Raw genomic sequence first — 115,343 nt, 5'->3', positions numbered from 1 at the left:
AGTAGAAACATACGTATCCTACTAGTCGAGATACTCAGTACTATTCTTTTGCTGCTTCTTCACCTAGCTCACCAGTTTTTTCTCCTGGATTTTCAAAACCATATAAAGCTAGATTAATTAATTCTTCTGGAATATCCGTTAACGTTCCTGGTTGGGTTTTTCCAATTACTGGTAAAGTAACTGTTAACTCTGCAAAACTATCTGCATCTGAAATTGCCACACTTTGAATAATTGAATAACCAAAACGAGCAGGATATGAACCATCAGTATTTTGCTGTAATTCAACGCGCCAAACTTTAACTTGTTCTTCATTGTCATATGCATTGGCAATTGCTTCTTGCCCTGCATCCCCTGGTGCTGAATAAAGAGTTAATTCAAACGTTTCAGTCTTTGCCCCATATCCTAAAATACGTCCTGACTTTGTTTGTTCATCTAAAGCCTCATGTTCACGTGTCCATGTTCCTTCTGTCTGGAAACCAGGAAGTAATGCTTTTGCTCCTTTTGCTGCGTTTGTTGCTTGGACTAAATAAACTACTTTCTTCCCTTCAATTGGTTGTACTGTCATTTTACATTCCTTCTTTCTTTTTTTTAGATTATAAATCTTTGTTGTTAGGAAGTCTTACTTGCCTTTCAACATCCTTAGTATACAACCTAAGCGAACGAACGTTCCCTCTTGTTTCGTCATTTTTCCTTCTTTCAATCTTTATAATCTCTGTCAGTCTTCTTTCGACTTCCTTTTAATACTGTCTAAAAGACTGTTTCAAATAACTTATGATTCCCTATCTAAAATTCTAATTCTATTTATTAAACAGCAAAAAAGAGCTATTCTGAAAGTAAAATCAAAATAACTCTTTTTTATTTAATCAATTTTCCCATTAAACTAAGTAACACTTTTAGGTTTAAAACCCCCATAAAAAACTTAATAATTCAAATGCATCTTTTTTTAAGCGATAGTAATAAGATTCACTCATATTCAACTCCATGTAAACTTGAATGTCTGTTTCATACTTGTTTTGAACAATGTAACGCTTGGTTAAAATATCTTTTTGCAGTTCATCTGGCAACGAAGATATCGTTGCCTTAATTGTCTCTAGCTCAAGCTTAGCTTCTTCCAAACGCTTTTTTAACGCCGGTTCAGCAATTACTCGTTCAGAGAGCTTAACCATTGCCGTTAGTTTGGGGATATTTCTTAAACGCTCATCAACCAATTTTTTACTTTGTTGCTTTACATAAACTTCTCCCATTTTATCACCACTTCATCATATTGAGATTAGAGGTTATCTCTTTATTTCTATTTCCATTGTAACGAACATTTGTTCGATAAGCAACAAAAAAAACTTCAATTACCCAAAATGAGTAATTGAAGTTTTTTTATTTTTTTATTTTAATCAATTGAAAGTCAACAATATAAGGCTTTCTTTGAACTTTATCAACTGATTTTTTTAAGGTATAGGTTACCTTTAACTCTTTTAATTTATACAACTGCTGAACCTTCAGTATCATATAGTTCAGGCTTTCCAGAACCAATAACCGTATCTTCAGTAATCACGCATTTGGTAATTTCAGGACGACTTGGTAAATCGAACATAATTTCTAACATAATACTTTCTATAATCGAACGCAATCCACGAGCACCAGTATTTCGTTCAATCGCTTTTTTAGCAATTTCTCGTAAAGCCTGATCTTCAAAAACCAATTCAACATCATCTAAGTCAAACAATTTTTTATATTGCTTCACTAATGAATTTTTTGGCTCAGTTAAGATATGGACTAAATCCTCTTCTGTTAGCTTTTCTAAAGCTGCCATAACAGGCAAGCGTCCAATAAACTCTGGTATTAAACCAAATTTCAATAAATCTTCAGGAATAATTTGTTGCATTAGACTTTGACTCTCATCAATTTTTTTCGTGTTGGTACCAAAACCAATTACTTTTTCGCCCATTCGATTTTTAACAATCTCTTCAATGCCATCGAAAGCTCCACCGACAATAAATAGAATATTACTTGTATCTAATTGGACAAACTCTTGATGCGGATGCTTACGCCCTCCTTGAGGCGGAACGTTTGCAACTGTACCTTCAAGAATTTTCAATAATGCTTGTTGAACACCTTCACCACTTACATCACGGGTAATTGATACATTTTCACTTTTACGAGCAATTTTATCAATTTCATCAATATAAATAATCCCTTTTTCAGCTTTTTCTACATCATAGTCAGCTGCTTGCATTAATTTTAAAAGAATATTTTCTACATCTTCTCCCACATAGCCTGCTTCTGTTAAACTAGTTGCATCTGCTATTGCAAATGGAACGTTTAAAATTCTAGCTAGACTTTGAGCCAAGAATGTCTTTCCTGAACCAGTAGGTCCGATTAATGAAATATTACTTTTTTGTAATTCAACTTCATCTTCTTGACCATTTAATTGATTCACACGTTTATAATGATTGTATACAGCAACAGATAAAGCTTTCTTCGCTTGATCTTGACCGATAACGTAGTCATTTAATATACTTCTAATTTCTTGCGGTTTAGGCACATCTAAGAACTCACCATAGCCAGCTTCATTGAATTCTTCATCAATAATTTCCTTACATAATTCAATACACTCATTACAAATAAACACGCCAGGTCCAGCAACAATTTTTTTAACTTGATCTTGTGATTTGCCACAAAAAGAACAATTAACCGGGCCCTTTGTTTCTTCATCATTAAACATTGCTTCATCCACCTCTATTCTCATTCATACCACTTTAATAGTATCAGATTTATCCCTCAACATACAAGGGATTCTCTACATCCATACTATCTTAGCATAAAGTTCTCTAAATTTAAAACATTTTTATTTCATTCCTACTAGAATGCATTTTTTATACGTGCAAAAACCCTATTCTTATGCCCTAATGAGCAAAAAATAGAGTTCTCAATCAAAAGCACCAAGGAATCACTTTTTAATTTAATTTACGTTACTTCTTTATAAATAATCTTTTAATTGCTTAGAACGACTTGGATGACGTAATTTACGCAAAGCTTTTGCTTCAATTTGTCGAATTCGTTCTCTCGTTACGCCAAAAACCTTACCCACTTCTTCCAACGTCCGAATACGACCATCGTCTAGTCCAAATCGAAGGCGTAAGACATTTTCTTCCCTATCTGTTAGTGTATCCAATGCATCTTCTATTTGTAGCTTTAAAAGCTCATAAGAAGCTTGTTCTTCTGGATCAGCTGCCCCGTGATCTTCAATAAAATCACCTAGTTGAGAATCATCTTCTTCTCCAATTGGCGTTTCTAACGAAACTGGTTCTTGAGAAATTTTTAATATTTCTCGAATACGTTCCGTTGATAAATCCATTTCAGCACCTAATTCTTCAGGAGTCGCTTCACGACCTAAGTCTTGGATTAATTGTCGTTGAATTCGAACAAGCTTATTGATTGTCTCAATCATATGAACCGGAATACGGATTGTTCTCGCCTGATCCGCAATAGAACGTGTAATAGATTGGCGAATCCACCAAGTCGCATATGTTGAAAATTTAAAGCCTTTAGTATGATCAAATTTTTCAACAGCTTTCATTAGACCTAAGTTTCCCTCTTGAATTAAATCTAAGAATTGCATGCCTCGACCCATATAACGTTTGGCAATACTTACAACTAGTCTTAAATTGGCTTCTGCTAAATGATTTCTAGCATCTTGATTCCCTTCTAAAACTTGCTCTGCCAAAGTCACTTCCTCAGCACCTGTTAATAGATCAACCTGACCAATCTCTTTTAAATACATGCGAACAGGGTCGTCCATGGGTACACCCGCTGGTGGAGCTAAATCAGCTTTTTTTATTTCTATTTTTTCAATTGCTGGAACCAATAATTGACGCTCAGTCGGACCACCATCATCACCAACAACACTTACCCCAGCGTCCTCAATCCGCTGAATCAATGTGTCGATTTCTTCAACAGTTAAATGATTGGGTAAGGCTAACTCTTTTGTTACTTCATCAATATGAACCATTGCTTTTAATTTGTGCTTTAAAATAAATTTATCAGTGGCTTTTTTCATTGTTTTTTTATCTCCCTTAGCTTGTGTACTCAATAAATTGCCTCCTGTTCAAATTTAATTAATGCTTCAATATATAAATTAATCAATCTAAAAAAATAATATTAGTTATCTTTTTTGTTACTAAAATGACTGATGAGACATAAAATTTGATACTCTGTAAAAATAGACCAAATAAAAAAAAGCGCTTAAAAATAGGATACATTGCCTCATTGAACCTACCTTAAGTATACTCTTTTAACTAAACAAAGCAACCTAAGCTATTTGTACAAAGACAAATAGTCCTATGATGCTTAAAAAATATTTTTTTACTAATTAAAAAGTATCCTATCACTTTAAATTTTTAGTGATAGGATACAAAATTTACTTCTTATTTTTCAACTGCTGTTTCAGTAATAGCGTCGATTGCTTTTTTCATTGAAATGTCATGTTTTAACATATCAACACTTAAAGCAGCACGAACAGCTTTTTCTTCCATGTTGTATTGTTCAGCAAGTTCTTTAATTTCTTTTTCAACTTCTTCTTCAGATGGATCAAAGCCTTCAGCAGCAACAATTGCTTCAAGAACTAGATTCGTACGAGTACGGATATCAGCATCTTCTTCCATTTGTTTATGCAAGTCTTCTTCAGTTGTGTTTGTTAATTGATAATACATTTCTGGAGAAACACCTTGACGTTGCATGTCATTTAAGAATTGATCCATTTGACGATGAACTTCATCATGTACCATTACATGTGGCAATTCAACGATTTCAGCATTATCAACAGCTTGACGAATAGCAGCTTCTTGAACAGCTTCCTCAGCTGCTGCTGTTTTAGCTTCAACTAGCTCAGCTTTAATTTTAGCTTCTAATTCTGCCAATGTTTCAACTTCTTCATCAACATCTTTAGCAAATTCATCATCTAATTCTGGTAATTCTTTAGCTTTAACTTCATGGATTGTTACGTTAAAGACAGCATCTGCGCCTTTTAAATCTTCAGAATGATATTCTTCTGGGAAAGTAACTTTCACTTCAACTGTATCGCCAGCCTTAGCTCCAATTAATTGCTCTTCAAATCCTGGAATAAATGAATTAGATCCAATTTCTAAAGAAGTATTTTCGCCTTTACCGCCTTCAAATGCAACACCGTCTTTGAATCCTTCGAAATCAATGACAGCAGTATCGCCATTAACAATTGCATCTTCTTTTAAAACTAATTCAGCTTGTGCTTCTTGTTTTTCTTTAATTTTTGCAGCAACATCTTCATCTGTTACTTCGCGATCTTGTTTTTCAACTGTTAAGTTTTTGTATTCACCTAATTTAACTTCTGGTTTTACAGTTACTTCTGCAGTAATAATCCAAGGTTGGCCTTTTTCCATGCTTTCAACATCAATTTTTGGTTGGTCAACTGGATCAATTCCAGATTCTTCCAAAGCAATTGTATAAGCTTCTGGTAAAAGAATATTTAGTGCATCTTCAAATAAAGATTCTTCACCATACATTTTGTTAAACACTTGACGTGAAACTTTCCCTTTACGGAATCCTGGTACATTAAGGTTTTTTTTCACTTTGTTAAAAGCTTTTTCTAAACCTTCTTTAATTTTTTCTTCTTTAATTTCAAATTTTAAGACACCATCATTAGTGCCTTTCTTTTCCCATTTTGCAGTCATTAATATTCCCTCCGACACACTGATTTTTCGCAATCTTAATTGCAATTGCACACTCACTAATAGTACACTATCGTGAAAACTTTGTAAATACAAAGACAACAATACATTAAAAAAGTTTCAAGTTTTTGTTGTCTTTTCTATATAAAGCACTAATAAAAGCTTTTTATTTTTAAGACTTATTCCTATTATTCGCTTAATTAGCTCATTAATTCTAAAATCAACTCATTTAAACGATTTTGCCAAAGCTTTAAATCATCAAAATGGGGCAATTTTTCTGTTTGCCCAATGTAATCTAATTCATATTGCTGACGATAAAGCTCAACCCAAGTTTCTGGAGAGGTAATTACTTCTTCAATGAAAGGATATAAGAATATAAAATGCAGTTGTGCCTCTTGACTAACGCTAGCAAATAAAGTTGGATCATTTAAGCCAATCTTTTCTTCTAGCAATTGCTGTACCTGTCTAACTGTGGCATTCTCCTCAATTGAGGTCAATTCTTTGGGTCTAATAATGCGCTCTTGGTCGAACCAGGTAATTTCAATCGCTTCATCTAGTTGCTCATTAACAAGCCGTTCAATAATCGTTGCTTTGATTAATCCACTAACGAAAGGATTTTGTAGTAATAGTTTCGCTAATTTCAAGTAAGATTGAAATGGGATTGTGTCCATTTCCTTCATTAAATCTGATTGTTCTTGATAAGACTTATCCATCATTGATAGGACACGTTTTCCTATATCTGCTATCTTTTTTTCTTGACTAACTTGTTTGTTTTTTTGCTCTTCTTTAGAAAAGCCCAATAGACTTTGCCACGTGATTTTTTCAGAATCGTTCCCTTTACGCATCAACTGCTTTTTAATAATCGCCTCAGCCTGTAAAAAATAGTGAGAACGAATTAAAATAGAGACATAAAATGCGTATAATTGATTTTCCTTTTCATAGAAAGCCAATTGATCCTCTACCACTTCTTTAGCTTCTTGATAACGCCCCACTTGGTATAGAGCCGTTGCATAAAAAGTATTTATTTTTTCTTCCTGCTTTAATTGATACGCTTCTTTAAAGTATGGAAGAGACTCCTCCATCCGACCTAACTGGAAAGCGACGACCGCCTTTTTTACATACTGTTCATAATTCTTAGGAAAAATAATTTTTTCTCCCATATTAATGTCACAACCAATCTATAATTTTGATGCTCACTTAATCTACTACTATCATAGCAGATTATCTTCACAAAAATCAGCATTTTTGTTTATTTCTTTTATTTTTAAAAAAATAGTTTAGTTCGACTCTTCTTTGTGATATGATGAACTAAACAAGAATGAGAATCACTATCAATTAGATAAAAAAAAATACATATTAATCAGAGGAGGACTAAAATGACTTCAGTTAGTAAAATTAACTTACATGAATTACTAACCATCAAAGATTTATCACAGCTTGACCAATTAACGAGACGCAGATTAAAAGATGTCGGGATAACTGAAGGATCAATTGTTGAAATTAAGCGTCGCTATCCTTTTGGCGGTCCATGTATGATTGAAAGTGATGGTCAACGCGTAGGAATCCGCAAACACACACTGGACTTCATTTTTGGAGATTTAGTCTTATGAAAATTGCTCTTTTAGGAAATCCAAATACTGGTAAAACAACAGTATTTAACCATTTAACCGATTCTTATGCTTATGTAGGGAACTGGAATGGGGTTACTGTTGAAAAGAAAATCGGAAAAATTCAAAACTCCAAGATAAAAATTGTCGATTTGCCAGGAGTTTATTCATTAAACCCCTTAACTAAAGATGAATCTGTCGCCACTTCTTTTTTACTCAAAGAATCTTTTTCAGAAATACTCAATATTGCTAACGCAGCTCAATTAAAACGAAACCTTTTGCTCACTATCGAACTATTGGAATATGGAAAACCTGTAACCCTTATTCTAAATATGATGGATATTGTCAAAAAGCAAGGGGTAGAGTTAGACCTTAAACTACTCGAACACGCCTTACAAACAAAAGTTTTGGCATCCGATGCGAGAACAAATCAAGGATTACCTGAAGTACGTCAAGAGCTGTTAGAACATGAAAACCAACCATTAAAAAACAACTCTTTTTTTCTTGATTATGGACCAGTTATAGAGGGATTAATCAAAAATGGACAAGATATTTTAAGTCAACACTATCAGTTTAACCCTGAAATTTCTAGGTGGTTTATGATTCAGTTTTTTGCTGGAAATAAAATGATTGACGAATTTATCCACGCAAATAACTTTACTTTGTTAGACAACTTAAAGCAGAAAGCTTCAGAGAAAACAGCATACAAAGATGCTGAGGATGCTATTTATTCTGTCAAACTACTATTTATTGAAGAAACTTTGAATAAAGCAATTACGAAAGAAGCCAATCAAAAAATCACAAAACTAACACAAAGAATTGACAAAATAACAACTCACCCATTTTTAGGGATTCCATTGTTCTTAACTATTTTCTTTTTTATGTTCAAGTTGACCTTTGATTGGGTTGGCGGTCCTCTCTCCGATTTCTTAGATACACTTTTAAGTGGTCCCATTTCAGAAGGGATAGATGGAATCCTAACTTATTTAGGAGTTGCCCCTTTTATTCATTCTTTAATTGTTGATGGATTAATTGCTGGAGTTGGTGGCGTTTTAGTCTTTATTCCACAAATTTTTGTCCTCTTTGCTTGCATTTCGTTTTTAGAAGACTCTGGTTATATGTCACGAGCAGCGCTTGTAATGGATCGTTTAATGGAAAGTGTGGGCTTAAATGGCAAAGCTTTTATTCCTTTATTAATTGGTTTTGGATGTAACGTTCCTGGAATCATGGCTGCTAGGACTATCGAGCAAAATAATGAACGGCTAATCACAACTTTAATTTCACCCTTTATGAGTTGCTCAGCTCGTCTGCCTGTTTACAGTTTGTTTATCGCGGCATTTTTTGATGAACATAGAGCTTTAATTGTCTTATCCTTATACTTACTTGGAATTTTTGTTGCTATTCTTCTTGCGAAAGTTTATTCACTTATTTTTAAAACAAAGGATTCTTCTGTTTTCATTGTTGATTTACCAGAGTATAACCTTCCAAAATTAAATGTCCTATGGCATAGTACTTGGGACAAAGGCAAAGGTTTTGTCAAAAAAGCAGGAACAGTTATTTTTTGTGGGACAGTCATTATTTGGCTGTTAAGTTACACGGGACCTACTGGCATCGCTCCTTCTATTGACACTAGTTTTATGGCTGTCATAGGACATTCATTAGTTCCATTTTTTGCTCCTCTAGGCTTTGCTAGTTGGCAAGCAATTAGTGCTATTATGGCTGGTGTTTTAGCAAAGGAAGTTGTAGGCTCGACAATGATTATTCTTTTTCATGTGAGTGGTGAAACAGCATTAATTAGTGAGTTATCCTCTGTTTTCACTCCACTAGCTGCCTATAGTTTCTTAGTTTTTGTCTTACTTTACATTCCTTGCTTTGCTGTTTTAGGCGCCATAAAAGCAGAAACTGGCTCATATAAATGGGCAGTATATTCTGCTTTTTCAAGTTTAGGGATTGCTTATCTTTTTTCATTTTTAGTCTACCAAATTGGACTTTTATTCAGCTAAATCCTTTGACTAAACTCAGAAAAAATAGAAATTCTCGTCTGAATAAATCAAATAAAATTTTTTATTCGTCTAGCCCTTTTGGACCAACTCTTCGGAAATAGGAGGAATCTATATGTCAATTTTTTCACTATTAGTTACATTTAGCTTAGGAATTTTAATTTTTGGTTGGACATTTTATCAGCTAATCCAACTTTTCAAGAATTCAAAACAGGGTACTTGCAGTGCCTGCAGTAGCGGTTGCGAAGCTAAACAACTTGCCGATGCCGCCAAAAAGAAAAAAGATACTATTAAATTTTGACAAATTTACGAACTTTGTTAACTATTTAACACTTTTTTCTATCGACTTTTCTATTTTTTTTAAATAAATAATGGTACAATTAATAGTGAGTCTAAAACGTTATGACCTATTTCAAGGCTATAACAAGGAGGAAATTGCTGTTGAATCAAGGATATGTAAGAGATCTTTCTAAAGAGGATCAAATAGAGCTACAAACTATTTCAGACTTAATTTTTGTTGAAACAATTGTGAACGGTTTTTATGAATTAAAAACTATTCAAGTCCCTTTACCAGCAGATATTCCATTAGGTCGAATCTACACACGTGAGAAGATTGGGGATTTATTACTTAACGAAAACCACTTTTCAATATTAATAGAAACAAATGATGACAAATATTTATATCAATCCTCAACGGTAAAAATACCATCTTATGTTCTTCGTGATCGTGATTAAAAAACTGGATCATCTCAAATTTAATAGGTTTCTTAAACAAAAAAAGCGAAATCAGAAAGAAAACTCTTTCTGATTTCGCTTTTTGATTATTTCTTTAATATTTTCTAAAACGATTGTAACGATCTTCAATTAACTCTTCTGGAGTAAGTTTATTTAAGGTTTCTAGCGCCTCTATCAGCTGCAACTGCATTTCCTTAGCAATTGTCTCTTGAGCTAACAAAACACCTTCTTTGGTCTCAGGAATCAATAAATCAATAACATCTAACCCTAGTAAGTCACTCGCTGTCAATTTCATAAGTTCTGCTGCTTCTTTAGAGCGTGAAGCATCTTTCCATAAAATTGAAGAGAAACCTTCTGGGGATAAAATGGCATACATCGTATGTTCCATCATCCATACTTGATTTCCTAAAGCCAAAGCCAAAGCTCCCCCACTTCCGCCTTCACCAATAATGATCGAGATAATCGGAACTTTTAATTGACTCATTTCCATCAAGTTACGAGCAATCGCTTCACCCTGTCCTCTTTCTTCTGCCTCAACTCCACAATACGCCCCAGCAGTATTAATAAACGTCACAATAGGACGATTAAATTTTTCAGCTTGCTTCATTAAACGTAATGCTTTACGATAGCCTTCTGGATGAGGGGAACCAAAATTACGCAACATGTTTTCTTCTAAAGTATGGCCTTTTTGAATTCCTATAACCGTTACTGGTTGTGCATTTAAAGTCGCAATACCACCAACAACAGCTTTATCATCACGATAAGAACGATCTCCATGAAACTCAATAAAATCCTTAAAAAGAAAGTTCATATACTCTAATGCCGTTAACCGTGTCGTTTTACGCGACAAGGCGACAATTTCACTCGCATTCTTCAACCTTTTCACCTTCTTTGTTGCAGTCTCTTTAATGTAAACGTAACAATAAGCTTAATGTGTTTCTTAATTCTGGACGAGGAACAATTTTATCAACGAAGCCATGTTCTAGCAATGATTCTGCTTTTTGAAAATCATCTGGCAAAGCTTCATTAATTGTTTGCTCAATAACTCGGCGACCAGCAAAACCAATTAAAGCTTGCGGTTCAGCTAAAATAATATCTCCTTGCATCGCAAAACTAGCCGATACTCCACCAGTTGTTGGATCTGTTAGGACAACAACATACAACAGTCCAGCAGCACTATGTTTAGCAACAGCTCCACTAATTTTGGCCATTTGCATCAAGGATAAGATGCCTTCTTGCATTCGAGCGCCGCCAGATGCTGTAAAAATCAAGACAGGTAATTTTTCTTTTGTTGCTTTTTCAAAAGCTCGAGTGATTTTTTCACCAACAACAGTCCCCATGCTTCCCATAATAAAGCTGGCATCCATTACGCCAATAACTAAAGGTTGTCCATCAATCAATGCCTTACCTGTCACAACAGCTTCATCTAAACCTGTTTTTTGTTGCAAACTAGCTATTTTTTCAGGATATCCAGGAAAATCCATTAAATTTTTATTTTCAATCCCACGATCCCATTCCTCGAAGCTACCTTCATCAACAGTTAATTGAATCCGTTCTAATGCTCCAATTCTGAAACAATAACCACAACTTGGACAAATTCGCTCTTCCCCTAAATCTTTCGTATAGATGGCTTTTTTACAACTAGGACATTTTTCCCACATACCATCTGGAACTTTAGGGTCATTTTTTTCCTCAGCTTGAATTCTTTGTCGATTTGGATCAATCGGAATATATTCCCGCTTTTTAAAAAGTCTCACTTTATCACCTCTTTAACATCTTTTAAACGTGGATTAGCTATTTTTTAATGTCCACTCAGGCAGATAGGTGTCTTGTAAAAAGTTTGTATCGTACTCACCGTTTACAAAACGCTCGTCTTGTAACAAATCTTCTTGGAAAAATTGATTGGTTACAATACCATCAATAACTAATTCACTTAACGCACGCTTCATTTTTGCAATAGCTTCACTACGATTTTCACCTTTAGTGATAATCTTTGCAATCATAGCATCGTAATAAGGCGGAATTTCATAACCTGCAAACATTGCACTGTCCACACGTAAACCTAATCCACCACTTGGTAGTAATAAATAATCAATTCTACCTGGTGACGGAGCAAAATGGAAAGCTGGATTTTCGGCATTAATACGACATTCAATTGTATGGCCAGTTAAATGAATATCAGATTGCTCTAACGTCATTTTTTTCCCACTGGCAATTAACAGTTGCTCTTTGACAATATCAATCCCTGTCGCCATCTCAGTTACAGGATGCTCGACTTGAATACGCGTATTCATCTCCATAAAATAAAAACCGTTTTGATCCACTAAAAATTCAATGGTCCCAGCATTTTTATAGCCCACATGTTTCGCTGCTCGCACAGCTGTTTCTCCAAGAATTTGTCGTTCTTTATCACTTATAGCAACTGAAGGGGATTCTTCAATAATTTTCTGATTATTTCGTTGTAAAGAACAATCACGTTCTCCCAAGTGTATCACATGACCATAGTTATCCGCTAAAATTTGAACTTCAATATGTCTAGCATGTTGGATAATTCGTTCCATATACATGCGGTCATCGCCAAATGCAGCTCCAGCTTCACTACTAGCACTCAAATAGGCGGCTTCTAATTCTTCAGGCTTCATCACTTTACGAATCCCTTTTCCACCACCACCAGCAGCTGCTTTTAACATAACTGGATAACCGAGTTGATCAGCTATTTCAACCGCCATTTCCACACTTGTAACAAACCCATCACTACCAGGAATAACTGGAACATCTGCTTCAATCATTAATGCTCTGGCATTCGCCTTATTCCCCATCATATCAATAGTTTCTGCATCTGGCCCAATAAAGGTAATATTACATTCCCCACACATAGTTGCAAAAACACTGTTCTCAGATAAAAAGCCAAACCCAGGATGAATCGCCTGGGCTTTAGTAACAACAGCAGCACTTAAAATGCTCTGCATATTTAAATAAGAATCAGTAGCTTTAGCTGGTCCAATACAGATGGCTTCATCTGCCAATTGCATATGAAGGGCATCTTTATCTGCTTCTGAGTAAACCGCGACAGTTCGAATTCCAAGTTCTTTACATGCTCGAATAATTCGAACTGCAATCTCACCACGATTTGCTACTAATATTTTTGTAAACATAGGCTTATCTACCAATGATGAAGGTTAATTCAGCTTCACAAACCTTTTTCCCATCAACATAAGCGACAGCTTTACCAATTCCAGCGTAATCTTTTAATTTAATGATGTCTACATGTAATTTCAAAACATCACCAGGAACAACTTTTTTACGGAATTTAACTTTGTTCATTCCACCTAAGTAAGCTGTTTGTCCTTGGAATTTGTCTAATTTTAATAATGGAATAGATCCTGCTTGCGCTAAACTTTCTAAAATTAAAACACCTGGCATTGTTGGGTTCCCAGGAAAATGCCCTTGGAAAAAGTCTTCATTAATTGTTACATTTTTAGTGGCTACAACATGCTCCCCAGGGATTAATTCATCTACATAATCAATAAAAAAGATTGGGTATCTATTTGGGATTAACTCCATTACTTCTTGTGCTGTTAAAACGCTCATTTCATTTCCTCCTAATAATTCACTTTTAGACGATTCTAAATAGTGGTTGGTTATATTCTACAACTTCTTCATTTTCAATTAAAACTTCAGTAACTGTCCCAGCGACATCGCTAGTAATTTCATTCATTAATTTCATTGCCTCAACGATACATAAAGTTTCGCCTACTTCTACTGTATCACCAACTTTTTTAAAGTTAGGCTTATCAGGGGAAGCCGCTAAATAAACGACTCCAACTATCGGAGCTTTAATTAAATTTCCTTCTTCACTTATCGTAGTTTTCACGACTTCTTCAACTTGTACCTCAGTTGCAGTTTGCGGAACTGCTGATACTGCTGTCGCTTGTTGGGTTTGAGCTTGTGGTGCCGCCATTTCTTTAGGTGCTTGATGTGTGTTTTTACTCATATGCAACACAACATTATCCATTTGTAAATCAAACTCTGTCAATTTAGAGTCATTTACGATGGTTAGTAATTCTTTAACTTCAGCAATATTCATTACGCGTCCTCCCATTTTTTAAAGCAGACAACGGCGTTATGTCCGCCAAAACCTAATGAGTTACTTAAAGCATATTTAGCTTCTGTTGCTGCACGACCTACATTTGGAATGTAATCTAAATCACAGGCTTCATCAACTACTTGATAGCCAATAGTTGGTGGTAAAAATCCATCTTGTAAAGCTTTAACACAAGCAATCCCTTCAATAGCACCAGCTGCGCCAAGCAAATGACCAACCATACTCTTCGTACTAGAAATTGGCACTTGTTTAGCAATTTCTTCGCCCATTGCATATTTGATAGCTGTTGTTTCAGCACTATCATTTGCAGGGGTGCTTGTTCCATGAGCATTAATATAATCTACATCACTTGCAGAAATACCCGCTTCTTTCATGGCTTGAATCATCGCTTTTCCTGCTCCACTACCATCAATAGACGGAGCCGTCATATGACCAGCATCACATGTAGAGCCATAGCCAACAACCTCGCCATAAATTTTAGCGCCACGGTCTAAAGCATGTTGCAGTTCTTCTAAAACTAAAACGCCGGCACCTTCACCCATAACAAATCCATTACGTTCTTTATCAAACGGAACTGAACCACGTGCGGGGTCTGTTGATTTGCTTAAGGCAGTCAACGCTCCAAAACCAGCAATGCCGATTTCACAAATAGTTGCTTCTGTTCCACCTGCTAAGATTACATCTGAGTAACCATGTTTAATTGAACGAAAAGCTTCGCCAATAGAGTTTGTTCCAGATGCACATGCTGTTACAATCGAAGTACATAATCCTTTTGCTCCTACTCGAATCGCAATATTTCCTGCTGCCATATTTCCAATAACCATTGGAACAAAGAATGGTGCAACGCGCTTTGGACCTTTTTCATGCATTTTAATGACTTGTTCTTGAATTGTATTCATTCCACCAATTCCAGAACTAACAATCACGCCAAAGCGATCTACATCTATTTTTTCTGTATCTAATTGACTATCATCCATTGCTTGAACAGCTGCTGCAATCCCATATTGAGAAAACAAATCTGTTCTTTTCGTTTCTTTTCTTGGCATATATAAAGTTGCATCAAAATCTTTCAATTCAGCTGCAAGAGTAATTCCTGTTTCTGAAGCATCAAATCGTTTAATTTCTGCGATTCCGCTCTTACCATTTTTTAAGCTATCCCAATAAGTCTCAACTGTATTTCCTACTGGTGTAACAGCACCCATACCTGTAATAACTACTCGATTCATTTTATAAACTCCTCTCATTATCCATTCATTACCATGCCGCCATCAACATTGATAACTTGGCCTGTAATATAGCTATTTTGACTTAAAAAGACCGCTGCTTTTGCAACATCTTCAACTTGACCAAAACGACTTAATGGAATTTGTTGCTTCATTAAATCTTTATTTTTATCACTTAATTCATCTGTCATATCCGTTTCAATAAACCCTGGTGCAATCGCATTTACGGTAATACCACGAGCTGCTAATTCACGAGCTGCCGATTTAGTTAATCCAATTACGCCCGCTTTACTTGCTGCATAATTAGCTTGTCCAACATTTCCAATCTGACCGACAATACTTGATAGATTAATAATCGATCCACTACGCTGTTTTAACATAATTCCTGTTGCATGACGAATCGTATTAAATGTTCCTTTTAAATTTATATTAAGTGTTGCATCAAAGTCTTCTTCTGACATGCGCATGAGTAATTTATCATTGGTAATCCCAGCATTGTTGACCAAGACATCTACACTCCCAAAGACCTCTTTCGTTTCATCTATTAACTGTTTTGCCATATCAAAATTGCTTACATCACCAAGAATTGTATGACATTTCACGTCAAACCCTTCAATTTCAGCAATTAACTCTTCTGAAATCGGCTTGCGACCATTTAAAACAATATTGGCTCCTTCTTTAGCAAATTCGATGGCAATAGCTTTTCCAATCCCCCGCGAACTACCAGTAACAATCACTGTTTTCCCCTTTAAAGTCATTTGCTCATTCCTTTAATTGTATTTTATTCTTGTTTAAATTTACTCAGCTTTTAATTTTTCTAAGGTTTTTTCAAGAGATTTTTGGTTTTCAACATTTAATACGGTCACTGATCGATCAATTTTTTTAATAAAGCTACTTAATGCTTTACCTGGTCCGACCTCTATAAATGTTGTTACCCCAAGATCATCAATCATTGTTCGAACGCTATCCTCCCATAAAACAGGAGACATCACTTGACGTACCAATAACGGTGCTATCTCAGCTTGATTTCCAATCACCTTTGCTTCAGTATTACTTATAATAGGAAGCTTTGGCTCATGAATGGATACGTTCTCAAGAGCTTTTTCTAACTGTTTAGCAGCAGGTTCTAATAATGCTGTATGAAAAGGACCACTTACTTGTAGTGGAATAACACGTTTAGCACCCTTTTCTGTTAGAATCTCACCTGCACGTTCCACTGCTGCTTTCATTCCAGCAATAACAATTTGACCAGGCATATTATAATTAGCTGGTGTCACAACACCTAGTTGACTAGCCTCTAGACAAGCAGCTTTAACCGTTTCACGATCTAATCCCATAATGGCACTCATTGCACCTGCACCAGACGGAACAGCCTCTGTCATAAATTGTCCACGTTTTTTAACTAATAGAAGAGCTTCTTTAAAATCCAAAACTCCTGCTTTTACCAAAGCACTATATTCACCTAAACTTAAACCTGCAACAACTTCTGGCTCAATACCATGCTCTTTTAAGAGGGTATCAATCGCGACACTAACTGTTAATATAGCAGGTTGTGTATAAGTTGTTTCATTTAATTTGTCATTTTCATTAAAGCATAATGCAGCCATATCGAAGCCTAGTACTTCTGTCGCCTCATCAAACAACTCTCGTACCGTTTGATTCGCTTCATAAAATTCTTGACCCATACCTTGATATTGAGCACCTTGCCCACTGTATACAAAAGCAATCTTCATTGGATTAACTCCTTTTTAAAAGTTAAAAGCTCAATAGATTTGACCACAGAATTAAGTTCCTACTCATTCTTTAATGAAACAAACTATTGCCGCCTAAAACTAAATCCTTATAAAAACAAGCCTTAAAAGGCTCGTTTTATTTCTATTCTTTGCCACCCTGAACTACTTACAAAGCCTGAGCTTTTTCTTTAATTACAGTTTGGTATTCCGTCATCAATTCTAAAATAATATCGCTACAACTCTGCTCTCTACTAACTAATCCAGCAATTTGACCTGACATCATTGAACCATTTTTGATATCCCCTTCAACAACGGCCAAACGTAATGTGCCTTTGCCAAGTTCTTCTAAACGCTCAAAATCAGGTTTATCTTTACTAGTCTCTTCCTTTTCGGCTTGATCATAAATTCGTGTTAATTTATTGCGAATAGTGCGAACTGGATGTCCTGTAATTTGACCAGTAACAGTTGTATCAATATCTCTAGCTTTTAAAACGGCATCTTTAAAGTTTTGATGGATGGTACACTCATGAGCGACTAAGAAACGCGTTCCTAGTTGTACAGCTGAAGCTCCTAGCATAAACGCCGCTGCCATACCACGCCCATCTCCTATACCACCTGCAGCAATCACAGGAATCGAAACAGCATCTACAATTTGAGGAACTAATACCATCGTCGTTAACTTGCCAATATGACCTCCGGCTTCCATTCCTTCAATAATAATTGCATCTGCACCATCTTTTTCCATTCGTTTCGCTAAAGCAACAGAAGCGACTACAGGTATAACTGTAATGCCATGTTCTTTAAAAAGCTTCATATACTTCCCAGGGCTTCCTGCTCCAGTTGTAACAACCTTCACACCCTCTTCACAAACAGCTTTTACAACTGCATCTACATGTGGAGATAAAAGCATAATATTCACACCAAATGGACGATTCGTTTTTTCTTTTGCCTGCCTAATTTGATCGCGAACAACTTCTTCTGGAGCATGTCCTGAGGCAATAATACCTAACCCGCCAGCATTTGAAACAGCACTTGCCAATTCAGCATTTGCTACCCATGCCATCGCTCCTTGAATAATGGGATAGTCAATCCCTAGTTTTTCGCATATATTTGATTGCATGCAGGTTCCCTCTTTCTTCTTGATTTATTTATTTTTTAATTCTGCTTCAACAAAGTTAACAATATCTTGAACTGTATTTAAGCCTTCTTCAGTTTCAATTTTAATATCAAATTCATCTTCAATATCGTTAATGATTTGGAATAAATCTAAACTATCTGCTTCTAAATCCTCACGGAAGTTAGTAGTTAATTGTACTTCAGCTTCCTCTTTGTCTAATTGGTCCACGATAATTGCTTGAATTTTTTCGAATGTCATTGTTATTTCCTCCATTATTGGTTTTATTTTTGTTTGATTGCTGCGTTCGAAAACACTGCATTTATTTTATAACTCGATTAAAATGGAACCCCATGTTAGGCCCCCACCAAAACCAGTTAAAATAACTTTTTCATTACTTCCTAAGACTAATTCATTGTTAGAGACTAGTTCGTCTAATAAAATTCCGATACTAGCTCCAGAAGTATTGCCGTATTCAGCCATATTTGTTTTAAACTTAGTCATCGGTAACTTCAACTTTTTAGCAATAGCTTCAACAATCCGATAATTTGCTTGATGCGGAAGAATATAATCAATATCTTCCAACTCTAATCCAGCATTTTCAACAACTTGACGAACACTTTTTGGGACACTACGTATGGCAAAATCAAAAATACCTCGCCCATCCATTTTCAAGTAGTACTCGTTTGTTTCTTCTGTTTTATGGTAAGGATTATTGACAGCCATCGAACCTGCTGTTAAAGATAAAGCACGACCGCCATCTGCATGAAGATCTTCGGCAATAAAAGTATTTTTTTCAGAATTTGCTTCTAATAATACCCCACCTGCTCCATCTCCAAAAAGAACCGCTGTGCTTCGATCTGTCCAATCAATAACTTTTGACATAACTTCACCGCCTATTACTAAAGCATAATGAAATTTGCCACTAGCCATCATTTTTTCAGCCACCGACAGTGCATACACAAAACCTGAACAAGCTGCATTTAAATCAAAAGCCATCGCTTTATTTGCACCGATGTATTCTTGAACTAAACAAGCTGTTGATGGGCTTAAATAATCGGGTGTCATGGTTGCTACAATAATCAAATCAATTTCAGACGCTTCAACATCCGCCTTATCTAACATCGCTTTAGCAGCCTTGCCACATAAAACAGAAGTGTTCTCACCTTCAGCTAAATGCCGATGATGAATCCCAGTTCGTGTCTTAATCCATTCGTCATTTGTTTCCATAAAACTTTCCAACATTTCATTGGAAACTTGTTTTTTTGGAACGTAACTCCCAGTACTAACAATTTTTGTTCCCATAGAGTTCAGCCCTGTTCTTTCAATTTTTTTTGTGTTTTATCTAAGAAACCATGTAAGTTTCGCAAACCTTTAATTAAAATATCAATCTCTTCAGGTTGCATATCCTCAATTGTTTCTTTTACCATTTCCTTATGAAATTTATCGTGTAGTCGAAATAATAAGCGACCACGTTTGGTTAAACCTAATTTCACAACTCGTCGATCATCTTCGCTTCGAATTCTTTCTACATAGCCCTTTCGGACTAAATTATTGACTGCAACAGTTAATGTACCCACAGTAATTTGAAGTTTCTTAGCGACTTCTGAAGTCGTACGTCTCTGATACATGCCGATTGCTTCAACTGTATGCATTTCTTTAATTGAAACATCTTCAAAACTACTATTTTGCAAAGCTGTTTCTTCAATTGTCAGAATTTCATTAAACACATCGACTAAATAATCGTTAATCGTTTCAAATGAGTTTGGCAACACCAACTCCTCCCTTTCGATTCATTTATCAACTCTTTCCAAACTTACTTTGAAGTTCAAATTGTTTGACCATCAAACTATATTATTTTTTTGCTAAACTGTCAAGTAAGTTTTTACAAAATTAGTGAAAAAACTTCTAAAAACCCCATGAAATCTGGATTTATAAAACTTAAAAATATTTTGAACATCAAAGTATTTAATCCGATTAAGATAAAAAAAATCAACTTCAGAAGAAATTTCTGAGTTGATTTTTGAATTATTCTGTATCCATTCAATTAAAAGCATAAAGATAGTAACTTGTTATGATACGACATTTAAATTAGTGACTTCAATGATATCTTTGAAATTGACAATTGTTTTATCTTCACAAACATCTTTCATAATAGATGAAGATTGTTCCCAGAAAATTTCGACTACAGCACTATTTGTTAACAGTTTTTGAATCACTCCAGCCATTTTTTCATCACGAAATGTAAAGCGAATTTCATCCCCTACATCTGGTCTAAATGACTCTTTTACTTCGTCAATAATTACTAAAGCCTCATCGTAATTAACACCTAAAAGCGTTGCAATTCTTGACTTGCTAGCACCTTTTCGAAGCTCAATCTCAACAACTGACTGAATCTCATCGGTTATTTTAAATCCCACACAAATCCCCTCATTTCTTTGGTTCTTAAAAACGTAAAATCAAAATCACCATAACGTTCAATATCCTATTATAACATATTTTCATCCTTAATTGTTACATTTATCTTTTATTTTTTAATTCACTCTTTTTTATTCAATAAAATTATGCTAAAATAATCGATTAAAGATTTTAATTTGCTTATCAGCGAATAACCTTGCTGACTTCAAACAAAAATCTTCTTTTTCTGATAAACTAGTATAAGAAGACATACTTTTAATCGATTTAAACTATAGTTAATCACTTAGAATAAAAATCACTCATTTAAAACGTTACAAGGATCATAGACATTATGATGATTAAATTTAAAAGGATGGAATTTTATGAAGACAATTTTAGTTGCCGATGACGATCAACTTATCAAAAATATGGTTCACTTTTTTTTAACTTCAGAGGGATTTAACGTATTGACGGCTAGTGATGGAGACGAAGCTTTAGAAATAATCACAAAAAATCAGATTGATTTAGCTATCCTTGACGTTATGATGCCAGGGAAAACAGGCTATCAAGTTTGCCAACAGATTCGAGAAAATTCTTCTATTCCAGTTATTTTACTAACTGCTAGAGGTGAAATGGTGGACAAAGAAGTCGGATTCCAAGCGGGAACTGATGACTATATTACGAAACCTTTCGAATTAAAGGAATTGCTTTTCAGAGTTAACGCACTCTTACGACGTTCTCAAACCCCAAATGAAACAGTCATTCAGATTGGGCAATTAAAAATCGATTCACAAAACTACTTGGTTACATTAGGAAAAAAAGAACTTTACTTACCATTAAAAGAATTTGAAGTCCTGCATAAATTAGCTTCTTATCCAAAAAAAACATTTACTCGTGACCAACTAATTGACTCCATTTGGGGATTCGATTATGAAGGTAATGACCGAACTGTTGATGTTCATATTAAGCGTCTAAGAGAACATTTAACACCCGAGTCTGGTGTTAAAATTTCAACAATTAGAGGACTTGGTTATCGACTTGAGGTGCAACTATGAAAACATTATATAAAAAAATTGTGGGTGCAACTTTTTTAGTATTAGTTTGCAGTTTTTTTCTGGCTTTCTTACTTTCAAATCTGTATTATCAAACTCATTTAAAACCCATTAATGACAGCAAAGTCACAAAAATAGCGGAAGAAATGCGGGATTACTTCGCTAAGAATACAGAACTTGATTTAACCTCGTACTTAACTCATATTACTTCATTAGGGTATGAAGTGTATCAAGTTTCAGAAAATGGAGAAGAAACTGCTTATGGAGATTCTTTTAGAAAAACCTCTTTACCCCAAGAATCGATTGATTTAGTTCGTTCTGGAGAAATTTATCATGGAATTGCTAATTTTCCACAAAATATTTTAATCACGGGCTTTTTTGATAACGACTTAAGAAATACAATTGGAGTACCTATCAAAACAGCTAATTCAACAGAAGCTATTTTTATTCGACCTGACCCTACTCAGCAATTTGGTGAGTTACGCATTTACTTTGCACTACTTTTATTGCTAACCGTTTTAATCGGATTTTGTTTTATTTTTTTAAGCAGTTCTTTTATAGTTAAGCCCATCAAAAAATTAACAGAATCAACTAAACAACTAATTAGTGGGCAATTCACTGAAATTAACTCGACTAGTAGGCAAGATGAAATTGGTCAGTTAACAAATTCTTTTGCAACAATGGCCACTGAAATTAATAAATCTGAAAAAGCTCGACAAGAATTTGTCGCAAACGTCTCTCATGAAATTCAATCACCTTTAACGACTATTCAAGGGTATACAAGTATCTTAAAGACCAATCAGCATAGCTTGGAAGAAAATTTTAATTACTTGACAATCATTGAAAGTGAGACTGCGCGCTTGTCTGATCTAACCAAACAATTATTAGCCCTTTCCTATTTAGACAACGAGAATCAATTGGTTCAAAAAAAGTCAGTTGATATTGCTGCTCAAATTCGGCATTATATTCAATTTACTCAATGGAACTGGCAAGAAAAAAACATTTATTTATCGGTCGAATTAATCCCAGCTTTTATTAATGGAAATGAAAATTTTTTATACCAAATTTGGCAAAACCTCATCAACAACGCTTTAAATTATACGCCTGAATACGGAGAAATCCAGATTAAAATCGAAGATACCACTGAAAATTTCATAATAACTATTTTTAATAGCGGTCCTACTATCCCTGACTCTGATATAGACCACTTATTTGAACGATTCTACCAAGTAGATAAAAATCGAACTCGACAGAATGGAACCAGTGGTTTAGGTCTAGCAATTACAGAAAAGATTGTTCACTTACACAATGGAACTATTTCTGTACTCAACAAAACGCATCCTAAAGGTGTTTTATTTAGTGTCCAATTGCCAAAAGCTCATTTGTAAACTTGTGTTCATATTCAGTTCATACTTCCATTATAAGATAGTGCTATCAAAGAAATGGAGTGTGAACACAATGTTTTTAGCTTGGCGAGAAATAAAACACACAAAAGTACGCTATGCCTTAATCGGTTTCATTATGATTCTCATTATTTGGCTTGTACTATTCGTAACAGGTCTGGCAAATGGTTTGGCTAGTGATAATGCTTCGGCAATTAAAGAGAGTCCAGCTTCCTATTATGTTTTGGAAAAAGGTGCTGATAATCGATTTGCTCGTTCGACAGTTACATCTGATGAATGGCAAATGATTCAGCAAAAATTAAAGGCTGATGCAACTCCACTCAGCATCCAAATGAGTACGATTAGTAACTCAAAAGGAGAAGAAAAAACAGATATTTCTTATTTCCTTTTAGAACCAAGTAGTTTCCAAAAACCTCAACTAAGTTCTGGAAAATTTCAAAAAACAGATCCTAAAAAAGTTATTGTTGATGAAAAATTGCAACGAAATGGGTATAAAATCGGTGACTCAATTAAAGATACCGTGAGTGAAACTGTTTTTACTATCAGTGGCTTCACTAAAAATCAAACCTATAGCCATACAGGTGTAGTTTTCTTATCTCCTGAACAATGGAAATCAATTAAACAGCCGCAAAAAACTGATGCGATTACGTATAATGCAATTGCCTTAGATATTTCTAAAAGTAAAGCAGAAACTTTATCCTTTAAAGGTCTAGATGTCGTCCCACAAAATGATATTGTTCAAAATATTCCAGGATATTCGGAAGAACAAGGTTCTTTAACCATGATGATTGCCTTTTTATACATTATTGCAGCCTTTGTTTTAACTGTTTTCTTTTATGTAATTACTCTTCAAAAAATGGACCAATTTGGTATGTTAAAAGCAATTGGAGCAAAAACAAGCTATTTAGGTAGAAGTTTATTTATGCAAATTACCCTGATTTCTATTTTCAGTCTTTTAATTGGGAATGGACTAACTTATGGTACAGCAGCAATCTTACCTGCTAGCATGCCTTTTAAATTAACTGGCACGACTGCCCTTCTTTCTTCGATTCTTTTCCTAGCAGTCGCTTTAATTGGTGCCTTATTATCTCTCTATAAAGTGGCAAAAGTCGATGCTATTGAAGCGATTGGAGGAACAAACTAATGACAGCTAAACTTATTTTAGAAGATGTATCAAAATATTATCAAGACGGCTCTGAACAAATCGAAGTCCTTAAAAATCTTTCCTTAAGCGTGGCAGAAGGAGAATTCGTTGCGATAGTTGGACCAAGTGGTGCTGGTAAAAGTACATTCCTATCAATTGCTGGCGCCTTACTTTCCCCTTCTTCTGGAAATATCCAGATTGGAGGAACGAGCCTAAACTCTTTATCTCAAAAAAAATGGACACAATTGCGCTTAGAAAAAATTGGCTTTATTTTCCAGAGTGGCAATTTAATTCCTTATTTAAATGTCCTAGATCAACTCTTATTGATTCCAGAACTAAATGGTACAAAAAAACAGAATCGCCAAAAAGCATTGGACTTATTGGAAGATTTGGGATTGTCTCATCGCTTAACCCAATATCCTGAAAAATTATCAGGTGGGGAGCGACAACGAGTTGCGATTGCTCGAGCATTAATGAATGAACCTGATATTATTTTAGCAGACGAACCAACAGCGAGCCTTGATTCTGAGCGCGGCTATCAAGTTGTAAAAATGATTGCTGCTGAAGTCCATAAAAAGAATAAAGCTGCTGTCATGGTTACTCATGATGAACGTGTCTTAGATCTAGTTGACCGTGTCTTACGAATTGAAGATGGTCGGTTATATACAGTTTAAAAGTAGCTTATTTTAAGCTTAATAAAAAAAGTGAGACTAAAGAGAAAATTCTTTAGCCTCACTTTTTTCTATTTTTTAGTATAAAATTTACCGAATCTTACCTATCCTGTTGTTTTATCTCACGATGAATTTTTTTCAACGCTTTTTTAGATCCCCTATTGATGTCATGATCTAGCTTACGCTCTGTATAGCTCGTAAATAAGGTAGATAAATCATAATCAGGCGGATACAAATCAGTAGCTAAAACTTCTAATTTCAACCGCTTAGGAACTACTTCATGATAGTCATTTCTATAAAAAACAGTCACCGTTTCCCGCAATGGATTATCTTCAAAAACTAAACCATTCTCATTATAGTCTAAAAGCAAGACACGATCGCCTTTTTTTAATAATGAGACACTTTCTGCTCTCTCTGTTTGACTATCGATCATCGTTTTATTTTTTGGAATTGAAGCTTTTGTTAAAGAGTAATCTTTATCCTCCATATATCGTTGTGCTTGTTGAATGACATGCTCTTTTAAATTCATTTTTTTAGCAATCCACAAGGCATTACTTTCACCTGATTCCCCCATTAATAATTGATACAATGGTGTTAAGGTCGCTTGATCGAATGCCATTGCAGCATTAATAAAATCTGGATGTATTTCTGAGTAACGCTTAATTTCGCCATAATGAGTGGTTGCCACGACGATATTTCCGCGCTGATAAAACTCCTCTAATATAGCTATCGCTAAAGCTGCCCCTTCATTGGGTTCAGTACCACTACCGATTTCATCAAATAGAACTAAACTATTTCGGGGTGCTACTTGCATAATATCGGCTATATTTTGAATATGTGAAGAAAAGGTACTTAAAGCATTTTCTAAACTTTGACTATCTCCAATATCAACAAATATACCTTCAAATAAACCCATCTCTGTTCCTTCATCAGCTGGTAATTGAATACCTAACAAAGTCATTAAAGCTAACAAACCAACGGTCTTTAACACAACCGTTTTACCTCCTGCATTGGGCCCGGTAATAATTAATCCACGATAGTCTTCACCAACTGTAAAATTTAACGGCACAGCGTTTGCTTCTATTAAAGGGTGTACCGCATTCACTAAATGAATGTAACCTCTTTGATTTAATTTAGGTGTCACACCTTGAATTAGCCGACTATATTTCCCACGAGCAAAAATCATATCATATTCTGCGATGGTCTCTAAATTTAATTGAATAGGAACTAAATTTTCCAAAATTAAACCAGATAGTGTTGCAAGTATTTGATAAATTTCCGTACTTTCTTCAACCTTTAGAATTGCCAATTCATCATTTAATTTGGTAACTGCAGTTGGCTCAATAAAGACAGTTGTACCTTTCGAAGAAGTTTCAATAATTGTGCCAGCAACTTGATTTTTATAAGCAGCCTTTATTGGAATTGTAAATCGTTCATTTTTCTTGCTTACAAAAAATTCTTGAATTTGTTTTTGGTTGTCTTTATTTTTAAGAAATTTACTTAAACGCTCCTCTATTTTACTTTCCTTCTCAGCAATTAACCTCCGAATGCGTCTTAACTCTTTACTAGCTTCATCAGCTACTTGCCCATTTTTAATCGAAAAATAGATTTCATCTTCAATTTCAGTGAACTCAGAGATAGATCTTGCGTACATTGTTAATGTCGGGGCTAATGATTCATATTTTTCCATAAAGCGTCGAATCATGCGACCACTGCGTAAGAAATCAGCTACGTCAATTAGACTACTAGCCTCTAAGAGCAAACCCTTTTCTAACTGCTCCATAAAAACATCAATGCTTGATAGTCCCATAAATGGCATCGTCAACTTAGCATCTAATAACGCCCGCGCTTCTTCAGTTTCGTTATATCTAGTTGTAACAACCACTGGTTTAGCATTAAGCTGTAATTTTTTAAAGCGTTTCTTTCCTAATGAACTGACACAATGTCGTTCTATTTGTTCTTTCACTTGGTTAAATTGAATTTTTTCAATTGTTGTTAAATTCATCTTCTCTTCTCCTCGTTTTTAGAAATCACGAAGATACCCATAGTTAGTTAATGGACAATCACTTTATTTTATTGAACGTTTATGCAACAAAAAAAGCCGTGGAAACCCACAGCTTTAGTAATTCACTCTATATTAATCAAACAAATTTGCTGATTAGAAAGTGGCTTTTACATAAAGTAAGACAGGTATCTTCATAGGTAACCTAAATAAACCAATTCTTCCTCAGAATTTTTAGTCTATTTAGCTTATTTAATTCAGCCTATTTAGATACGACTCCACTCACAAAAAGCACCTCAATTTAATATAATCGTCCATTTAACATTACTTCATTTAAATTATACAATTTTTTCCAAACTACGTCAAATCACACTAATTTAGATAACTAAAAAATAAACCTAGAAGAATAGAGGGATAACTTTTAACTCAGGCAAACTAAATTATTAATTTTCAGCAAACCCGCACAATGATCCTTGGTATAATAAAAAAACAAGATAAATTTTATAAGCAAGCTGCTGCACAAGAAGCTTTTTTCTATTCTAATTTGTATCCTTCTTCGCCTAAATAAGAAAATAGGAAAAATATTCGATATGAACTACTGATTGGGCTATCACTTTTGGTGCTTTAACACTTGCTAACGCCTAAGTCTTGCTATTTCTAACAAACCCCGCCTTGAATACTCAGATAGCACTACAATATCCAAGGGAGCTACTCTCAGGCATTGAAAGAACTAGTTCATAATGAAATGGAGCAGATTATGCAAGAGCTGTATAAATAATATTTTTTTATTCAGTCTCATATTTTACTTTTAACTTTTTATGGTCATGTATAGAAAATAGGTACAACTCATAACATTTTGCATTGCACCTGTTTTAATACTAGCTTAAGTACAACAAAAAAACTCCCAACTCCTTGTTATAAAAGGAATTGGAAGCAAATTCGATATTTATGCATTTTTAAGATTACGTCTCAAGAGAGATTCGAACTCCCGACCGTCCGCTTAGAAGGCGGATGCTCTATCCAGCTGAGCTATTGAGACTAGTTATAACGACAAGATTTATTATAGACAAAATTGAATAAAAAGTCAATACTATTTACTAAATTAATCTACTTCTCATAATCATTCACCGAAAACTTCATTTAAACAAATAGCCTAAAAGCTACACAATGCAGAAAAAAACCAGCCAATCCGGTAAATCTATTGAAAATTAGACATACTACCAACTGTTAAAATTCCTTATTTTTTCTCGTTTTGCATAATTATTAGACATAGTCTTTTAAACTATCCTATGGTATTATCTTATTATTAACGAATTTACTTAAAAGAGAGCTGATACTATGTACTACCTTTACGCTAACCTAATTGGCGAATGGACATGCCTTAACTTAGATCCTAATGCACGCATTGATGGAATACATCCAGATTTATGGTTAAAACAACATCCTGATTTTCTTTTTGATACACCATTTGTAGAAATTTTTTACGCCAGTGTCCATTATCAAATTCATCCTTCGCAAATCCAAACCTTTAAAATGTCGACAAACAAATAAAACACGCAGCCCCTATCATTATTAGATAGAGGCTATTTTCAGCATACCACTTTAGCCTTCCTTAATTAGAATCTCTTTTAATTCGTGCTTTATTTCAGCGATAAAGCTCTTCAGATCAGTAACCTCAACTGCAAACCGATATCCTTGATCATATCCTTTAGTCTCTGATTGAGAAAGTACATCCATATTAAACCAAAATTCAACTTCCACTAGATCAGCTTCCAAAGGATCGATAAAAATCATCCCAAAATAAGCTTGAGAAGAATAAAATTCAATTTCTTCAAATGTATTGACAGCTTCTTTAGTACCTAAATTTTTCTCAAGCTCCCAATCAAACGATTAATTTCATATAAAGTAAAGACAGCTCCTCTTTTAGCTTCATACTCATAACAATCTCCGGCTACATCTAACTTTAACGCAAAAGGAATCCACGACTCATGACTACTTTCTTTTATTTCTAAGAATTTATTATTTAGCAACTTCAGCGATAGTTGGATATTTTTGTCGGTATTTTTAATTAGTGCCATAGAATTCCACCTCAAACTTTATTCGTATTTATCTATATATGCTTCTTTAAGATACTCTATTATTCAGTACTTTTCAATTCATTTATAAAAATCATTAGATGGATTCAAATCATTTTCTATGTTAGGCTCTCTCCTTTAACAAATAAAAAAAGGGTTTTAGTCAGCTACAGCCCACTAAAACCCTCTTACTTAACCACCCTAACGCTATCAACTATATAAGTGCATCGAAAACGATTTTGTGCTTTTCCAATTCTTCATCCACTGCATCAAGTACGTGTTGATTATTGTCCACATACGCTAAAGCCTTGGCAATAAAATAATTTTTTGAACTATTTACCCTATCACCAAGCTCAAACAAATTATACCCCAGCAAAAAATACAAGGCACTCAAATGGTAACGCGAGTCTAAATTAATTAAAATCGATAATGCCTCTAAACACAAATCAACAGCTTTTTTATACTCCTTTTTATCTGAGTAATGTTTAGCTGTATTAAAAGCAATTTTCCCCATCTCTTTTTGCTCAGATAAAACCTCTGTCTCAAATTTTTTCATATGCTCCAATGATTTCATAAAGTAAAATTCAGCTTTATCCATTTCCCCTTTAAAAGTATAAGCAATACCCAACCCATTTAATGCTAGTACATCTTCAATTGTTTCCGTTTTAGCTTCATTCTCAGTATTTAATGTACGACTAAAATTAAATATCGCTTCATCAGGTTTCTCCAAATGAATAACTTGAGTTAAACCTAAAAAATAGTAATATTTTTTTTGGAAACAAATAGTAATCAACTGTTCTTCTGCAATCTCCTCCATCAGCAAAATGTATGCCTCCCGATGTCTATGATTGCCACATAGCCATTGCAATTGATCGAAATTAGCCGTTAAATTCTTAACTTCTTCTGTATCAATAGGTTCACCATATAAATCTTGTAAAGCAATTTCTAATTTATCACAAATTTTTATTAGAATTTCCATTGATGGATTTTGTTTATTATTTTCAATATTACTTAATGTTACATTTGAACAAATTCCTTTAGCAAACTCTTTTTGTCGCATTTCTTTTTGAATACGTAACGCTTTGATTTTCCCCCCGATATTTTCCATCAATTCACTCCTTTTCCTTTAAGTCCAACACTAATTACTTCTCACTATTTTTAGCACGAATGGTAATTAAAATTTATTATAGCATTAATTATCTGACAATTACAGCAGTATTTCCTCATCAAATATTAATTTTTCAAAAAAACCGAAAAAACTCCTTCTATAAAAGCGTCATACTATTCAGTTGTACTTAACTATTTTAGTTTTACTATTTATTAAAAAATAATTCATATAATAAAAAAACTCTTTTCAATTTATTAACTGATAGGCAAAAAAAAGAAACCCTAATCAAAGGATTCCTTCTTGTTGTTTTAATAAAGTTCCATGTATTGCTCGCGTTCCCATTCAGAAACTTGTTGACGGAACGCCGCCCACTCAATTCGTTTTGCTTCAACAAAGTTATTGTAAATATGAGAACCCAAAGCTTCTTTTACAACTTCATCCTGACGCAAATACTTAATTGCATTGTGTAATGTTGAAGGTAAATCATTAATACCTCGTTCATGGCGCTCCTCTTCAGTCATCACGTAAATATTACGATCAACTGGATCCGGAACTTTCATTTGATTTTTAATACCATCTAGTCCAGATTTTAAAAGGACTGCCATTGCCAAGTACGGATTAGCTGTTGGATCTACACTTCTAAGTTCGATTCGCGTTGATAATCCACGGGATTCAGGAACACGGACTAATGGAGAACGATTACGTCCACTCCAAGCAACATAAACGGGCGCTTCATAACCAGGAACCAAACGCTTATAAGAATTGACTGTCGGGTTACAAATTGCTGTATAGGCTCTAGCGTGTTTTAAAATTCCAGCCATAAACTGACGAGCAGTTTCACTTAATTGCATTTCTCCTTCTTCATCATAGAAAGCATTGCCATCTTTATTGAATAAAGACATATTAAAATGCATGCCAGATCCATTTACTCCAAATAACGGTTTTGGCATAAACGTAGCATGAAGACCATGCTGACGAGCAACTGTTTTCACAACTAACTTGAAGGTTTGAATATAATCACACGCATCAATCGCATTGGCATATTTCCAATCAATCTCGTGTTGTCCTGGAGCTACTTCATGATGGCTAGCTTCAATTTCAAATCCCATTTCTTCTAATTGCAAAACAATTTCACGACGACAATTTTCACCTAAGTCAGTAGGTGCAAAATCAAAGTAGCCACCTTTATCATTTAACTCAAGAGTAGGTTCCCCATTTTCATCTAGTTTGAATAAGAAAAACTCAGGCTCAGGCCCTAAGTTAAATTCAGTAAAACCAAATTCTTCCATTTCTTTAAGGACACGTTTTAAGTTATTTCGTGGATCACCAGCAAAAGGAGTTCCGCCAGGATTATATATATCACAAATTAAACGAGCAATTTTTCCTTTTCCTGTTCCCCAAGGAAAAATCAACCAAGAATCTAAATCTGGACGTAAATACATATCACTTTCTTCAATCCGAACAAAACCTTCGATCGAAGAACCGTCAAACATCATTTTATTGCTCAATACTTTTTCTAATTGACTAATCGGAACCTCAACATTTTTGATGATTCCCATAATATCAGTAAACATTAATCGTAAAAAACGAACATCTTCTTCTTTAGCAATACGTTTAATTTCTTCTTTTGTAAATTCTGGCATTTCCTTTTCCCCCCGTTATAGGTTAGTAATTTTTTACTTTTTTTAACCATAAAAAGTTAAAATGGCTCTATATAATTAAATCCTAAATCATTCGCTTAGGATCAACAGACTGATGTGGACCATTTGCATTAAGACCACTGACAGATAAAAATTCAGCATGTAAAATTCGACGAACATCGTCATCTGTCATTACTCTTTTTTGCTCAATTCGTTTCTTTTCTTTTTCTTGTTGTTTTAATTCATAAATTCTTTTAATCCCTGCCATATTGATTCCATCAGATAAGTAATCTTTAATCTCTAAGAGAACATCAATGTCATTTAGAGAATACATCCTTCTGTTCCCTTCATTGCGCTCGGGGTGAATTAGATCCTGTTCTTCATAATACCGAATTTGCCTTGCTGTTAAATCTGTTAATTTCATAACTGTACCAATTGGAAAAACCGACATTGATCTACGAAGTTCTTTCTCTTTCATTTTTGCCCTCCTTTCAATTACTTTATTAGAATACCAGTGTTTAATTCACTTGTCAACAAAAAAAAGACCAAATGTCAGATTATCTAACACCGTTTAACGAATGATCCATTATATATACGGATTTTTAGTTTGGATTAAATAAAAAAATTACATATAGACCACTCTGTTTTTTATTGATTACTAATTCCAACTAAATAAAATAGACCTAGAGTGAATTCGCCAAAAACTCTGGCTGAATTCAAACTCTAAGTCTATCATTCCTTTTTATTGCTAAAAAAACAACTCTGAAACAGCTGCCGTAACAGCTAACTTAACATGTTCATAAGTTAAACCACCTTGAACATAGAGTGTATAAGGCGAACGAATAGGGCCATCTGCAGTCAATTCTAAGCTTGCGCCTTGAATAAAAGTTCCAGCAGCCATAATAACATCATCTTCATACCCGGGCATATAAGCCCCAATTGGCATTACATGAGCATTTATAGGTGAATATTTTTGAATTGTTTGTGCAAAACGAACCATTTTCTCAGGATCATTTAATGAAATCATTTGAATGAGATCCGTTCTTGGATCGTCCCATTTAGGGGTACTTTCAATCTGGCATTCAGCTAACAAAGCGGCCGTATAGATAGCTCCCTTAACAGCTTCACCAACTACATGAGGCGCTAAAAAGAATCCTTGGTACATTTCCTGAAGACTATACAGAGAGGCTCCTGCTTCTCGACCAATCCCTGGTGAAGTCAGACGATAGCCACAAGCTTCGATTAAATCTTCACGCCCAACAATATAGCCTCCAATTTTAGCTAAACCGCCACCTGGATTCTTAATTAGAGAACCTGCTATTAGATCAGCCCCAACTTCGATTGGCTCTCTTTCTTCAACAAACTCTCCATAGCAGTTATCGACAAAAATAACAGCTTCTGGAGCCCATTGACGTACAGTCTGAATCATTGCTTCAATTTTTTCAATCGTAAAGGAAGGACGACTTGCATAGCCTCTTGAACGTTGAATCGCAATCATTTTTGTTTTCGGGGTAATACAATTTTTCACAGCATCAAAATCGACTTCACCATCTGCTAATAGATCGACATGTTGGTACCCAATTTGGTACTCTTTTAAAGAACCAATTCCATTTCCCGTTTCCCCAACAATCTCTAAAAGCGTATCATAAGGTGCTCCAGTTATATATAACAAGTCATCTCCTGGACGCAATACACCAAATAATGCTGTAGAAATAGCATGTGTCCCAGAAATGATCTGTGGTCGCACTAATCCCGCTTCCGCTTTAAATACATCCGCATAGACTTTTTCTAATGTATCTCGGCCAAAATCATCATACCCATAACCGGTTGTCGGATTAAAATGTTGATCAGAAACCTGATTTTCTCTAAAACTACTTAAAACCTTATTCTGATTCTCTAAGGCTATTTGATGAACCAAATCATGTAAAGGTTTAATTTTTTCTTCAACCTCTTGAATCTTTTGTTTTAATTCTATTGTGTATGGACTTTTCCAACTCATTCTAATTCTCGCTCTCCAATCCATTTTGATTGCTCTTTTGCATACCCTTTTACAAAATAACTATTTTTCTCTTCGTTATATTCTTCTGAAATAATTAGCGTTTCTTTCTTCAACTTAACTAGCGCCCCACCTTGATCTGCGGCTATTTCAAATTGATAAGGTACTAGCGTCTCTTTCATAATTTCCATAATCTTATGATACAATTCAGCAATATCGTCGTCATTACGGGCAGATATCAGCACACTTGGAAATAAATCAGGTAAAAATGAACCCGTAATCAAATCTCGTTTGTTATAGACCGTCAACATAGGAATTCTATCCATCTTAAGTTCTTTCAATAATTCTAAAACCGTTTTTTCATGCCCGAGCATATCTTCAGCCGCTGCATCTACAACATGGAGTAACAAATCAACATTTTTAGTTTCCTCTAAAGTGGAATGGAAGGCATCGATAAGCTGTGTAGGTAAATCTTGAATAAAACCAACTGTATCCGTTAAAGTCACATTCATTCCTGTCGGTAAAACTAATTTACGAGTCAACGGGTCTAACGTTGCAAATAGTTGATTTTGTTCATACGTTTCTGCATGGGTTAATTGATTTAGTAATGTTGATTTCCCAGCATTTGTATAACCCATTAACCCAATCTGGAAGGTTGTTCCATCATTTCGTCGTTCACGACTTCTTTCACGATGCGCCTCCGTTTCTTTCAAGGTACGTTTAATATCTGTAATTTGGTCCCGAATATGGCGCCGATCTGTTTCCAATTTGGTTTCACCAGGTCCTCTTGTCCCAATTCCGCCCCCCAATTTAGAAAGATTTTTACCTTGCCCAGCTAAACGTGGCAATAAATAGTGCAATTGAGCTAATCCCACTTGCAACTTGCCCTCTTTACTTTGTGCCCGCATTGCAAAAACATCTAAAATCAATTGAACTCTGTCAATCACTTTAAGATCGATTTCTGCTTGAATATTGCGCGTTTGACCAGGAGTTAACCCGTGGTTAAAAATAATCACATCCGCTTCAGTTTCTTCAGCTAACCGAACTAATTCTTGTAACTTCCCTTTACCTAAGTATGTTTTACTATCCATTCTTGGGCGTTTTTGCGTTAATTCAGCAACAACCTCACCTTTTGCAGTTTCTGTTAACTGCGCCAATTCTTTTAACGAATAAACGAAGGCTTGATCTGATTCTGTTGTTTGTACTCCGACTATAATCACACGTTCACGGGCTTCTTTGGTATTCATACAACCACCTACTTTTTTATTTTTGATTACTAAGAAATGTCTTGATTGTTTCAATTAAGGTAGCTTTTTGATTTGGATTTTTAATTAAATCCCACCATTCAACAACTGCCCAACGATTGCGAAACCATGTCAATTGCCGTTTTGCATACCGCCTAGAATTTTGTTGTATTTGTTTTTGAGCTTCTTCCAAATTTATTTTTCCGTTAAAATAAGCCGTTAACTCTTTATAGCCAATCCCTAATGCCGCCTGAGAATTAGGAATATTTTGCTGATAAAGCCAATGCGCTTCTTCCAATAAACCCATTTCGAACATGTTTAGAACACGTTCATTTATTCGCTGATAAAGAACCTCACGATCTGTTGTTAATCCTATAATCTTAGCATCGTAGAAGGGTTCCTTTATTGTATGCTCTTTCTGGAAGCTAGAAAAAGGTTTACCCGTCAAATGATAGACCTCTAAAGCTCGAATCACTCGTTTCACATTATTAGGATGGATATTTTCTGCTGCTTTAGGGTCATTCATTTGTAATTCGGACCATAAAGCGAGATTCCCTTTTTCTCGTGCCTCTGATTCCTTTAAATGGCGATAGGCCAGATCAGCCTCTTCAACTGTTCCTCCAAAAGACAAATCATAAAGCAGTGCTTCAATATACAAGCCTGTTCCACCTACAATAATTGGCACTTTTCCACGAGCTTCGATAGCTGAAATCGCTTTTCGAGCATCTTTTTGAAAATCAGAAACCGAATATCCTTGAGTTACATCTACACAGTCAATTAAATGATGCGGTATGCCTGCCTGTTCGTCTTTCGTCACTTTTGCAGTTCCAATATCCAGTCGGCGATAAATCTGCATAGAGTCCCCACTAATAATCTCACCATCAATTGCCTGTGCCAATGAGATGCTTAAATTCGTTTTTCCAACCGCAGTTGGTCCAACAATAATCACAATTTTTGTTTTATCAGTCATTCTATTCTCCTTTATCCCAGTGATTACGTATCATTAATGCTATCTCTGGATAATCTGTAATAATTGCAGCTACTTTTTTACGAATAAAATACTGTACACTTGATTTTTCATTCACTGTCCAAACTCGAAGTGGCAAGCGCGGTTTACCAAGTATAAGTCTAGCCTTAGCCCAGTCCACCGGCACATGCCAAGCTTCCACAGAGTACTCCCCATTTAAACGCGTCTGGGCACGACCAACTTTTTTAAATAGTAAGGCCACCTGATTCTTATCATTTATTTTTTTCATCTCAATTAATGTATCATAATTAAAACTAGAGTAGACAATATCATAGGCGGGTGCTGTTTCTTGAACTAAGCTATATACTTTTCGACTCATCTCAGGATAAACAATTTTATCTGTCTTTAATTCAATATTCAGAAGCCCACAAAACCCCTCAGTTACTAACATATCCAATACTTCCTTTAAAGTCGGAATAGTCACTTTAGAATATAAAGGATCAAACCAGCTTCCAGCATCTAACGACTTTAACTCTTGCAAGGTCAACTCGCTTACTAAACCAGTGCCATTCGTTGTTCGATCAACTGTCTCATCGTGAATGACTACGACTTCACCATCCGAACTTAAATGAACATCTAATTCAATTCCATCACTTCCAACATGTAATGCTTCGCGAAAGGCAGTTAGTGTATTTTCAGGTCTTGTACTTTTACTTCCTCGATGGGCAATTATTTTTGTTTTCATTTATTTTCTCCACGTAGTAAGTTTAATTTCAATATCCCTATTGTACCATGAAACCATTTATTTTCTGCTAAAAAATAGCTATATTCAAGATTGTTTCAATTATTTTTTTAAAGATTTATTTTTCTAGCTAACATAGCTCGTCTTTTTCTTAAAAATAACGTAAAATAAAACAAAGGAGTGTGCCCATAATGTATTTAACAATTGAAGAAACGGCTGAATATTTAAACTTACCTATCAGTGATATCGAGCGCTTGATTCGAGAAAAACAAATTCGAACCTTATCTGATGGTGAAACACTGTTAATTTATAAAGAACAATTTAACCTCTTTATTAAAGAAATGGAAAAAGCAAAAAAAGAGCTAGAAGATTATTTAGCTGAACCTATCCCAGAAGATATTGATATAAAAGATGAAGACTAATCCATAGTTACACGTTCATTACCCATTAAACATAGAAAAAGCATCTAAAATCGACTAACAATTTTAGATGCTTTTTATTTTTATGATTTCTTTTTAACTTTGCCTGTCCAACCTTGGTAACCATTTTTCAGACGATAAATTTCTGTATAACCCGCTTTTTTCAAACGAACAGCCGCACGGCCACTCATTGCCTTTTTTTGGTCATATAAATAAACTGGAATATCTTTTCTAATTTCGACCATTCGGGTTTTAAATGCTGAATACGGAATGTTACGAGCTCCAAGGATATGTCCAGCATCAAATTCTGCTTTTTCACGAACATCAATCACTTGAACTTTACGCATGTCTTTTTTGAAATCCTCTTCAGATAGTTCAACAGCTGCACGTTTTCTATTAAAATAACCATAGACTTCATACCCGATCATACCTAATAAAACTAGTGCTAATAAAATATTTACAATTAAATTTCCACTCAACTTCATTTGCCCCTTTCATCTATCGCCTACAATGAACAATTGTACACAAGAATGACAAAATTTGCTAGAGTTTTTTAAAAAACAAACAAGCTAATCACGATTTTGGTGTCTTTTCCGGAATATTCAAAAGTGGGTAAATCTTTTTCGTCTTTAAATCAGCTACATTTTCAAACCGCCAACCATATAAAACGCGCTTCCCATTTGGACTTACCTGGATTGGGGCATTATCAGGCAAATCTAATATCGGTATGATTTTACGCTCTTCAAAGTCTAATTCAGCTAATTGATACTCTCCCATCTCTAACTCCAGATGCACCGCTTTTTTTGGCAACACTCCATAAATAGGGGCTTTTCGCTGAGCTTGAGAAAGATAGGGAAACAATAAACGGTCATTCATTGACATTTTAGGGACTTCCAAAAATCCTTTATCTACCATAAAAGGATATTGATAACTTAAAAGCAACTCGTACTCATTGAAGTCTGACGGCGAAAAAGTAATTAATGCATCATTATTTAGATAAAAGCCTGATACTTGATTACGTAAATAAGTTTTTTTACCCGTGCGAACATCTCCCAGATACAACTCACCTTTTGTCAATAAAAACTCACCTAAATTATCCACATACACATACAAGTTATCTGAATACCAAACCGGAGTCAAAGAATCATTAGGCACATCTTTCAATGTATTCTCCGAAACTTTCCAGTCTAAAACTTTCAACACATTTTCGGTTTCATAATAAGCTAAAAACAGTTCCGCATTATTTGAACCATTCCAACTAACATTCAAATACCCTTGTGTATCAACAGTATTTTCTTTTAAAATTTTCCCTTCTAAATCAATTACTTGCAATTTACTTTTTTGTTCTTCAGCTAATTGGATGAAAATTTTCTTGCTATCTGGCGAGATTGCAGAAGTTAAAATAAGTGCATTTGGTTTATATAAAATTTTTAACTCACCAGTAACAACATTAAATTTATATAAAACATCTTTAAAATCATGTCCGCAATGAACTAAAACTTCTTCATTAGATAACCATCCCATCACTTTTTTGATACTATCTAGCTCAATTGGAATCTTTTTATAACTTATTGCGGTCTCTTCTTTTTTTTCTTCATGATTTTCTACCGTTTTCCCACACCCACCTAAACCAATAATTGAGAGGAAAACCAGAATTATAGTTCCATATAGAGCTTGTTTTGTCCATTTCATGCCATCACCCAATTATTCTAAATTTAGTTTTTGTTTATTAATAAAGTATAGCATAGCATGAAATCTTTAGCATCCAAGAGGCATTTAAGTTTTAAAAATTCAAAAAAAAAGCTGCGCAGTTTTGCTCAGCCTTAATTTTTATAGCTATTATTTTTTACTAAACTGACGAGCTAACGAGCTAGCTCCAATGATACCTGCATCATTTCCTAGTTGAGCCAGTTTAATCCGTGTGCTCTGACGAACTTGCGGAAAAGAGAATTGTTCAAAATAATGACGAACTTGGTCCAATAAAAACTCACCAGCCGCTGAAACTCCACCACCAATAACAATATCTGATGGATTTAACATATTCCCAATATTTCCACAAGCTAAACCTAGATAGAAAGAAACTTTATCAATGACTTTAATAGCAAGAACATCCCCATCTTTAGCTAAATCGAAAACCGTTTTAGCCGTTACTTGTTGTCCATCATCAATCATATATTTCAGACGAGAATCACCAGAAAAATTATCTGCATAATCTCTGGCAACACGCACTACTCCAGTGGCACTTGCAACGGTTTCTAAACACCCTTTTTTCCCACAAGTACATTCGTAACCTTCTGGATCAACGGTAATATGCCCAATTTCTCCAGCAGCCCCCACAATACCGTGTAACAAGTGACCTTCAGCAATAATACCTCCACCGACACCTGTACCCAATGTAATAAAGGTTACATCATCCCCGTTTTCTCCAGCACCTTTCCAACGTTCACCTAAAGCGGCAACATTGGCATCATTATCAATAGCAAATGGGATACCCGTTCCTTCTTCGATATCCTTTTTAACAAACTGCAGTGTTTTCCAATTTAAATTGTACGCTCCAATAACAGTTCCTTTTTCACGATCAACCGTTCCTGGTGAACCCATTCCAATTCCAATAAAATCAGCTTTCGTCATATTATAACGTTCCAAGTGTTGATTAATAGATGCAACAATGCTCGGCACAATCTTAGAACCTTCATCATCACTATCTGTTTCAATACTCCATTTTTGTTGAACTTCGCCTGCTTCCGTTAGAATAGCAAATTTAACAGTTGTACCACCTAAGTCAATTCCAATCAGTTTTTTAGACACTGCTATTTCCTCCAAATCACTTATTTTTCTTTTCCTTCTTCAATACGATGCTCCTGTTTTAAAACTAAAACTGCTGCAATGTAGGTTTCATTGGGAATCAATCCTTCATCATTTAAACTTTTTAACTCGATTTGCATTAATTCGATGTCCCACAAACGTTTTCCCACATAAACATAAATACCAAATCTTCTTAATAGTTGTTGAACATCATACAACGTTCTCACATTGCCACATCCTCATAATTATACTCCAATTGTTGTTCTTTTGAAACCGATTGCGATAAAAAATAATAGCGCTATCGTATAAGCAACTCCTGCAATAATCCGTTTCGTTTTTAAATCTACAGGAGCATTAGGAACAGAGATAGCTGTTGCAATTAAAAAGCCACCTACCAAGCCACCAGCATGCCCAGCATTATCTACATTTCCATCTCCTATTGAAAGAAATCCTGTAATAAAGTTAAATACAATTAGAATTCCAAAAGTCTTGGCAATTTCACGATAATAAGCATTTCCTTTAAAGGTTTCTGCCAACATTAAAGTTGTAGCAAATAAGCCAAATATTGATGTACTTGCACCAGCAGATACTGAATCACTAAACGCAAAACTAGCTACATTTCCAGCAACACCACTCAATAAATAAATTAACGCGAAACGCCAATGCCCCATAATTTTCTCTAAATGTGTTCCAATATAATACACACATACCGAGTTAACCGCCAGATGCAACCAACCGATATGCAGAAACATTGGTGTGATCAAACGCCACCAATCACCCATTACAATTAAGGGGTTAAATTTCGCTCCAAAAAGAATCAGTGTATACGTATTTTCACTACCGCCAAAAAAAAGCGTCATTAGTAAAAAAAGTATAATTTGAATCGTTAAGAAAGTATATGTCATAAAAGGTTTATTTGAGAAACGTTTTAATTTCATTTCAGTTTGATAATTCAATACTTCACCTCATTTTCATTTTATCTTTCTTATTATAGCGAACTCCCACATTATTTTCTAGTCTATTTTCAGCAAACTTAAGTCAAAATTAACTGAACAGGAATGTCGTATGAATCTACAGTCCAATCATTTGTTAGTTGTTGAGGAAGCGCTAAAGAAATTGTTTTCCCTTGATAATCTGCCAAATACCGATCATAATAACCAGCTCCAAAACCAATTCGATATCCAGCTGAATTAAAACCTACCCCCGGAACTATCAGTAATTGAATTTGCTCTTTTGGGACAGCTGGTAATGATTTTATCGGCTCTAAAATGCCAAATGAAGACCTTTCCATTTTTGTTTCTGGCGTATAATAGACAAAATCCATTTGTCCCGCTTTTTTAGTTCTAGGAACAACTACCTTTTTATCCGATTGCCAAGCTGCTTTAATCAGAGGCTTTGTGTCAATTTCAAGCGCTTGAGCTAAAGTTAATCCAATTGTGGAGGCATTTTCCCACCAACTATGAGCAAGTAATTTTTCAACAAGTCTTTTTTCAATTTTAGCCTTCTCAACCTCAGAGAGTTTTTCTAATCTTTCAATTAACTCAACTCTTACTATACTTTTATCCATTAGCTCCCCCACCCTCTAACTTTATTTCTAATTATCTACGTTAGCCTATCAATACATGTGAAATTTATTACATTTTGAATACAAAAAAAACAACAGGATTCCTGTTGTTATTTTGTTTCACGATGTAATGTCATACGACGTTCACGCGGACAATATTTTTTAAATTCTACACGATCTGGATTGTTACGTTTGTTTTTCTTTGAGTGGTAATTACGTTCTTTACACTCAGTACATTCCAATGTAATGTTTACACGCATGTTCTTCCCTCCAAGCATTCAACCATATTTGAAGAAACATTTTTGTTATCTTCGGACTTGAATATCATATCATTTTTTTGCAAAAGTTGCTAGCTTTTTTTTATACTTTGTAAAGTTTTTTTACTTTACAAGGAATTTAAACTATTTTCCTACATTTAAAACTCTTAAGTTTTGTTCATTTAAATATTAAATTTATTTTACAAAATACTTTTAGACGGTCAAATATGGTACACTAACTAATGAGATTTAATGAAAGAGGTGATTTAAAAAATGGACATTTGGTGGATCGTTATTATCCTATTGATTATTTCAGTCGCATTGATTGTATGGTCTTTCTACAAAAAGGACAATGGAGAAAAAGTACAAGAAGAATTTGAAGAATTATCTTTGCAATTGATGCAAGATATTTATCATTTAAAAAATCGCGTAGCAGCGCTTGAAAATGAACTGAATATTCAATCAGAAGAAACTTCTTCTTCAATGAAAATTCACGATGTATTGAAAAATCATGTGGTTACCTTATACACACAAGGCGTATCTCTTGAAAATATTGCGTCACAAACACAATTATCACTTGCAACTGTTCAAGTTGTTGTAAATGAGTACGTTGAACAAAATTAAAATTCAAAGGAGAATTATAAATGAATAGACCTGCATTACGCTTTTTAGCAGTCGGCTTTTTAGTTTCTGCCTTGGTTCTTTCAGGTTATCGTCTCTTTCTGTATGAACCTTCAACTTCAACTGCAAAAAGTAGTGAAACAGCTAAGAAAGAAAAAACTTTGTCTGCAGATGAAAAGTCTTATAAAGAAAAGTATGAAGAGCTTCTAACTAAAGTTGAACTTGAAAAAGTAACTGGTGATAGTAGCTCAACTGATAGCTCTAAAACTGATTCTAGTTCTAAAACAGCTGATGATAAGAAAGCAACTGACGCTGCAGCTGCAGCCGCTAAAAAGAAAGCTGATGAAGAAGCAGCGAAGAAAAAGGCTGAAGAAGATAAAGTCAAAAAATATACTTTAGTTATTGGTCAAGGTGATCCAACTAGTGCCGCTGTTGATCAATTAGCTAGCCAAGGAATCATTAAAGACGCAAATGAATTTACTCAATTCTTGTCTGCTAATGATTATGAAATGTATATCCGTGATGGTTCTTATGAAGTGAACAGCTCAATGTCTTACGAACAAATTGCAAAAATCATTACACACCGTTAAATAGAAATTAAACCCAAGAAACTATCTATCTTAGTTTCTTGGGTTTTTATATTTTTGTCTAAATAAAAACGATAGGAAAAACATTACCAGTTAAGGAGGTGTTTTTCTTATCGTTTTTCATTATTTATTTTTTCATATCAAAATAGGCATTAAAAACAGCACTAGCTGTATCTTTATTCACCGTATTATCATCATTCGGCATGAATGGTACAACGACAGTCACCGCAATTTCTGGGTTATCAGCGGGTGCATAACCAACAAATGTTAGATTATATACCGACGTACCATTACTTTGTGTTTGAGGTCCATAATAAAAAGCCTCAGCTGTACCAGTTTTACCTGCAATATTGTTAGGGGACTCTGCTAAACTTCCTCTTCCAGTTTTATTTGGATGGCTACCATGAACCACATTAAACATCCCAGTTTGGACTCTTTTAATTTCTTCATTTCCAACATTAATTCGGTTAAGAATATTTGGTTGAATTTCCGTTTGGATAGCTCCTAGCTTGCCATCCTCATCTGTTTCTCGAATTTCCTTCACAACATGCGGTGCAATTCGGTTTCCACCATTAGCAATTGTCGTAATATACTGATTTAGTTGAAGCGTTGTATAGGTGTCAAATTGACCATAAGCGAAATCGAGAGCTAACCCTGCATTGGATTGTTCGCCTGGCAAACCAGTTGATTCACCTGGCAAGTCAATTCCAGTTGGAACTCCTAATCCAAATTGCGCATAATAAGATCTTAATTTTGAGAAAACTAAGTTCATATCAATATCTAGACTTCCATTAGGGATGTAATTATTTTGACCACCCATTCGCATGGCTACTTGCATCATATACGAGTTAGAAGAAACCTCCAAGGCTGTTTCATCTGACATTAATTCGTTGTTTCCATTTCGGTTAAACCATGAACTTTTTTTCTGTGTTCCTTTAAATTCTAAAGGTTGATCTAGAATCATGTTATTATCTAAGCTAATGACACCATCCATATAGCCAGCCAGGACAGTCGCCCCTTTGACAGAAGATCCCATCGTGTATTGACTATTCATGACACCTAATGCATCATCTTCAATTTGATTGGTTTCGAAATTATATTTTTGACCAGTCATCGCTAATATTTCACCTGTATGAGGATCAGAAGCCATAACATACATACGATCTGTCAAACCACCTAAAATTCCACTTAAAGCATTTTTAGTAATTTCTTCAACCTTCTTTTGAAACTCAATATCAATGGTTAAAACTAAGTTATCGCCTTTAGAACCTTCGTACTTGGCAATCGTATTGATAATATCACCATTTGCATTCGTTTCTGTTTCTGATTTTGATTTTGAACCACTTAACACTGTTTCGTATTGTTTTTCTAAATAACTATTCCCAACACGATCATTTCTAGCATAACCTTTAGCTAACAGCGCACTTGCTTGATCCTCGGGTAAACCAACTTTTTCAGTGGTTACACTCCCTAAAATACTTCGTAACATTTCACCTTCAGGATAAACACGTTGCCAGTCTGTCGACGTATCAACACCTGGTAAATCAACTAAATTCTCACTAATTGCTGCAATTTCCGTATCAGAAACATCTTTACTTTTAATATACGTTGTTGTTAATGCATACGCACCGTTCATTCTTTTAAAAATAGCTGCCACTTGCTTTTCTTGTTCTGTAATCGGTGCAAGATCTTCAGGCGTAATTTTTGATAATTGAACTTGATATAACTCAGATCCTTTTAATTCAAGTTCTTTTTTACTTAAACGTTTATTTAATTCTTTTTCATGGACAATTGCCCAATAGTCTTGTAAATCCCGCTCATTTAAATCCTCTATGCTATCTGGTGTCATCTGAATAAAGGTACCGAGTTTAGTCGCGATTTTCATCATATCTTTCCCACTAACTTGCGCACCTCTAGTATAGGTAATTGCTTGTAGAGCTGTGTTACCAACTAATTGACGTCCTTGACTGTCATAAATCATCCCACGAGGAACCGTTCCGGTTGCCGTTGTCATTTCCGTTCGTTTAACTTCTGCTTCAAATTCTTCTCCCTTAACAATTTGCAAATAACCTAATCGAACAATTAAACTTGCAAATAAAAGAAAGACAATAAAAAATAACAAATTTAAACGAAAAGGAATATGGGATTTTTTCTTTTTCATACTACCATTTGATTCTGCCACTATTCCACCATCCTGTTCATTTCCTGATTCTATTTGATTGTAACAAATTTATTAAAGTTTCACCAATATTAAATCCTGAATAATTCATAGCTTTAATTCTTTGGTACATTTTATTGAAATATGTATCACTAATATCCCTATCAACTGATTTTGACTAAAAAGTTACTTCAAACATTCACTGTTCAAAAATATTGAGGAATAAATTTTGGGTGTAAGGCATTTTGAGCATACTTCTCCCTGGATAACTTCCCAGTAAAAAAATCGTTAGATTGTTGGATTAGATCCATTGACTGGCTCGCCTCAGGCGAGCAAAGACCCTGTAGAATTCATTCTGATACACATGATAACTAGATAATTTGAGATAGACTCGTCTACCCGTTTGGACTAATTTCCCAGCAACTTTCAGAAACTTCAATCGAATAGAATGAATGGTCATTCCCTTTTGGACTTCCTCAAAGCCAATCGTTCTTAAGAAGTTGACTAAGTTGTAAGCTATCAAGCTGAGCATCATTCGGACATGATTCTCCAAAAAGCGAGGACTGTCTGTCTTGTCAAAGTAAAAGCCAGCTTTCGCTTCTTTAATGAAGTTCTCCATTGTGCCACGTTTGGCATAGAGAGAAAAGATGGTATCAGGAGAAACATTTTCTGATAGATTCGTCACGATAAACTCATGTCGAAAGAGTAGTTCGCCCGCTTCACGTGTTGAGCGTATACACACGCGACGACTTTGTGACCAGGATTGTGCTTGATAAGTGGTGGAGAAGTACTGAACTTCTCGTTCTTCCCACTTTTGATTATCGCCATAAAGTACTGATTTCTCAGCTATTTGACCTAGTCTACGATTATTCTTCAGTCGAATAACATAATGACTCTTTTTTGATTCACACGAATCATACACACCAGGTGTAGCGAACCCGCTGTCTCCACGAACCAAGATGTCAGTGTTTGGTAGAGAGTGATTATAGTGCTCTAATAAAGGTGTGAGAAACTCCTTTACGCCTTTTGATGTATATTGATTTCCTGAACGTAGTTCAGCTTTTAAGAAGTCACCAGTCAATCCGTCAAAAGCTACCAATGGATGATAACCATAGGTTTGGTAGTGGGTATTATAATCCGTTTGTTCTTGGTGACCAAATGTATCTGAATGGGTCGAATCTAAATCAATGATTAATTCCGTATCATTACGGATGAGGCGTGCTTTATCAATAAGTTCTTGGTTCAAAGCTTGAAGTTCATGGATATTCTCCTCAGATAGTCGATCTAAAAATCGAGAAAGTGAAGATTGAGAAGCGAGTTCTTTCCTATCTAAAACAGCTTTAAACACAGGATCTTGTCTCAGGAGATTAGCTGCAGAATCAGCTGAGTAACCAGCAATTAATTGCATAATGAACTGCTCAAGTATGGATAAGTTGTCATGAGTAAAATATGCTCGTTCGTCTTCAATGTGAATGTGTTGCTTAGCCAGTTCAGAAAAACCGAAGGTGTTCATCAGCTCTTTCACTAGGACGAGACCCGAATCACTCGATAATTGACCACCTGTATGAGAAATAGTGATATTTGAATTGAATTTTACTTGGTTTTTGTGTAAGCTAGTCATTAGAAGAACTCCTTTCTTTTGGTTGGTTTAGTCACTTTAACCATAGCAGAAAGGGGTTCTTTTTTCATCACTTAACGGGTGAAGATGAAAAAGTAATTGTAAGCTGCCGTGAGGCAGTTTCACATGGTTTTAATTAAAAGTATGAATTATTCAGGTTAAATAATTTTCAGTTAATTTCAACCCGTTCTATGCTATTCTATAACAAGATACTAAATATAGTAACAAAAACTTGAATTCTTAAAAAAAATTTAGAGTTCAAAGTGTTTTTCTAAGGAGTGCATGTGAACTATGTCAAATTTGCTTCAAGCCATTAAAAAATTTTTCCAAAGTCATTGGCCACTTTTACTAGCGTTTTTTGGTCCTTTTATTATTATGGCCACAATTTATGGATTTCAAGGCGTTTATCCCTTTGGAAATAGCACCTTATTAACGGTTGATCTCGGTCAACAATATGTTGATTTTTATGCTTATTATCGTGAAACCTTGCTCCACAATCCTTTAAGCTTTTTTTATTCTTTTTCTAAAGCAATTGGTGGCGATATGATTGGGCTTTGGGCTTATTATTTAACCAGTCCTTTTAATTTAATTTTAATCCTTTTTCCACCCAAATTAATTACTTTATCCGTTACTACTTTAACGTTAATAAAAATTAGTACTGCTGGACTAACTTTTGGTATTCTTCTAAAAAAAGCATTCGATGGCAAAGGATTTATTTTGGCCGCCTTTTCGATTAGCTATGCATTAATGGGCTATACGATTGTCAATCAATTAAATATTATGTGGTTAGATGGACTTGTTTTTCTACCCATGGTTATTTTAGGAATTGAGAAATTACTTATTACAAAAAAAGGTAGTTTTTATACCCTCTTTTTAGCTATTATGCTGGTAGCAAATTACTACATTGCCTATATGATTTGTATTTTCACTGTTGTCTATTTTTTCTTCCGTTTAACAGGTATTCATTTTCCTAACAAAATTGCTTTAAAAAAGAAAATTATTTATTTTTTCACAACTTTTTTACGGTTTGCTTGGTATTCTTTATTAGCTGGTGGACTCTCAGCCTTCTTATTGATCCCAACCTTCAATGCTTTGTTAGCTAGTAAGGCAAGTTACACAAATTTCAAATTAGATTGGAATTTCAATTATCCTATTCAAGAAATTATAGCTAAATTCTATCTAGGCGCCTTTAATTTTGATCAGATGCCTGATGGAACACCCAATGTTTTTATTGGCAGTTTAGCGCTTATTTCATTTGGTTGCTTCTTTTTTAATCGGGCTTTTCCAATTCGTGAACGTTTTGGCGCATTATTAGTCAGTATATTTTTAATTCTATCCATGAATATCAAAGCACTTAATTTAATGTGGCATGGGATGCAATATCCTATTTGGTACCCTTATCGCTTTTCATTTGTTTTCTGCTTTTTTATGATTTTATTAGGTTTTAGAAGTTTTATGCAGTTGAAAAAAATACCTATTTGGGGCATTATCCTAACACTTTCTTTAACTGCACTTGCCTCTGTTTATCTTTTGAAGGCTCAGTTTGATTTCATTTACGAAGCGCAGATTATTTTAACTTCTCTCTTTGTTGTTCTGATTGTCTTGCTTTTAATTCTAAAAGCACAAAATTATTTTTGGTTGCCTTTAGCCTTTTTTCTCGTTAGTGTTGCTGAAATGACCATTAATGCCACTGTTGATCTATCTAGATTAAGTTATGTAACAAATTCCAGTTTCTTAGATTATAAAAAAGAAGTTGGCTCTGCCATCAATCAAATTCAAGAAAATGATTCTGATTTTTATCGAATTGAAAAAACTTTTTTACGTTCAAAAAATGATAGTTTTCAATTTGGTTATCCAAGTGTGACTCATTTCAGTTCGACTTTTGAAAAAGAAATCCCCACACTTTTTGGCAATTTAGGCTTTCCAGTCGGGAATGGTTTTGTCACTTATTCTAACGGAACATTGTTTACAGATGCATTTTTTGGCATTAAATATTTTGCTAGTGAAAATAATACTCTTTATCAACTTCCAGGAAATTATCTAGACTCATCATCGGAATTAGCAACAGATTCTTTACCTGATAATCCTTTAAATGAAAATGTACTAGAGAATTTCACTAAATCGGAAAGCAACCTAACGAAGCAAGACTTAACCTTAAATGTGATGTCTAACAAACCTGATTTACGCTACTATTTAAAACAAAATAGCCATGAATTTATTTCAATTTTTAAAAACCCAAATGCGCTACCAATAGCCTTTGGGGCCGACGAACAGTTGCTCCAAGAAAAGTTATTAATTGGCCAACCGATTCAATTACAAGAAAATTTGCTCCAAAGTATGGACCAAAAAGATGAACGAATTCGTTACTTCACACCTTTAGCTTTCAATAGTACTGTTTTTCAAAATGTGACTTCAAATGGCAATATGCAAAATATTACCTATAAAAAACAAGTTGCAAATAAAAAAGCAACGGTTGATTTTCAATTTACACCTCAAACAGATGATCCGTACTATATTACGCTAGGTCCAAGTATTAAAGAAAAGAATGCCACCATTTATTTAAATGGGAAAGTATTGAATCAGTATAAGACCTACCGTGATTCAATTGTAATCAACGTTGCAAGTCGACAAAAAGGTGAAACTATTACTATTTCCTTCGAACTCTTAGAAGATACATTATGGCTTGATAATTTTCATCTTTATCGTTTTAACGAAGCGGCTTTTCAATCTGTTATAACTAATTTAAAAGCCAATCAATTGACTATAGATAGTTACGGAGATACCTACTTTAAAGGTCATGTAACAATCCAAAACGACAATCAAATTCTAATGACGACGATCCCTGATAGTCCTGGGTGGACCGTTAAAATTGATGGTAAACCTGTGAAATCAAAAAAAGTCTTAGATACATTAATGGCTGTGCCTATTTCTAAAGGCAAACACCAAGTTGAAATGCGTTACCGTACACCGTATTTTAAAGAAGCCGTAATTATTAGTTTGCTTAGTGGCGGGCTTCTGATTGCCTCGCACCTATTTTTTACCAAAGGGAAACATAGTCACAATCAAGTTCAATTAAAGGAGACAAAACCGAAATGAAGCCCATAAAAAAAGAGTTACCTAGAATTCCAAAGCAATTAATTCTAGCTGATTTTGATGAAATTGAAGACGAAGCTTTTTATGAAAACTGTTTATTTGAAAATTGTACTTTATCTAATCGCCAATTAGATAAGGTATGCTTTAAACATAGTCGCTTTATCAACGTGACATTTGAAAATATGACTTTCCATCAATTAGAATTATTGGATGTTGAGTTTCATAAATGCAATATCAGCAATACGGAAATGATTGGCGTTATTCTACATCGAAGCCTTTTAAAAGGCAGTAAATTTGTTGGATGTAACTTCTCAGAAGGGATGGTCCTGGATACTTCTTTTGAGGACTGTTTTGGAAACTATAGCTTTTTTAGTTATACCACATTTAAACGTGTTGTTTTTGAAGCAACTTCGTTAATTGAAAGTGATTTTTTTGAAGTCAAATGGCAAAAATTACAATTTGATCAATGTAATTTAGATGGCGCTAATTTTATGAACACTGATTTACGAGGGTTAGATTTTAGTACCTCAACTTTTGAAAAGATAGCTCTATCCTTTGATTTGCTGAAAGGTTGCACAATTAACCCTCAACAATCATTAGTTCTAGTTGCTGCTTTAGGTGTAAATATCTCCTGAAATTTTATTAAATAATTAAATAAAAATAAGTGTTAATGACTGGAAATCATTAACACTTATTTTTTTAATCATGAAAATTCTAACTTTTTCACAAATCTAACTACACCTTATTTTTATCACTGGCTAGATTACCTCTATACAAAAAAACTTCCTTACCTAAAATAGGTAAGAAAGTTTCATTCAATCTATTTAGCAGCTGCATAGTGTTTAGCAACTTGTTCCCAGTTTACTAGGTTCCAAAATGCTTTAATATAAGCTGGACGTACATTTTTGTAATTTAGGTAATAAGCATGTTCCCATACATCTAAGCCTAAAATAGGTGTTTTACCTTCTGATAATGGTGTATCTTGGTTTGGAGTTGAAGTGATTGCTAATTTGCCACCATCTAAAACTAACCAAGCCCAACCTGAACCAAAACGAGTTGTTGCTGCTGCTGCAAAATCTTCTTGGAATTTTGCAAAGCTACCAAAAGTAGCGTCAATAGCGTCTTTAACCTCACCAGTTGGTTCTCCACCACCTGTTGGTGATAAGATTTCCCAGAAGAATGAATGGTTTGCGTGTCCTCCACCGTTATTACGTACAGCCGTACGAATATCTTCAGGAATTGCATCTAAGTTGCTAACTAAATCTTCAATTGTTTTTTCACCTAATTCAGGGTGTTTTTCAATTGCCGCATTTAAATTGGTTACGTAAGTTACATGATGTTTATCATGATGTAAATGCATAGTTTCTGCATCAATATTTGGTTCTAGTGCATCATAAGCATAAGGTAATTCTGGAACTGTATAAGTCATTTGTATCTTCCTCCAATAAAAGTTTTTTATGTAATCACTTACTTGGCGACTACCCTCTAAATGTATCACGTCTTAAGTTAAATTTCAAAGTTTCTGCTTCATTTCTTTAAAAAAAAATTAACTGCTCTTTAATTAACTGAAACTGTTTGAATTTTAGGTTAACTATTTAATTTCATTCATTACCCACTCAAAACAGAAAAATTAAAGTCCCACTATTTTCCTCTCTTTTTTCGACTATCCAAAATATATAATAAAAATAAAAGTAACTACTTTCTAAAAATTTTATTGCTTAAATAAATTTTCCCAAACACAAATAATCAACAACCTATCTCTAATTTCCATTTGCAAACTCATATCCCTATTTTTATAGACTTTATAATCAATTTAAAGAATTCATTCCCGTTATACTTTTACCATTTTTTAATATAAATGAATATAATTTATGCGAAGAAATCTCCAAATATAGTCTGATAAGAACAAATCTGACACTATATTTGGAGATTTAAATATTTTTTTAAATTACTAATAAGTTAACTTCTGTAAGCCTCTACAAAATTTAATATATTATTGAGTAAATTGAACTGCATCTGCACCAATAGCACCACCACCAGCGTTATTCAGCATTATATGGTAATTGGTTCTAGCAGATACATTGTTAATAGTACCAATATAATTGTACCCACCTGGTGCAGTATTTTGATTTATAATTTTACTAACACCCATTGATGAGCCATTTACTACAAAATAATAGTTACCCATTCCAACAAAATCTCTATTATTAATATAAGCATAAGCATTCATTCTTCCACTATTACCAATTCCATGGGTATTCCAAGCATAAGAACCATTTCCATAGTTTATTCGATGATCATTAAACATCCCTCCACCACGGTAACTCCAACTCCCACCAGTAATTCCTGAACTTCCTGGTTGTCCTGCTGCTGCATCGTTATCTATGACCCATGTAGCAGCATCTGCTTTACTAGGTAAAGTAATTACAATTAGTAAGATAACTAATACAGAAAATAGTCCCACTTTTAATTTATTTTTCATTGGCTACTTCCTCCTTAGTTGTAATAAACATATCCCTGCTTAAAACACTGTTTAGTTCAATATCATTAACAATCATTTGTTCTTTTACCTCTGTTCCTAAATAAGATTCAAAACGTAATAAAATTCCTGCCATAGGGTCTACATTCATAATAAAAGTCTCACTTAGATATCTTTTTCGATACTCCTCATTTAACTGACCTTCAATTCTTTTAGTTTGAATTCCAGCAAATTCCTCATTTGAAACTATTTCCCATTTGTCAAAATCTTTTAAAATCCCTAAAGTTAAATCTTCAGGAAGTAATGATTGTTTAGAATAGGTTAGATAATTAGGTTCATATTTTAATTCATAAATTGGTTCACCAGTTTCAGTAAGTGATATTTTATCCTCTAATCCACCATTTTGATTGGAGTTGCTACTACCCATTTGTTCTGGTGAGACTTCTAAAAATTGATCCACTCTTTCCGAAACTTCATCACCAACGAGATTATATGCAGTAAAATTTTTGCTATCAAAAGTCGTTACATATTTTTCACTAATACCTGTCATTCCTGCTGATCTGAGTTTATCCTCTTTAATATCAAAATTAGTTTCTTCATAAGTTAAGTTCATATTAGATTTATTCATTACAAAATCAGTTGTATAGGATATCCCATTATTATTAAAACTATTATAGGATAGTTGACCTTTTGCATTACTAAAAAAATCAATTGAATTTAACATTCTAGTTGTTAACTCTTCCTTAGTGGCAGCCTCATTAATAGCGCTTCTTGAAGTCACTGGCGTAATAATTTCTGGAATGCTAACTACCTCATTATTCGAATGATTGTAACTTTCAGGTCGATTTAAAGTTGGAAAAATTGGTTCTTTTTTCTCTTTCGATACAAAACTATCTGCAGATACTTGTTCTTTTTTTATTTCTTTTCCATAAGAAACTAACAAAATTCCGCAAAATCCAACAACCAATGTGCCTAATACAATTTTACTCTTCATAAACATCCTCCTTTTTTAAAATAAAAACAAACCATTTATATAGTTTTTTAAATAGTTAACTAGATTAACTTTCATACCAAATACTGTTGAGTTTCCTTCGCCAAAAGTTTACAATAGTAAAGATGACTTCGTTTTTTAAACGCAATAACCAAAGTCAATTCGAAACTATGGGAGTGAGCATTATTCAATTAACTAAATTATTTATCGCTTCATTAAGCAAACCAGAACAGCTGACTGCAGCGGCTACTTTAAAAAAAGGAAAAGTCTTTCTTTACTTCCTTTTCATCGCATTTATTTCAGCGATTCCTGCATTTCTGCAAAGTTATCAACTTTTAACTGATTTTAATCGTGATGGTCAGACAATCATCTCGGAAATGCCTGAGTTTAGTATTAAAAATGGAGAATTTATCACTGACGAACCGATTGATTCTTTTTCAAAAAAAACTCATTCTATTAATTTCGTCTTTGATCCTGAAGGTACAAAGCCAGAATTAGAAGAAGATTTATCTGAAAATCTTGTTGGCATTGGCTTTTTAAAAGATGGACTACATTTTAATAATGCTAGCCAACCGATTAGCTTAACTTATCAGCAAATGGACGGTCTTTCCAAAGAATTTTTTGTTAATATTTTGGCATCTATGCAGCGCATGACCGGCTTTATCTTAGTTATTGCTTTTCTCTTAATGCTCCTACTTTCCTTATTTTTAACCTTATTATTTAATTTCTTATATACCGTTTTTGCAAACTTAGTAACAGCTTTGACAAGACGTCGCTTACCTTTCAGTCATGTATTTAAAATGACACTTTTTGCCTCAACTCTACCAACTATTATTTTTACACTCTTTAATTTATTTGGCCTTAGAATTGCCTACCAAACTGAATTGAGTTTGATTGTAACTGTGTATCTTTATTATTTGGCCTTAAGAACTTTACCAAAACCTGAATAATCTAAAAGCAGTTCCTTTTACTATCTAAAGGGAGCTGTTTTTTTGTTGTCTTACCAAAATGCTAAAAAAAGCTCGTTGAGTCCATTCAGCTCCGATAAGAAAATAGGAAACATTGATGTGGTGCTTTTTACCAACTCAAATTTTTATCTTTTTATCGAGGAATTGGCTCATAAGAGCTCGCCTGCAAAAAAAAAGTAGTACCTAATTCTAGGCACTACTTTCTCAGCTATTTCTTTTTATTGGCTTTTTTAATGGCTCTTGCTTGACTACGACGTTCAACACGACGCTTTTGTTCGTTGTGTTCTTTAATCGTCCGGCTCATTTTCTTTTTGTAAGCTGGCTTAACTTTTTTCTTCGCTTTTTGAACCATTCCACGCATACTTGGATTCAATGTCTCTTTGGTTGTTTTGTCACGATGATTTCGACGATTACGATCAAACGTATCCACGATTTCATCATTTTTAATTGTTTTAGGAACAAATTCAATTCCTAATTTTTCAATATCATTGACCAACCCTTCATCACTCGGTGCATATAACGTGATTGCAGTACCCTTCATTCCATTTCTTCCAGTTCTCCCAACACGATGGATAAAGAAATCTAAATCACGTGGAATCTCTGCATTAATAACATGAGAAACACCTTCAATATCAATACCACGAGCAGCTAAATCAGTTGCTACAACAAATTGGTAATCTAAATTTTGAACTTGCTTCATGACACGTTTACGCTCACGAGGAGGAATATCACCATGGATTTTCGCAACTTTTAGACCGCGCGATTTCAAACCATCTGCTAACTCATCAACTTTTTGCTTTGTATTTGCAAAAACAATGGCTAGATATGGTGTACCTGTTGTTAATAGTTGATAAACAACATCTACTCGATCACGTCCTTTAGTCGAAATCAACCAATTTTCAATAGTTGGTGAAATGACCGATTTAGGTTGGATATGCTCGTAGTGAGGATTTTCCATATATTTTTTTAAAAATGGTTTTAACTTTGTTGGAATTGTTGCTGAAAAAACTAACATTTGCAGATTATTAGGCAAACGGCTAGCAATTTGATCCACTTCAGTTAAAAAGCCCATGTCTAATGTCATATCTGCTTCATCGATAACTAAAACTGGAGAAGTATGAACGCGTAATGCATTCTCATTAATCATATCTAAAATACGACCTGGTGTCCCAATAACTACATGCGGTTGTGTTCCTGCTAATTTTGTTAGCTGACGTTTTTTATCCGTTCCTCCAACAAAACTTTGAACAATAATTTTATTTGGTGCATGTTTGACTAATTGTAACGCAGCTTGATAAATCTGCTCAGCCAATTCACGACTTGGAGTTGTAATCACCACTTGCACTTCTTCTTTTAAAGGATCAATATTATTAAATAACGGTAATAGGAAAGTATGTGTTTTCCCAGTTCCTGTTTGTGAATGGCCAATTACGCTTTCTGATTTCATAATTTCAGGAATAAGTTTTTCCTGAACTTCAGTAGGTTTAGTGAAGCCAATTTCTTGAATTGCGTCTATTAAAAAGGGTTGTAAGCCAAATTTTTCAAATGTATGTTCCATATTTTCGCCTCGTTTCTCTTCTTGCTCATTTCAATCCTTAGTATTATAACATAAAAACGACTACAATAGTGCCTTATCTAGCAATCCTCACTAAATTTTTTTCTAACCTTAAAAATAATGATTCTTCTCAATTTTAAGTGGCGCATATTTATGATTTTATTTTTTAAATTTAAAAAAATTCATTTGCTTACGGCGTAAATTAATGTGTTTTCAATGATAAAATGCATTGTTTTTTCTAATCTAAATTTTATTTATTGCGTCAACGGCAATAAAACAGTACAATATATAAGATAACCCTATTTAATTAGCGGTGAATTTAGATTTTGAAGGTGAGGAAACTTAGATGATTGAAGAAAAAATTGCATTGTTCACCATTTTTGGAGGAACCGGAGACTTAGCTCGTAGAAAACTATATCCGTCCCTTTATCGTTTATATAAAAAAGGCTTTTTAAATAAAAAGTTTGCCGTTATTGGAACAGCTAGAAGAGAATGGTCCGATGAGTATTATCGTGAAATTGTACTGGATACGATAGCAGAAATAACTGAATCAAAAGAGGATGCAATTGAGTTTGCTAGTCATTTTTACTACCAAGCCCATAATGTAACCGACACTGAACACTATGCTTCTTTAAAAACTTTGTCTCAAAAACTAAATGAAAAGTATAAATTAGAAGAGAATCATATTTATTACTTAGCGATGTCTCCCCAATTTTTTGGTACCATCACAGAACATTTAAAAGACCAAGGATTAATTAATGACACAGGCTTCAATCGTTTAATTATTGAAAAACCTTTTGGACATGACTATGAGAGTGCATCTATATTAAATAACCAAATCCGTTCTTCATTCAAAGAAGAACAAATTTACCGTATTGATCACTATCTAGGTAAGGAAATGATTCAAAATATTTCTGCAGTTCGTTTTGCTAATGCTATTTTTGAATCAATGTGGAATAATCGTTACATTGATAACATTCAAATTACATTAAGTGAATCATTGGGCGTTGAAGAACGTGGTGGCTACTATGACACAAGTGGTGCCCTACGTGATATGGTTCAAAATCATATTCTGCAAGTTGTTTCGTTGCTAGCAATGGAGCCACCTACTGAATTAAAAGATGAAGCAATTCGCGATGAAAAAATTAAAGCTCTTCGTTCGCTTCGTATTTTCAGTCCAGAAGAAGTCCGAAATTATTTTGTTCGTGGCCAATACGGACCTAGCACTGTGAACGGAGAAAATTCTTTAGGTTACCGTGAAGAAGAAAATGTTGCGGATGATTCTACAACTGAAACATTTGTGGCTGGAAAAGTCTTAATTGATAATTTCAGATGGGCTGGAGTTCCTTTCTACATTCGTACGGGTAAAAAGTTAAGAGAAAAAGGCACTCAAATAAATATTCAATTCAAAAACATGCCTTTAAATTTATTTAATGACGATCATAGCGTGCCATTAGAACCAAATGTTTTAACTATTTATATTCAACCAACTGAAGGCTTCTCACTTCAATTAAATTCTAAAAAAATTGGCCAAGGTTTAGAAACAGAACTATTAAATCTAAAACATAAAAATTCAGCTGAGACTTCTGCTAATAGTCCAGAAGCTTATGAAAAATTAATTTTAGATTGTTTAAATGGTGACGCAACAAACTTTACGCATTGGGATGAAGTTGCCAGTTCATGGCGCTTTGTAGATGTAATTCGTGAAGCCTGGGATCAAGAAACACCAGAGTTCCCTAATTATCCAAGTGGATCAATGGGACCTGTTTGTAGCGATCAGCTATTAGCTTCTGATGGTTTCAAATGGTTTTGGAACCCACAAAAATAATCATAAAAGCCGGAAATTAAGATGCTTGTCATCTTAATTTCCGGCTTTTTAGCTAACTAATTTCTAGGTGTACCAAATAACTGGGTCCCATATAGGATTCCATCTTGCTTATAAATTCCAGTCCCTACCTCATTAAAGTTAGGACTAATCATATTTTTATAGTGCCCTGGACTTTCTTTCCAAAGTTTAAAAAAGTAGGCGCCCATTTCCTTCGGTGAACCTTGGTAAGTTGCCATCACAATATTTTCACCTACAGCTTGATAAATGTATTCATATTCAGGCTCCTTAAATATGGAAAAACTAGAAATACCTTGACGTTCATGAGAAAAATCTGTCACAATCTCTTCCGAACGTTTACGACTAGCTTTTACTAACTGTGGATTAATAGCCAAAGAAGGCACTCCTTGCGCTTCTCTTTCCTCGTTCACTAGGCGGTGAATCTCAGACTCTATAATTTCCAACTCAGCTTCTGACTGGTCTGGAGGTGTACTTTTCGCTTCTTCATTTATCTCTTCACTCGTTTTTAAGGATTTGGTATCTTCTGTTGTTTTATTTGAGACTGGTTGTGTCGTTTTACTGCTCTCTGAGCCAATCTGGCTTTGACTTCCATAATAATAGCCAATGCCTAGTGAAACCATTGTAATCACCAAAAACCACATGATTTTCCTTAAAATACGCATTGACTGACCGCTCCCTTTCACCTTATTTTATTTAGTTTAGCATTTTATGACCTTAAACTAAATAAAAGAACTATAATTTGATAAAAACTTAAACAAAATAATCATTCTAGCATTTTTATTTCAGAATCAAAATATTGCTCCAAAAACTCAACACTTTTTTTAATTTCTTTACGCGAAAGTTTCTCTCCAATTTTTGTAGCCACCCATTTATCCTCAATATCATCTTTTCTATAAATAACAGCGACTACTTCACCTTCAAAAACTACTAGTTCCTCATTAATTTCTTTAGAAATTATATAAACGTCCTGTTCTTCGCCATCTCCCGCAATGACACCTTCAACAAATCCGTAATTAACTGGGTAGACCGTCCCAAATTTATCTTTGTATCCTATTGGGCGATCAATCTTTACGTTTACAGTAAATTTTTTCATTTAGCTTCCTACTCCTTTTATATGATTTTAAATACGAAGTTTTAATCACTTCAGAAAAATAGGAAATCCCAAGAAAACTATCGGTTTACTTTTTAGGAATTTCTCTTTTTTTCAAATAGTTTACGAGTGAAACTAACTTCTAGTAATGGTTTTACTACTCACTTGTTTAACTTCTAACTGCGTATGATAAAAATAAAAATAACCTCGAAGGATGTAACACCTTCGAGGAACTTATCTTTTAAAGTTTGTATCATGTTTTAGACATTCCAATTTTTAGCGGCTTCATCAAATTCGCTCATAATTTCAGCGACTTCGGCTAAATCTTTTGCATTTGCTCCACTTGCCAACGGATGTCCACCACCATGATGACGTTTAGCAATTTCATTAATCACTGGCCCTTTTGAGCGTAAACGACAACGGAAATAGCCTTCTGGTTGTTCAACAAAAATCCCCCATAATAAAACTCCTTCAATACTACCAGGTAGAGAAACGGCTGCTGCAGTTTCAGAGTCAGCTACTCCAAATTCAGCTAAGCATTCTTTTGTTAAAATAACACGACCGACACCTAGCTCATTTACTTCTATGTTTTGTAAAACATAACCGGATAATAGCGCAACTGCTGGGCTCATCACATTTAATTCATTATTTAAATCTGTTGCTGAAAAATTATAGGTCATCAACTCAGCTGCAACTTGCAGCGTATGTGAAGTTGTCGCAGGATAAAGAAAACGTCCTGTGTCTCCAACAATCCCCGCATATAATAATCGAGCACCTTCATCTGTTAGTTTTAATTCAGCTTTATGGTAATCATAAAAATCAACAATAATTTCACTACAACTACTCGCTTTGGTATTCACAAAAACAATATCTCCATAGGGTTCATCATTAGGATGATGATCAATTTTAATTAATTTTTCCCCTAATGTATAGTCATCGCCACTAATTCTTGGACTATTTGCCGTGTCGGTTACAATTACCAAAGAATTTTTATAATCTTCTGCAGTCACTGGATCCATTTCTGATAAAAATTGTAATCCATCAACTGGGCCTCCTGCTTTTAAAATCTGTTTATCAGGAAAGCTTGCTTTTAAGATTTCAACTAAACCACCTTGAGAGCCTAAAGCATCTGGATCAGGTCTTTTATGACGGTGTACAATAATTGTTTTATAGTGTTTAATTTCATTTAAAATTTGATCAAATACTTCTTGCGACATCGTTTGTTCCTCTTTTCATAAATTGATAACTAGGTGCGTTCCATTAATTGGCAAATAACAATCGCTTTGGCAACTAAGGTATTTTCAATAAAAACTTCTATATCTAACTTTGAAGAACGACGCCCTATTTCTAACACACGAGGTTTTATTTCTAATTCACTCTCTAATTGGATCATTTTAAAATAGTGCAAATTCATTTGTTCAATAACAGCATTGCGCTTTTGATAAGCAAGCAAGGTTCTTTGAGAAGCATTAGCTACCAACTCACTTAAAACACCAAAAGAAATAGTTCCAACGCTATTCGTCATTTGCGGACTAACGCTAAACTTAAAGGAAGGAATGGCTGCATCCCATTGAGTTGGGTCGTCACTGGTTAATTCTAACTGTTCAGCAATCTGATCAGCAATTGTGTCCCCCACCTGTGGTTGTCTTTGAGCTAATTGCATGGCCTTCATAATATCTTGTCGTGAAACAATCCCCATCAAAGTTAAATCATCTTTTACTACAGGCATCACTTCCAACCCGTCCCAAATCATCAAATGTCCAACGCTCGCTACACTCATATGTGTTTTCACACAAGATGGATCTTTTGTCATCACACGGTCAATACCCAAATTATCTGGTTTTCCAACAACATCTTTCGCTGTAACAATTCCAATTAAGCGCATTTTTTTATTTACAATTGGGAAACGTGAATGCCGACTTTTATCATTTAGTTTGCGATAATCCGCAACTGTTGCATCACTATTTAAGTACATCGTTTTCTCTAAATTTGTATAAATATCTCCAACTAACATAATATCTTTTTTTATTAGTTGATCTGTCATAGCTCGATTGATCATTGTTGCAACTGTAAATGAATCATAAGTTGTACGAATAACTGGCAATTCAAATTGGTTGGCCAACTCAACAATCTCATCACAGGTATCAAATCCACCAGTAATTAAGACAGCGGCACCATTTTTTAAGGCTAGACGTTGAGCTCCTACTCGATTCCCAACAATCATTAGCGAACCAGGAGTAATGTAGCGTAGCATAGCTTCTTCCGTCATGGCTCCTATGATAAATTTATTTAAGCTTTTATCTAATCCAGCAATCCCACCTAAAATATCACCCTCAATGATTTTAACAACTTCACCAAAAGTTAATTTTTCAAAATGCTCTTTCATTTTCCGTTCAATTCGAATCGTTCCAACTCGTTGGATTGTAGAGACTAAACCAACGTTTTCAGCTTCTTTTATGGCACGATATGCCGTTCCTTCACTTACTTGTAAATTTTTTGCAATTAGTCGAACTGAAATTCGTTCTCCAACTGGAAGTGTTTCAATGTAGGCTAATATTTGATCATGTTTCGTAGGCATTTGCTGTCCTCCGGTTTCTTTTCTTATAGAGTTAATTGTGCCCCAACTTCCAAAATGATTCCTTGATCTTTAGCTAATAATTTAGTAAATTCCTCAGGGTCTTGATGAATAAGTGGGAACGTATTGTAATGAATGGGTACTACTTTTTTGGCAGCTAGTAATTCGGCAGCTAATGCTGCATCTTCTGGACCCATCGTATAATTATCACCAATTGGTAAAAAAGCGATATCAATTGGCTTAGATGCACCGATAAGCTGCATATCACTAAACAAAGCTGTATCACCAGCATGATAAAATGTTTTATTTTCTATTGATAAAATGATTCCAGCTGCTAATCCTAAAGTTAACTGGAGTCCATCAATTTCATAAGTTGAGCCATGAATCGCAGGGGTCATTTTAATCAAACCAAAATCAAATTGATGTTTTCCACCCATTTGCATTCCGTGAGTTCGATAGCCTTTGTTAGAAAAGTAGTTGGCTATTTCTACATTTGCAATAATTAATGCATTCGTTCGTTTCGCAATGGCTTCTGTATCCCCGATATGATCATTATGAGCATGGGTTATAATAATGACGTCTGCCTCAACTGTTTCAGCATTTAAATCACTGGTTGGGTTTCCTGTAATATAAGGATCAAATAAAATTGTTTGATCTGTATTGGTTATAATTCTTATACAAGACTGTCCATGCCATGATATCTTCATTTTTAAGCCCTCCTGTATGTTATAATACAATGTTAAAACTGTATTAGTATTAATTAATTATAGCGTTGTTTTTCTTGAATTACAAGTCGCTATATACGATTCATACAGAATAAAAAAATAACTAAGAGATTGATAAAGGAATTTAAACTTTATCAATCTCTTAGTTATTTATAAAACAAGAAGATAACCTAAAAAAATAAACTAATAAAACTTATTCTTATCCCACAAAGGTAAAATAATATTTTCAAAAGTAATTGGATCTAAACCAGTTATGGTAATACCCACTAAACGAATTCCTTTGTCTAGCGATCCAACTTCTTCCCACAAATTTCTAGCGTGAAAAAAAATTTCCTCACTAACCTTGACATAAGCAGGCAAACTAATCCTTTTCGTCATTGTTTCATAGTCCGTATTTCGTAACTTCAAAACGACAATCTTCCCATGTTTTTGGTTACGTGTTAATGAACTATGAACTTTTCCAGCTAAAAAACGAAGTTCTGATAATACCTCTTCTTCCGTCGTTAAGGGGGTTCCATAAGTATGTTCACGTCCCACAGACTTCCGCTCCCTTGAAGGTTGAACTGCTGAGTTATCAATCCCTCGTACCTTACGATATAAAGAATAGCCCATTTTACCAAAAAGATGAATGAGTTCTAATTCACTAAGCTTATATAAATCAGCACCATTAAAAATATTTCGTTCATACATTTTTTCAGCAGTTTTTTTCCCAACTCCATAAAACTTCCCAATCTCTAAAGCTTTTAAAAAGTCTAAAGCCTTCTCTGGTGGAATAACAGTGATTCCAGCTGGTTTTTTGTAATCAGAAGCTAGTTTTGCAATAAATTTATTATATGAAACACCTGCTGAACAAGTTAAATGCAGTGTTTCCCATATTTCTTTTTGAATTAAATAGGCGATTTGAGTCGCACTTTTCAGATTTTTTTTATTCTCTGTTACATCTAAATAAGCTTCATCTAAAGAAAGCGGCTCAATTAAGTCTGTATAATGTTTAAAAATTTCACGAATTTCAGCTGATATTTCTGAATAAAGCTCATGTCTACCAGGAACAAAAATAGCATGTGGACAAAGTTCATAAGCTTTTTGTGCACTCATGGCCGAATGAATCCCAAATTTCCGTGCTTCATAATTAGCCGTTGTCACTACACCTCGTCCCCCGTTGTCTTTTGGATGTCTTGCGATAACCAGAGGCTTACCTTTTAAATCAGGATTTTCTCGTTCCTCTACAGAGGCATAGAAAGCATCCATATCCACATGAATAATTTTTCGCGAAGTATCTCTTACAGGTTCCGCAAATTGAATTACACCATCCATCCTTTCTACACCTCCTAAATAAAAAGCTCGTTAAGTCTGTTAACTCCGACAAGAAAATAGGAAAAATTGATGTGGCGCTCTTTGCCACCTCGAATTTTTATCTTTTTCTCAAGGAGTTGACTCATAAGAGCTGGCCTAATAAAAAGCTCGTTGAGTCGGTTAACTTCGGCAAGAAAATAGGAAATGTAAAGAATGACGATTTTTGTCATTTTTACCAGGTATTTTTTTCCGAAGAGTTGACCTACTTTTAGTAGTAGTATAACACGAACAAGAGTTCTTTTGAAGCGTTATACTACTGAATACTGTAAAATTATTGGATTTTCGGTATTTTGAACATAACAAAAAAGAGTTACAAATATCCTGGAGATACTCACAACTCTTTTTGCACTATAGAAAAGGGCAATCACTTTCTATTTAGCTTTCATTTTATAAAATTTGTATAAACATATTACATGCTGCTTTATAACTAATTTGAATTTTTTCATCATCTTTTATTAAGGTAATAGGTCCTTCATACGCACCAACTTCATATACGCTACATCTGTCTCCAATTTTCAAACCCGCAGCAACTAAATAATCTAATAACTCACGGTCATCTAGAACACGTTTTAATTCAATCATTTCGTTCACTTTGGCTTCAATCAACGTTGGCAATGTTTGCTCTACAATCGTGCCATCCTTATCAGGAATCACACCACCATGAGGACAAATGTCAGGAAATTCTAAATAATTTTCCAAGCGGTCTGCCAATGTTCCGGAAGTAACATGTTCTAAAACTTCGGCTTCATCATGAACTTGATTCCATGAGTACCCTAAATGCTCTACTAAAAAGACTTCCCATAAACGATGCTTTCTAATTAATATTCCTGCTTTTAAAAGTCCAGCATCCGTTAACTGAACACCTTGATAAGGAGTATGTTCTACATAGCCATCCTTTAATAATTTTGACATCATCTCACTAACCGAAGCAGCCGAGACGTTTAACCCAGTCACAATTTGTTTATTATTAATTTTCGCATGGGCTCCACCAAGCTCAAAAATTATTTTTAGGTAGTCTTCTTTATTGGGCGTCATTATGCCTCACCTTTCTTTTGCCTAGATAGCCATACTTATAGAGCTATTTCTTATAAATTTATTCGGCTCAACACACTTTTTATTAGGCCAATTGTTTTGAGCCAACTCTTCGAAAAAAAGATAAATGGTAAAAATGACAAAAAAGCGTCATTCCTCCCATTTTCCTATTCTTTAGTCGACCCTGAGTAGTATTCAACAAGCTTTTAATAAAGCTCCCCGACTCGACAAACTTTTTATTAGGCCAGTTCTTTTGAACCAACTCTTCGGAAAAAAGATGAAATTTCGAGGTGACAAAAAACGTCACATCAAATTTCCCTATTTTTCTGCCAGAGTTAAACGGTTCAACAAACTTTTTTTATTATAATTACCTTTTTATTTTTTGCTCCCTATAATCATAACGAAATTCAAAGCTGTTTTCAAGTTTTTCTTATTGGATTCATTGATTCTTTATTTTTCTAGCTAAGTAAAATGAAAAACCTATCAGCGTCTTGATGACATCTGATAGGTTTAACAGGCTAATTCAATTTATTTTACCAAATGATTAGCGCTTATTCACCAATATATGAATCAATAATAATTTGGCGCAATTCACTGATTAATGGTTCTTTAGGATTTGCAGTTGTACATTGATCCATAAAGGCTAATTCAGCCATGTTATCAACAGTTGTATCTAGTGTTTCTTGCGTCACACCTTGACCTTTCAAGCTCATATCAATATTCAATGATTTACCTAATTTGATAATTTCTTGAACTAGAGATTCAACTAATTCAGCTGTTGTATTTCCTTTGAATCCCATGAAGCGAGCGATATCAGCATAGTCTTCATCCGCACGGAAGAATTCATATTTAGGGAACAATGCATGTTTAGAAGGATCTTTTGCATTGTAACGAATAACATGTGGCAATAGAATTGCGTTTGTACGACCATGAGGAATATTGTATTCTCCACCAATTTTATGAGCGATTGAATGGTTAATTCCTAGGAATGCGTTAGCAAAAGCCATACCAGCCATTGTTGAAGCATTATGCATTTTTTCTCTTGCTTCTTCATTTGCTAATTCATATGAGTTTTTCAAGTTTTCAAATACTAATTTAATCGCTTGTAAACTTAAACCACGAGTATAATCACTTGCCATCACTGAAACATAAGATTCAATCGCATGTGTCAGTACATCCATTCCTGTATCAGCAGTAACAGATTTTGGCACACTCATGACAAATTGAGGATCAATAATCGCTACATCTGGTGTTAATGCGTAATCTGCTAAAGGATATTTAACATGTGTTTCACTATCAGTAATAACAGCAAATGGAGTTACTTCAGATCCTGTTCCTGATGTTGTTGGGATACAAACAAATTGTGTTTTTGTTAAAGCAGGGATTTTATACGTACGTTTACGAATATCTAAGAATTTTTGTTTTGCTCCAAAGAATTCTGTCTCTGGTTTTTCAAAGAATAACCACATTCCTTTAGCAGCATCCATTGCTGAACCACCACCAAGAGCCACAATTGTATCTGGATTGAAAGCTAACATAGCTTCTGTACCTTTTTCAACTGTATTTGTAGATGGGTTTGGTTCTACTTGTGAAAAGACTTCGATTTGAACCGCATTATTACGTTTATTTAGCTCTTTAATAACTAAATCTGCATAACCAAATTGAACCATTCCAGGATCACAAACTAAGAATACACGTTCAACATTTTCCATTTTTTGCAAGTATTGTAAAGAATTTTTTTCAAAGTAAATTTTTGAAGGTAATCTGAACCATTGCATATTATTTCTCCGTTTCGCGATTGTTTTGACATTCATCAAGTTAATTGTTGATACGTTTTTAGAAACTGAGTTCTTTCCGTATGAACCACAACCTAATGTTAATGAAGGAATCATATTATTATATAAATCACCGATACCACCTTGTGCTGTTGGTGAATTTACTAAAATACGACAAGCTTTCATTTGAATTCCAAATTCGCGTGCTAAATTATCGTTTAATGTATGAATCGCTGCTGAGTGACCTAATCCGCCTAATTCAAGCATTGTATCACATAGCTCAAAAGCATGTTCAGTTGAAGTAGCTTTAATCATTGCTAATACTGGAGATAATTTTTCACGTGACAATGGATATTTTTCACCAGCCCCAGCGATTTCAGCGATTAATATTTTTGTTCTTTCAGGAACATCAATTCCTGCTAATTTAGCAATTTCGTATGCTGATTTACCAACAATTGCTGGATTAACGGCATATTTACCTTCATTCATAACCACTGCTTCTAATTGAGCAATTTCTTTTTGTTTTACAACATAAACTTGATGTTTCACAAATTCTGCTTTAACTTCATCATAAATTTCTTCATCTACAATCACTGCTTGTTCTGATGCACAAATCATACCATTATCAAATGATTTAGAAGCGATGACATCATTAACTGCACGTTTAATTTTTGCTGTTTTTTCAATATAACTTGGTACATTACCAGGACCAACTCCAAGAGCGGGTTTTCCAGTTGAATACGCTGATTTAACCATTGCTGAACCACCAGTTGCTAAAACAATCGCAATATCAGGGTGATTCATTAGTGAATTTGTTGCTTCAATTGAAGGTTTTTCAACCCATTGGATACAGCCTTCAGGAGCACCTGCTTTGATTGCTGCATCATACAAAACTTTAGCAGATGCTGCAGAACAATTTTGAGCTGATGGATGGAAAGCGAAAATAATTGGATTACGTGTTTTAAGTGAAATAATTGCTTTAAACATCGTTGTTGAAGTTGGGTTTGTTACAGGTGTAACACCACAAACAACACCAACTGGAGTTGCAACTTCTGTAATTTGTGTTTGTTGATCATCACTAATTACGCCAGCTGTTTTGTTATGTTTAATTGAATTCCAGATTGATTCTGTTGCAAACATATTTTTAATACACTTATCTTCGTAAATCCCACGGCCAGTTTCTTCAACAGCCATTTTTGCAAGTGGCATATGTTGGTCTAATCCTGCCATCGCCATTTGGTGAACAATGTAGTCAATCTTTTCTTGATCAAATGTTTCTAATACTTTTAATGCTGCTTGTCCTTTTGCTGCTAACGTATCAATCATTTGTTGAACATCATTTTCTTCTACCACTGCTACTTTTTTTTCTGTTTTAGTCTTAGCCATGTTTTGCTTCCTCCTATATTTGGAAAACTTATTTTGTTTGTTAATTACTTCACAAGAACATCATAACCTGTTTTCCAAGTTTTGTAAATAGTTTTTTGTGATTTTTTTCACTAATATTGAATGTAAACGTTTAAATTATAAAAAAAGAGTTATTTTTAACCTTTTATTAAAAAATAAAATTGAACTTAATTCACAAAAAGGCCAAAAAAAAGCTAAATTCTTTACTATACAAAAGAATTTAGCTTCCCTTTTATTTTTATTTATAATAAACCCTCTAAGTCCATTTCACTAAGGGACTCAACTTGATAGACTTGCGCTTCTAATGATGCAAAATCAAGATAATCATTCACAGTGATTCGAACAATTTGTTTAATTTGTTGATAATAGTGTTCTGGAGTTGTTCGTTTCCAACTAAAACTAACTAAAAAGCGCCATAAATCATCTTCAGTAATGGTTGGATAGCCTTCTTTAGTAAATTCCTTAACCTTTAAAGTTAGCCATGGTTCGATCCGTTCATAAGATAAAATTTGCCTACTCTCCAAACTAACTCCTCCTTTCCGACTACATTTCTGATTATTCTATTTGATCATTGGAATGATTAGTTAGGCTCTTTTTTTTACCAACAACTATAACAAGTTGAAGCATCGTAAATAAAATTGAACTTTTCTTACGGAATGCGACATATTTAGGAATCCAATTTGTGACATACTTTTCTTTGTATTTACGCAATCCTTGGAAACCATAAAATTTCGTTCCGTATCGATAAATCACGCCAGCAATCCGTTCACTTAAAAAACTATACCTAGTGATGCCAACTTTTGATAGTGGTGCCATCCCCATATTAAAACTTTCATAACCTAATTCTCGATTCGACTCAAAAAGTTGAACAAATAAATAATCCATTACCCCTGGTGGAGCATCAACCAAATGATGACGCATTAAATCAATTGAAATTAATTTATCTGTTCCTGACGGCATCATACTTGCAAAAGCGACTATATTTCCAGCCTCGTTTGTCACAACTGCAACCGCTGCTTGATTAAGATAATACTCATCAAAAAAGCCTAATGAAAAACCTTTTTCTTGCCTATGATTCAACCAATTATCTGAGACAGCTTTTAATTCAGTAAACGTATCCTGCATAAAAGGGGGCTCTAAAATAGAAAAATGAAAGTTTTCCCGCTCTAATTTATTCATTAAAGCTCTTTCTGCGCGCCTTTTTTTACCCGATATAGTAAAGTCTGGTAAATTTACATGGCCTTCTTCTCCAACTTTCATAAAATCGTAACCTAATTCGTGCAAAATTGTGACTAGTGATCCACTGACTTCATAGAAAACTAAAGAAAAACCAAATCGATTAGCTTCATCCATAAAATGAACAATTGCTTTTTCTAAAAAGGCTTGATTTCCAATCGGTTCACCCATAATAATTAATTTATCTGCTTCTTCTCGGTATTGAAAAACAATTTGATCCTCGTTCTCTTCTTGATAAAAATAGTATCTCTTATCACGTAAAAATACTAAATGGCTAACTTCATTTCCTCCAAATTGACTCAGCAAACGCATTAATCGAGTTTCATCAAATGAAGTCCCAATTTTCTCTTTTGAACGTCTTAAATAAGCAAGAATCAACATAAAACTCGCTATTCCAGCAATCACTCCAATAAAACCTGCTATCCAAACAGTATGTGATGGGAATAAAAAGTAATGAGGCACTGGTTTCCGATGATGAAAACGTGGTGAATTTAAATAGCCTATAATAATATACAATACTAATGTACCAAAAATAACAACTCCATCAAGTAATATTTTGCCCCATGAATAGGTTAATTTAACCCGTTTAAATTCATGTCGAGAAACGTAAACCGCTACTAAGACAATACCTAAAAAAATAGTCAATCCCCATGAGAAATCTTTCTGCAAGGTATTGATAATTCCAAAACCTAAGATAATAATAGTCGGTAAATAAGCTTTTTTAACTTTACTTTCGATACCTCTTGCTAAACCTAATAATAAAAAGCCAAAGATAACATTACTTAGCTGTGTAAGAAAGAAAAAGGTAAAAGGATAAAGTCTGACAAATATCGGATTGTCAAAAGCTAAGTTAGGAACGGTTGAAATAATAATCATCATAAATCCTGAAAAACAAACAAAACTAACTAAGAAAACATGCGCTAATTTTTGTAGTAAGATCTTAGGTAACCCATCTAAGTATTGATTGATTCTACTTCCGCCATCATGTACAAAAAATAATATCCCAATAAAGAATGGAATAATATAGTAAAAGATCCGATAAAATAATAACCAAATAACAGCTAGCTCTTTAGAAACGCCAATTTGACCCAAGCCATAAATCATGAAAATATCAAATGTTCCCACACCACCTGGAACCATAGAAACAATCCCAACGATTGAAGCAATCACGAAAATAGGGAAAATTTCAGTTAAATGGACCGGTTCTTTCAATAAGTAGCCAATTAAGATGAAAAAGCCCATTGCTGCTCCCCATTCTAATAATGAAGCAAAAACTAGTCGTAATTCACGGCTTAGTGGTAAATCTTCGAATAGCGTTTTGCTTTTTATTTTGGTAAAAATAAAAACTAACGGAAAATATAGGGAACCTCCTAATAACCAAGGCCAGTAACGCCTAAACACAATTCCGTAGTCGCCAAAAGTGAAACTACCTAAAGCCATCATGGAATAGATTGATAAACCAGATAATAAAAAAATAGCAATTTTAGAAACAGCTAAGACAATTTCTTTATGATTGGCACTTTTCCCATAGAATGTTGCTCGTAATGAAGCTCCTAAGAAACCTCCAAACCCACCAATATTTGTAAATGTATTTGTAATCCAACCTGATTTAAAAATATGTTCTTTTGTAAACTCACCTGGTAGAAGTTTTACAATTGTAAAATCATATATCAGCATAGGTAAAATAGCAATTAAACCACCAACTAGCATAACTATAATTGCTAGTGGGCTTTGTGAAAACAAATTATTTTTTAAATCTTGGTAATTTATATCCGAAGCAATTTTCAAAACCTGTGATAAAACAAATAATAAAATAAAGCCAATAAAAAAAAGTTTAATCCATGTTAAATGTTTTTGAAACCAAGCAACTACATTCTTAAATTTTTTATCCATTCTCTACCACCTCAAACCATCTATCTCATTATTATATACTAACTCTATCATAGCTAATTTAACAAAATATATAAAGCAATAGCTATCATTTTTAATAAAAATCACAATAAAAAGACTTTATCTATATAAATCAAAAAAACTTGAAGAGAACCGTGATGATTCTCCTCAAGTTTTGTTATTTATTTTGTTTCATCGATTGTTTCTGTTTTTTCTTCAACTATTACTTCTTCTACTGAATCAGCAGGAGCCTCAATAACTGTTTCTTCTGTAACAATTGTTTCAGCTACCATCGGTGCAGAATTTGTCACACGCGCAATTGCTGCTCTTTCAAAAGTTAGATAAATACCATCACAATCAAGTACAACAGTTTTATCAGATTCATTGATTTCATCAATTTCACCGTGTAAACCACCGATTGTTACAATGCTATCCCCTTTTTTTAGTGCATTCATCATTTTTTTCTTTTCATCAGCTGCTTTTTTTTGAGGTTTCATCATTAGAAAATAAAAAACTCCAACTACAGCGACCATTGGCAATAAGCCAATTAAGTTACCCATATCATTCACTCCGTTTCTTTACTTTAGCAAATTGTTTCACTACTTACTGTAACAAATTTTTGCGCTTTCAGCTAGTTATTTCGGCCGATTTTCATTTATTTCTTAAAAGTTTTTTGCATTTGGTTTATTAAAACCATATTCTTCAAAGAAAGCTTCTCTAAATTCTAATAAATTATCGTCCATGATAGCCTGACGAACATTTTTCATCAAGTTTTGTAAGAAATACAAATTATGGTAACTTGTTAATCTTAAACCAAACGTTTCATCTGCTTTAATTAAATGACGAATATAAGCTCGTGTGTAATTTTTACATGTATGACAATCACATTTTTCATCCAACGGACGGAAATCACGTTCATATTGGGCATTTTTCACAACTAAACGACCAGCACTAGTCATACAAGTACCATTTCTAGCAATTCGAGTTGGCAAAACACAATCAAACATGTCGACTCCACGAATAACTCCATCAATTAAAGAATCTGCTGAACCAACTCCCATTAGGTAACGAGGTTTGTGTTCAGGAATTAAAGGCGTCGTATATTCAAGCACCTCATTCATTAAATGTTTGGGCTCTCCGACAGATAAACCACCAATTGAGTATCCTGGAAAATCCATTGAAACTAAGTCTCTAGCACTTTGTTCTCTAAGCTCGCGGTAACCAGCACCTTGGATAATACCAAATAAGCCTTGATAATCTGGATTTGCATGGGCTTTTAAGCCGCGCTCTGCCCAACGAGATGTCCGTTCGACTGATTTCTTTACATAATCAAAACTTTCATCAAATGGTGGGCATTCATCAAAACTCATCATAATATCTGGACCTAGTTTATTTTGAATATTGATTGCTTTTTCAGGAGATAAAAACATTTTAGAACCGTTTAAATGATTTCTAAAATGAACACCTTCTTCTTCAATCCGACGCATATCACTTAGTGAGAATACTTGGAATCCACCAGAATCCGTTAGAATACCTTTATCCCAATTCATAAATTTATGCAGTCCGCCGGCTTCTTCAACAATATCTTCTCCTGGACGCAACCATAAATGGTACGTATTACTTAAAATAATACCCGCTCCCATTGCATCTAATTCTTCTGGAGCAATACTTTTGACAGTTGCCAAAGTTCCAACTGGCATAAACATAGGTGTTTGAAAAGTTCCGTGCGGGGTAATAATTTCACCTAAACGAGCACCTGTATGCTTTTCTTTTTTTATTAAACGATATTTTACTGCTGGCTCTGTCATGATTTCTTCTCCTACTCTAACTTTTTGTCTTTTATACTTGTTCCTCATCAAAAGGACGCAAGGTCATATCAATAATATTTTCCAATGTAATGGCTGATTTTTTTTGTTCACCGTTCTGCTGAATTTTTTGTAATAATAAAGCAACAATCGCATTATTATAAATAAAACTAATCGTTTCATAGTCTTTTTGACAAAAATGATCCGCATCGGGAAATTCTTGTAGCTTCTCTGATAAAGCCGCATTAATATATTCTTGTTTGTAATTAAAAATCGTTTTTGCTTTCTCATTTCCAACTTCTTTAATCGAACCAATCACTACATATCGATGTTTTTCATACGTATCTTGAATAAAATGTCCAGTTCGCTTTAATAGGTCTCGTGAATTCTCAAATTCTTGTTGAAAGAAAGAATCAACTTCTTCTTTAATTTGATTCGCATGTTGTTTGAAGGCTACATTCATTAAAGCTTCTTTTGATTTGAAATTTTTAAAAATAGTTGTTTCATTTACTTCAGCTTCTTGAGCAATTAATTTTGTTGTTGTACTTTTATATCCAACTTGAGAAATTAGGTGCAAAGCGGCATCAATAATGCGTTGCTGCGTTCCCGTCATTTTTTTCTCATCTATCGGACTCACACCTTCCATTGTATAATTAGAAAATAGCTGTGAACTAACTAGCTTTCTCTGTTAAATTTCTTGCTCAACTTAATCAAATCGAGCTACTTTTCATACAAGCATTTACTTGCCATTAGAATAGTATAGCACAGCCAAATACCAAGAGCAATCAGACTTTTGTCCCTCTTAATGACCTTTTCATTTTGAAACAAACTAGCTTTACTTTAAGTAGGAAATTTAAAACAAAAAAGTTGAAGCCTTTCAATTTGCAAACGCTTTCTAATTATGCTATATTATAAATATAAAGAGAGATGATTATACGAATAAACAGAAGGATTTCTCATTTGTTTAGATTTTGATTGATGGAACAAGTTAAACTTAGTATCGTGTTTTAAGATTTTCTGATTCAACTGTCAACTCATTCAATGAAGTACAGTTAACAAGTGTTTTGTAAATGTGAAAGATAGTCACGAAGAAGTAAAAAAGAACCGAATTTGTTTTTTAAAGAAATTCAAGACTTGCGTAGGCAACAAAGATTCACTTTATTGTTTATTCGTATCCTCTCTGAATCATATAAAATAGCGGTTGGCGATGAAAAGCCAACAGCTATTTTTTTATAGCCACTATCTTAACTTTTTTCACTAAAAAGGCAACTAAGTGTTTCCACTTAAGTTGCCTCTAGGATAATGACTATTTATTTAATAAACATTGCATCGCCAAAACTGAAAAAACGATACTGTTCGTCAATAGCGTGTTGATAAGCAGCTAAAATCTTTTCTCTTCCGGCAAAAGCACTAATTAACATCACTAATGTTGATTGTGGCAAATGAAAGTTAGTTGAAAATGCATCGACTACTTTAAATTGGTAACCAGGTGTAATAAAAATACTTGTCCAGCCACTATCTGCTTCGATTTCTCCATTAAATTTAGTCCCGATAGTTTCCAGTGTCCGTATTGATGTAGTTCCAACAGCAACAATTCTTCCGCCATTCGCTTTCACTTTTCTCAAGGTTTCTGCACTTTCTTCTGATAATCGGTAGAATTCCGCATGCATTTCATGATCTTCAATTGAATCAACACTAACAGGTCTAAATGTGCCTAAACCAACGTGTAAGGTTAAAAAGACAATTTCAACACCTTTGGCTTTAATTTTCTCTAATAAGTCTTCCGTGAAATGTAAACCAGCTGTTGGTGCCGCTGCCGATCCATTCTCTTTAGCATAGACCGTTTGATAGCGTTCGCTATCTTCTAAGCGTTCTTTAATATAAGGTGGTAAAGGCATTTCTCCAAGTGATTCTAAGACTTCTAAAAAGATACCCGTATAAGAAAACTCAATGATTCTTCCACCATGCTCTAGCTCTTCTAAAACAACAGCTTTTAAGCGTCCATCACCAAATTCGATTTCTGTTCCAACTTTTGCTCTTTTGGCTGGTTTAACAAGTGTTTCCCACTGATCACCAGTTGTATTTTTTAATAACAAAACTTCCAGATGACCGCCCGTTTCCGGTTTTGTGCCATATAAACGTGCCGGTAATACACGAGTATCATTCATAACCAATGCATCACCTTCGGATAACTCATCTAAAATATCTGTAAAATGCTTATCTTTGATTGCTCCCGTTTCACGATCTAGCACTAATAATTTAGATGCTGAGCGATCTTCTAATGGTGTTTGAGCAATTAATTCTTCTGGTAAATCAAAATCAAAATCTTTTGTTGTTAACATAACATCATTTCTCCTACTAGTCAGTTTGATAAGGATAACCTAAATGGTCATAGCCTAGTTTGGTTACTATTCGTCCCCGAGGGGTGCGTTGTAAAAAGCCCATTTGTAATAAATAAGGTTCATACATATCTTCGACAGTTTCAGTTTCTTCTCCAATATTTGCAGCAATCGTTGAGAGCCCCACCGGTCCACCACGATATAATTCAATCATTGTTTTTAACATTTTTTGATCAATGTAGTCTAATCCAGCTTGGTCAACACGTAATAAAGCTAAGGCTTCGTCAGCAATCTCTTGACTAACAGCCCCATTTCCTTCAACCTGGGCAAAATCACGAACCCTTTTTAACAAGCGATTGGCAATCCGTGGTGTTCCTCTAGAACGTCTAGCAATTTCAAGAGCACCCATTCCATCAATTCTAGTTTCAAAAACATCTGCAGAACGCAAGACGATATCACTTAGATCTTTGACTGTATAATACTCCATATGCGAAACAATTCCAAAACGGTCTCGTAAAGGTGCTGATAATAAGCCCGCCCTTGTTGTTGCTCCAATTAACGTAAATGGTGGCAAAGGAAAATGGACTGGGTGAGCACTCGGTCCTTGACCAACAATAATATCAACGAAAAAATCTTCCATTGCGGAATAAAGCATCTCTTCGACCATGCGCGGCATTCGATGAATCTCATCAATAAATAAAACGTCTCCGGCTTCTAACTCGTTTAATAAAGCAATCAAGTCACCCGCTTTTTCAATAGCAGGTCCACTTGTGGTGCGGATTCCAACATTCATTTCATTAGCAATGACCATAGCCATTGTTGTTTTACCTAATCCAGGCGGTCCATATAATAAAACATGATCCAATGCTTCCTCACGAGTTTTAGCCGCTTCAATGTAAATAGTCAATTCTTTTTTTACTTTCGTCTGGCCAATATATTGATTTAGACGTTGAGGACGTAAGGATTTTTCATAGGATTGCTCTTCGTAACTTTCGCTTTCCCCTGATAGGATGCGTTCTTCGTCATTCATCTTATTCACCACTTTTCTTTCCGTAATTAGCTAGTTGTTTACTATTTTTTCTTCATCAATAAACGCAAAGCAGCTCGTAAATAAGCATCTGTTGAGTGTTCATTTAAACTTCGTATTTGTGGTTCAATTCGTTTGATTTCTTTCCCACTATAGCCTAATGCTGCCAATGCTTCAAGAGTTTCCTCAACATGACCATGATTTGTCGGCAACGTTAATTTCTCTTGTAAAGCACCGCTTATAACACCATCTGCTGGAGTCATTAAATCATCTAACTTACCTTTTAAATCAAGGACAATTTGAGAGGCTGTTTTTTTGCCCACTCCAGGAAATTTAGTTAGATAGGCTACGTCGTCTCCTTCAATTGCTTGAACTAGACCGGCATGATCATCACTAGCCAAGATAGCTAAGCTACTTTTTGGTCCAATTCCAGACACACTGATTAATTTTAAATAAAGTTGTTTTTCACTAAAGTCCTTAAAACCAAATAACGTGATTGCATCTTCACGAACAGCTTGATACACATATACTTGAACTTCTTGATTTAATTTACTTGAAAAACGAAATGGATTAGCAATTAATAGTTGATACCCTATGCCACCATTTTCAATCACGATATATGCCGGACCCACAAAGGTCAGCGTACCTTTAATATATTCATACATTTTTATTTACCCCAATCGCTACTCTAATTAATAGTACATTCGTTCCCCTATGCATTTTACCATATTTTTGAATTAAAATGGAGCCTTCTACTCAAAAAAGCTAATTTTTACCTCTTACGTACTAATTTCTTTGCTACTTTCTCATTCTTCACCTTTTTGTAAAAGAAAAGCAGGACTAGCCACATACAAAATACAACAATTAAACTTACTTTTCTAAGATGGACGTAAATTGCCAATAAACTCACAACTCCAACAATAAAAATTGAAAGCAAAGCCTCTACTAAGTCATAAAAGCTAATGAGTAGACCCATTTTACTGATTGGCAAATAGTTTTGTCTGAAAGTGTAAAATCCTGTATTTGCAAATGCTAGCGCAAACGAAAGTAGAAAAAAACCGACTGCTGCTGAAATAAAATGAGTTGATATGGCGTAAATAAAGTAACCAAGTACAAAAAAGAAAGATCCACTTTGTAATAGATGTGCGACTGATAACTTTTCACTAAAAATAGTCACTATTCCCGAACCACATAGAATACCTAAGCCAGCAATGCTGACTAACAAACCATATTCACCATCTGTCAAAGCTAACATTCCTTTAGCAAAAGAGGCTTCAATCGAATCTAACCCCGCTGCAAAACTCATTAATAATAAGAAACTGCTGTAAATTAACGTTTCATTCCCATACTTTAAACTAAAACTTTTGACCTCAAACCAGGTTTCACTAAATGTGATACCTGTGTTTGGCTCTTTTTCGGTGGGGACCGTTTCACAATTTGGCAACAAAAAAATAAAATAGGCGGATAAAAATAAGGCGGTACTATTGACTACAATTGCTAATTTAGGCGTTCCTACCATTAATAGTAGTCCTGCTATAGCTGGACCTAATAAGAATCCACCAGAATGAACTAAACTACTAAGTGCGTTATATTTTTTTCGTTTTTCTGCTGGAATTAGCGATACTGTATACGTAATTAACAGAGGCGAATGGATTGAAACGGCTCCTTGAATCAAAAAAACAATCAAATAAATCCACCATAACTCATTGATTATCACTAAACTTCCAATCATACAAGCTCTCGTTATGTCTAAAATAATCAACCATTTGCGCTTCTTCAAATCATCTAAAAAATGACTCATAATACTTGTCGTTAAGACTGTTGCTATGGGACGAAGAATATAAAGTACACCAACGGCTGCTGGGGTTGTCCCACGATTTAATACAATTAAGTTTAGCGCAATAAAATAAATCCATTCCCCAATACTAGAAATCCCACTACTCGCTAATAATAAACCTGTTGTTTTTTTCTTATTCATCCTTTAGCACCCCCAATTTTGATAATATAAAAAGCTTGTTGAGTTCGCTCAGGCTCGACTGAAGAATAGGGAAAATTGATATGATACTTTTTTCCATTTCGAATCTTCATAGGAATTGGATCAAACCAACATTTTGAGATCACAGTCCATCTTCGATGGATGTGTATCATGTTTCTAAGTTGCTAAAGCAACAAGAACCATGATAAAGCAACAAGAAGCATGACAAAAAAACTCACCCCCAAGACCAAAGTCTTAGGAGCGAGTCAAAATCGCGGTGCCATCCTAGTTCAAAATAATGTTGCCATTATTTTCTTATCAAGTACGCCAAAAATTGCTTTGGTTATACTCTTAGTAACGGAAGAACCCGTCACACCATCCCTAATGTTCCGATGTGCAGCTACAAAGGCTTGTTTCAAAAAGGCTTATTCCATCTCTTTTCAGCAACCGAGACTCTCTGTAAAAATCTATACTTTGATTAGATTTTATTGAAATAACTGAACTTTTCTACTTTTCTTTGTCAACGCTTTTAAATTTAAACTATCATATCAGAAACAGACGTTTTCGTAAAGTAAAAGTTTAGCCTTCTTATATTCAACCTTTACCACACTACCTTTTAGCTTTTCAAACCATACTTTTCAACGCGCTGGTCAGTTATCACACCAGTCCAATTTAGTCCGTATGCAAAATCATAGCTATTATGATTTTCATCGCGATGGCAAGTCATATCAAAAGGGACATCCTCTAATTGTTTTTCAACAGATTCCATCTTATCAGGAATTTGAAAAGGAAGTAAACCCGATGGCTCAACTTCTCCTGATAATAGAGAAAGCAAGGCTTGTGTTTGCACACCAAAATCAACTAAAATCCCATCCACAATAGTTTCAAATTCATGAAGAATGGTTGGATTTTTCATCGCTACAATCGCAATTAGGGGTTTATTCCCCATTTTTTCTCGAGTTTCTATCACAATGTCCAAATCCGCTTCATTGATAGCTTCATTTGATTTTCCATAATAACTTCGGTTCGAGAAGGCTTCTAACGGATCACCACCAGCTAAACTTTCCTTACGCCCTAATCTAGCTGTGTAAGGTCGGTATTGTAAACTGATTGGGACATAACCCGTTCCACCTTTAGCAAGATCCTCTAAACTAAAACCACTTGTTTGAGGAGATTCCATAAAGCATAATGCAAAATCTGCTTGTGCGGGATCAGTTGTTAAATGATAGTACTTTTCAACTAAAGCTGCTTCAACAGGCAAGAATTCTCTTGCTGGTATTTCTTGGCCGAACCAATCTTTACTCACTTTCAATCGTCTTTTAGGAATATAAACTGTTTGTTTTTTAGCTACTGGTAAAACGTTATTTTGATTTTTTAATAAAATAATCGACTTTTGCTGAGCTTCAAATCCTTTTTTCATAAAATCAGGGTGACCAACTGTTTTCTTGGTTTTCGCGCTATCAATATAAGGATTCTCAAATAAGCCTACTTGAAATAGATTACGCAATAATCGTTTGGCTGAACGACGAAAACGTGCTTCAATAAACTCCTTGCCAAATTCAGATTTTCCTAGTTCGTAGGCTGCCATAATCGGTTCAACCTCATTGTTACCCCCAAATTGATCCACACCCGCTAATAGGACCTTATAATGCCTTTCAGCAACCGTTAACTCTTCAACACCCCAATCTTTTCCAGATAAAAAACTATCCATTTCTTGATGGTCTTTTGTAATTCCCCAATCCGTGCAAACAACTCCATCATAGCCATACTCATCACGTAATAATTCTTGGACTAAATAATGACTATAGCCATTTCCTACATTTTCTCTATTTTTAAGATCTTGATTAGTTGAAATCGTGTAGTAAGGCATGACAGCTGCAGCTTTTTCCGTCCCACCTTTTAATTTAAACGCCCCTTCCGTAAATGGCTTCAAATGTTCTTTAAAATTTCCACCTGGATAAACAGCATACTTACCAAAAGCATAATGCGCATCACGACCGGCTTCTCCACTTCCGCCACCAGGCCAGTGTTTTACCATGGCATTGACACTTGTATAGCCCCATCCTGAATGTATCTCACTTGCCTTTTCTGAAGTTTGAAAACCCGAACAGTATGCTTCCGATAAATCTGTAACTAATTTTACACCTTCACCAAAAGTTCCACTAAATCGCATCCATCTTGGTTCAGTCGCTAAATCAACTTGAGGAGAAAGTGCAGTGGCAATCCCTAATGCACGATATTCTCTCCCAGCAATATGACCAAAATCTCTCACTAATTCTGGCTCAAATGTTGCTGCTAGGCCCAGAGCCTCTGGCCATTTTGAAATATCTCCACCCGCACCTGCGTTGTATTCAGAATTAGCATCTGCTCCATGACGAGGGTCCGAGCTAATATTAACTGGAATTCCATGACCTAGTCCTTCCACAAAAGCTTGCAAGTTATTTGACCAAGTAGCAGAAATTTCAGGCGATTCAACAACTGTAACTAAAATATGTCGCAAATGATCTTTTGTTAAAAATTCTTTTTGTTGATCTGTTAAATCTGAAACAACTGCCGTACTATCTTCTAAAGCTAACCCATCATACGTACCAGCAAACATGCTTGCAAAAGAATTTTTGCTAGATGTTACTGCTTGATGACCACTATAAAGCATCAAACCAGCAATCTCAGATATCGTTAATTGATTAGCTAAATCCTCAATTCGTTCACTGATAGGTAATCGCCAATCTTTGTAAGGCTGTAACTTACCATTTCGATTTAAATCTTTAAAAGCATACCCATCCGCTTCAATAATCCCAATCCCTGATTCTGTAGAAAATCGTAAAGTTGCACCATTTTCATTTTTAATCGTTACTAAACCGTTTTCAATTAGTTGACTCCATTTTTTTTGCATCCCTCTATCGACTCCTTTATCAATTCTTTTCTCCATTTATCGTAACATAATTTTGCAAAATAAACCTATGCTATTTTATTATTTACTTCTATAATTCTTATAGACTAGTCAACAGATTTCAAAAGAATGTTTTAATTTTAAGATTTATGTATTCTATCAGAAACTCAAATAGCGGTTGAGACAAAAATCAATCCAATCTCAAATAAAAAAAGCATGAAATCAGCATTTGTAAAAATGGATTTCATGCTTTTTTGCTATTATTCTTCTTTAAAATATTTCTGATAATCGCCATATCCTTGTGCTTCTAATTCTTCAACAGGAATAAAGCGTAAAGCTGCAGAATTAATACAATAACGCAAACCACCTAATTCTTTCGGTCCATCTGTAAACACATGACCTAAATGAGAATTTGCTTCTTTGCTTCGTACTTCAACACGTTTCATACCAAAAGTTTTATCCGTCTTTTCAATAATTTCTTTTTCAGAAACGGGTTTTGTAAAAGCCGGCCAACCACATCCTGCATCATATTTATCTTTAGAAGTAAATAACGGTTCACCACTGACAATATCAACATAGAGTCCATTCTCATAAAAATCATCATATTCACCTGTAAACGGACGCTCTGTTCCGTTATTTTGCGTGACTTCATATTGAATATCCGTTAATTTTTGTTTTAATTCCTCTTTATTTTTTTCAGTCATTTCAAATCCCCCTATCTTTCTACTTTTAATTATAGCAAATAAAACAATAAAACAACGTTATTTTGCTCACTTTACCTGTTCTCACTTAAGACAAGTCCTAAAGCAACATAAATAACAATAAATAACGTTGAAAAAGCAAAATAATAGACTTTCTTTTGTATTTCGGAATTATGATCTATTTTTTGATAGGCCCAGAAAGCTAATTGAGCAAAAAATAAATTACAAATTAGATGTGCCGTTGATAATCGCCAATCAATAACTCCATTAATAAAGGCAAATACGAGTTCAAAAATAGCAGACAATGCCACAATTAATAAGGCAAAATTTAATTTCTCTATAAAAGTATCTTTATGCAACCCTTTGACTAGTTGACGACAATAGCCATGAACATTCTCGCCAAATAAATCCTTACTCGTTTTTCCAATTTGCTCCAATTCTATTAAATGATCCAATAGTTCAGCTAAAATTTCTTCTGTTTTTTTCGTATTTACTGGTGAAGCACGTAGGTACTCCACAACCTCTTCAAAAACCAGTGCGTTTTCTGAATTGAGTTGTTGTCTTAGCTGATTCGTTCTTTGTTTTAATTTAGCTGTCTCCATAACAACAACCTCCTTTTTATTTCTTAACTCCTCATTATATCATCGTTCATGATTGTCACTGAATTCAATGATATCATTTACACTTGTAGCAACTTTGCTCCACTGCTTTTGAAATTCTTCTAAATAAGTATGACCTTGTTTTGTAATGGAATAATATTTACGTTTTGGACCTTCCTTTGAGGGTAACATTCGGCTACTTACATAATCTTGTTTTTGTAATTTTAATAAAACAGGATAAATACTACCTTCACTAACCATATCTAACCCATAATCGGCTAATTTAGCTACCATCTCGTAGCCATAGGCTTCTTGATCTTTTATAATGCTTAAAATACAACCTTCTAGTAAGCCCTTTAGCATTTGACTTGTCTCCATTTAGCAAGCACCTCTTTATCTATCTTCTAAAACAAGTTTGCCTATTTTTCTATCGCTATCTTGCAATGCAAAATAGCTTAAACATATCATAACTTAAGGCTCTTTCTTTGTAAAGAGGAACTTACTAAATTTTTCACAGAAAAAACTGCTACCTGATAACTAGGTAGCAGTTTTGCTTAACGGGCAAAATCAATTTCTATTCCATCAAATTTAGCTAACATTCGATATACGACTGCAACTGGAAAACCTGCGACTGCATAAAAATCACCTTGAATTTCAGAAACCAATAATGCACCTAAACCTTGAATACCATAAGCTCCAGCTTTATCCATTGGTTCACCAGAGGCAATATAGTTTGTAATTTCTTTCTCCGTTAATGGATATAACGTTACAATTGTATCAACTACTTCTGTCACTTCGAGGGAACCATTGGTCATATAAACGGCTGTGTAAACATGATGCTTGGTGCCACTAAGCTTACCTAACATTTGAGCTGCCTCTTGCTCGTTAGTTGGTTTCCCTAAAACTTGACCATCTAAATAAACAATTGTATCACTTCCAATAACTAAATCAGTAGGAAAATTTTCAGCCACAACTAAGGCTTTCCGTTTTGCTAATTCTGAAACTATTACGTTTCCAGGTAAGCTTTCATCAATTGTCTCATCAACATCTGAAACAACGACTTCAAAATTCGAAATAATTTTACTTAATAATTCTTTACGTCTTGGGGAACCTGATGCTAAGATAACTTTCATTTTCTAACCTCTTTTGTCATGATTTAATGGGGATCTTGAATCCGTTTAAACATTCTTTCCATATCTTTATTGGTAAATTGAATCAACACTGGTCGTCCATGAGGGCAATTATAGGGATTTTCTGTTTTAGCTAAATCAACTAATAAAGCTCTGGCTTCTTGATCATTTAAATGATGATTTGCTTTAATTGATCCTTTACAGCTCATCATAATTGCTGTAGCTTCCCTAAACTTCGCAACACTGATACTGCCTTGTTCTAATAACAAGTCAATCATTTCTTTAATGATTTCCTCTTCTTGACCACGATTAAACCAAACAGGGTGGCTACGTACTAAGAAACTATTTTGGCCAAATGGCTCAAGAAAAAGTCCAATTTCTTCCAAAGCTTCATTATTTTCTTTGATTTTTATCGCATCACTATTAGGATAGTCTAACATAATTGGAACCAATAAATCCTGCAAATCACGGCTAACTTCCCCAATTTTCTTTCGGAAAAACTCATATTTAATTCGTTCTTGAGCCGCATGTTGATCTAAGATATATAACCCATTTTCATTTTGAGCAAATAAATACGTCCCGTGCATTTGTCCCACGTATTCTAAATTCGGCAAATGGGCAATGGCTTTATTTTTCAACTGTGCTTCTTCTTTAATTAACTTCTCGGCAGCCTTTAAATGAGATTCCGTATGCAATTCTTGCAACTCACTTTGATTCTGATTCGATTCTATTTCAGGGGGTTCTGACTGTAGATTGTGTGTAGTCTCCACTGTTACTTCATTCATTAAATTTTCTGGAATTGGAGCAAATGGATCTTCAATAAACTCCTCTTCAACACGATCTTTTTTTAAATAAAATTGACCTTCTGCAGCTTCATATCCAATTCCTCGTTCAAATGGAGATGCTTCTCTTTGAGCTGGAATTGGACTTGGTGTTGATTTAAAGGGAATTGTTTTGAAATAATCTTGATTTTTATCCTCAGTACTTTTCTTTTCAATTGAATGTACTTGATTTTCTTTTGAATCTTCAGCTTGATTCTTTGAAAAAAGTTCATCCGAACTAGTTTTAGATGCTGTTAAATCAATTTTTGTTTGTTCAGATTGAAATCTAGAAGCATCATATGGGCGTTTAAAACTAAAATTCTCTAAAGACTCTGGAATCAATTGTTCATGACTTAAACATTCATGAATAGCTGTCTCAATTAGTTCCATCAATTCTTTTTCTTTACTAATCCGAACTTCTTGCTTGGTTGGGTGAACATTTACATCTACTAGAAGTGGATCCATTTGAATATCCAAACAGACAAAAGGAAAACGACCAACCATTAATTTCGAACGATAACCAGCTACAATCGCTTTATTTAGTAAATAATTTTTAATATATCGTCCATTAATCATAATTGACATATAGTTACGGCTAGCTCTCGTTAATTCTGGTAAAGACACGTAGCCTTTTAATTTGAAATCTAAATCTTCTTTTTCAACTTCGCGCATTTTTTTTGCAACCGATACACCATAAATTCCTGCTAAAGTTTGTTTTAAATCGCCATTTCCCATAGTGCGTAGCATTTGATTGCCATCATGGACTAAACGAAAAGCGACTTGCATATTACTCATAGCTAAACGGTTAACTATATCTCCAATTGTAGCTAATTCAGTTTGAATCGTCTTAACATATTTTAAGCGCGCAGGTGTATTGAAAAATAAATTCTCAACAGTAATACTTGTGCCTTTTCGAGCTGGATTTGCTCGCTCTTCGACAATATCGCCACCTTTTAACGCTAAATAACTTCCAGCCCCAACACCTGTTGCAGTCTCTAAGGTAATTTCTGAAACTGAGGCAATACTTGGTAAAGCCTCGCCACGAAATCCTAAAGTACGTATTCTAAATAGATCATCTCGTGAATGAATTTTGCTTGTAGCATGGCGCTTAAACGCATTTCGAACATCGTCAGCAGCTATTCCAGCACCATTATCAATAATTTGAATTTTTTTAAGTCCTGCTTCTTCAATTAGAATATCAATCTGTGTACTTCCTGCATCAATAGCATTTTCAACTAGCTCTTTTACAACTGAGGCTGGGCGCTCAATAACTTCACCAGCTGCAATTTGATTGGCTAATTTTTCAGAAAGTTCTACTATTTTTCCCATGCTCAGTCCTCCATCTTGTCGGAAAAGCTAAGAACTTGTCTAGCTCTTAGCTTTATCTGTGTCTATTTATTTTAGTTTTTGTTGCAATTGACTTAGTGTATTGATGGCATCTAATGGGGTCATCGCTAATAAGTTTAATTGATTAATCGCATCAATTACATCAGCTTCATTGGGATTTCGTTCACCAAATAAAGACAATTGTCCATCTGATTCTTCAACAATATTTGTTTGCTTCGTTTTTTCTTCTGTTATTTTTGGAGCTGCTGTTGCATATGTTGGTTGGTAATCTAATACAACCGTATCTTGTTGCTCTAGCTTTTCTAAAATTGTTGCTGCTCGTTCTAATAACTCTTCAGGTAAACCTGCTAATTTAGCAACATGGATTCCATAACTTTTATCTGCAGGTCCAGGCATCATTTTATGAAGGAAAACAACCTCTCCATTTTCTTCAACAGCTCCGACATGAATATTTTCCAGCCCTTTAAGACTATCCTCTAAAACTGTTAGTTCATGATAATGGGTCGAAAATAGCGTTTTTGCATGAACATGTTGATGAATATATTCAATGATTGCTTCTGCTAATGCCATCCCATCATAAGTTGCAGTTCCTCGTCCAATTTCATCAAATAGAATTAAACTACGATCAGTTGCATGACGCAAAGCTTGATTGGCTTCCATCATTTCAACCATAAATGTACTTTGACCTGAAATTAAATCATCAGCTGCACCAATTCGAGTAAAAATCTGATCAAAAATAGGCAGGTCAGCTTTTTCAGCTGGTACAAAGCACCCCATTTGGGCCATAATCACCGTTAAGGCTAATTGTCTCATATAGGTACTTTTACCAGACATGTTTGGTCCTGTAATTAAAAGAATATCAGTTTCAGTTGTCATTTCCACACTATTTGGTACATACGTTTGTTGCCCCAAAACTTTTTCAACTACGGGATGACGACCTTCTAATAGGTTAATTTCGTGTTTTCCTGTTGTCATTGTCGGTTTAATAAAATGATATTTTTCACTAACCGTAGCAAAACTTTGCAATACATCAATTGTTGCAACATTTTTTGCCAAGCGTTGCAAACGTTCAATATAGCTTTTGACTGTTTCACGAACTTCAGCAAACAACTCATATTCTAAAGCCATTGATTTTTCTTCTGCTTCAAGAATTAACGTTTCTTTTTCTTTCAAAGCTGGTGTTATGAAACGCTCAGCGTTAGCCAATGTTTGCTTTCTCTCATAGGTTCCCTCAGGCAAGTTAGCTAAATTAGCTTTGGTGATTTCAATATAATAGCCAAAAATTCGATTGTAGCCAACTTTTAAACCTTTAATACCTGTTTTCGCTCGTTCTTCAGCTTCTAGTTGAGCCATCCATTTTTTTCCGTTTCTCATTGCATCCCGGTATTGGTCTAACTTCTCATGATAGCCATCTTTAATGACCCCACCATCCTTTAGAGAAAGTGGCGCATCTTCATGAATGGCCAATTCGATTAAATCAACAACCTCAGTAACAGGATCTAGAGCGCCTAACAAAGTGTCCCATTCAGTATCATTAATAATTGCAATGATTTCAATCAGTTGTGGAATTTGCAGTAAAGATGTTTTCAATTGCAATAAATCTCTACCATTTACATTGCCGAAAGCTACTCTTCCAGCTAATCGTTCTAAATCATAAACACGTGTCAAGGCTTCATTTAAATCTGTTCGTTCAAAAAAGTGATTCATTAGGCTCTCAACAATCGCTTGGCGGCCTTTTATTTTTTGCTCTTGAATTAATGGTCGATCAATCCACTGTTTAAGTAAACGACCACCCATTGCTGTTTTTGTTTCATCAAGCAACCAAAGTAAGGTGCCTTTTTTTTGTCCATTTCGAATAGAAGTTGTTAATTCAAGATTATATTTTGAATAATGATCCATTTTCAAGAAATGAGTTGGGACGTATGTCTCAGCTTTTTGAATATGAGCTAAACTTCTTTTTTGCGTGACACTTAAATAAGAAAGTAATAATTTTAAAACGGATAGTGTTGACGTTTCTTCAAGATCACTTGTTAAATAAGAAAATTCAGCATTTTCAATAATTTCCTTTTGATTGGAAATCATCACATCTAACTTATTTTTCAATTCTTGCTGAAATTCCTCATTACTTTCACCGTTAAATACAATTTCTTTTGTTTGAATACTTGAAAGTTCATTAATGACATCTTCGACCGAATCCAATTGAGTCGCCTTTAACTCACCTGTGCTTAAATCAACATAAGCTAAGTCAAATTTATTCCCCTCTTGAACTAAGAGTGCAGATAAATAATTATTCTTTTTTGCATCCATGTTTTTCGTTTCAATAGCTGTTCCAGGCGTGATAAGTTGAACGACTTCTCGTTTTACCATTCCTTTAGCTGTTTTAGGGTCTTCTACTTGCTCGCATATAGCGACTTTATATCCTTTTTCAATTAATATATCAATATACCCTCTAGCTGCATGGTAAGGAACCCCGCACATCGGAATGGGTTCATCTGCATTACGATTGCGTGCCGTTAATGTGATTTCTAGTAATTGAGTGGCTTTAATGGCATCATCGTAGAACATTTCATAGAAATCTCCTAATCGATAAAACAAAAAAGCATCTTCGTAATTGGCCTTAATGGCTAAATATTGTTCCATCATTGGGGTATGTTTAGTTTTTTGAGGCATTTGACAGCATTCCTCTCTTTCTATCGATTGTCTTCCAAGGTTTGATTAATCTGCTCTTTTAATTCATCTTGAACAGTCGCTACTAAATGTTGTAAGATATCGTTGGCTTCCACTAAAGCATCTTGGTAGCTTGTTACAACCATATGTTCATTAAATTCTTTAGTAAAAGCTTCCGCTTCTTTAATCGCAATTTTTTCAGCTTCTGGCTTTCCATAATGATTAAAAGCAACAGCCTCTTTTTGCTTAATTTTAATATCTGCAATTAATTGATTTAAATGTGCATGATTTTGAGCTTTTTCTTCAATCATTTGATAATCTTGAATCAGTTCATTCTCTTTTAGCAAGTCTGTTAAACGCTGTAAATGAGCTTTAGTTGCCTCATCTAATAAAGATTCATTTGTCCCTCTCATTCAAAATCTCCTCCAAAAGGATGGTCTTCATTGATTAATATAGGTTCAATTTTCTTGGCTGCTCCGGTACTATCATCAAGCTCAATATAACAAGCTGATAGCGTTTTACGACCTGTTTTTGGTACTTCAAATCGGGTTGGCATTTGCGTTAAAAAACGATTGATTACTTGCTCTTTTGCCATACCTAAAATTTCATCATACGGTCCAGTCATCCCAACATCTGTTAAATAAGCCGTACCTTGTGGTAAAATTCGCGCATCACTTGTTTGAACATGGGTATGAGTTCCAACTACAGCTGAAACCTGACCATCTAAAAACCAGCCCATTGCTTGTTTTTCACTTGTTGTTTCAGCATGGAAATCAACAAAAATAAGGGGTGTACGTTGTCTTGCTTCATCGACTAAATCTTCAATTTTTCGAAAAGGATCGTCTAAATCAGCCATAAATACACGACCATGAAGATTGATAACTGCCAACTCAAGTTGATTGACTTTAATGAAAGCCATGCCTTTACCTGGCGTAGTATCTTCAGGATAATTAGCTGGACGAATCATTTTTTTTGCATCGTCAATAAAATCAAAAATTTCTCGATTGTCCCATGTGTGATTCCCCATTGTGACAATATCTACACCATCTTGTAAAAAAGATTTATATATTTTTTCTGTAATTCCACGTCCTGCTGCGGCATTTTCACCATTTAAAATCGTCACTTGAGGACGGTATTTACGTTTTAATTTAGGTAGGTAGTCATGAACCATCTCTCGACCCATCGAACCTACTACATCTCCAACAAATAATAATCTCATTTTTTTGCCTCTTCTCTATTTGTCCATTCTCTCTATTTTAACAATTATTTACAAAAAATGAAAGGTTTTGTCTTAAATACTCCACGCCTTACAACTATAATATGTATTTATCTTGATTAAACTTTTTATATCCCAATGAACAAAAAAAGAACAACAAAGAATGCTCTTTGTTGTTCTTTCCTTTATTTCGCGTAGTCAACCGCTCGGGTCTCACGAATAACTGTCACTTTAATATGTCCTGGGTAATCCAGTTCATCTTCAATTCGTTTACGAATATCTCGTGCTAGTGTGATTGCCGTTAAGTCATCAATAATTTCTGGTTGTACCATAATCCGAACTTCACGTCCTGCTTGGATAGCAAAACTGCGTTCAACACCAGTAAAGCTATTCGAAATTCCTTCTAGTTTTTCTAGACGGCGAATATAATTTTCTAAAGATTCGCTTCGTGCGCCTGGTCTAGCAGCAGATAGTGCATCGGCTGCAGCAACTAGGACAGAAATAACAGAAGTAGCTTCCGTGTCTCCATGATGAGAAGCAATCGCATTAATTACGGTAGCATTTTCTTTGTATTTAATGGCAATTTCTTCTCCAATTTCGACATGAGAACCTTCAATTTCATGATCTAATGCTTTCCCAATATCGTGAAGTAATCCAGCGCGTTTAGCTAAAGTAACATCTTCACCTAATTCAGCTGCTAAAATACCAGCTAATTTAGCTACTTCAATAGAATGATTTAACACATTTTGACCATAACTTGTTCTAAAACGTAAACGTCCTAAAATCTTAATTAAATCTGGATGTAATGAGTGGACTCCTACATCAAACGTAGCTTGTTCACCAATTTCACGAATGCGTTCATCCATTTCTTTTCTTGATTTTTCAACCATTTCTTCTATTCGAGCTGGATGAATTCGTCCATCTTGAATCAGTTTTTCAAGTGTCATTCGTGCAATTTCGCGACGAATTGGATCAAACCCGCTTAAAATAACTGCTTCAGGTGTATCATCGATAATCAAATCAATTCCTGTTAAAGTCTCTAAAGTACGAATATTTCGACCTTCGCGTCCAATAATTCGACCTTTCATTTCATCACTTGGTAGCGTTACAACGGATACCGTTGTTTCAGAAACTTGATCAGCCGCACAACGTTGAATCGCTAATGAAATTAAATTTTTCGCTTTTCGATCTGCTTCTTCTTTTGCTTTCTGTTCAGATTCTTTCACCATAACTGCTAGTTCGTGGGAGAGATCTTCTTCTGTTTCTTTCATAATCATGTCTTTCGCTTCATCTCGTGAAAGAGCGGCTACCCGTTCTAATTCAAGTTGTTGCTCTTCAACTAATGCCGTTACCTTTTGCTCTTGATCGTCAATTAGTTGTTGTCTTGAACTTAATTTTTCTTCTTTTGCTTCAAGAGTACGTTCACGTTTTTCTAATCCATCGTCTTTACGATCTAAGTTTTCTTCACGTTGGACCAACCGATTTTCTTGTTTTAAAATATCGCTTCTGCGCTCTTTTAGCTCACTCTCAATTTCAGTTCGATATCTGTGGTTTTCATCCTTCGCTTCTAACAAAGCTTCTTTTTTTAAGGTTTCTGCTTCTCTTTTTGCTTCCTCCAAAATTCCAGTTGCAGTGTTTCTAGCACCAGCCAGTTCTTTTTCGTGGGTTGATTTTCGGACGATATATCCTACAATTAGACCAACAACTAAAGCAACAATAGCGAAGGCTACACTGATAATAATAGTATTCATTCTTCCACCTCCGTATCATGTATTTAATTGTCATTTATTTTTTTCTTTGGCAAATTTTTTAAATTTTATTCAAAAAAAGTCACCGCGTATATTTAAATAAGGTAATACACAACTCTAATTTTAATTGTACATCGCCAACATGTCAACTGAATTAACACGTTTTGAACCACCTTTTCTTTTTTTCTCCCTTTTATTTCTAAAAAAAAAAAAGTTTCTCTAAAGAAACCCCTTACTTTAAAAGCCTTATTGCTTAAATTTGAATAAAAATAGAATTTAATAAATAATTTTAATTTCTAACGTATTCTTTAAAAATAACGACCTTCATGGGAATAAAATCTAAAAAAAAAGTATTTTATTGAATTTCATCAATAAAATACTTTTCGAAGCTTTATTTTTCTGGGTCAATTTCAGGTAAATCTAACACAATTTCTGTTTGATTCTCATTTTCTTTAGCTATTTTATCTACAGCTATCGATTCAGCCTCAGAAACTTTTTTTTCAACCGCTTTTTTTTCATTTTTTACAGGTTCTGTTTTTTCTTCTTCAACAACTTCTTCACCAATCCCATAAGCTGCTCGAACCTTTTGTTCAATTTCTACTCTTAATTCTGGGTTTTCCATAAAATATTTCTTCGCATTTTCACGACCTTGACCAATACGTTCACCTTCATATGAATACCAAGCACCACTTTTATTTACTATATCTTTTTCTGATCCCATATCCAGTAATTCTCCTACTTGAGAAATACCTTCCCCGTACATAATATCTACTTCAGCAACTTTAAATGGTGGCGCAACTTTATTTTTTACGACTTTAATTTTAGTGCGATTTCCAACTACATCTGTGCCATTTTTAATTTGTTCCGCTCGACGAACTTCCAAACGAACAGTTGCATAAAATTTCAACGCTCTACCACCCGGTGTTACTTCTGGATTTCCAAACATGACTCCAACTTTTTCACGAATTTGGTTAATAAACAAAGCAATCGTTTTGGTTTTATTGATAGAACCTGACAGTTTACGTAAAGCTTGAGACATTAAACGAGCTTGTAAACCTACATGGCTATCGCCCATCTCCCCTTCAATCTCTGCTCTAGGCACTAAAGCAGCTACCGAATCAACCACCACAATATCGATAGCACCACTAGAAACCAACGCATCGGCGATTTCCAAGGCCTGCTCACCTGTATCTGGTTGAGATAGTAATAACTCATCAATATTTACTCCTAATGCTGCAGCATATTTAGGATCTAACGCATGCTCAGCATCAATAAAGGCAGCAATTCCACCTTGTTTTTGAACTTCTGCTACAGCATGTAAAGAAACAGTTGTTTTACCTGAACTTTCAGGACCGTACACTTCAATAATCCGTCCCTTAGGATACCCGCCTACTCCTAACGCTACATCCAAGGCTAAAGACCCACTAGGTATTGTTAAAACTTGAGTATCAATTTTTTCGCCAAGCTTCATTACTGAACCTTTACCAAAATTCTTTTCAATTTTTTTCAATGCTGCATCTAGGGCTTGTTTGCGATCATCTGCCATTAAAATTCCTCCTTGATATAAAAAAGTTTGTTGAGCCTTTTAACTCTGATAAGAAAATAGGAAAAATTGATAGGACTCTTTTTGTCCTCTCGAATTTTTATCTTTTTCTCGAAGAGTTGGCTCATAAGAACTAGCATTAAATCTGTCCATTCTTATTTTATTTAACGTTTATCTTTTATTATTTTGTTTCACAAAAACTATCATAATCGTTATGCCAAAAAAAAGCAAGAGAAAAACGAACAAAAGTTCGGTCTATTTTTATTTTAATTTTTTTTATGAAATTAAATTCGATTAAATCAACATTTTCACTCTTCATCTAGCGGAATATTTTTTAATATGCGACGAACCATTTCTAATCCACTTAATGCGGCTTGTTCGCGATTGCCATTTCGATTCCTACCAAAATGAAAACATTTCGCAATTGTTTTTTGACCTGTTACCGCTAATCCAATCCAAACTGTTCCTGCTGGCTGATTTTCTAATGTCTCTGGACCTGCCACTCCTGTAAAAGAAATAGCTATATCTGTTCCGTATAACTGTTTAACACCTTCTGCCATTTCAATACTGCATGCCTCGCTAACAACTCCATACTGCTTAATTGTGTCGGAAGATACGCCTAATACCTTTGTTTTACTCTCATTGCTATAAGTGACTACGCCTCCATCAAAGATAGCAGAAACTCCTGAAACGCTAGCTAGTAAACTTTGAAAAGCTCCTCCTGTTAAACTTTCTGCAGCTGTTATCTTCAATTTTTTTTCTTTTAATAAATCAACAACCACTTCAACTAATGTTGTTTCGTCTCCATAGCCATAAAAATACGTTCCTACCCTTTCTTGAATCGTTGCTTCCAATCTATCTAGAAGTTCATTACAGGCTTTCTCAGAGCCTCCATTTGCTGTTAAACGCAAAGTTACTTCATGAACTCCAGCATAGGGAGCAATCGTTGGGTTTTTTTGATTTTCAATTAAGTCATCTAAAATCGTAACTAATTTCGATTCACCTATACCAAAAAAGCGCAATACTCTTGAAACAAGCAGTTCAGGTTTATCACTATTTGCTAATAGTAAAGGTCTTGCTTCTTGTAAAAACATTGGCTTTAATTCGCTAGGTGGTCCTGGTAGCAATACATACATTTTTCCATTCTCTTTTATAAACATTCCTGCTGCTAAACCTGTTGGATTTTTTAAAACTGTTGAACCTTCTATTACAACAGCTTGCAATTTATTATTTTCAGGCATCGGTCGTTTCGTTTTTTCATGATATTCAACAATTGTTTTTAGTGTTGCTGCATCTGTTATAAGTGATCGATTTAAGTGCGCTGCGATTGTTTGTTTCGTCATATCATCTTTAGTGGGCCCTAAGCCTCCTGAAAGAATAATTAAATCACTACGTTTTTCAGCTTCTGTTAATACTTGATCTAGCCGCTCAGGATTATCTCCAACCACAACATGATGATACACATTAATTCCTAATACAGCCAACTCTTGTGAAAGAAAAGCCGCATTGCTATTAACGATTTGTCCTAATAATAATTCCGTTCCAACTGCGATAATTTCTGCTTTCATTGCTCTTCCTCCATCTCTTCTTACTTACTATACACTCTTTGAAAAAAATACTTTTATTTTAAAAATTGAAAAGGAATTTTCAATTGGATATTATTGGTATCTTGATCAATATAAATGCTCTCAATATAACTAGTTAAAGAACTTTTCGGTTGCTTTTGTAATGCTTGGTACGCAGGATTTTGTTCCAATTCACGTGTGACTTTTTCCACTTCTGCTTTTTCAACAAAAGATTGGCCACCAAAGAAGCGAATATTAGCTTCACCAACAAATTTCCCAATACTTTCAGCCTGACTTTTATCTGGCCATTGTTCTTCATAGATTTGACTTATTGCAAAGGCTTCTCCATCTTTTTGCATCAGTGTCCTTAAATACTCATTGTGATTAAGTAAATCGGGATTTTTATTTTTTGTTGCTTGGGCCCAGATGTCTACATCTGTAGAAATACGTTGATACTCCATTTGACCATTTTCAAAAGTCAATTCTCCAATTGGATTTGACAACATGGCAAAAGAACCTGTGACAATATCATAAATGGGTTCTCCATTTAACTGCTTGCTAGCAATGTCTTGAGCATGAATATGACCAGATAAAGTAAATGATACCTTTTCTTGACTAAGTAGCTTTTGTATTTCTTCAGCATTATCTAATGTAAATCCTTGATTGACCAACTGGTTATGATCCAATAAATTATGATGAATAACTGGAATCACTTTGGCACCTTTTTCAGCAGCTAATGTAAAGCATTCCTGTAACCATTGATAAGTCTCATCTCTAAGACTGCCGCTCATAATTGGACCTCGAGTCGATCCTTGCCAACTATATTTGTTTGTATCGATCATGGCAATCCATAAATTTTCTCGTGGGGCAACCAAATAGCTGAGAGAATTTGAATCAACACTAATCGCTTCATTATAGCCAAAGTCTTGAAAAATTCGGCTGAAATCTTTTGGTAAAATTTGATCTGTCGCCTCCGCTTTCTCAGCCCGATATTTTTTTGCCCAGCCGTCACTAATATCATGATTTCCTGGAATCACGTAAACGTTTGTTCCAGTTTTTTCGATTTCAGCAAAATATACAGCTAATTCTATCGCACTTTGTTTCTCACCATTCAACGTTAAATCGCCACTTACAACTAAAACATTGGGTTTTTCATGCTGTGCTTTATACACGAGGGCTTCTAATGTTTCTTCTTGGTAGATGATATCTTTGCCTGCCGATGTTTGAATAATAAATTTAAACTTCTCACCATCATCATATAAACTAGGTGAGATATAGTGAATATCTGTAATGACCCAGAGTTTAAAACCTGGCTCTACAACTTGATTTTTTATGTTGCTTTCACTTATTTGGTTAGTTCCTTTTTGTGTTGCTTCATTTTTTTGGCTACACCCACTTAAAAATAGAAAAAAGATTCCTAAAGCCAACAACAAAGTTTTCTTTTTTTTCATTTTTCCCCTTCTTTCACTTTGTCCTGCTCCTCTATTTTAACACAAGCATGTTCTTAAAAACTAAAAAAAAGAGCAGTGGAATAATATCCAACTACTCTTTTAACTACTTTCTTACATGGGTCCAGAAAAAACGTGTTTATTTTTAACAAAATAATCAATTCCTGAATAGACCGTGAAGAATAAACAGATATACAACATAATCATAGCAAAAGGAAAATTCATTCCTGCAAATGGAAAGTTATTTAGTAATAATAAAATAATCGCAATCATTTGAGTTGCTGTTTTAATTTTACCAGGCATCGCTGCTGACATAACTTCTCCATCTCCGACTAATAATAAACGTAAACCTGTTACGGCTAATTCGCGACAAATAATAATGGCCACTACCCATGATGGAACAACACCTTGTCCAACCAAAACGATAAAAGCTGTCACAACTAACATTTTATCTGCCAAAGGATCGGCAAATTTCCCAAAATTCGTCACAAGTCCTCTTGCTCGTGCTATTTTGCCATCAAGCCAATCTGTAATGCTAGCTACAGCGAAAATAATTGCACCAACTAATTGTGTAATCTCGATTGTACTGCCTAACCAAGTTACTTGTCCCCAGTCAAATGATCCTAATACAACAATCATAAAAATAGGAATCATAAAAATTCGTAATACAGTTAATTTATTTGGTAAATTCACTTTTAATTTCCTCCGTTTCTAACGAGCAATTATTAGTAGGCAATTGCTCAACTTACTCTCTTATTTTATCACAGACACATTCTCCATGATAGCCAAACGAGAAGCTCTCGTCAATAAAAATCTCATTCTACTGAATCTTAATTAATACTAAGCTCACTTAATTCATCGTAAGTTACCCGTTCTCCTAATTGATTAGCTGTTGCATAGTCAATTTCTCCAACATCTAGTAATCGCTGAATTTCTTCACGTTCAAGCTGCAAGGCTAAACTTGCATAACTTCGGACTTCATTTTTAGAAATTCCTGAGCTTAATTTTGCTAATTTCAAGCGTCTATTATAGCGTTCCATTACAATTAAAGATTCTTTGCGATTTTCTGGTGTAATTTGTTTTTGAATCGTTCCAATCACACTTTCCGTTATTAAACGTTGAGAATGAGTAAATTCTTGAATCAGTTCACTATTTTCATGAAATCTAGCTTGAAAACGCTCAGTAAACTGCTCAGTAAATTTTTCTTTTTGCATTTTCTTAAGTCGTTTTTTCATTAAGCCCATTTTCAAACGAAACCAGACTTTCTTAAAGAAATTTGTTTCTGAAAATTGGCGTGAATTTTCTAAATAAACTTGATACAAACGTTGAACCATAGGTGAAATTTCGTTATTTTCTAACAACTCATTAATTTGTCGGCTTTCCTCATTTTGAGCTGTTTTTAAGACTTCAGCAATTATCTTACGATTTTCATCGCGAACGTAACCTGTTTCTATTTCAGTCAATTTAGAGCCAATTTCCATTATAATCTCGTTTAGAACATAATGATTTTCATCGGTTCTATTTTGTTCAAGGCGTACAATCGTTTGCTGTAAAACTTTTTGATAGGCACTGGCCTCACTTAAAATTGGAACCAACATAAGTTCATTCTTCTCTTTAGGTAAAATTAAAGGTAGTAAAATGGTTGCACTGACTAAACTGATTAGAATGACACAGGCAGTAATGAAAAGAAGTTCGTTTCGCAGCGGAAATGCCTCGCCATTAGTTAAAATTAAAGGAATAGATAATGCTGTCGCTAATGAAATCGTTCCATGAACACCTGCCAATGTCGTGATAAAAGCATACTTGAAACGAGAAATTTCCGGTTCTTTTTCCACAGATTTTTTTCCAGCTAATTGAGCTAAATAATCTTCAAAACTACCGTAATTTGGGTCAACAAAATGATTGTATAAGACATAAACCCATATAAATCGTAAAAACATTAAAAAGCTGATAATCAAAATAGATGCTAATACTAAATCCAGAACGTGCACATCTGCCGCATCCCAAATTTCTTGTATCACACTGGGTAATATTGAACCTAACAATAAAAATACTAAACTGTTCAAGAAATAAACCAACGTAGACCAAACATTGTTTGATACTAATTTTAATTTTGTTGTAGTTTTCTGTAATTTATCATGCTCAAAACCATGAACCATCCCTGCTGCTACAACAGCTAAAATGCCAGAAAATTCCAGTTTTTCAGCTAAAATATAGATGACAAAGGGGGTGGCTAGTTGGATTAGAATAAGCAATTCAGATTCTTCTAAACCCATTTTCCTTAAATGTAAGCGCAATTTGACAAACATCACCCCAATAAAGGCTCCTAAAACAACCCCACCAATCGCTGCTACAACAAAGCTGACACTTGCTTCTTTTACTGAAAAAACACCAGTTAAAGCAACACCTAAGGCAACCTTAAACGATACTAGACCTGCTGCGTCATTGATTAACGACTCACCTTCTAGGACGCCCATAATATTAGTTGGTAGCTTCACATTTTTCACTATTGATTTTAAAGCGACGGTATCTGTTGGTGAAATAATTGCGGCTAAAGCAAACGAAATCGCTAAAGGCATACTTGGAATCAACCAGTGAATCACAATTCCACCTAATACCACTGATAGTAAGACTAAACCAAATGCGAGTAATAAAATCGGACCTTTTAATTCCCACAATTCTTTTCTAGAAACTTTTTGACCTTCATAAAAAACTAAAGGTGCGATTACACAGACCATAAATATTTCTGGTTCAAAATGTAATTCTCGATTTAATGGCAAAAGAACCATTAAAATCCCAATTGAAATTTGAATCAGTGCTAAAGGAATTTTCGGTACATATTTACTAATAACTGCAGAAAATATAATGCCAACAATCATAATTAAAAATAAAAATAACGTTTCCATATTTGACCTCCGATACAAACTAAATTTATTCAAACAAAAAAATTTCATTAGCCAGCAAACCGGCTAATGAAATTTTAGTTTATTGAGCCACTACAGGAGTAATCGTAAAGGTTAAACTTTGCGTAATAACGCCTGCCGCTTCAGGTGCAAAGGCTACCGCTTCACCGTTTAAGGTAATACTAGTCGCAGCAGCATTTCCGATTCTAACCGAAACAGAAGTTGTTCCTGCTGGTAATGGAACTTCTAAACTCTCACCACTCTGCATTGTTTTTTGATCTGCAGGAGCTCCGTTTACTTCAACACCAACCCAACTTGCGCCTCCTTGGGCAGTTAATGTAATAGTCCCAGGTTCAGTTGCATTTGTCACTGTATATTCGGTTGTAGCACCCGTTGAAGAAGCTACAGCTACAGCTTGTTTAGGTTTTTCTGGTTCTTTTTCAGGTTCTTTAGAACTAGAAGATTGACTTTCTTTTTCTTGGCTTGATTCTTTCGATTCACTCGTACTTGTAATGGATACACTGTCAGCATCTTTTGAAATAATCGACCCATCGTCTTTATTTCCAGTTTTAGTTGCCGCATACCAAATTCCACCGATAATCGCAAAAACCAAAAGAACAATCAAAATCGTTGGTAGCATATTTTTTATCTTCTCTACCAATTCATTCGTTACATGATTTTCAGAACGTGTTTGGTTTGTATTGACTTTCTCAACATATTCTTCATCATGTGTTTGTGGAACAGCATCTGTGTATTGTTCCAATAACTGATCACCATTTAACCCAACAGTATCAGCATATTGTTTTATAAAAGCACGGGCATAAAACTTGCCAGGCATCACATCAAAATTACCTTCTTCAATTGCAATTAAATAACGTTTTTGAATTTTAGTCATTTGTTGCAAATCATCTAATGTGTATCCCTTTGCTTTTCTAGCTTCTTGTAATTTTTCACCTATTTCATTCATAAACCAACCACCCACTAGATCTCTTTTTTAGAGAATTAATTTCTCATATCCATATTATTATAGCATAGGAATCTATAACAAAACATTAATTTTTTCTTTACTTTAACCATCCACCGCTGACAATTAGTGACTGGCCCGTCATATACTGACTTAACGGCTCAACTAATTGTTGTACCCAAAAACTAATCTCAGCAGTTGAACCCATTCTACCAAGTGGAATTTCACTTTTTAATGCGTTGAATTCAGCTTCAGAAAATGACTGATTCATCTTAGTTGCAATGACTCCTGGTGAGATTGCATTTACGGTAATCCCTAGGCTCGCTACTTCTTTACTATAAGACCTGACAAAAGCTAGCTGAGCTCCTTTAGTCGTTGAATAAAGAACCTCCATGGCACTACCTACCTCGCCATATATAGAACTAATAAAAATCACTCGTCCATTCGCACTTGCGGCTAATTTTTTTTGCAACTTTTGCACTAATAAAATTGGAGTTTTGATATGGACTTGCCACATCCGATCCATGACTTGTGACTCAGTATCAGTTAGTAATTGATACTGAGTAAAGCCGCTAGCAATAATAAAAGCATCTAATTGAAAAATAGAATCTAAAAAAGACGGAATTTCGGTTTCATTGGTCATATCCAATTGAAGGGTAAAAAAATCTTGTTGAGGATACTGTACTTGATAGGCTTCTACTTGCTTTTCAACACTAGAAAAATCAGTATGGTAATGCAAATATAATGACCAGCCAGCTTTGGCTAAATCTTGCGCAATTGCAGCTCCAATATCCCCACTAGCGCCCATAATTAAAGCAAATTTCACGCTTTACTCGCTCCTTTAGGAACAATATGGAAAACACTCATATGTTCAGGTACCATGAAGTTTTCAGCTAAGTGAACGACTTCAGTTAATGAAATAGCTTCAATTATTGGGACCAAATCAAATAAACTAGCTTCCCCATAAGACTCCTGGCTGTATTGATTCGCAATATATTCTAGTGAATTCAGTGATTGTAAAACACTACCAATCATACGCTTTTTGACCATTTCTAGATTTTCTTGTGTTAATTCAGGGCTTGTTTTAGCATTGATTAATATCGCTTTTACCGCGTCACTTAAAGCCTTCGGATCTTTTGCATCTCCGCCAACATCGACAAAATGGAAGGTTCTTTCTAAATTAAATTCATAGGAAAAACTATCATCAATGGTTCCTTCGTTATACAAACGCAAATAATTTTCAGATGTTGAACCAAATAATAAACTTAATAGAAGATTCATTGTGGTTTTATAAACTAAGGCAGCCTTACCAACGGGCGCTGGCGCTACACCTTTAACCCCAACAATGCTTTTCGCACGATTAACAGGCATTTCAATCTGATCAAAGGCTTTAATTTCACTAACAGTTTCAGTTGGAAAATGGCGCACTATATCAGTCGCTTGCGGAAAGTCTTTCTTGGCTTGATTTTGACGAATCCACTCCATCATCTCAGTTGGATCCATTTTACCAACAACTAATAAATTCATATTGCTTGGGTGATAAAATGTTTCATAAGATTCGTACAGATTTTCAGCAGTAATATCCATAATACTATCAACAGTTCCTGCAATATCAATATGGAGCGGGTGTAATGGATACATATTGCCAATGATGCCGAAGAATAAGCGCCAGTCTGGTTCATCATCATACATTTGAATTTCTTGAGCGATAATGCCTTTCTCCTTATCAACCGTTTCTTTGGTAAAATATGGTTCTTGGACAAAATCTAACAAGGTTGCTACATTCTCTAAAACATGACTAGTACTAGAAAATAAATAGCTCGTCCGAGTAAAACTTGTAAAAGCATTAGCAGAAGCTCCCTGCTTCCCAAATGTATTAAAAATATCTCCATCTTCTTTTTCAAACATTTTATGCTCTAAAAAATGAGCAATTCCATCAGGGACTGTAACCATTTCTGATTTTCCTAGTGGGATAAATTGGTTATCAATTGATCCGTAATTCGTCGTAAACAAGGCATACGTTTTATGGAACTCATTTTTGGGTAATAACGTTACCTTTAAGCCATTTGGCAAAGTCTCTGTATAAAGTGTTTCGTCTAGTTGTTGATACTCTTTTTTTTCCATGTTACGCCTCCCCAGTTAAAAAGAATGTCGCTTTTAAATGTACTTGGTTGGCAACTGCAATGATTTCTTCTTTTTTAACAGCGTCAACAGCATTTTGCCATTCCTCTACCGATAACTTTTTATCGACAACATCATAGATATACATCCGTTCAATTAACGCTCCCGAATTATCTTCTGATTGTAAAATCTGATTTTTTAACATTTCTTTTGTTTGATTCATCGCTTCTTCTGAAAAATTTCCTTCTTGCATTTCAGCTAGTTGTAACGCAATAATTTCAGAAACTTGTTGAACTTTACTACTTTCAATTCCAGTTTGAACTGTCATCATTCCTCTAAAAGTATCTAGTGAGCTAGATGCATAGTAAGCCAAACTTTCTTTTTCACGAACATTCATAAATAATTTAGAATGCGGGTATCCACCAAATAAACCATTAAACACTTGCAAAGCAAAATAATCTTTTTCCAAGTAATACCCATTTGTCTCATAAGCTAAATTGTATTTTGCTTGAGTAATCTCTTGCTTTTCTACTTCAGATTTACTATTATTTCGCAAAGTTTCCTTATAGTAAATTGATCCAGTTGCTTTTTTGCGCGGAGTGAAATTAAAGTCTGCAAATGCAGCCTTCATTTCAAGAGCATCTACATCTCCTAAAACATAAATATCAATAGTATCTTCTTTAATAAGTTGTTGATAATAGGTATATAGAGAAGTCGCTGTGATTTTTTCTAGCTCTTCAGCTGTACCAATACTAGGCATTTTTTGATCCTCGTTTTCAAAATAAAGAGATTGTAATGCTAAGCTCGCATAGGCCTGTTTGTCATCAAAAATAGATTCATAATAATCAAATAAATTTTCTTTCTCACGTTGAAATGTAGCCTCATCAAACTTGCCATCTGCTGCATTTGGATTTAACAAAATTTCTTTAAGTAGGGCAATGCCGTTCATTAAAACAGCCGGTTCACCTGACAAATATTTTTCATTTACCAAATTCATTCCCGCTGTAAAAATATGTTGAGTCCCTTTTTTCGTTACAGATAGACCAAAGCTAGCACCATATAAATTAGCCAACTCGCTTCTTAGCTGTGTTTGAGTGGGATATTTTTTACTATTTGTTTCTAAAATACTAGATAATAAAGCACGTTTTGTAATCGTTTCTGCATCTATTGGCGCTCTGAATTTAAGCACAAAACGAACCGTTTTATATTTTTTAGTTGGGATTACATGTAAATGTACTCCTTCTTCAAGTTGAATTGTCATCGTTTTCCTCCTTAAGCAATTAAAAACTTCCATTCCTCTATCATAAGTGAATTAGGAAAAGATTACAATTAGAAATACTCATCGACGTTATTTTTCTAATCTAATATAAAAGCTGACTCATTTATTATACAAAAAATCAGCCTTTCTCCACAAGGGACAAAAGGCTGATTTCTTATTGTTATTTTGATTTAATATAGGTTTCGCCGTCAGCCGCTGGAGCTTCTGACTTCCCGATTACACCAACTAACACAATAATTGTCAAAATGTAAGGTGCCGTTTGTAACACAACACTCGGAACATCTTTAATTAATGGGATATAACTTCCAATCACACTTAAACTTTGAGCAAAACCAAAGAATATGGCTGCACCCATTGCGCCAAGTGGATTCCATTTCCCAAAAATCATTGCTGCTAAGGCAATAAAACCTTGACCTGCAATAGTTGAATGCGAGAAATTTAAAGAGATTGATTGGGCTGCAACAGCTCCACCAATACCACCTAATAATCCAGAAATCATCACACCTGCATAGCGCATTAGATAGACATTAATTCCTAACGTATCTGCTGCTTGCGGATGCTCACCAACTGAACGCAAACGTAAACCAAAACGTGTTTTAAAAAGTAAAAACCATGCTAATATAGCCACAAACATCGCAACAAAAGCCATTGCTGATGTATTTGTAAAGAACATTTTCCCAATAATAGGAATATCTTTCAATAAAGGAATGCTACTTTTCCCAAAATTTTGTTGAATAATATCTGTTTGACCCTTGCCCTCAAATAGGACGCGCGTTAAAAAGACTGCTAAAGCTGGTGCCAGCATATTAATAACCGTTCCTGACACGATATGATTGGCACGTAAATTGACAGTTGCAACTGCATGAATTAAAGAGAAAATCACACCAATACCCCCACCAACTAGTAAGGCAATCCAAGGAGTCCAAGAACCTAATTGCTCCGCAAAAGCTAAGTTAAAGACGATTGAAGAAAAAGCGCCCATAACCATAATTCCTTCTAGCCCAACATTAACAATTCCACCACGTTCAGAAAATGTTCCGCCCAATGCGGTAAAAATTAATGGAGCAGCATAAATTAACGCTGATGATACGACGATTGAAACTGTTGAAATAAAAGCATCCACGTTAATTCACCCCTTTCTTAGCTTCACTGTTAGTTGCAGCTATTTTACGATTTGGTCGTTTTGCCTTATTCATAAAGTAACGAATCAAATAACTTGAACCAACGAAGAAAATAATTGAGGCAATAACAATATCAACAACTTCTGTCGGAACATCTGATCCCATTGGCATGCTAATCCCACCAATTTTCAATGCTCCAAATAAAAGACCTGCTAGTAATATCCCAAATGGATTTCCTGCTCCTAATAAAGAAACAGCCATTCCGTCAAAGCCAATGCTCGGCATACTACCTTGTACAAATAGATTTTGGAAATTTCCTAAACCTTCCATACTACCACCTAAACCAGCTAAACCACCAGAAATAACCATAGCTAGGATAATATTTTTCTTCGTACTCATACCTGAATACTCTGAAGCATATGGATTTAATCCAACGGCACGTAATTCATAACCCAAAGTCGTTTTTTGCATCATAATCCAAACGACAACACACATAATAATTGCTAATAATAGACCATAATGGAGCGTTGAATTATCACTAATTTGGGCTAACCACTCTGAACGCAAACTTGCATTTTCAGAAATCCGTGGTGTCGCATCGTCCCCTTTGGTTAATACATTCCGAACCATATGATTCGCGATATATAAAGCCGTATAGTTTAACATAATCGTTACAATCACTTCACTGGTATCAAAATAAGCACGTAAAAAACCAGCAATTCCAGCCCAGATAGCGCCACATAAAGCACCAACGATCAAGCAAAGTGGAACTAAAAGCAGCTTAGGTAAATCAGGCATCATTAATGCCATCGTAACCGATCCAACCCAACCAAATAGTGCTTGACCGGCAACACCAATATTGAAAAATCCTGCCGTATTGGCTACCGCAAAACCTAATGCAGTTAAAATTAATGGTGTTGCTTGACGCAATGTTTCACCTATATAAAAAGGCCCACCAAATGCTCCCTCAACTAAAGAGGTATAACCTAAAACTGGATCGTAACCAAAAGACCACATAATAATGGCACCTAATAACAAACCTAAAACAACAGATAAAACCGGAACTAATATATTTATAAGACGTTCACTTTTATGATTCAATCGAGTGCTCCTTTCCAGCAGACTCTGCTGCACGGGCTTTTTCAAGTGAAGAACCAGCCATCAATAAGCCTAACTCTTCCCTCGTTGTTTCCTCAGGTTTTACCACTGCGACAATATTGCCTTCATACATAACAGCGATACGATCTGAAACATTTAAAATTTCATCTAATTCAAAACTCATTAATAAAACAGCTTTATCATTATCTCGTTGCTCAATCAAACGTTTGTGAATATATTCAATTGCTCCAACATCTAAACCACGAGTTGGCTGAGCTGCAATTAAGAGTGACGGATTTCGATCTAACTCACGAGCAATAATCGCTTTTTGTTGATTTCCCCCAGACAAGGCACTTGCTGGCACACGTTCATTGTGACAACGAACATCAAATTCAGCAATTAATTTTTTAGCATAGGTATTAATTGCTTGTTGATTTAGGAAACCATGGCTACTTAATGGTTTTTGATAGTAGGTTTGTAACGCAATATTATCTTCTAAACTCATTGGTAAGACTAAACCATATTTATGGCGATCTTCAGGAATGTGACCTAAACCAGTCTCAGTAATTTTACGTGGTGGTAGATTTTGAATTTCTCGACCATTTAACGTAATTTTTCCTTTTTCAACTTTACTTAAACCAGTAATCGCTTGAATCAATTCGCTTTGACCATTTCCGTCAATTCCTGCAATTCCTAAAACTTCACCGGCTCGAACTTCTAAACTTAAATCTTTAACCGCATCCAAACCACGAGACTCTTTAACAATCAAATTTTCAACAGATAAAACTACTTCTTTTGGTTTTGCGGCCGTTTTCGTTGTTTTAAATGACACTGAACGTCCAACCATCATATCAGCTAACTGTTGTTGACTTGTTTCTTTTACATTTACAGTACCAATACTTTGTCCACGTCTAATAACTGTACATCGATCAGCAACTTGCTTAATCTCGTCTAGTTTGTGGGTAATTAAAATAATGGATTTACCTTCTTTAACTAGTTCGTGCATGATCTCAATTAATTCACCAATTTCTTGAGGCGTTAACACAGCCGTTGGTTCATCTAAAATTAAAATATCCGCACCACGATAAAGTGTTTTAATAATTTCAACTCGTTGCTCCATCCCAACCGAGATATCTTCTACAACAGCATTTGCATCCACTGCCAGACCATATTTACCTGATAGTTCCTTAATAATTTTTTTTGCAGCAAGCTTATCAATAAAGCCTAGTTTACTTGGTTCGCTACCTAAAATAATATTTTCAGTAACGGTAAACTTCTTCACTAACATGAAGTGTTGATGAACCATTCCAATTCCTAACTTATTAGCCATACTAGGAGACGAAATTGTTACTTTTTTTCCATTAATCTTAATATCCCCGGAAGTTGGCTCAAGAAGCCCAGAAAGAATATTCATTAGTGTGGATTTACCCGCACCGTTTTCACCTAAAAGAGCATGTATCTCACCCTTTTTTAATTGGAGATTAATGTTATCATTGGCCTTGAAATCGCCAAATTGCTTGGTTATTCCAGACATTTCAATTACATAATCTGTCCCTGTCACGTTGGCTCACTCCTTCTTTATAATTGCTGTTTTTCCTTGTATATTATACTTTATTTAAAATGAAAGGGCTAGCTAAAAATGAAAGTATTCTGTTATTTTCATGAAAAAAAGAAAGAATAAATAAATTTTTTCACTTTTTATTCGTGTATGCATTAAAAAGAGTAACATTTAATCAAAGAATGAGCATTCATTCCAGCTAATTTTTTACGGTTATCGTTTCCGAATGTTATAATAATAGAGACAAATAAAAAATCTAAAAGAAAGAAGTCCTAATTATGTTAGCTATGAAACGGATTTATGAAGACTATGATGCAACCGATGGGACACGCGTCCTAGTCGATCGACTTTGGCCAAGAGGAATCAAAAAAACTTCAGCTCATCTTGACTATTGGGCAAAAGAACTCGCACCTTCTACACAATTGCGTAAATGGTTTAACCATGAAGAAGAAAAAATGCCTGAATTTGCTGCCGCCTATCGAAAAGAATTATTTTCTTCTACAACGGCTAAAAATAAAATGCAAGAGCTTAGCAAAAAAAGTCAGCATGAAACACTAACCTTTCTGTTTGCAGCTAAAAGCTATGAAGTCAATCATGTAGTTGTATTACTATCTATTATGAAAAAAGAATATGGTGCTAAATTAACTTCTACTAAGTAAAAAGACCGAAGCAGCTGCTTCGGTCTTTTTATATAGATGAATGAAATTAAGGCTTTTCTGGAACTTCAACTTTTCCATCAATAATTTGTGCTTTATAGTCATCGACATCTTTCAGAACTTCTTTAGAAAGATTTCCTTCAGTGATACCAACGCCATCTTCTTTCAATCCATAAGTCAATGTTTCGCCACCAGGGAATTTATCGTCCATTGCACGGTTTGAAATATCAATAACCGTTGCAGCTACACCTTTAAGGGTTGAAGTTAATGTTAAGTTTCCTCCGTCATATTCACCTTCAGCATCTTGATCACGGTCAACACCGATAACCCAAACTTTTTTAGACTCATCAGCTTTCATGATATCTTTAGCTTCTGAGAAGACACCATTACCAGTATCGCCAGCTGCTTGATAGATAATATCAATGCCACTGTTATACATTGCAGCTGCTAGTTGTTTCCCTTTTGCAGGATCACCAAATGAACCAGCATATTCAACTTTTACATCGATATCAGGATCAACAGCTTTTACGCCTGCAATAAATCCAGCTTCAAAACGGCCAATTACTTCGCCTTCTTGTCCACCAATGAAACCTAATTTTTTCGTTTCAGTTGTTTTAGCAGCAGCAACTCCTGCTAAAAATGCAGCTTCATTATCTTTAAAGACGATTGAAACTACGTTATCTCCTTCAACAACTGAATCAATGATTGCAAAGTTTGTTTTAGGATTTTGTTTAGCTACATCTTCTAATGCTGGTGCAATTTTATATCCAATTCCAAATACGGTATTAAAATTACCTTTAACGGCACTGTTTAAATTTGTTACGAAATCTGAGTCAGAGTTTGATTGCAAATAGTTAAAGCCATCTTTCCCCTTTTTAAGGCCATGTTCTTTACCCCACGCTTGTAAACCTTCCCAAGCTGATTGGTTGAAGGATTTATCATCCACTCCACCAACATCTGTTACCATTGCTGCTGTGTGAGTTGTTTTTTTATCATCTCCACCATCTTTGCCTTTGTCTCCACTGTTGCCACCACAAGCAGCTAATGTCATACTAACACCAACACCTAGTGCAAGTAGACCCATAAGATTACGTTTTTTCAATTTAGAACCCCTCCAACATTTTTTATATGAAAATGAGTCGCTAAAACTAGCAATTCATCACTCATCTGTATTCTACCACCTTTCACTCAGAAAATAAACTGCTAATGCGATTAATGAAACCGTTTTTCTTAAAAAACGTTCACTTTTTAATGATATTATCATTTTCAAGGCCTCTTTATTAAGAATTGGCTTTCGATTAATAAAAAAATCGTCGTCAACAGAACTAACCTGCTAACAACGATTTACATATTAAGCTCTTTTTTAAGTTGGATTTGATTCTTCTGACTCTCTTTGGGGTAAATGAGTAATATTAACTTTACGTGGTTTACTTCCTTCAGAAGGACCTACAATACCACGCATCTCCATTTCATCCACTAAACGAGCAGCTCTATTATACCCAATTCTAAAACGACGTTGCAACAAAGATATACTAGCTGTTTGCATCTCTAAAACCATCGCAACAGCATCATCGTATAATTCGTCTTGAACTTCGCCGTTAACCGTTTCAGGAATTTCAGTTGGCATCATTTCTTCTTGATAGTTCGCTCCTTGTTGCTCTGTTACAAATTCAACAACTCGTTCAACTTCTGCATCTGAAATGAAGGCCCCTTGAACACGAACAGGTTTATTTTCTCCCATTGGTAAAAAGAGCATATCTCCACGGCCCAATAATTTTTCAGCACCACTTCCATCAATAATCGTTCGTGAATCCGTTCCACTAGAAACAGCGAAAGCTATTCTTGAAGGGACATTAGCTTTAATAATCCCAGTAATAACATCCACACTAGGTCTTTGAGTAGCTAAGATCATATGAATTCCCGCTGCACGAGCCATTTGCGCTAAACGAGTAATTGACTCTTCAACTTCATTACTTGCGACCATCATTAAATCGGCTAACTCATCGACAATAACAACAATATAAGGCAATGTCGGATTATTTTCACCATTTTCCAAATTGTGTTCAATCACCATAGCGTTATAACCGGTTATATTTCTCATACCTGTCGCAGCAAATTTTTCATACCGCTGTTCCATCTCGATAACAACTTTTTGCAAAGCTTGAGCAGCTTTTTTAGGATTTGTCACAACTGGCGTTAAAAGATGCGGAATTCCATTGTATACATTTAGCTCGACCATTTTCGGATCAATCATCATCAATTTAACTTCGTTCGGTTTAGCGCGCATCAAGATGCTTGTAATAATGCCATTAATACAAACTGATTTGCCACTACCAGTTGAACCCGCAACTAATAAATGAGGCATTTTGCTTAAGTCAGCTACAGCCACAGATCCAGTAATATCTCTGCCCAAAGGAACTTCCAATAATTTATCTGGATGAATCGTTTGGCCTTCAATAATGTCACGAAAAGCAACAGTACTCACTTCACTATTAGGAACTTCAATTCCAATAAATGACTTCCCTGGAATTGGCGCTTCCATTCGAATATCTTTGGCAGCCAAGGCCAGAGCAATATCATCACTTAATCCAACAATTTTACTAACTTTAACCCCAACAGCTGGCTGCACTTCATACTTAGTTACTGCTGGACCCAAATTCGCTTTTGTTACTTTAGCTTCTACACCAAAACTAGCAAAAGTTTCCTCTAGCTTTTTCACGTTTAATTTAATCAGCGCGTATTCATTGGTTTGATCCAAGGCTTCAATTTCATTTAGTAGTGATGTTGGTGGCAATTGGTAATCACGATTTTCAGGCTCTGCTTGAATTTCAAATTCTAGTTCACTTAACCCCTCTTCATTCGCGTCACTTACATCCATTACCTCTGTTGCTTGTTCTACTTTTACTTCAGGCTTTTGCACCCGACTTTGGTAACTATCGATTTCTAAATTTAACTGCTGAGCCTCACCTTTTTCAGGTTCCTTCACTTCCTCAGCCAATTTTTTCCCAGCTGAGATTGGCTTAACCTTATTTTTAGCAACTGCTTCTGCTTGACTCTTTTCTTGTTGAGTTTTCTTTATCGCTTGTTGCTCTTTGTACACAATCCATTTCTCTTTTAACAGTGCATACATTTTTCTAAGATAATTGCGAACATACTCTAATGCCACTTTAAACGATAAATTAAAGAACAGAAAAATTCCAATTACAAAAATAAGCCCACTAATTAAATAAGTTCCCCATTGAGAAAATAAAAAGTAACTCAAACTATACAATAATGCACCAATCATCCCACCACCAAGCGATTGAGTTGTTGTACTAGCAGACATATCCGTCATGAAATAGCGAATTGTTGCAGAAATCACATTGACCTTGGTATCCATAATTGGACCGAATAAAAAAGCGTGGAATAAGATTAAAACACTAGTATAAATTACACTAAACCCAATAATTTTTTTGTTTTTATACACTGGCTCTTTGCCGCGAATTAATAAATAAGTGCCATATAACCCAAAAATAAGTACACTAACCAAATAGGTATTTCCTACAAAAAAGCGGAATAAATTAGCCATTAAACGACCAACAAAACCCAGTTTAATTCCTGCTAAAATAGCGGAACAAATAAATATTAATCCGATAATTTCAATTGAAAGGTTGCGTCCTTGTTGTTTTTTTGTATTTTTTTTCTTTTTCTTTTTTTGTGCCACGATTTTGCTCCTTTCATCTACCTTACCTATTATACACAAAAAAGGGAACATTTGTCCCCTTTTTTGTGTATTCCTTTAACGATTGCAACAAAAAAAGTTGTTCATTCGAGAATTTCAGTTCTCGAATGAACAACTTTTAAATAGAAGAAACTAAAAATTAAATTTCAGCTATTTTTTCATCAATTTTCACATCAGTTAAGTGACGGTAAAAATTTTGCTCTGAAGTTGTAAGATAAGGATAGATATAGAAGTTGATAACTAAGATATAAATCATAAGAGCGAAATAGCCTAATAATGCAAACGCTAAAAAGAAGCCATTACTCTCGTTACTGCCTCCTAATGCACCTAATAATACAATAACGAGAATTAATACTATAACTGGAATCACATACCATAAAATAAATGTTAATTGAAGAACAAATAATTGCCCTTTTTTGCCATCCATTAATTTTCGGCTAGCTGTAATAGCATCCATAATCCCAATTTCAGGATTGTCTTTTAAAATATTTAAAGCTTGGCTATAACTATAGCTTTTAATAATACCTGGAACAATAAACAATAGACTCCATAATCCAGTAAAAATACCCATCATAATGATTAAGCCAAGCGTTTTAAAGCTTGTGCGGTTAAAACCTTGAAATAATGAACCAACACTATAATTTTTACCATCAATTAAATCTAATAATGCCCATTTATAACCCACTGATAATAATTGCTGAACAAGAGCTACTACGATTGAGAAAACAATTATAACTCCCAAGCTTCCAATAAATGCTGGAATTAAGGCTAACATTGCTTCTTCTGAATTCTCCATATAACTAAGTGGGATCATTTGTAACATTGTTGACAAACCCGAAACCATCGATACAACAAAGTTAATTGCCATCACTATTAGTCCCATGATAAACATACTACCAATTGCCGTACCCCAATTTCCTTTCAAATAACTTTTTGCTTCCTTTTTAATAACTTTAATGTCCATAACACGCCTCCAATAAAATAATAAGTGCTCTTTAATAGTACCTTACTCTTGTCTTCTTGTCTATAACTGAAAAGATTTTTTTCTTTTTAACTAAAAAAAAATAAAAACTAACTTTAAGACTCTTATCGTCAGAAAGTTAGCTTTTAATTTATAAATTTATTTAATCCTCAGAGTCTGCCATTGCTGCTTTTAAGGCTAAGGCTAATGGACTTTCAACTTCTTCGGTCGGTTGACTGTATTTTTTCAACATTTTTTTCTCTTCATGCTTAGACATCTTCTTATTTTTCTTATCGCCTATTTTTTCAGAAATATTACAGTACTTACATTTGAAGTAAGCTCCATTTTTGCCTTCATGAACTTCCATTTTTTTATGACATTGCGAACATCGATGCATAGAAACTTTAGGATCTTTACGACGACGGTATGAACATTCAGAACTACTACAGACTAAAATTTTCCCGTCTCGACCACTTTTCTCTTTAAGTTTTTCACCACATTCTGGACAAACTTTATTTGTTAATGAATGGTCTGTGTAATTGCGGTTACTTGTTTTGATTTCCTTCACTAATCGGCTTGTTTCAGATTCAATTTGCTTAATAAATTGATCTTTTTTTAATTTCCCATTAGCAATTTCTTCTAAAGATTTTTCCCACTGGGCTGTTAAATCAGGAGTCACCAATGCCGGATTAACCAAAGTTAATAATTGACGCCCTTTTGGCGAAACGGATAGTTTATTTTGATTTCTTTCCATCAAGTCGCTACTAATTAATTTCTCAATAATCTCTGCGCGTGTTGCTGGTGTTCCAAGTCCGGTTTTTTCCATTTTTTGTAATAAAGATGCTTCCGTCAGACGACTCGGCGCTTCTGTTAAATGTTTATTAACTGTAAAACTTGGATTGCCTAAGACTTCCCCTTTTTTATAGCTTGTCTGACTACTAACGACAGCTTCAGCCTTCCACCCTTTTTCAATGACCTTCTCTTGCGTTAATTTGAAACTTATTCCATCGACACTTAATGTGTATGTGTGCTTAACTGCTTGATAGGCTGGTAAGAATAAGCCTAAAAAGCGCTCTACAACCATACGATAAATGCGCAATTCATCATTATCCATTTTTTCTGCTCGTGGGCGTTCTTCAGTTGGAATAATCCCATGATGATCCGTAACTTTACTATTATTGTAGACACTTTTATTGGTAGCTTTAGCACCATTTTTCAAGGCTATTTTTACTCTTTCTGGATCAAATCCTTGAATAGCCAACAAACGATCTTTCATTGTAGCAGCCATATCCGTTGTTAAATGCTTCGAATCGGTCCTTGGATAAGACAGTACTTTGTGACGTTCATATAAATTTTGCATTAAACCTAATGTTTTTTTAGCTGAAAATTGATAGCGTTTATTAGCATCTCTTTGCAATTCAGTTAAATCATATGGCAGTGGAGCATACTCAATTTGTTGCTTTTCTTTAACCTCAACAACTTTAACAGCTTGATTTTTTAATCGTGTTGCTAATGCCTCTGCTTCTTTGCGATCACTGAATTTAGTTGCTACTCCTTCAGTCACTTGAGCTTTTTCACCGTTGCTAAGTAAAGAAACAGTGTAGAACGTTTCTGGCACAAATTTCTCAATTTTCTCTTCCTGCTGACGCACCATTGCTAATGTCGGTGTTTGAACCCGACCAGCAGACAAGCTATCTTGATATTTTACAGTTAGTGCACGAGTAACATTCAAACCAACTAGCCAATCTGCTTGCGAACGGGCAATTGCCGAATCATATAAATGGTCATAAGCCTGACTAGGTTTTAAATTTTTAAAGCCATCCTTAATCGCCTTGTCTGTTTGAGATGAAATCCAAAGGCGCTTGACAGGCTTATTAAAATGCACATATTCTAAAATCCAACGTGCAACTAATTCGCCTTCTCGTCCTGCATCAGTTGCAATTACTGCACTTGAAACATCTTTACGAGTCGCTAATTGCTTAATTGCCTTTAATTGATGTCCTGTATTTTTTAATGGTTTTGTGGCCATTTTGGGTGGAATTAAAGGTAAACTTTCCATATCCCAAGTAGCCCATTCTTTTTTATAATCTTCTGGCATTTTTAGTCCTAGCAAATGACCTAACGCCCAAGTGACAATATAATCCTTGCCCTCAATATAATTTTTACTTTTTTGTGTTGCACCCAACACGCGTGCTAGCTCTTTTCCAACACTTGGCTTTTCAGCAATAACTAAAATTTTCATTTGATTTCCTCTCTAAACTGAACCTACCTGATGGTTAATTTCCATCGGTTTTTCTTCTTTTAAAAGCATGATGCTATGAAACAATTGTATGTCATCTTCGCAATCTTCGCAATAACGCTTTTCTTCTTCATTCCAAAAAGCCGTTAAATAATGTTTTTTTGTGACATAATTTTCATAATCACCTATTAGTTTTATATATTTTTCATGATAATTTTGATTTGCTTCTGAAAACGAATCAAACTGTTCAAAAGAAACAATTTCTTCTTTCCAATCTTCAAAGAACCACCAAGGTTCATATTCGCCAAATAATGTCACCACTTGATACATTTGATCCCCTCCATTTCTATTTCAGTATACCATAGGCCCACCTTTTCGCGCTCAATTCGGGATTGAGAACAAGACGTTTGACGAACACCATAATCATCGTTAAAATAGACTAAACAAAAACTGACTGGAGGAATCTTTATGAGAACAATAAAAATGAATGCAAGCGGCAGAGTTCAAGGTGTCGGATTCCGGTATATGACTAAAATGGTTGCTGATCAAATCGGAATTGGGGGGATTGTTTGTAATCAGAATGACGGATCCGTTTATATAGAAGCAAATGGTACCGAAGATGAGATTGATTTATTTATTGAAAAAATTAAAAAATCACCTTCACCAAGCGGCAGAGTGGATCATTTAGATATTATTGATGATCCTAACATAATGATTCGAAATAAATTTTCCGTAACCAATTGAAATTTTATCACAATTAAAGTATAGTAGGAATGTTACCTACTAAATTAAACAAAGGATTGTGAAGCATGAATAAATTAAAAAAACTAGTTCTTACTAGTGGAGTCTTAAGTCTTGTCCTATTCCTCTCAGGATGTATGAAGATGGATAAGCAAGGAAATCCAACCGGTTTTATCTATGAATATTTAGTTGTTCCTACGGGAAATGCGATTATCTGGTTAGCTGATTTGTTCAATGGTAGTTATGGCTTGGCGATTATCTTTATTACTTTAATCGTTCGAATCATTATTTTGCCATTAAACTTAAGCCAATCTAAAAAATCAATGGTGCAACAAGAAAAAATGGCCTTCATCAAACCTGAGCTTGATGTCGTTCAACAAAAACAAAAAACAGCAACAACAGCTGAAGAAAAAGCAGCTGCACAACAAGAATTGATGGATGTCTACAAACGTAACAATATGA

General features: G+C 34.7%; 105 protein-coding genes, 1 tRNA gene and 1 other annotated feature (1 of these 107 running past the window's edge). Of the genes, 19 read left to right on the top strand and 87 right to left on the bottom strand.

Annotation, left to right across the window (positions count from 1 at the left end):
- Window positions 1-40 precede the first annotated feature (40 nt).
- The 6 genes from BR77_RS01615 to BR77_RS01590 all read right to left on the bottom strand — a co-directional run bounded on the left by BR77_RS01615 (window position 41) and on the right by BR77_RS01590 (window position 6,859).
- Window positions 41-565, bottom strand: coding sequence for a phage major tail protein, TP901-1 family (locus tag BR77_RS01615; RefSeq protein ID WP_015076633.1), 525 nt, complete (start codon window positions 563-565; stop codon window positions 41-43).
- A gap of 334 nt (window positions 566-899) precedes the next feature.
- A complete protein-coding gene (locus BR77_RS01610; RefSeq protein ID WP_015076634.1) occupies window positions 900-1,244 on the bottom strand; it encodes a DUF1492 domain-containing protein in 345 nt (114 codons plus the stop codon).
- Window positions 1,245-1,474: 230 nt separating this feature from the next.
- Window positions 1,475-2,719 (bottom strand): ATP-dependent protease ATP-binding subunit ClpX, encoded by a 1,245-nt coding sequence (gene clpX, locus BR77_RS01605; protein WP_010053615.1) that lies wholly within the window; start codon window positions 2,717-2,719, stop codon window positions 1,475-1,477.
- 255 nt (window positions 2,720-2,974) lie between these two features.
- On the bottom strand, window positions 2,975-4,087 hold the full coding sequence (rpoD, locus tag BR77_RS01600; RefSeq protein ID WP_010053614.1) for an RNA polymerase sigma factor RpoD: 1,113 nt from the start codon (window positions 4,085-4,087) through the stop codon (window positions 2,975-2,977).
- Window positions 4,088-4,421: 334 nt separating this feature from the next.
- A complete protein-coding gene (tig, locus tag BR77_RS01595; RefSeq protein WP_010053613.1) occupies window positions 4,422-5,702 on the bottom strand; it encodes a trigger factor in 1,281 nt (426 codons plus the stop codon).
- A 197-nt stretch (window positions 5,703-5,899) separates the two neighbouring features.
- A complete protein-coding gene (locus tag BR77_RS01590; RefSeq protein WP_015076637.1) occupies window positions 5,900-6,859 on the bottom strand; it encodes a tetratricopeptide repeat protein in 960 nt (319 codons plus the stop codon).
- 216 nt (window positions 6,860-7,075) lie between these two features.
- Between BR77_RS01590 and BR77_RS01585 the strand changes: the two genes are divergently transcribed.
- The 4 genes from BR77_RS01585 to BR77_RS01570 all read left to right on the top strand — a co-directional run bounded on the left by BR77_RS01585 (window position 7,076) and on the right by BR77_RS01570 (window position 10,041).
- Window positions 7,076-7,309 carry a FeoA family protein gene (locus tag BR77_RS01585; protein ID WP_015076638.1) on the top strand — a complete coding sequence of 78 codons (234 nt, stop codon included), beginning with the start codon at window positions 7,076-7,078 and terminating at the stop codon, window positions 7,307-7,309.
- Complete coding sequence (gene feoB / locus BR77_RS01580; protein WP_015076639.1) at window positions 7,306-9,309, top strand: ferrous iron transport protein B; 2,004 nt, start codon at window positions 7,306-7,308, stop codon at window positions 9,307-9,309. The genes BR77_RS01585 and feoB overlap by 4 nt, the downstream gene beginning before the upstream one ends.
- Window positions 9,310-9,421: 112 nt before the next feature.
- Window positions 9,422-9,607, top strand: coding sequence for a FeoB-associated Cys-rich membrane protein (locus tag BR77_RS01575; RefSeq protein ID WP_035063754.1), 186 nt, complete (start codon window positions 9,422-9,424; stop codon window positions 9,605-9,607).
- A gap of 140 nt (window positions 9,608-9,747) precedes the next feature.
- Window positions 9,748-10,041, top strand: a complete 294-nt coding sequence (locus tag BR77_RS01570; RefSeq protein ID WP_010053604.1) for a hypothetical protein — start codon at window positions 9,748-9,750, stop codon at window positions 10,039-10,041.
- A 94-nt stretch (window positions 10,042-10,135) separates the two neighbouring features.
- On the opposite strand, the gene BR77_RS01565 is transcribed toward BR77_RS01570, so the two are convergent.
- The 13 genes from BR77_RS01565 to BR77_RS01505 form a co-directional block, all read right to left on the bottom strand.
- Window positions 10,136-10,918, bottom strand: coding sequence for an acetyl-CoA carboxylase carboxyl transferase subunit alpha (locus tag BR77_RS01565; RefSeq protein WP_010053366.1), 783 nt, complete (start codon window positions 10,916-10,918; stop codon window positions 10,136-10,138).
- A 28-nt stretch (window positions 10,919-10,946) separates the two neighbouring features.
- Window positions 10,947-11,798 (bottom strand): acetyl-CoA carboxylase, carboxyltransferase subunit beta, encoded by an 852-nt coding sequence (accD, locus tag BR77_RS01560; protein ID WP_010053364.1) that lies wholly within the window; start codon window positions 11,796-11,798, stop codon window positions 10,947-10,949.
- A 33-nt stretch (window positions 11,799-11,831) separates the two neighbouring features.
- A complete protein-coding gene (locus BR77_RS01555; RefSeq protein WP_010053362.1) occupies window positions 11,832-13,196 on the bottom strand; it encodes an acetyl-CoA carboxylase biotin carboxylase subunit in 1,365 nt (454 codons plus the stop codon).
- Between the two features lie 4 nt (window positions 13,197-13,200).
- On the bottom strand, window positions 13,201-13,632 hold the full coding sequence (gene fabZ / locus BR77_RS01550) for a 3-hydroxyacyl-ACP dehydratase FabZ (protein ID WP_010053359.1): 432 nt from the start codon (window positions 13,630-13,632) through the stop codon (window positions 13,201-13,203).
- A gap of 25 nt (window positions 13,633-13,657) precedes the next feature.
- Window positions 13,658-14,128, bottom strand: a complete 471-nt coding sequence (gene accB / locus BR77_RS01545; protein ID WP_010053358.1) for an acetyl-CoA carboxylase biotin carboxyl carrier protein — start codon at window positions 14,126-14,128, stop codon at window positions 13,658-13,660.
- Window positions 14,128-15,372 carry a beta-ketoacyl-ACP synthase II gene (gene fabF, locus BR77_RS01540; RefSeq protein ID WP_010053357.1) on the bottom strand — a complete coding sequence of 415 codons (1,245 nt, stop codon included), beginning with the start codon at window positions 15,370-15,372 and terminating at the stop codon, window positions 14,128-14,130. Before fabF ends, accB begins: the two co-directional genes overlap by 1 nt.
- A gap of 17 nt (window positions 15,373-15,389) precedes the next feature.
- A complete protein-coding gene (gene fabG, locus BR77_RS01535; protein WP_010053356.1) occupies window positions 15,390-16,127 on the bottom strand; it encodes a 3-oxoacyl-[acyl-carrier-protein] reductase in 738 nt (245 codons plus the stop codon).
- A 39-nt stretch (window positions 16,128-16,166) separates the two neighbouring features.
- Window positions 16,167-17,102, bottom strand: coding sequence for an ACP S-malonyltransferase (gene fabD / locus BR77_RS01530; protein WP_010053355.1), 936 nt, complete (start codon window positions 17,100-17,102; stop codon window positions 16,167-16,169).
- A gap of 166 nt (window positions 17,103-17,268) precedes the next feature.
- Window positions 17,269-18,222, bottom strand: a complete 954-nt coding sequence (gene fabK, locus BR77_RS01525; protein ID WP_010053353.1) for an enoyl-[acyl-carrier-protein] reductase FabK — start codon at window positions 18,220-18,222, stop codon at window positions 17,269-17,271.
- A 24-nt stretch (window positions 18,223-18,246) separates the two neighbouring features.
- Window positions 18,247-18,477 carry an acyl carrier protein gene (locus BR77_RS01520; protein WP_010053351.1) on the bottom strand — a complete coding sequence of 77 codons (231 nt, stop codon included), beginning with the start codon at window positions 18,475-18,477 and terminating at the stop codon, window positions 18,247-18,249.
- Window positions 18,478-18,543: 66 nt separating this feature from the next.
- The gene (locus BR77_RS01515; RefSeq protein ID WP_015076641.1) at window positions 18,544-19,521 is read right to left on the bottom strand and encodes a beta-ketoacyl-ACP synthase III; all 978 of its coding nucleotides are present in this window, start codon (window positions 19,519-19,521) and stop codon (window positions 18,544-18,546) included.
- Window positions 19,522-19,526: 5 nt separating this feature from the next.
- A complete protein-coding gene (fabT, locus tag BR77_RS01510; RefSeq protein WP_010053347.1) occupies window positions 19,527-19,988 on the bottom strand; it encodes a fatty acid biosynthesis transcriptional regulator FabT in 462 nt (153 codons plus the stop codon).
- A gap of 300 nt (window positions 19,989-20,288) precedes the next feature.
- Window positions 20,289-20,636: a DUF2187 domain-containing protein gene (locus tag BR77_RS01505; RefSeq protein ID WP_010053346.1), complete on the bottom strand. Its 348-nt coding sequence runs from the start codon at window positions 20,634-20,636 to the stop codon at window positions 20,289-20,291.
- A 360-nt stretch (window positions 20,637-20,996) separates the two neighbouring features.
- On the opposite strand from BR77_RS01505, the gene BR77_RS01500 reads away from it, so the two are divergent.
- From BR77_RS01500 to BR77_RS01485, 4 genes are all read left to right on the top strand, one after another.
- Window positions 20,997-21,668: a response regulator transcription factor gene (locus tag BR77_RS01500; protein ID WP_016356485.1), complete on the top strand. Its 672-nt coding sequence runs from the start codon at window positions 20,997-20,999 to the stop codon at window positions 21,666-21,668.
- Window positions 21,665-23,053 carry a HAMP domain-containing sensor histidine kinase gene (locus tag BR77_RS01495; protein ID WP_016356486.1) on the top strand — a complete coding sequence of 463 codons (1,389 nt, stop codon included), beginning with the start codon at window positions 21,665-21,667 and terminating at the stop codon, window positions 23,051-23,053. Before BR77_RS01500 ends, BR77_RS01495 begins: the two co-directional genes overlap by 4 nt.
- Window positions 23,054-23,123: 70 nt before the next feature.
- Window positions 23,124-24,212, top strand: a complete 1,089-nt coding sequence (locus tag BR77_RS01490) for an ABC transporter permease (protein ID WP_015076646.1) — start codon at window positions 23,124-23,126, stop codon at window positions 24,210-24,212.
- Window positions 24,212-24,886, top strand: coding sequence for an ABC transporter ATP-binding protein (locus BR77_RS01485; protein ID WP_010053342.1), 675 nt, complete (start codon window positions 24,212-24,214; stop codon window positions 24,884-24,886). Before BR77_RS01490 ends, BR77_RS01485 begins: the two co-directional genes overlap by 1 nt.
- A gap of 97 nt (window positions 24,887-24,983) precedes the next feature.
- On the opposite strand, the gene BR77_RS01480 is transcribed toward BR77_RS01485, so the two are convergent.
- Both BR77_RS01480 and BR77_RS01475 read right to left on the bottom strand, forming a co-directional pair.
- On the bottom strand, window positions 24,984-26,888 hold the full coding sequence (locus tag BR77_RS01480; RefSeq protein ID WP_015076647.1) for an endonuclease MutS2: 1,905 nt from the start codon (window positions 26,886-26,888) through the stop codon (window positions 24,984-24,986).
- 962 nt (window positions 26,889-27,850) lie between these two features.
- A tRNA-Arg gene (locus BR77_RS01475) sits at window positions 27,851-27,924 on the bottom strand.
- A 299-nt stretch (window positions 27,925-28,223) separates the two neighbouring features.
- Between BR77_RS01475 and BR77_RS01470 the strand changes: the two genes are divergently transcribed.
- Entirely contained in the window at window positions 28,224-28,436 is a 213-nt protein-coding gene (locus BR77_RS01470; protein ID WP_010053339.1) for a hypothetical protein, read from the top strand.
- Between the two features lie 51 nt (window positions 28,437-28,487).
- Here BR77_RS01470 and BR77_RS19370 read toward each other — a convergent pair whose 3' ends face one another.
- The 9 genes from BR77_RS19370 to BR77_RS01430 all read right to left on the bottom strand — a co-directional run bounded on the left by BR77_RS19370 (window position 28,488) and on the right by BR77_RS01430 (window position 36,660).
- On the bottom strand, window positions 28,488-28,679 hold the full coding sequence (locus tag BR77_RS19370) for a hypothetical protein (protein WP_257613168.1): 192 nt from the start codon (window positions 28,677-28,679) through the stop codon (window positions 28,488-28,490).
- Between the two features lie 65 nt (window positions 28,680-28,744).
- Window positions 28,745-28,963, bottom strand: coding sequence for a hypothetical protein (locus BR77_RS19365; protein ID WP_236700869.1), 219 nt, complete (start codon window positions 28,961-28,963; stop codon window positions 28,745-28,747).
- 211 nt (window positions 28,964-29,174) lie between these two features.
- The gene (locus BR77_RS01460) at window positions 29,175-30,068 is read right to left on the bottom strand and encodes a helix-turn-helix domain-containing protein (RefSeq protein WP_015076648.1); all 894 of its coding nucleotides are present in this window, start codon (window positions 30,066-30,068) and stop codon (window positions 29,175-29,177) included.
- 308 nt (window positions 30,069-30,376) lie between these two features.
- Window positions 30,377-31,711 (bottom strand): type I glutamate--ammonia ligase, encoded by a 1,335-nt coding sequence (gene glnA / locus BR77_RS01455; protein ID WP_010053336.1) that lies wholly within the window; start codon window positions 31,709-31,711, stop codon window positions 30,377-30,379.
- Between the two features lie 82 nt (window positions 31,712-31,793).
- The gene (locus BR77_RS01450) at window positions 31,794-32,186 is read right to left on the bottom strand and encodes a MerR family transcriptional regulator (protein WP_010053334.1); all 393 of its coding nucleotides are present in this window, start codon (window positions 32,184-32,186) and stop codon (window positions 31,794-31,796) included.
- A 270-nt stretch (window positions 32,187-32,456) separates the two neighbouring features.
- A complete protein-coding gene (locus tag BR77_RS01445) occupies window positions 32,457-33,707 on the bottom strand; it encodes a methionine gamma-lyase family protein (protein ID WP_016356487.1) in 1,251 nt (416 codons plus the stop codon).
- Entirely contained in the window at window positions 33,704-34,951 is a 1,248-nt protein-coding gene (gene hflX, locus BR77_RS01440; protein ID WP_015076650.1) for a GTPase HflX, read from the bottom strand. Before hflX ends, BR77_RS01445 begins: the two co-directional genes overlap by 4 nt.
- Before the next feature lie 16 nt (window positions 34,952-34,967).
- Complete coding sequence (gene miaA, locus BR77_RS01435) at window positions 34,968-35,918, bottom strand: tRNA (adenosine(37)-N6)-dimethylallyltransferase MiaA (RefSeq protein WP_015076651.1); 951 nt, start codon at window positions 35,916-35,918, stop codon at window positions 34,968-34,970.
- Window position 35,919: 1 nt separating this feature from the next.
- Window positions 35,920-36,660 carry a glycerophosphodiester phosphodiesterase gene (locus BR77_RS01430; protein WP_015076652.1) on the bottom strand — a complete coding sequence of 247 codons (741 nt, stop codon included), beginning with the start codon at window positions 36,658-36,660 and terminating at the stop codon, window positions 35,920-35,922.
- Window positions 36,661-36,848: 188 nt separating this feature from the next.
- Between BR77_RS01430 and BR77_RS01425 the strand changes: the two genes are divergently transcribed.
- Window positions 36,849-37,079 carry an excisionase family DNA-binding protein gene (locus BR77_RS01425; RefSeq protein WP_015076653.1) on the top strand — a complete coding sequence of 77 codons (231 nt, stop codon included), beginning with the start codon at window positions 36,849-36,851 and terminating at the stop codon, window positions 37,077-37,079.
- Between the two features lie 80 nt (window positions 37,080-37,159).
- Here BR77_RS01425 and BR77_RS01420 read toward each other — a convergent pair whose 3' ends face one another.
- The 7 genes from BR77_RS01420 to rpmG all read right to left on the bottom strand — a co-directional run bounded on the left by BR77_RS01420 (window position 37,160) and on the right by rpmG (window position 41,705).
- A complete protein-coding gene (locus BR77_RS01420) occupies window positions 37,160-37,561 on the bottom strand; it encodes a rhodanese-like domain-containing protein (RefSeq protein WP_029451663.1) in 402 nt (133 codons plus the stop codon).
- 88 nt (window positions 37,562-37,649) lie between these two features.
- Window positions 37,650-38,768 (bottom strand): YqgU-like beta propeller domain-containing protein, encoded by a 1,119-nt coding sequence (locus tag BR77_RS01415; protein ID WP_015076654.1) that lies wholly within the window; start codon window positions 38,766-38,768, stop codon window positions 37,650-37,652.
- Between the two features lie 147 nt (window positions 38,769-38,915).
- Window positions 38,916-39,884 (bottom strand): ROK family glucokinase, encoded by a 969-nt coding sequence (locus BR77_RS01410; protein WP_010053322.1) that lies wholly within the window; start codon window positions 39,882-39,884, stop codon window positions 38,916-38,918.
- A 20-nt stretch (window positions 39,885-39,904) separates the two neighbouring features.
- Complete coding sequence (locus BR77_RS01405) at window positions 39,905-40,108, bottom strand: YqgQ family protein (RefSeq protein WP_015076657.1); 204 nt, start codon at window positions 40,106-40,108, stop codon at window positions 39,905-39,907.
- 18 nt (window positions 40,109-40,126) lie between these two features.
- Window positions 40,127-40,837, bottom strand: a complete 711-nt coding sequence (locus BR77_RS01400) for a rhomboid family intramembrane serine protease (RefSeq protein ID WP_010053315.1) — start codon at window positions 40,835-40,837, stop codon at window positions 40,127-40,129.
- A 77-nt stretch (window positions 40,838-40,914) separates the two neighbouring features.
- Window positions 40,915-41,448: a 5-formyltetrahydrofolate cyclo-ligase gene (locus tag BR77_RS01395; RefSeq protein ID WP_010053314.1), complete on the bottom strand. Its 534-nt coding sequence runs from the start codon at window positions 41,446-41,448 to the stop codon at window positions 40,915-40,917.
- 107 nt (window positions 41,449-41,555) lie between these two features.
- Window positions 41,556-41,705 (bottom strand): 50S ribosomal protein L33, encoded by a 150-nt coding sequence (gene rpmG, locus BR77_RS01390; RefSeq protein ID WP_010053313.1) that lies wholly within the window; start codon window positions 41,703-41,705, stop codon window positions 41,556-41,558.
- A gap of 270 nt (window positions 41,706-41,975) precedes the next feature.
- Here rpmG and BR77_RS01385 point away from each other — a divergent pair, with 270 nt between their 5' ends.
- Window positions 41,976-42,326 (top strand): hypothetical protein, encoded by a 351-nt coding sequence (locus BR77_RS01385; protein WP_010053312.1) that lies wholly within the window; start codon window positions 41,976-41,978, stop codon window positions 42,324-42,326.
- Between the two features lie 20 nt (window positions 42,327-42,346).
- Window positions 42,347-42,913: an MltG/YceG/YrrL family protein gene (locus BR77_RS01380; protein WP_015076658.1), complete on the top strand. Its 567-nt coding sequence runs from the start codon at window positions 42,347-42,349 to the stop codon at window positions 42,911-42,913.
- Between the two features lie 124 nt (window positions 42,914-43,037).
- Here the strand turns inward: BR77_RS01380 and BR77_RS01375 are convergent, their stop codons facing one another.
- Window positions 43,038-45,092 carry a penicillin-binding transpeptidase domain-containing protein gene (locus BR77_RS01375; protein WP_015076659.1) on the bottom strand — a complete coding sequence of 685 codons (2,055 nt, stop codon included), beginning with the start codon at window positions 45,090-45,092 and terminating at the stop codon, window positions 43,038-43,040.
- A gap of 277 nt (window positions 45,093-45,369) precedes the next feature.
- Window positions 45,370-46,689, bottom strand: coding sequence for an IS1380-like element IS1678 family transposase (locus BR77_RS01370; protein ID WP_015075518.1), 1,320 nt, complete (start codon window positions 46,687-46,689; stop codon window positions 45,370-45,372).
- Window positions 46,690-46,977: 288 nt separating this feature from the next.
- On the opposite strand from BR77_RS01370, the gene BR77_RS01365 reads away from it, so the two are divergent.
- On the top strand, window positions 46,978-49,782 hold the full coding sequence (locus tag BR77_RS01365) for a YfhO family protein (RefSeq protein WP_015076660.1): 2,805 nt from the start codon (window positions 46,978-46,980) through the stop codon (window positions 49,780-49,782).
- Window positions 49,779-50,414: a pentapeptide repeat-containing protein gene (locus BR77_RS01360; protein ID WP_010054284.1), complete on the top strand. Its 636-nt coding sequence runs from the start codon at window positions 49,779-49,781 to the stop codon at window positions 50,412-50,414. Before BR77_RS01365 ends, BR77_RS01360 begins: the two co-directional genes overlap by 4 nt.
- A 185-nt stretch (window positions 50,415-50,599) precedes the next feature.
- On the opposite strand, the gene BR77_RS01355 is transcribed toward BR77_RS01360, so the two are convergent.
- From BR77_RS01355 to BR77_RS01345, 3 genes are all read right to left on the bottom strand, one after another.
- Complete coding sequence (locus BR77_RS01355; RefSeq protein WP_010054283.1) at window positions 50,600-51,208, bottom strand: superoxide dismutase; 609 nt, start codon at window positions 51,206-51,208, stop codon at window positions 50,600-50,602.
- Between the two features lie 564 nt (window positions 51,209-51,772).
- On the bottom strand, window positions 51,773-52,261 hold the full coding sequence (locus BR77_RS01350) for a hypothetical protein (protein WP_015076661.1): 489 nt from the start codon (window positions 52,259-52,261) through the stop codon (window positions 51,773-51,775).
- Window positions 52,251-53,252 carry a hypothetical protein gene (locus tag BR77_RS01345; protein ID WP_015076662.1) on the bottom strand — a complete coding sequence of 334 codons (1,002 nt, stop codon included), beginning with the start codon at window positions 53,250-53,252 and terminating at the stop codon, window positions 52,251-52,253. Before BR77_RS01345 ends, BR77_RS01350 begins: the two co-directional genes overlap by 11 nt.
- Window positions 53,253-53,419: 167 nt before the next feature.
- Here BR77_RS01345 and BR77_RS01340 point away from each other — a divergent pair, with 167 nt between their 5' ends.
- Window positions 53,420-54,199 carry a DUF1189 domain-containing protein gene (locus BR77_RS01340; RefSeq protein ID WP_015076663.1) on the top strand — a complete coding sequence of 260 codons (780 nt, stop codon included), beginning with the start codon at window positions 53,420-53,422 and terminating at the stop codon, window positions 54,197-54,199.
- A gap of 226 nt (window positions 54,200-54,425) precedes the next feature.
- On the opposite strand, the gene BR77_RS01335 is transcribed toward BR77_RS01340, so the two are convergent.
- The gene (locus BR77_RS01335) at window positions 54,426-55,775 is read right to left on the bottom strand and encodes a DEAD/DEAH box helicase (protein ID WP_010054280.1); all 1,350 of its coding nucleotides are present in this window, start codon (window positions 55,773-55,775) and stop codon (window positions 54,426-54,428) included.
- A 343-nt stretch (window positions 55,776-56,118) separates the two neighbouring features.
- Between BR77_RS01335 and zwf the strand changes: the two genes are divergently transcribed.
- Window positions 56,119-57,600: a glucose-6-phosphate dehydrogenase gene (gene zwf, locus BR77_RS01330; protein WP_010054279.1), complete on the top strand. Its 1,482-nt coding sequence runs from the start codon at window positions 56,119-56,121 to the stop codon at window positions 57,598-57,600.
- Between the two features lie 56 nt (window positions 57,601-57,656).
- On the opposite strand, the gene BR77_RS01325 is transcribed toward zwf, so the two are convergent.
- The 39 genes from BR77_RS01325 to BR77_RS01135 all read right to left on the bottom strand — a co-directional run bounded on the left by BR77_RS01325 (window position 57,657) and on the right by BR77_RS01135 (window position 106,539).
- A complete protein-coding gene (locus BR77_RS01325) occupies window positions 57,657-58,280 on the bottom strand; it encodes a CAP domain-containing protein (protein WP_015076665.1) in 624 nt (207 codons plus the stop codon).
- A 101-nt stretch (window positions 58,281-58,381) separates the two neighbouring features.
- Window positions 58,382-58,711, bottom strand: coding sequence for an inorganic diphosphatase (locus BR77_RS01320; RefSeq protein ID WP_035063751.1), 330 nt, complete (start codon window positions 58,709-58,711; stop codon window positions 58,382-58,384).
- Window positions 58,712-58,968: 257 nt separating this feature from the next.
- The gene (locus BR77_RS01315) at window positions 58,969-59,925 is read right to left on the bottom strand and encodes a DHH family phosphoesterase (RefSeq protein ID WP_035063749.1); all 957 of its coding nucleotides are present in this window, start codon (window positions 59,923-59,925) and stop codon (window positions 58,969-58,971) included.
- A gap of 29 nt (window positions 59,926-59,954) precedes the next feature.
- Window positions 59,955-61,286, bottom strand: coding sequence for a DRTGG domain-containing protein (locus tag BR77_RS01310; RefSeq protein ID WP_010054273.1), 1,332 nt, complete (start codon window positions 61,284-61,286; stop codon window positions 59,955-59,957).
- A 23-nt stretch (window positions 61,287-61,309) separates the two neighbouring features.
- A complete protein-coding gene (locus BR77_RS01305; protein ID WP_015076668.1) occupies window positions 61,310-61,990 on the bottom strand; it encodes a metal-dependent hydrolase in 681 nt (226 codons plus the stop codon).
- Between the two features lie 201 nt (window positions 61,991-62,191).
- The gene (dinB, locus tag BR77_RS01300) at window positions 62,192-63,322 is read right to left on the bottom strand and encodes a DNA polymerase IV (RefSeq protein WP_015076669.1); all 1,131 of its coding nucleotides are present in this window, start codon (window positions 63,320-63,322) and stop codon (window positions 62,192-62,194) included.
- A 426-nt stretch (window positions 63,323-63,748) separates the two neighbouring features.
- On the bottom strand, window positions 63,749-64,396 hold the full coding sequence (locus tag BR77_RS01295; protein WP_010054269.1) for a metal-dependent transcriptional regulator: 648 nt from the start codon (window positions 64,394-64,396) through the stop codon (window positions 63,749-63,751).
- Between the two features lie 548 nt (window positions 64,397-64,944).
- Window positions 64,945-67,554 carry a bifunctional acetaldehyde-CoA/alcohol dehydrogenase gene (gene adhE, locus BR77_RS01290; RefSeq protein WP_010054267.1) on the bottom strand — a complete coding sequence of 870 codons (2,610 nt, stop codon included), beginning with the start codon at window positions 67,552-67,554 and terminating at the stop codon, window positions 64,945-64,947.
- Window positions 67,555-67,814: 260 nt separating this feature from the next.
- Window positions 67,815-68,096, bottom strand: a complete 282-nt coding sequence (locus BR77_RS01285) for a post-transcriptional regulator (protein ID WP_010054266.1) — start codon at window positions 68,094-68,096, stop codon at window positions 67,815-67,817.
- 31 nt (window positions 68,097-68,127) lie between these two features.
- Complete coding sequence (gene mprF, locus BR77_RS01280; RefSeq protein ID WP_035063746.1) at window positions 68,128-70,701, bottom strand: bifunctional lysylphosphatidylglycerol flippase/synthetase MprF; 2,574 nt, start codon at window positions 70,699-70,701, stop codon at window positions 68,128-68,130.
- Window positions 70,702-70,880: 179 nt separating this feature from the next.
- On the bottom strand, window positions 70,881-71,258 hold the full coding sequence (yajC, locus tag BR77_RS01275; RefSeq protein ID WP_015076671.1) for a preprotein translocase subunit YajC: 378 nt from the start codon (window positions 71,256-71,258) through the stop codon (window positions 70,881-70,883).
- A 102-nt stretch (window positions 71,259-71,360) separates the two neighbouring features.
- Window positions 71,361-72,506, bottom strand: a complete 1,146-nt coding sequence (gene tgt / locus BR77_RS01270; RefSeq protein ID WP_010054263.1) for a tRNA guanosine(34) transglycosylase Tgt — start codon at window positions 72,504-72,506, stop codon at window positions 71,361-71,363.
- Window positions 72,507-72,537: 31 nt separating this feature from the next.
- The gene (locus BR77_RS01265) at window positions 72,538-73,149 is read right to left on the bottom strand and encodes a TetR/AcrR family transcriptional regulator (protein ID WP_015076672.1); all 612 of its coding nucleotides are present in this window, start codon (window positions 73,147-73,149) and stop codon (window positions 72,538-72,540) included.
- 664 nt (window positions 73,150-73,813) lie between these two features.
- The gene (gene queA / locus BR77_RS01260) at window positions 73,814-74,845 is read right to left on the bottom strand and encodes a tRNA preQ1(34) S-adenosylmethionine ribosyltransferase-isomerase QueA (protein WP_015076674.1); all 1,032 of its coding nucleotides are present in this window, start codon (window positions 74,843-74,845) and stop codon (window positions 73,814-73,816) included.
- A 16-nt stretch (window positions 74,846-74,861) separates the two neighbouring features.
- Complete coding sequence (ruvB, locus tag BR77_RS01255) at window positions 74,862-75,872, bottom strand: Holliday junction branch migration DNA helicase RuvB (protein WP_016356490.1); 1,011 nt, start codon at window positions 75,870-75,872, stop codon at window positions 74,862-74,864.
- A 41-nt stretch (window positions 75,873-75,913) separates the two neighbouring features.
- Window positions 75,914-76,534, bottom strand: a complete 621-nt coding sequence (ruvA, locus tag BR77_RS01250) for a Holliday junction branch migration protein RuvA (RefSeq protein WP_010054255.1) — start codon at window positions 76,532-76,534, stop codon at window positions 75,914-75,916.
- Between the two features lie 107 nt (window positions 76,535-76,641).
- Window positions 76,642-77,847 carry an MFS transporter gene (locus BR77_RS01245; protein WP_035063745.1) on the bottom strand — a complete coding sequence of 402 codons (1,206 nt, stop codon included), beginning with the start codon at window positions 77,845-77,847 and terminating at the stop codon, window positions 76,642-76,644.
- Between the two features lie 251 nt (window positions 77,848-78,098).
- Window positions 78,099-78,377: a binding site (T-box leader), on the bottom strand.
- An 83-nt stretch (window positions 78,378-78,460) separates the two neighbouring features.
- Entirely contained in the window at window positions 78,461-80,773 is a 2,313-nt protein-coding gene (locus BR77_RS01240) for a glycoside hydrolase family 3 protein (RefSeq protein WP_257613151.1), read from the bottom strand.
- Window positions 80,774-80,994: 221 nt separating this feature from the next.
- A complete protein-coding gene (msrB, locus tag BR77_RS01235; RefSeq protein ID WP_015076681.1) occupies window positions 80,995-81,438 on the bottom strand; it encodes a peptide-methionine (R)-S-oxide reductase MsrB in 444 nt (147 codons plus the stop codon).
- Between the two features lie 71 nt (window positions 81,439-81,509).
- Window positions 81,510-82,037 (bottom strand): DUF1129 domain-containing protein, encoded by a 528-nt coding sequence (locus tag BR77_RS01230; RefSeq protein WP_010054251.1) that lies wholly within the window; start codon window positions 82,035-82,037, stop codon window positions 81,510-81,512.
- 39 nt (window positions 82,038-82,076) lie between these two features.
- Window positions 82,077-82,412 (bottom strand): PadR family transcriptional regulator, encoded by a 336-nt coding sequence (locus BR77_RS01225; protein ID WP_015076682.1) that lies wholly within the window; start codon window positions 82,410-82,412, stop codon window positions 82,077-82,079.
- A 176-nt stretch (window positions 82,413-82,588) separates the two neighbouring features.
- The gene (locus BR77_RS01220; protein ID WP_015076683.1) at window positions 82,589-83,167 is read right to left on the bottom strand and encodes a Maf family protein; all 579 of its coding nucleotides are present in this window, start codon (window positions 83,165-83,167) and stop codon (window positions 82,589-82,591) included.
- 23 nt (window positions 83,168-83,190) lie between these two features.
- The gene (mutL, locus tag BR77_RS01215) at window positions 83,191-85,314 is read right to left on the bottom strand and encodes a DNA mismatch repair endonuclease MutL (protein WP_015076684.1); all 2,124 of its coding nucleotides are present in this window, start codon (window positions 85,312-85,314) and stop codon (window positions 83,191-83,193) included.
- A gap of 66 nt (window positions 85,315-85,380) precedes the next feature.
- Window positions 85,381-88,002, bottom strand: a complete 2,622-nt coding sequence (gene mutS, locus BR77_RS01210) for a DNA mismatch repair protein MutS (RefSeq protein ID WP_015076685.1) — start codon at window positions 88,000-88,002, stop codon at window positions 85,381-85,383.
- A 20-nt stretch (window positions 88,003-88,022) separates the two neighbouring features.
- Entirely contained in the window at window positions 88,023-88,412 is a 390-nt protein-coding gene (locus BR77_RS01205) for a YlbF/YmcA family competence regulator (RefSeq protein WP_010054244.1), read from the bottom strand.
- Complete coding sequence (locus BR77_RS01200) at window positions 88,409-89,218, bottom strand: TIGR00282 family metallophosphoesterase (protein WP_010054242.1); 810 nt, start codon at window positions 89,216-89,218, stop codon at window positions 88,409-88,411. The genes BR77_RS01205 and BR77_RS01200 overlap by 4 nt, the downstream gene beginning before the upstream one ends.
- Window positions 89,219-89,400: 182 nt before the next feature.
- The gene (gene rny / locus BR77_RS01195) at window positions 89,401-90,966 is read right to left on the bottom strand and encodes a ribonuclease Y (RefSeq protein WP_010054241.1); all 1,566 of its coding nucleotides are present in this window, start codon (window positions 90,964-90,966) and stop codon (window positions 89,401-89,403) included.
- A gap of 388 nt (window positions 90,967-91,354) precedes the next feature.
- Window positions 91,355-92,509 carry a recombinase RecA gene (recA, locus tag BR77_RS01190; protein WP_015076688.1) on the bottom strand — a complete coding sequence of 385 codons (1,155 nt, stop codon included), beginning with the start codon at window positions 92,507-92,509 and terminating at the stop codon, window positions 91,355-91,357.
- A gap of 305 nt (window positions 92,510-92,814) precedes the next feature.
- Complete coding sequence (locus BR77_RS01185; RefSeq protein WP_015076691.1) at window positions 92,815-94,074, bottom strand: competence/damage-inducible protein A; 1,260 nt, start codon at window positions 94,072-94,074, stop codon at window positions 92,815-92,817.
- A 53-nt stretch (window positions 94,075-94,127) separates the two neighbouring features.
- Entirely contained in the window at window positions 94,128-95,522 is a 1,395-nt protein-coding gene (locus BR77_RS01180; RefSeq protein ID WP_015076692.1) for a metallophosphoesterase, read from the bottom strand.
- Between the two features lie 111 nt (window positions 95,523-95,633).
- Entirely contained in the window at window positions 95,634-96,212 is a 579-nt protein-coding gene (gene pgsA, locus BR77_RS01175; protein ID WP_010054237.1) for a CDP-diacylglycerol--glycerol-3-phosphate 3-phosphatidyltransferase, read from the bottom strand.
- 137 nt (window positions 96,213-96,349) lie between these two features.
- The gene (locus BR77_RS01170; protein ID WP_015076693.1) at window positions 96,350-98,425 is read right to left on the bottom strand and encodes a Na+/H+ antiporter; all 2,076 of its coding nucleotides are present in this window, start codon (window positions 98,423-98,425) and stop codon (window positions 96,350-96,352) included.
- A 79-nt stretch (window positions 98,426-98,504) separates the two neighbouring features.
- Window positions 98,505-99,389 (bottom strand): helix-turn-helix domain-containing protein, encoded by an 885-nt coding sequence (locus BR77_RS01165; protein ID WP_010054235.1) that lies wholly within the window; start codon window positions 99,387-99,389, stop codon window positions 98,505-98,507.
- A gap of 97 nt (window positions 99,390-99,486) precedes the next feature.
- Window positions 99,487-100,212, bottom strand: a complete 726-nt coding sequence (gene ymfI / locus BR77_RS01160) for an elongation factor P 5-aminopentanone reductase (RefSeq protein WP_015076695.1) — start codon at window positions 100,210-100,212, stop codon at window positions 99,487-99,489.
- The gene (yfmH, locus tag BR77_RS01155; RefSeq protein WP_015076696.1) at window positions 100,209-101,510 is read right to left on the bottom strand and encodes an EF-P 5-aminopentanol modification-associated protein YfmH; all 1,302 of its coding nucleotides are present in this window, start codon (window positions 101,508-101,510) and stop codon (window positions 100,209-100,211) included. The genes ymfI and yfmH overlap by 4 nt, the downstream gene beginning before the upstream one ends.
- 1 nt (window position 101,511) lies before the next feature.
- The gene (gene yfmF / locus BR77_RS01150; protein ID WP_035063744.1) at window positions 101,512-102,768 is read right to left on the bottom strand and encodes an EF-P 5-aminopentanol modification-associated protein YfmF; all 1,257 of its coding nucleotides are present in this window, start codon (window positions 102,766-102,768) and stop codon (window positions 101,512-101,514) included.
- A gap of 178 nt (window positions 102,769-102,946) precedes the next feature.
- Entirely contained in the window at window positions 102,947-103,909 is a 963-nt protein-coding gene (locus BR77_RS01145) for an ABC transporter permease (protein ID WP_010054229.1), read from the bottom strand.
- A 1-nt stretch (window position 103,910) separates the two neighbouring features.
- Window positions 103,911-105,008, bottom strand: a complete 1,098-nt coding sequence (locus BR77_RS01140) for an ABC transporter permease (RefSeq protein ID WP_015076698.1) — start codon at window positions 105,006-105,008, stop codon at window positions 103,911-103,913.
- Complete coding sequence (locus tag BR77_RS01135) at window positions 104,998-106,539, bottom strand: ABC transporter ATP-binding protein (protein ID WP_033257515.1); 1,542 nt, start codon at window positions 106,537-106,539, stop codon at window positions 104,998-105,000. Before BR77_RS01135 ends, BR77_RS01140 begins: the two co-directional genes overlap by 11 nt.
- Before the next feature lie 302 nt (window positions 106,540-106,841).
- On the opposite strand from BR77_RS01135, the gene BR77_RS01130 reads away from it, so the two are divergent.
- Complete coding sequence (locus tag BR77_RS01130; protein WP_015076699.1) at window positions 106,842-107,222, top strand: DUF488 domain-containing protein; 381 nt, start codon at window positions 106,842-106,844, stop codon at window positions 107,220-107,222.
- Window positions 107,223-107,268: 46 nt separating this feature from the next.
- Here BR77_RS01130 and BR77_RS01125 read toward each other — a convergent pair whose 3' ends face one another.
- The 5 genes from BR77_RS01125 to BR77_RS01105 form a co-directional block, all read right to left on the bottom strand.
- A complete protein-coding gene (locus BR77_RS01125; protein ID WP_010054225.1) occupies window positions 107,269-108,321 on the bottom strand; it encodes a BMP family lipoprotein in 1,053 nt (350 codons plus the stop codon).
- Window positions 108,322-108,582: 261 nt separating this feature from the next.
- Window positions 108,583-110,922 (bottom strand): FtsK/SpoIIIE family DNA translocase, encoded by a 2,340-nt coding sequence (locus tag BR77_RS01120; RefSeq protein ID WP_016356491.1) that lies wholly within the window; start codon window positions 110,920-110,922, stop codon window positions 108,583-108,585.
- A 157-nt stretch (window positions 110,923-111,079) separates the two neighbouring features.
- On the bottom strand, window positions 111,080-111,904 hold the full coding sequence (locus tag BR77_RS01115) for a DUF975 family protein (RefSeq protein WP_035063738.1): 825 nt from the start codon (window positions 111,902-111,904) through the stop codon (window positions 111,080-111,082).
- A gap of 160 nt (window positions 111,905-112,064) precedes the next feature.
- On the bottom strand, window positions 112,065-114,143 hold the full coding sequence (locus BR77_RS01110; protein ID WP_035063737.1) for a DNA topoisomerase III: 2,079 nt from the start codon (window positions 114,141-114,143) through the stop codon (window positions 112,065-112,067).
- A 12-nt stretch (window positions 114,144-114,155) separates the two neighbouring features.
- Window positions 114,156-114,470: a DUF1033 family protein gene (locus tag BR77_RS01105; RefSeq protein ID WP_010054216.1), complete on the bottom strand. Its 315-nt coding sequence runs from the start codon at window positions 114,468-114,470 to the stop codon at window positions 114,156-114,158.
- A gap of 138 nt (window positions 114,471-114,608) precedes the next feature.
- On the opposite strand from BR77_RS01105, the gene BR77_RS01100 reads away from it, so the two are divergent.
- Together BR77_RS01100 and yidC are read left to right on the top strand one after the other, a co-directional pair.
- Window positions 114,609-114,884, top strand: coding sequence for an acylphosphatase (locus tag BR77_RS01100; protein ID WP_010054214.1), 276 nt, complete (start codon window positions 114,609-114,611; stop codon window positions 114,882-114,884).
- A 65-nt stretch (window positions 114,885-114,949) separates the two neighbouring features.
- A protein-coding gene (yidC, locus tag BR77_RS01095; RefSeq protein WP_035063736.1) for a membrane protein insertase YidC crosses the window boundary here: on the top strand, window positions 114,950-115,343 show its start. The gene runs 521 nt beyond the window's last position; 394 of the gene's 915 nt are visible here — the first part of the coding sequence; it begins with the start codon at window positions 114,950-114,952; the stop codon falls past the right edge of the window.

This window comes from Carnobacterium maltaromaticum DSM 20342 (genome assembly GCF_000744945.1).
Lineage (GTDB): Bacteria > Bacillota > Bacilli > Lactobacillales > Carnobacteriaceae > Carnobacterium > Carnobacterium maltaromaticum.
This window is presented reverse-complemented; position numbering and strand designations above follow the sequence as displayed.

Bases quoted from the DNA above. Each gene is read 5' to 3' on its own strand.
- BR77_RS01340 (WP_015076663.1), top strand. From the start codon at position 53,420: ATGGGAGTGAGCATTATTCAATTAACTAAATTATTTATCGCTTCATTA.
- BR77_RS01165 (WP_010054235.1), bottom strand. From the start codon at position 99,389: ATGAATGAAATAGGTGAAAAATTACAAGAAGCTAGAAAAGCAAAGGGA.
- BR77_RS01240 (WP_257613151.1), bottom strand. From the start codon at position 80,773: ATGGAGAAAAGAATTGATAAAGGAGTCGATAGAGGGATGCAAAAAAAA.
- BR77_RS01355 (WP_010054283.1), bottom strand. From the start codon at position 51,208: ATGACTTATACAGTTCCAGAATTACCTTATGCTTATGATGCACTAGAA.
- BR77_RS01130 (WP_015076699.1), top strand. From the start codon at position 106,842: ATGTTAGCTATGAAACGGATTTATGAAGACTATGATGCAACCGATGGG.
- BR77_RS01245 (WP_035063745.1), bottom strand. From the start codon at position 77,847: ATGAATAAGAAAAAAACAACAGGTTTATTATTAGCGAGTAGTGGGATT.
- fabF (WP_010053357.1), bottom strand. From the start codon at position 15,372: ATGAATCGAGTAGTTATTACAGGTATGGGTGCTGTTACACCAGTAGGA.
- mutL (WP_015076684.1), bottom strand. From the start codon at position 85,314: ATGGGAAAAATAGTAGAACTTTCTGAAAAATTAGCCAATCAAATTGCA.
- tig (WP_010053613.1), bottom strand. From the start codon at position 5,702: ATGACTGCAAAATGGGAAAAGAAAGGCACTAATGATGGTGTCTTAAAA.
- mprF (WP_035063746.1), bottom strand. From the start codon at position 70,701: ATGGATAAAAAATTTAAGAATGTAGTTGCTTGGTTTCAAAAACATTTA.
- fabD (WP_010053355.1), bottom strand. From the start codon at position 17,102: ATGAAGATTGCTTTTGTATACAGTGGGCAAGGTGCTCAATATCAAGGT.
- BR77_RS01310 (WP_010054273.1), bottom strand. From the start codon at position 61,286: ATGCCTACGAAACATGATCAAATATTAGCCTACATTGAAACACTTCCA.
- BR77_RS01100 (WP_010054214.1), top strand. From the start codon at position 114,609: ATGAGAACAATAAAAATGAATGCAAGCGGCAGAGTTCAAGGTGTCGGA.
- BR77_RS01555 (WP_010053362.1), bottom strand. From the start codon at position 13,196: ATGTTTACAAAAATATTAGTAGCAAATCGTGGTGAGATTGCAGTTCGA.
- yfmH (WP_015076696.1), bottom strand. From the start codon at position 101,510: ATGGAAAAAAAAGAGTATCAACAACTAGACGAAACACTTTATACAGAG.
- BR77_RS01590 (WP_015076637.1), bottom strand. From the start codon at position 6,859: ATGGGAGAAAAAATTATTTTTCCTAAGAATTATGAACAGTATGTAAAA.
- fabK (WP_010053353.1), bottom strand. From the start codon at position 18,222: ATGCAATCAAATATATGCGAAAAACTAGGGATTGACTATCCCATTATT.
- rny (WP_010054241.1), bottom strand. From the start codon at position 90,966: ATGAATACTATTATTATCAGTGTAGCCTTCGCTATTGTTGCTTTAGTT.
- BR77_RS01360 (WP_010054284.1), top strand. From the start codon at position 49,779: ATGAAGCCCATAAAAAAAGAGTTACCTAGAATTCCAAAGCAATTAATT.
- BR77_RS01225 (WP_015076682.1), bottom strand. From the start codon at position 82,412: ATGGAGACAAGTCAAATGCTAAAGGGCTTACTAGAAGGTTGTATTTTA.
- BR77_RS01320 (WP_035063751.1), bottom strand. From the start codon at position 58,711: ATGAAAAAATTTACTGTAAACGTAAAGATTGATCGCCCAATAGGATAC.
- BR77_RS01450 (WP_010053334.1), bottom strand. From the start codon at position 32,186: ATGAAAGAGAAAGAACTTCGTAGATCAATGTCGGTTTTTCCAATTGGT.
- fabZ (WP_010053359.1), bottom strand. From the start codon at position 13,632: ATGAGCGTTTTAACAGCACAAGAAGTAATGGAGTTAATCCCAAATAGA.
- BR77_RS01520 (WP_010053351.1), bottom strand. From the start codon at position 18,477: ATGACATTCGAAAAAATTCAAGCAATTATCGTGGACCAATTAGACAAA.
- BR77_RS01425 (WP_015076653.1), top strand. From the start codon at position 36,849: ATGTATTTAACAATTGAAGAAACGGCTGAATATTTAAACTTACCTATC.
- BR77_RS01265 (WP_015076672.1), bottom strand. From the start codon at position 73,149: ATGGAAGGTGTGAGTCCGATAGATGAGAAAAAAATGACGGGAACGCAG.
- yajC (WP_015076671.1), bottom strand. From the start codon at position 71,258: ATGGGTAACTTAATTGGCTTATTGCCAATGGTCGCTGTAGTTGGAGTT.
- accB (WP_010053358.1), bottom strand. From the start codon at position 14,128: ATGAATATTGCTGAAGTTAAAGAATTACTAACCATCGTAAATGACTCT.
- BR77_RS19370 (WP_257613168.1), bottom strand. From the start codon at position 28,679: ATGATTTTTATCGATCCTTTGGAAGCTGATCTAGTGGAAGTTGAATTT.
- BR77_RS01575 (WP_035063754.1), top strand. From the start codon at position 9,422: ATGTCAATTTTTTCACTATTAGTTACATTTAGCTTAGGAATTTTAATT.
- BR77_RS01185 (WP_015076691.1), bottom strand. From the start codon at position 94,074: ATGAAAGCAGAAATTATCGCAGTTGGAACGGAATTATTATTAGGACAA.
- feoB (WP_015076639.1), top strand. From the start codon at position 7,306: ATGAAAATTGCTCTTTTAGGAAATCCAAATACTGGTAAAACAACAGTA.
- zwf (WP_010054279.1), top strand. From the start codon at position 56,119: ATGATTGAAGAAAAAATTGCATTGTTCACCATTTTTGGAGGAACCGGA.
- BR77_RS01415 (WP_015076654.1), bottom strand. From the start codon at position 38,768: ATGAAATGGACAAAACAAGCTCTATATGGAACTATAATTCTGGTTTTC.
- BR77_RS01295 (WP_010054269.1), bottom strand. From the start codon at position 64,396: ATGACGCCCAATAAAGAAGACTACCTAAAAATAATTTTTGAGCTTGGT.
- BR77_RS01230 (WP_010054251.1), bottom strand. From the start codon at position 82,037: ATGGAGACAGCTAAATTAAAACAAAGAACGAATCAGCTAAGACAACAA.
- BR77_RS01305 (WP_015076668.1), bottom strand. From the start codon at position 61,990: ATGAAGATATCATGGCATGGACAGTCTTGTATAAGAATTATAACCAAT.
- rpmG (WP_010053313.1), bottom strand. From the start codon at position 41,705: ATGCGTGTAAACATTACATTGGAATGTACTGAGTGTAAAGAACGTAAT.
- BR77_RS01490 (WP_015076646.1), top strand. From the start codon at position 23,124: ATGTTTTTAGCTTGGCGAGAAATAAAACACACAAAAGTACGCTATGCC.
- tgt (WP_010054263.1), bottom strand. From the start codon at position 72,506: ATGACAGAGCCAGCAGTAAAATATCGTTTAATAAAAAAAGAAAAGCAT.
- BR77_RS01610 (WP_015076634.1), bottom strand. From the start codon at position 1,244: ATGGGAGAAGTTTATGTAAAGCAACAAAGTAAAAAATTGGTTGATGAG.
- BR77_RS19365 (WP_236700869.1), bottom strand. From the start codon at position 28,963: ATGGCACTAATTAAAAATACCGACAAAAATATCCAACTATCGCTGAAG.
- clpX (WP_010053615.1), bottom strand. From the start codon at position 2,719: ATGTTTAATGATGAAGAAACAAAGGGCCCGGTTAATTGTTCTTTTTGT.
- BR77_RS01480 (WP_015076647.1), bottom strand. From the start codon at position 26,888: ATGAATTTAACAACAATTGAAAAAATTCAATTTAACCAAGTGAAAGAA.
- BR77_RS01350 (WP_015076661.1), bottom strand. From the start codon at position 52,261: ATGAAAAATAAATTAAAAGTGGGACTATTTTCTGTATTAGTTATCTTA.
- BR77_RS01495 (WP_016356486.1), top strand. From the start codon at position 21,665: ATGAAAACATTATATAAAAAAATTGTGGGTGCAACTTTTTTAGTATTA.
- BR77_RS01205 (WP_010054244.1), bottom strand. From the start codon at position 88,412: ATGAGAGGGACAAATGAATCTTTATTAGATGAGGCAACTAAAGCTCAT.
- queA (WP_015076674.1), bottom strand. From the start codon at position 74,845: ATGTTAACAACAAAAGATTTTGATTTTGATTTACCAGAAGAATTAATT.
- BR77_RS01115 (WP_035063738.1), bottom strand. From the start codon at position 111,904: ATGGACATTAAAGTTATTAAAAAGGAAGCAAAAAGTTATTTGAAAGGA.
- BR77_RS01430 (WP_015076652.1), bottom strand. From the start codon at position 36,660: ATGAAAACAAAAATAATTGCCCATCGAGGAAGTAAAAGTACAAGACCT.
- hflX (WP_015076650.1), bottom strand. From the start codon at position 34,951: ATGAATACCAAAGAAGCCCGTGAACGTGTGATTATAGTCGGAGTACAA.
- BR77_RS01105 (WP_010054216.1), bottom strand. From the start codon at position 114,470: ATGTATCAAGTGGTGACATTATTTGGCGAATATGAACCTTGGTGGTTC.
- adhE (WP_010054267.1), bottom strand. From the start codon at position 67,554: ATGGCTAAGACTAAAACAGAAAAAAAAGTAGCAGTGGTAGAAGAAAAT.
- BR77_RS01385 (WP_010053312.1), top strand. From the start codon at position 41,976: ATGGACATTTGGTGGATCGTTATTATCCTATTGATTATTTCAGTCGCA.
- glnA (WP_010053336.1), bottom strand. From the start codon at position 31,711: ATGCCAGAATTTACAAAAGAAGAAATTAAACGTATTGCTAAAGAAGAA.
- BR77_RS01135 (WP_033257515.1), bottom strand. From the start codon at position 106,539: ATGTCTGGAATAACCAAGCAATTTGGCGATTTCAAGGCCAATGATAAC.
- BR77_RS01515 (WP_015076641.1), bottom strand. From the start codon at position 19,521: ATGGGAACAAAAATTGTTAGTACTGGGAGTTACGTTCCAAAAAAACAA.
- BR77_RS01315 (WP_035063749.1), bottom strand. From the start codon at position 59,925: ATGTCGCAAGAAGTATTTGATCAAATTTTAAATGAAATTAAACACTAT.
- fabG (WP_010053356.1), bottom strand. From the start codon at position 16,127: ATGACTTTAAAGGGGAAAACAGTGATTGTTACTGGTAGTTCGCGGGGG.
- BR77_RS01370 (WP_015075518.1), bottom strand. From the start codon at position 46,689: ATGACTAGCTTACACAAAAACCAAGTAAAATTCAATTCAAATATCACT.
- BR77_RS01180 (WP_015076692.1), bottom strand. From the start codon at position 95,522: ATGAAAAAAAAGAAAACTTTGTTGTTGGCTTTAGGAATCTTTTTTCTA.
- BR77_RS01585 (WP_015076638.1), top strand. From the start codon at position 7,076: ATGACTTCAGTTAGTAAAATTAACTTACATGAATTACTAACCATCAAA.
- yfmF (WP_035063744.1), bottom strand. From the start codon at position 102,768: ATGACAATTCAACTTGAAGAAGGAGTACATTTACATGTAATCCCAACT.
- BR77_RS01460 (WP_015076648.1), bottom strand. From the start codon at position 30,068: ATGGAAAATATCGGGGGGAAAATCAAAGCGTTACGTATTCAAAAAGAA.
- BR77_RS01500 (WP_016356485.1), top strand. From the start codon at position 20,997: ATGAAGACAATTTTAGTTGCCGATGACGATCAACTTATCAAAAATATG.
- msrB (WP_015076681.1), bottom strand. From the start codon at position 81,438: ATGACTGAAAAAAATAAAGAGGAATTAAAACAAAAATTAACGGATATT.
- BR77_RS01345 (WP_015076662.1), bottom strand. From the start codon at position 53,252: ATGAAGAGTAAAATTGTATTAGGCACATTGGTTGTTGGATTTTGCGGA.
- BR77_RS01335 (WP_010054280.1), bottom strand. From the start codon at position 55,775: ATGGAACATACATTTGAAAAATTTGGCTTACAACCCTTTTTAATAGAC.
- ruvB (WP_016356490.1), bottom strand. From the start codon at position 75,872: ATGAATGACGAAGAACGCATCCTATCAGGGGAAAGCGAAAGTTACGAA.
- BR77_RS01395 (WP_010053314.1), bottom strand. From the start codon at position 41,448: ATGGATAAAAGTATAGTAAGAGTTGAGTTAATTGAAAGATTAGAAAAA.
- BR77_RS01365 (WP_015076660.1), top strand. From the start codon at position 46,978: ATGTCAAATTTGCTTCAAGCCATTAAAAAATTTTTCCAAAGTCATTGG.
- BR77_RS01420 (WP_029451663.1), bottom strand. From the start codon at position 37,561: ATGAAGTTGAGTGGAAATTTAATTGTAAATATTTTATTAGCACTAGTT.
- BR77_RS01380 (WP_015076658.1), top strand. From the start codon at position 42,347: ATGAATAGACCTGCATTACGCTTTTTAGCAGTCGGCTTTTTAGTTTCT.
- BR77_RS01325 (WP_015076665.1), bottom strand. From the start codon at position 58,280: ATGCGTATTTTAAGGAAAATCATGTGGTTTTTGGTGATTACAATGGTT.
- recA (WP_015076688.1), bottom strand. From the start codon at position 92,509: ATGGCAGATGATCGCAAACAAGCCCTAGATGCAGCATTGAAAAAAATT.
- BR77_RS01220 (WP_015076683.1), bottom strand. From the start codon at position 83,167: ATGAAAGTTATCTTAGCATCAGGTTCCCCAAGACGTAAAGAATTATTA.
- BR77_RS01615 (WP_015076633.1), bottom strand. From the start codon at position 565: ATGACAGTACAACCAATTGAAGGGAAGAAAGTAGTTTATTTAGTCCAA.
- BR77_RS01470 (WP_010053339.1), top strand. From the start codon at position 28,224: ATGTACTACCTTTACGCTAACCTAATTGGCGAATGGACATGCCTTAAC.
- BR77_RS01110 (WP_035063737.1), bottom strand. From the start codon at position 114,143: ATGAAAATTTTAGTTATTGCTGAAAAGCCAAGTGTTGGAAAAGAGCTA.
- BR77_RS01445 (WP_016356487.1), bottom strand. From the start codon at position 33,707: ATGAGTTGGAAAAGTCCATACACAATAGAATTAAAACAAAAGATTCAA.
- dinB (WP_015076669.1), bottom strand. From the start codon at position 63,322: ATGGATGGTGTAATTCAATTTGCGGAACCTGTAAGAGATACTTCGCGA.
- miaA (WP_015076651.1), bottom strand. From the start codon at position 35,918: ATGACTGATAAAACAAAAATTGTGATTATTGTTGGACCAACTGCGGTT.
- mutS (WP_015076685.1), bottom strand. From the start codon at position 88,002: ATGCCTCAAAAAACTAAACATACCCCAATGATGGAACAATATTTAGCC.
- BR77_RS01485 (WP_010053342.1), top strand. From the start codon at position 24,212: ATGACAGCTAAACTTATTTTAGAAGATGTATCAAAATATTATCAAGAC.
- BR77_RS01170 (WP_015076693.1), bottom strand. From the start codon at position 98,425: ATGGAAACGTTATTTTTATTTTTAATTATGATTGTTGGCATTATATTT.
- BR77_RS01200 (WP_010054242.1), bottom strand. From the start codon at position 89,218: ATGAGATTATTATTTGTTGGAGATGTAGTAGGTTCGATGGGTCGAGAG.
- ruvA (WP_010054255.1), bottom strand. From the start codon at position 76,534: ATGTATGAATATATTAAAGGTACGCTGACCTTTGTGGGTCCGGCATAT.